This window comes from Kribbella flavida DSM 17836 (assembly GCF_000024345.1).
Classification (GTDB): domain Bacteria; phylum Actinomycetota; class Actinomycetes; order Propionibacteriales; family Kribbellaceae; genus Kribbella; species Kribbella flavida.
Genome location: NC_013729.1, coordinates 4,687,067 through 4,800,761, shown reverse-complemented (window position 1 = coordinate 4,800,761; position 113,695 = coordinate 4,687,067). Strand labels below are relative to the sequence as shown.

General features: G+C 70.9%; 105 protein-coding genes and 1 pseudogene (1 of these 106 only partly in view). 72 read left to right on the top strand and 34 right to left on the bottom strand.

Features of this window, described 5'->3' with window-relative positions:
- The first annotated feature begins 203 nt into the window (after positions 1–203).
- From KFLA_RS22100 to KFLA_RS22085, 4 genes are all read left to right on the top strand, one after another.
- A complete protein-coding gene (locus KFLA_RS22100) occupies positions 204–1,013 on the top strand; it encodes a DUF2382 domain-containing protein (RefSeq protein ID WP_012922039.1) in 810 nt (269 codons plus the stop codon).
- Positions 1,014–1,093: 80 nt separating this feature from the next.
- A complete protein-coding gene (gene pta, locus KFLA_RS22095; RefSeq protein ID WP_012922038.1) occupies positions 1,094–3,223 on the top strand; it encodes a phosphate acetyltransferase in 2,130 nt (709 codons plus the stop codon).
- Entirely contained in the window at positions 3,220–4,410 is a 1,191-nt protein-coding gene (locus tag KFLA_RS22090) for an acetate/propionate family kinase (RefSeq protein WP_012922037.1), read from the top strand. The genes pta and KFLA_RS22090 overlap by 4 nt, the downstream gene beginning before the upstream one ends.
- An 85-nt stretch (positions 4,411–4,495) precedes the next feature.
- Entirely contained in the window at positions 4,496–5,932 is a 1,437-nt protein-coding gene (locus KFLA_RS22085) for a GuaB1 family IMP dehydrogenase-related protein (RefSeq protein ID WP_012922036.1), read from the top strand.
- A gap of 14 nt (positions 5,933–5,946) precedes the next feature.
- Here KFLA_RS22085 and KFLA_RS22080 read toward each other — a convergent pair whose 3' ends face one another.
- On the bottom strand, positions 5,947–7,293 hold the full coding sequence (locus tag KFLA_RS22080) for a TIGR01777 family oxidoreductase (protein WP_012922035.1): 1,347 nt from the start codon (positions 7,291–7,293) through the stop codon (positions 5,947–5,949).
- A gap of 141 nt (positions 7,294–7,434) precedes the next feature.
- On the opposite strand from KFLA_RS22080, the gene KFLA_RS22075 reads away from it, so the two are divergent.
- Genes KFLA_RS22075 through KFLA_RS35840 form a run of 4 tightly spaced genes read left to right on the top strand, consistent with a single transcriptional unit; the run spans position 7,435 to position 10,267 of the window.
- A complete protein-coding gene (locus KFLA_RS22075) occupies positions 7,435–8,271 on the top strand; it encodes a DUF4397 domain-containing protein (protein WP_012922034.1) in 837 nt (278 codons plus the stop codon).
- Positions 8,268–8,972: a class F sortase gene (locus KFLA_RS22070; protein ID WP_012922033.1), complete on the top strand. Its 705-nt coding sequence runs from the start codon at positions 8,268–8,270 to the stop codon at positions 8,970–8,972. The genes KFLA_RS22075 and KFLA_RS22070 overlap by 4 nt, the downstream gene beginning before the upstream one ends.
- Positions 8,973–9,006: 34 nt before the next feature.
- Complete coding sequence (locus KFLA_RS22065) at positions 9,007–9,579, top strand: RNA polymerase sigma factor (protein WP_148256700.1); 573 nt, start codon at positions 9,007–9,009, stop codon at positions 9,577–9,579.
- Entirely contained in the window at positions 9,563–10,267 is a 705-nt protein-coding gene (locus KFLA_RS35840) for an anti-sigma factor (RefSeq protein WP_012922031.1), read from the top strand. Before KFLA_RS22065 ends, KFLA_RS35840 begins: the two co-directional genes overlap by 17 nt.
- Here KFLA_RS35840 and KFLA_RS22055 read toward each other — a convergent pair.
- Entirely contained in the window at positions 10,264–10,758 is a 495-nt protein-coding gene (locus KFLA_RS22055) for a MarR family winged helix-turn-helix transcriptional regulator (RefSeq protein ID WP_012922030.1), read from the bottom strand. The two genes, KFLA_RS35840 and KFLA_RS22055, sit on opposite strands and share 4 nt — an antisense overlap.
- A gap of 75 nt (positions 10,759–10,833) precedes the next feature.
- Here KFLA_RS22055 and KFLA_RS22050 point away from each other — a divergent pair, with 75 nt between their 5' ends.
- Positions 10,834–12,873, top strand: coding sequence for an MMPL family transporter (locus KFLA_RS22050; protein ID WP_012922029.1), 2,040 nt, complete (start codon positions 10,834–10,836; stop codon positions 12,871–12,873).
- 156 nt (positions 12,874–13,029) lie between these two features.
- On the top strand, positions 13,030–13,668 hold the full coding sequence (locus tag KFLA_RS22045; RefSeq protein ID WP_148256699.1) for an SGNH/GDSL hydrolase family protein: 639 nt from the start codon (positions 13,030–13,032) through the stop codon (positions 13,666–13,668).
- Positions 13,669–13,757: 89 nt separating this feature from the next.
- Here the strand turns inward: KFLA_RS22045 and KFLA_RS22040 are convergent, their stop codons facing one another.
- The 4 genes from KFLA_RS22040 to KFLA_RS22025 all read right to left on the bottom strand — a co-directional run bounded on the left by KFLA_RS22040 (position 13,758) and on the right by KFLA_RS22025 (position 19,363).
- The gene (locus KFLA_RS22040; protein WP_012922027.1) at positions 13,758–15,203 is read right to left on the bottom strand and encodes a DUF4832 domain-containing protein; all 1,446 of its coding nucleotides are present in this window, start codon (positions 15,201–15,203) and stop codon (positions 13,758–13,760) included.
- Between the two features lie 15 nt (positions 15,204–15,218).
- On the bottom strand, positions 15,219–16,982 hold the full coding sequence (locus KFLA_RS22035) for a DUF4832 domain-containing protein (RefSeq protein WP_012922026.1): 1,764 nt from the start codon (positions 16,980–16,982) through the stop codon (positions 15,219–15,221).
- An 84-nt stretch (positions 16,983–17,066) separates the two neighbouring features.
- The gene (locus KFLA_RS22030; protein ID WP_012922025.1) at positions 17,067–18,224 is read right to left on the bottom strand and encodes an ROK family transcriptional regulator; all 1,158 of its coding nucleotides are present in this window, start codon (positions 18,222–18,224) and stop codon (positions 17,067–17,069) included.
- A 134-nt stretch (positions 18,225–18,358) separates the two neighbouring features.
- Positions 18,359–19,363 carry a serine/threonine-protein kinase gene (locus KFLA_RS22025; RefSeq protein WP_012922024.1) on the bottom strand — a complete coding sequence of 335 codons (1,005 nt, stop codon included), beginning with the start codon at positions 19,361–19,363 and terminating at the stop codon, positions 18,359–18,361.
- A gap of 119 nt (positions 19,364–19,482) precedes the next feature.
- On the opposite strand from KFLA_RS22025, the gene KFLA_RS22020 reads away from it, so the two are divergent.
- Together KFLA_RS22020 and KFLA_RS22015 are read left to right on the top strand one after the other, a co-directional pair.
- Entirely contained in the window at positions 19,483–20,139 is a 657-nt protein-coding gene (locus KFLA_RS22020; protein WP_012922023.1) for an HAD family hydrolase, read from the top strand.
- Between the two features lie 158 nt (positions 20,140–20,297).
- Entirely contained in the window at positions 20,298–21,755 is a 1,458-nt protein-coding gene (locus tag KFLA_RS22015) for a glycosyltransferase family 87 protein (protein WP_012922022.1), read from the top strand.
- Here the strand turns inward: KFLA_RS22015 and KFLA_RS22010 are convergent.
- Positions 21,752–22,705, bottom strand: a complete 954-nt coding sequence (locus KFLA_RS22010; RefSeq protein WP_012922021.1) for a threonine/serine dehydratase family protein — start codon at positions 22,703–22,705, stop codon at positions 21,752–21,754. The two genes, KFLA_RS22015 and KFLA_RS22010, sit on opposite strands and share 4 nt — an antisense overlap.
- A 33-nt stretch (positions 22,706–22,738) precedes the next feature.
- Positions 22,739–23,632 carry an ATP-grasp domain-containing protein gene (locus KFLA_RS22005; RefSeq protein WP_012922020.1) on the bottom strand — a complete coding sequence of 298 codons (894 nt, stop codon included), beginning with the start codon at positions 23,630–23,632 and terminating at the stop codon, positions 22,739–22,741.
- Between the two features lie 238 nt (positions 23,633–23,870).
- Between KFLA_RS22005 and KFLA_RS22000 the strand changes: the two genes are divergently transcribed.
- The 4 genes from KFLA_RS22000 (at position 23,871) to KFLA_RS21985 (ending at position 27,454) form a co-directional block, all read left to right on the top strand.
- Positions 23,871–24,584 carry a response regulator transcription factor gene (locus KFLA_RS22000; RefSeq protein ID WP_012922019.1) on the top strand — a complete coding sequence of 238 codons (714 nt, stop codon included), beginning with the start codon at positions 23,871–23,873 and terminating at the stop codon, positions 24,582–24,584.
- An 81-nt stretch (positions 24,585–24,665) separates the two neighbouring features.
- Positions 24,666–25,829, top strand: a complete 1,164-nt coding sequence (locus tag KFLA_RS21995) for a sensor histidine kinase (RefSeq protein ID WP_012922018.1) — start codon at positions 24,666–24,668, stop codon at positions 25,827–25,829.
- Positions 25,830–25,994: 165 nt separating this feature from the next.
- Positions 25,995–26,483 (top strand): hypothetical protein, encoded by a 489-nt coding sequence (locus KFLA_RS21990; protein ID WP_041289437.1) that lies wholly within the window; start codon positions 25,995–25,997, stop codon positions 26,481–26,483.
- Positions 26,480–27,454 carry a sigma-70 family RNA polymerase sigma factor gene (locus KFLA_RS21985; RefSeq protein WP_012922016.1) on the top strand — a complete coding sequence of 325 codons (975 nt, stop codon included), beginning with the start codon at positions 26,480–26,482 and terminating at the stop codon, positions 27,452–27,454. The genes KFLA_RS21990 and KFLA_RS21985 overlap by 4 nt, the downstream gene beginning before the upstream one ends.
- 3 nt (positions 27,455–27,457) lie before the next feature.
- On the opposite strand, the gene KFLA_RS21980 is transcribed toward KFLA_RS21985, so the two are convergent.
- Entirely contained in the window at positions 27,458–29,113 is a 1,656-nt protein-coding gene (locus tag KFLA_RS21980; RefSeq protein ID WP_012922015.1) for a bifunctional 3'-5' exonuclease/DNA polymerase, read from the bottom strand.
- 292 nt (positions 29,114–29,405) lie between these two features.
- Entirely contained in the window at positions 29,406–29,909 is a 504-nt protein-coding gene (locus KFLA_RS21975) for a hypothetical protein (protein WP_012922014.1), read from the bottom strand.
- Positions 29,910–30,046: 137 nt separating this feature from the next.
- Here KFLA_RS21975 and KFLA_RS21970 point away from each other — a divergent pair, with 137 nt between their 5' ends.
- The 3 genes from KFLA_RS21970 to KFLA_RS37545 all read left to right on the top strand — a co-directional run bounded on the left by KFLA_RS21970 (position 30,047) and on the right by KFLA_RS37545 (position 32,996).
- The gene (locus KFLA_RS21970; protein ID WP_012922013.1) at positions 30,047–31,402 is read left to right on the top strand and encodes an aminotransferase-like domain-containing protein; all 1,356 of its coding nucleotides are present in this window, start codon (positions 30,047–30,049) and stop codon (positions 31,400–31,402) included.
- A gap of 72 nt (positions 31,403–31,474) precedes the next feature.
- The gene (gene pdxS / locus KFLA_RS21965) at positions 31,475–32,380 is read left to right on the top strand and encodes a pyridoxal 5'-phosphate synthase lyase subunit PdxS (RefSeq protein ID WP_012922012.1); all 906 of its coding nucleotides are present in this window, start codon (positions 31,475–31,477) and stop codon (positions 32,378–32,380) included.
- Between the two features lie 397 nt (positions 32,381–32,777).
- Positions 32,778–32,996 (top strand): hypothetical protein, encoded by a 219-nt coding sequence (locus tag KFLA_RS37545; protein ID WP_148256698.1) that lies wholly within the window; start codon positions 32,778–32,780, stop codon positions 32,994–32,996.
- Here KFLA_RS37545 and KFLA_RS21960 read toward each other — a convergent pair.
- Positions 32,983–34,659: a TIGR04141 family sporadically distributed protein gene (locus tag KFLA_RS21960; RefSeq protein ID WP_012922011.1), complete on the bottom strand. Its 1,677-nt coding sequence runs from the start codon at positions 34,657–34,659 to the stop codon at positions 32,983–32,985. The genes KFLA_RS37545 and KFLA_RS21960 overlap by 14 nt on opposite strands.
- 1,060 nt (positions 34,660–35,719) lie before the next feature.
- On the opposite strand from KFLA_RS21960, the gene KFLA_RS39000 reads away from it, so the two are divergent.
- Complete coding sequence (locus KFLA_RS39000; protein ID WP_237706564.1) at positions 35,720–36,328, top strand: ATP-binding protein; 609 nt, start codon at positions 35,720–35,722, stop codon at positions 36,326–36,328.
- Between the two features lie 30 nt (positions 36,329–36,358).
- Positions 36,359–36,553 carry a hypothetical protein gene (locus tag KFLA_RS38995; protein WP_237706563.1) on the top strand — a complete coding sequence of 65 codons (195 nt, stop codon included), beginning with the start codon at positions 36,359–36,361 and terminating at the stop codon, positions 36,551–36,553.
- 125 nt (positions 36,554–36,678) lie between these two features.
- Here KFLA_RS38995 and KFLA_RS21950 read toward each other — a convergent pair whose 3' ends face one another.
- Positions 36,679–37,545, bottom strand: a complete 867-nt coding sequence (locus tag KFLA_RS21950; protein WP_012922009.1) for a hypothetical protein — start codon at positions 37,543–37,545, stop codon at positions 36,679–36,681.
- Between the two features lie 248 nt (positions 37,546–37,793).
- On the opposite strand from KFLA_RS21950, the pseudogene KFLA_RS39700 reads away from it, so the two are divergent.
- From KFLA_RS39700 to KFLA_RS21940, 3 genes and pseudogenes are all read left to right on the top strand, one after another.
- A pseudogene (locus KFLA_RS39700) lies at positions 37,794–37,874 on the top strand (alpha/beta hydrolase); the annotation flags it as partial.
- A complete protein-coding gene (locus KFLA_RS39550; protein ID WP_083792895.1) occupies positions 37,864–38,037 on the top strand; it encodes an alpha/beta hydrolase in 174 nt (57 codons plus the stop codon). The pseudogene KFLA_RS39700 and the gene KFLA_RS39550, both read left to right, overlap by 11 nt.
- Positions 38,038–38,108: 71 nt before the next feature.
- Positions 38,109–38,537, top strand: coding sequence for a hypothetical protein (locus tag KFLA_RS21940; RefSeq protein WP_148256697.1), 429 nt, complete (start codon positions 38,109–38,111; stop codon positions 38,535–38,537).
- 63 nt (positions 38,538–38,600) lie between these two features.
- Here KFLA_RS21940 and KFLA_RS21935 read toward each other — a convergent pair whose 3' ends face one another.
- On the bottom strand, positions 38,601–39,344 hold the full coding sequence (locus tag KFLA_RS21935; protein WP_012922006.1) for a MerR family transcriptional regulator: 744 nt from the start codon (positions 39,342–39,344) through the stop codon (positions 38,601–38,603).
- Between the two features lie 62 nt (positions 39,345–39,406).
- Positions 39,407–40,666: an FAD-binding oxidoreductase gene (locus tag KFLA_RS21930; protein ID WP_085956231.1), complete on the bottom strand. Its 1,260-nt coding sequence runs from the start codon at positions 40,664–40,666 to the stop codon at positions 39,407–39,409.
- A gap of 79 nt (positions 40,667–40,745) precedes the next feature.
- On the opposite strand from KFLA_RS21930, the gene KFLA_RS21925 reads away from it, so the two are divergent.
- On the top strand, positions 40,746–41,351 hold the full coding sequence (locus tag KFLA_RS21925; RefSeq protein WP_012922004.1) for a TetR/AcrR family transcriptional regulator: 606 nt from the start codon (positions 40,746–40,748) through the stop codon (positions 41,349–41,351).
- A 46-nt stretch (positions 41,352–41,397) separates the two neighbouring features.
- Here the strand turns inward: KFLA_RS21925 and KFLA_RS21920 are convergent, their stop codons facing one another.
- On the bottom strand, positions 41,398–42,327 hold the full coding sequence (locus KFLA_RS21920; RefSeq protein WP_012922003.1) for a CPBP family intramembrane glutamic endopeptidase: 930 nt from the start codon (positions 42,325–42,327) through the stop codon (positions 41,398–41,400).
- 17 nt (positions 42,328–42,344) lie between these two features.
- The gene (locus KFLA_RS21915; RefSeq protein ID WP_012922002.1) at positions 42,345–42,995 is read right to left on the bottom strand and encodes a hypothetical protein; all 651 of its coding nucleotides are present in this window, start codon (positions 42,993–42,995) and stop codon (positions 42,345–42,347) included.
- Between the two features lie 102 nt (positions 42,996–43,097).
- Here KFLA_RS21915 and KFLA_RS21910 point away from each other — a divergent pair, with 102 nt between their 5' ends.
- The 17 genes from KFLA_RS21910 to KFLA_RS21830 all read left to right on the top strand — a co-directional run bounded on the left by KFLA_RS21910 (position 43,098) and on the right by KFLA_RS21830 (position 62,790).
- A complete protein-coding gene (locus tag KFLA_RS21910; protein ID WP_012922001.1) occupies positions 43,098–43,730 on the top strand; it encodes a TetR/AcrR family transcriptional regulator in 633 nt (210 codons plus the stop codon).
- Positions 43,731–43,752: 22 nt separating this feature from the next.
- The gene (locus KFLA_RS21905; protein WP_012922000.1) at positions 43,753–46,539 is read left to right on the top strand and encodes a helix-turn-helix transcriptional regulator; all 2,787 of its coding nucleotides are present in this window, start codon (positions 43,753–43,755) and stop codon (positions 46,537–46,539) included.
- A gap of 135 nt (positions 46,540–46,674) precedes the next feature.
- Complete coding sequence (locus KFLA_RS21900; RefSeq protein WP_012921999.1) at positions 46,675–47,043, top strand: YciI family protein; 369 nt, start codon at positions 46,675–46,677, stop codon at positions 47,041–47,043.
- A 118-nt stretch (positions 47,044–47,161) separates the two neighbouring features.
- Positions 47,162–49,717, top strand: a complete 2,556-nt coding sequence (hrpB, locus tag KFLA_RS21895; RefSeq protein WP_148256696.1) for an ATP-dependent helicase HrpB — start codon at positions 47,162–47,164, stop codon at positions 49,715–49,717.
- A gap of 46 nt (positions 49,718–49,763) precedes the next feature.
- The gene (locus tag KFLA_RS21890) at positions 49,764–50,339 is read left to right on the top strand and encodes a DUF6891 domain-containing protein (protein WP_237706562.1); all 576 of its coding nucleotides are present in this window, start codon (positions 49,764–49,766) and stop codon (positions 50,337–50,339) included.
- Between the two features lie 105 nt (positions 50,340–50,444).
- On the top strand, positions 50,445–51,077 hold the full coding sequence (pdxT, locus tag KFLA_RS21885) for a pyridoxal 5'-phosphate synthase glutaminase subunit PdxT (RefSeq protein WP_012921996.1): 633 nt from the start codon (positions 50,445–50,447) through the stop codon (positions 51,075–51,077).
- A 32-nt stretch (positions 51,078–51,109) separates the two neighbouring features.
- Positions 51,110–51,871, top strand: a complete 762-nt coding sequence (locus KFLA_RS21880) for a YebC/PmpR family DNA-binding transcriptional regulator (protein ID WP_012921995.1) — start codon at positions 51,110–51,112, stop codon at positions 51,869–51,871.
- 41 nt (positions 51,872–51,912) lie between these two features.
- Positions 51,913–52,374 (top strand): hotdog fold domain-containing protein, encoded by a 462-nt coding sequence (locus KFLA_RS21875; protein WP_012921994.1) that lies wholly within the window; start codon positions 51,913–51,915, stop codon positions 52,372–52,374.
- A 27-nt stretch (positions 52,375–52,401) separates the two neighbouring features.
- A complete protein-coding gene (locus KFLA_RS21870; protein ID WP_012921993.1) occupies positions 52,402–53,571 on the top strand; it encodes a GNAT family N-acetyltransferase in 1,170 nt (389 codons plus the stop codon).
- A 99-nt stretch (positions 53,572–53,670) separates the two neighbouring features.
- The gene (ruvC, locus tag KFLA_RS21865) at positions 53,671–54,297 is read left to right on the top strand and encodes a crossover junction endodeoxyribonuclease RuvC (RefSeq protein WP_012921992.1); all 627 of its coding nucleotides are present in this window, start codon (positions 53,671–53,673) and stop codon (positions 54,295–54,297) included.
- Positions 54,294–54,893, top strand: a complete 600-nt coding sequence (gene ruvA, locus KFLA_RS37125; RefSeq protein WP_012921991.1) for a Holliday junction branch migration protein RuvA — start codon at positions 54,294–54,296, stop codon at positions 54,891–54,893. Before ruvC ends, ruvA begins: the two co-directional genes overlap by 4 nt.
- 3 nt (positions 54,894–54,896) lie before the next feature.
- Positions 54,897–55,949 carry a Holliday junction branch migration DNA helicase RuvB gene (gene ruvB, locus KFLA_RS37120; RefSeq protein ID WP_012921990.1) on the top strand — a complete coding sequence of 351 codons (1,053 nt, stop codon included), beginning with the start codon at positions 54,897–54,899 and terminating at the stop codon, positions 55,947–55,949.
- 307 nt (positions 55,950–56,256) lie between these two features.
- Positions 56,257–56,697: a preprotein translocase subunit YajC gene (gene yajC / locus KFLA_RS21850; protein ID WP_012921989.1), complete on the top strand. Its 441-nt coding sequence runs from the start codon at positions 56,257–56,259 to the stop codon at positions 56,695–56,697.
- Positions 56,698–56,780: 83 nt separating this feature from the next.
- A complete protein-coding gene (gene secD / locus KFLA_RS21845) occupies positions 56,781–58,538 on the top strand; it encodes a protein translocase subunit SecD (RefSeq protein WP_012921988.1) in 1,758 nt (585 codons plus the stop codon).
- Positions 58,538–59,740 carry a protein translocase subunit SecF gene (gene secF, locus KFLA_RS21840; RefSeq protein WP_012921987.1) on the top strand — a complete coding sequence of 401 codons (1,203 nt, stop codon included), beginning with the start codon at positions 58,538–58,540 and terminating at the stop codon, positions 59,738–59,740. Before secD ends, secF begins: the two co-directional genes overlap by 1 nt.
- 22 nt (positions 59,741–59,762) lie before the next feature.
- Complete coding sequence (locus KFLA_RS21835; protein WP_012921986.1) at positions 59,763–60,302, top strand: adenine phosphoribosyltransferase; 540 nt, start codon at positions 59,763–59,765, stop codon at positions 60,300–60,302.
- Positions 60,303–60,420: 118 nt separating this feature from the next.
- Positions 60,421–62,790: a RelA/SpoT family protein gene (locus KFLA_RS21830; RefSeq protein ID WP_041290368.1), complete on the top strand. Its 2,370-nt coding sequence runs from the start codon at positions 60,421–60,423 to the stop codon at positions 62,788–62,790.
- A 48-nt stretch (positions 62,791–62,838) separates the two neighbouring features.
- Here KFLA_RS21830 and KFLA_RS35835 read toward each other — a convergent pair whose 3' ends face one another.
- The 5 genes from KFLA_RS35835 to KFLA_RS21805 form a co-directional block, all read right to left on the bottom strand.
- Positions 62,839–63,726, bottom strand: a complete 888-nt coding sequence (locus KFLA_RS35835; RefSeq protein WP_012921984.1) for a phosphotransferase family protein — start codon at positions 63,724–63,726, stop codon at positions 62,839–62,841.
- A gap of 115 nt (positions 63,727–63,841) precedes the next feature.
- Complete coding sequence (locus KFLA_RS21820) at positions 63,842–64,336, bottom strand: GNAT family N-acetyltransferase (RefSeq protein WP_012921983.1); 495 nt, start codon at positions 64,334–64,336, stop codon at positions 63,842–63,844.
- Positions 64,337–64,377: 41 nt separating this feature from the next.
- On the bottom strand, positions 64,378–65,241 hold the full coding sequence (locus KFLA_RS21815; RefSeq protein ID WP_012921982.1) for a hypothetical protein: 864 nt from the start codon (positions 65,239–65,241) through the stop codon (positions 64,378–64,380).
- A gap of 51 nt (positions 65,242–65,292) precedes the next feature.
- Positions 65,293–65,805, bottom strand: a complete 513-nt coding sequence (locus tag KFLA_RS21810) for a hypothetical protein (protein ID WP_148256695.1) — start codon at positions 65,803–65,805, stop codon at positions 65,293–65,295.
- Between the two features lie 130 nt (positions 65,806–65,935).
- Positions 65,936–67,162, bottom strand: a complete 1,227-nt coding sequence (locus KFLA_RS21805) for a DUF349 domain-containing protein (protein ID WP_012921980.1) — start codon at positions 67,160–67,162, stop codon at positions 65,936–65,938.
- Positions 67,163–67,397: 235 nt separating this feature from the next.
- Here KFLA_RS21805 and KFLA_RS21800 point away from each other — a divergent pair, with 235 nt between their 5' ends.
- From KFLA_RS21800 to KFLA_RS21785, 4 genes are all read left to right on the top strand, one after another.
- Positions 67,398–68,087 (top strand): MBL fold metallo-hydrolase, encoded by a 690-nt coding sequence (locus tag KFLA_RS21800; RefSeq protein ID WP_012921979.1) that lies wholly within the window; start codon positions 67,398–67,400, stop codon positions 68,085–68,087.
- Positions 68,084–69,421 (top strand): histidine--tRNA ligase, encoded by a 1,338-nt coding sequence (hisS, locus tag KFLA_RS21795; RefSeq protein WP_012921978.1) that lies wholly within the window; start codon positions 68,084–68,086, stop codon positions 69,419–69,421. Before KFLA_RS21800 ends, hisS begins: the two co-directional genes overlap by 4 nt.
- Entirely contained in the window at positions 69,418–71,208 is a 1,791-nt protein-coding gene (gene aspS, locus KFLA_RS21790; protein WP_012921977.1) for an aspartate--tRNA ligase, read from the top strand. Before hisS ends, aspS begins: the two co-directional genes overlap by 4 nt.
- Before the next feature lie 188 nt (positions 71,209–71,396).
- Positions 71,397–72,335: a glycoside hydrolase family 19 protein gene (locus tag KFLA_RS21785; protein ID WP_012921976.1), complete on the top strand. Its 939-nt coding sequence runs from the start codon at positions 71,397–71,399 to the stop codon at positions 72,333–72,335.
- Here KFLA_RS21785 and KFLA_RS21780 read toward each other — a convergent pair.
- Positions 72,298–72,999 carry a class I SAM-dependent methyltransferase gene (locus KFLA_RS21780; RefSeq protein ID WP_012921975.1) on the bottom strand — a complete coding sequence of 234 codons (702 nt, stop codon included), beginning with the start codon at positions 72,997–72,999 and terminating at the stop codon, positions 72,298–72,300. The genes KFLA_RS21785 and KFLA_RS21780 overlap by 38 nt on opposite strands.
- Before the next feature lie 86 nt (positions 73,000–73,085).
- On the opposite strand from KFLA_RS21780, the gene KFLA_RS21775 reads away from it, so the two are divergent.
- The 4 genes from KFLA_RS21775 to KFLA_RS21760 all read left to right on the top strand — a co-directional run bounded on the left by KFLA_RS21775 (position 73,086) and on the right by KFLA_RS21760 (position 76,542).
- Positions 73,086–73,511, top strand: coding sequence for a helix-turn-helix transcriptional regulator (locus KFLA_RS21775; protein ID WP_012921974.1), 426 nt, complete (start codon positions 73,086–73,088; stop codon positions 73,509–73,511).
- Between the two features lie 32 nt (positions 73,512–73,543).
- Positions 73,544–73,972 (top strand): VOC family protein, encoded by a 429-nt coding sequence (locus tag KFLA_RS21770; RefSeq protein ID WP_012921973.1) that lies wholly within the window; start codon positions 73,544–73,546, stop codon positions 73,970–73,972.
- A gap of 22 nt (positions 73,973–73,994) precedes the next feature.
- Positions 73,995–74,348 carry a GntR family transcriptional regulator gene (locus KFLA_RS21765; protein ID WP_012921972.1) on the top strand — a complete coding sequence of 118 codons (354 nt, stop codon included), beginning with the start codon at positions 73,995–73,997 and terminating at the stop codon, positions 74,346–74,348.
- A gap of 157 nt (positions 74,349–74,505) precedes the next feature.
- The gene (locus tag KFLA_RS21760) at positions 74,506–76,542 is read left to right on the top strand and encodes a GxGYxYP domain-containing protein (RefSeq protein ID WP_012921971.1); all 2,037 of its coding nucleotides are present in this window, start codon (positions 74,506–74,508) and stop codon (positions 76,540–76,542) included.
- A gap of 45 nt (positions 76,543–76,587) precedes the next feature.
- On the opposite strand, the gene KFLA_RS39405 is transcribed toward KFLA_RS21760, so the two are convergent.
- From KFLA_RS39405 to KFLA_RS37540, 3 genes are all read right to left on the bottom strand, one after another.
- Positions 76,588–77,823 carry a vanadium-dependent haloperoxidase gene (locus tag KFLA_RS39405; RefSeq protein WP_012921970.1) on the bottom strand — a complete coding sequence of 412 codons (1,236 nt, stop codon included), beginning with the start codon at positions 77,821–77,823 and terminating at the stop codon, positions 76,588–76,590.
- 64 nt (positions 77,824–77,887) lie between these two features.
- Entirely contained in the window at positions 77,888–79,027 is a 1,140-nt protein-coding gene (locus tag KFLA_RS21750; RefSeq protein WP_012921969.1) for an MFS transporter, read from the bottom strand.
- 100 nt (positions 79,028–79,127) lie between these two features.
- Positions 79,128–79,451, bottom strand: a complete 324-nt coding sequence (locus KFLA_RS37540; protein WP_148256694.1) for an AMIN-like domain-containing (lipo)protein — start codon at positions 79,449–79,451, stop codon at positions 79,128–79,130.
- Between KFLA_RS37540 and KFLA_RS21740 the strand changes: the two genes are divergently transcribed.
- Both KFLA_RS21740 and secA2 read left to right on the top strand, forming a co-directional pair.
- Positions 79,419–80,234: a GNAT family N-acetyltransferase gene (locus KFLA_RS21740; RefSeq protein ID WP_012921968.1), complete on the top strand. Its 816-nt coding sequence runs from the start codon at positions 79,419–79,421 to the stop codon at positions 80,232–80,234. The two genes, KFLA_RS37540 and KFLA_RS21740, sit on opposite strands and share 33 nt — an antisense overlap.
- 52 nt (positions 80,235–80,286) lie before the next feature.
- Positions 80,287–82,746 (top strand): accessory Sec system translocase SecA2, encoded by a 2,460-nt coding sequence (gene secA2 / locus KFLA_RS21735; RefSeq protein ID WP_012921967.1) that lies wholly within the window; start codon positions 80,287–80,289, stop codon positions 82,744–82,746.
- Positions 82,747–82,848: 102 nt separating this feature from the next.
- On the opposite strand, the gene KFLA_RS21730 is transcribed toward secA2, so the two are convergent.
- Positions 82,849–84,018: an MFS transporter gene (locus tag KFLA_RS21730; protein WP_012921966.1), complete on the bottom strand. Its 1,170-nt coding sequence runs from the start codon at positions 84,016–84,018 to the stop codon at positions 82,849–82,851.
- Between the two features lie 60 nt (positions 84,019–84,078).
- On the opposite strand from KFLA_RS21730, the gene KFLA_RS21725 reads away from it, so the two are divergent.
- Both KFLA_RS21725 and KFLA_RS21720 read left to right on the top strand, forming a co-directional pair.
- Positions 84,079–84,438 (top strand): MerR family transcriptional regulator, encoded by a 360-nt coding sequence (locus KFLA_RS21725; RefSeq protein ID WP_012921965.1) that lies wholly within the window; start codon positions 84,079–84,081, stop codon positions 84,436–84,438.
- A gap of 152 nt (positions 84,439–84,590) precedes the next feature.
- Positions 84,591–86,057 (top strand): replication-associated recombination protein A, encoded by a 1,467-nt coding sequence (locus KFLA_RS21720; protein ID WP_012921964.1) that lies wholly within the window; start codon positions 84,591–84,593, stop codon positions 86,055–86,057.
- Between the two features lie 28 nt (positions 86,058–86,085).
- On the opposite strand, the gene KFLA_RS21715 is transcribed toward KFLA_RS21720, so the two are convergent.
- Entirely contained in the window at positions 86,086–86,526 is a 441-nt protein-coding gene (locus KFLA_RS21715; RefSeq protein ID WP_012921963.1) for a SitI3 family protein, read from the bottom strand.
- A 142-nt stretch (positions 86,527–86,668) separates the two neighbouring features.
- Here KFLA_RS21715 and KFLA_RS21710 point away from each other — a divergent pair, with 142 nt between their 5' ends.
- The 9 genes from KFLA_RS21710 (at position 86,669) to KFLA_RS21670 (ending at position 96,721) form a co-directional block, all read left to right on the top strand.
- Entirely contained in the window at positions 86,669–87,088 is a 420-nt protein-coding gene (locus KFLA_RS21710; protein WP_012921962.1) for a DUF948 domain-containing protein, read from the top strand.
- Positions 87,085–87,327, top strand: a complete 243-nt coding sequence (locus tag KFLA_RS21705) for a DUF6167 family protein (RefSeq protein ID WP_012921961.1) — start codon at positions 87,085–87,087, stop codon at positions 87,325–87,327. The genes KFLA_RS21710 and KFLA_RS21705 overlap by 4 nt, the downstream gene beginning before the upstream one ends.
- Before the next feature lie 5 nt (positions 87,328–87,332).
- Positions 87,333–90,002, top strand: coding sequence for an alanine--tRNA ligase (gene alaS, locus KFLA_RS21700; protein WP_012921960.1), 2,670 nt, complete (start codon positions 87,333–87,335; stop codon positions 90,000–90,002).
- A 103-nt stretch (positions 90,003–90,105) separates the two neighbouring features.
- On the top strand, positions 90,106–90,564 hold the full coding sequence (gene ruvX / locus KFLA_RS21695; RefSeq protein ID WP_012921959.1) for a Holliday junction resolvase RuvX: 459 nt from the start codon (positions 90,106–90,108) through the stop codon (positions 90,562–90,564).
- A gap of 22 nt (positions 90,565–90,586) precedes the next feature.
- The gene (gene mltG, locus KFLA_RS21690; protein ID WP_012921958.1) at positions 90,587–91,786 is read left to right on the top strand and encodes an endolytic transglycosylase MltG; all 1,200 of its coding nucleotides are present in this window, start codon (positions 90,587–90,589) and stop codon (positions 91,784–91,786) included.
- 13 nt (positions 91,787–91,799) lie between these two features.
- Positions 91,800–92,624, top strand: a complete 825-nt coding sequence (locus KFLA_RS21685) for a shikimate dehydrogenase (RefSeq protein WP_012921957.1) — start codon at positions 91,800–91,802, stop codon at positions 92,622–92,624.
- Positions 92,611–94,149 carry an FAD-binding oxidoreductase gene (locus tag KFLA_RS21680; RefSeq protein ID WP_012921956.1) on the top strand — a complete coding sequence of 513 codons (1,539 nt, stop codon included), beginning with the start codon at positions 92,611–92,613 and terminating at the stop codon, positions 94,147–94,149. Before KFLA_RS21685 ends, KFLA_RS21680 begins: the two co-directional genes overlap by 14 nt.
- Positions 94,150–94,285: 136 nt before the next feature.
- Entirely contained in the window at positions 94,286–94,993 is a 708-nt protein-coding gene (locus KFLA_RS21675) for a prepilin peptidase (protein ID WP_012921955.1), read from the top strand.
- Between the two features lie 111 nt (positions 94,994–95,104).
- Entirely contained in the window at positions 95,105–96,721 is a 1,617-nt protein-coding gene (locus tag KFLA_RS21670; protein WP_012921954.1) for an FAD-binding oxidoreductase, read from the top strand.
- A gap of 101 nt (positions 96,722–96,822) precedes the next feature.
- Here the strand turns inward: KFLA_RS21670 and KFLA_RS21665 are convergent, their stop codons facing one another.
- On the bottom strand, positions 96,823–97,938 hold the full coding sequence (locus KFLA_RS21665; protein WP_012921953.1) for an ADP-ribosylglycohydrolase family protein: 1,116 nt from the start codon (positions 97,936–97,938) through the stop codon (positions 96,823–96,825).
- Positions 97,939–98,060: 122 nt separating this feature from the next.
- On the opposite strand from KFLA_RS21665, the gene aroC reads away from it, so the two are divergent.
- The 3 genes from aroC to aroB are packed head-to-tail and all read left to right on the top strand — an operon-like array spanning position 98,061 to position 100,857.
- Positions 98,061–99,266, top strand: a complete 1,206-nt coding sequence (gene aroC, locus KFLA_RS21660) for a chorismate synthase (RefSeq protein WP_012921952.1) — start codon at positions 98,061–98,063, stop codon at positions 99,264–99,266.
- Positions 99,263–99,766: a shikimate kinase gene (locus tag KFLA_RS21655; RefSeq protein ID WP_012921951.1), complete on the top strand. Its 504-nt coding sequence runs from the start codon at positions 99,263–99,265 to the stop codon at positions 99,764–99,766. Before aroC ends, KFLA_RS21655 begins: the two co-directional genes overlap by 4 nt.
- A complete protein-coding gene (gene aroB, locus KFLA_RS21650) occupies positions 99,763–100,857 on the top strand; it encodes a 3-dehydroquinate synthase (RefSeq protein ID WP_012921950.1) in 1,095 nt (364 codons plus the stop codon). The genes KFLA_RS21655 and aroB overlap by 4 nt, the downstream gene beginning before the upstream one ends.
- A gap of 47 nt (positions 100,858–100,904) precedes the next feature.
- On the opposite strand, the gene KFLA_RS21645 is transcribed toward aroB, so the two are convergent.
- The 3 genes from KFLA_RS21645 to KFLA_RS21635 are packed head-to-tail and all read right to left on the bottom strand — an operon-like array spanning position 100,905 to position 104,626.
- Entirely contained in the window at positions 100,905–101,888 is a 984-nt protein-coding gene (locus tag KFLA_RS21645) for a hypothetical protein (RefSeq protein ID WP_012921949.1), read from the bottom strand.
- A complete protein-coding gene (locus KFLA_RS21640) occupies positions 101,885–102,529 on the bottom strand; it encodes an RNA polymerase sigma factor (protein WP_202797006.1) in 645 nt (214 codons plus the stop codon). The genes KFLA_RS21645 and KFLA_RS21640 overlap by 4 nt, the downstream gene beginning before the upstream one ends.
- Positions 102,530–102,565: 36 nt before the next feature.
- Positions 102,566–104,626, bottom strand: coding sequence for a HelD family protein (locus KFLA_RS21635; protein ID WP_012921947.1), 2,061 nt, complete (start codon positions 104,624–104,626; stop codon positions 102,566–102,568).
- Positions 104,627–104,694: 68 nt separating this feature from the next.
- Here KFLA_RS21635 and KFLA_RS21630 point away from each other — a divergent pair, with 68 nt between their 5' ends.
- Together KFLA_RS21630 and aroQ are read left to right on the top strand one after the other, a co-directional pair.
- Positions 104,695–105,369, top strand: a complete 675-nt coding sequence (locus tag KFLA_RS21630; RefSeq protein ID WP_012921946.1) for a TetR/AcrR family transcriptional regulator — start codon at positions 104,695–104,697, stop codon at positions 105,367–105,369.
- Entirely contained in the window at positions 105,366–105,812 is a 447-nt protein-coding gene (gene aroQ / locus KFLA_RS21625; protein WP_012921945.1) for a type II 3-dehydroquinate dehydratase, read from the top strand. Before KFLA_RS21630 ends, aroQ begins: the two co-directional genes overlap by 4 nt.
- 46 nt (positions 105,813–105,858) lie before the next feature.
- Here the strand turns inward: aroQ and KFLA_RS21620 are convergent, their stop codons facing one another.
- Entirely contained in the window at positions 105,859–107,517 is a 1,659-nt protein-coding gene (locus tag KFLA_RS21620) for a carboxylesterase/lipase family protein (RefSeq protein ID WP_012921944.1), read from the bottom strand.
- Positions 107,518–107,680: 163 nt separating this feature from the next.
- Between KFLA_RS21620 and KFLA_RS35830 the strand changes: the two genes are divergently transcribed.
- Complete coding sequence (locus KFLA_RS35830; protein ID WP_012921943.1) at positions 107,681–108,937, top strand: sensor histidine kinase; 1,257 nt, start codon at positions 107,681–107,683, stop codon at positions 108,935–108,937.
- Positions 108,930–109,583 carry a response regulator transcription factor gene (locus KFLA_RS21610; RefSeq protein WP_012921942.1) on the top strand — a complete coding sequence of 218 codons (654 nt, stop codon included), beginning with the start codon at positions 108,930–108,932 and terminating at the stop codon, positions 109,581–109,583. Before KFLA_RS35830 ends, KFLA_RS21610 begins: the two co-directional genes overlap by 8 nt.
- A 136-nt stretch (positions 109,584–109,719) precedes the next feature.
- Here KFLA_RS21610 and KFLA_RS21605 read toward each other — a convergent pair whose 3' ends face one another.
- Positions 109,720–110,700, bottom strand: a complete 981-nt coding sequence (locus tag KFLA_RS21605; RefSeq protein ID WP_012921941.1) for an EamA family transporter — start codon at positions 110,698–110,700, stop codon at positions 109,720–109,722.
- A gap of 81 nt (positions 110,701–110,781) precedes the next feature.
- Here KFLA_RS21605 and KFLA_RS21600 point away from each other — a divergent pair, with 81 nt between their 5' ends.
- Positions 110,782–111,279 (top strand): MarR family winged helix-turn-helix transcriptional regulator, encoded by a 498-nt coding sequence (locus tag KFLA_RS21600; RefSeq protein ID WP_012921940.1) that lies wholly within the window; start codon positions 110,782–110,784, stop codon positions 111,277–111,279.
- Positions 111,280–111,286: 7 nt separating this feature from the next.
- Positions 111,287–112,507: a methyltransferase, FxLD system gene (gene fxlM / locus KFLA_RS21595; RefSeq protein ID WP_012921939.1), complete on the top strand. Its 1,221-nt coding sequence runs from the start codon at positions 111,287–111,289 to the stop codon at positions 112,505–112,507.
- Between the two features lie 313 nt (positions 112,508–112,820).
- Here fxlM and KFLA_RS21590 read toward each other — a convergent pair whose 3' ends face one another.
- Positions 112,821–113,695, bottom strand: the 3' portion of a protein-coding gene (locus KFLA_RS21590) for a hypothetical protein (RefSeq protein WP_012921938.1). The gene runs 61 nt beyond the window's last position; only the last 875 of its 936 coding nucleotides appear in the window; its start codon lies beyond the right edge, outside the window — the gene reads right to left on this strand; the stop codon is at positions 112,821–112,823.

Sequence of the window (113,695 nt, the reverse complement as noted above, 5' to 3'; positions counted from 1 at the left end):
CGCTCGGAGCCGTCACGAGGCGGTCCGTTCCAGCGGGTCAGCAAACGGCTCCGGCACGGACGCGCCGGGGTCGGTTCGGGACAGGGAGTAGCGCTACCGGTGCGGCCACCGCAATTGCTGGAAGGAAACTTGTGCAGCGGGAATTCAGCGGTGCTGGAGGGGTACGCACAGAGCCTCATACCCCTGTTACCTGAGGAGCAGCGATGATCACGGCTGAACAAGTACGAGACGTCACCGGATCCGAGGTCTACGGCAGCGACGGAAACAAGATCGGCAAGGTGGGCCAGGTCTTCCTGGACGACCAGACCGGTCGGCCCGACTTCGCGACCGTGCAGACCGGGCTGTTCGGAATGAGCGAGAGCTTCGTCCCGCTGGCCGAGGCGTCCTTCACCGGCGACGGTCTGACCGTGCCGTTCACGAAGGACAAGGTCAAGGACGCGCCGAACGTCAGCCCGGACGCCGGGCACCTGTCGGTCGACGACGAGCGATCGCTCTTCGAGTACTACGGACTGTCCTACGGCGGCGACTCCGGCTTCACCGGCGACCGCGACGACGACCGGTACCGCGACGACGACCGGTACCGCGACACCGACGACGGCGTGCGCGCGGAGGGGCACGACACCTCGGGCCCGACCACCGACGACGCGATGACCAGGTCCGAGGAGCGCCTCGACGTCGGTACCCAGCGGCAGGAGGCCGGCCGGGTGCGGCTGCGCAAGTACGTGGAGACCGAGCACGTGCAGACCACGGTGCCGGTGCAGAAGGAGCGCGCGGTCGTCGAGCGCGAGCCGATCACCGACGCCAACGTCGGCGACGCCACGTCCGGCCCGGAGATCTCCGAGGAGGAGCACGAGATCGTGCTGCACGAGGAGAAGCCGGTGGTCGACACCCACGTCGAGCCGGTCGAGCGGGTCCGGCTGGGCAAGGAGCAGCGCTCCGACGAGGAGACGGTGTCGGGCGAGGTGCGCAAGGAGCGCATCGAGACCGACGGCGACCTCGACGACCGGCGCTAGCCGCCGGTACGGGGGCGGGGCCCGCCGCGGCGTGCGGGTGCGTCCGGAGTCCTGATCGGGCGACTGGTTAGGGTTCGGACATGGGGAGCAGCGTGTACGTCGCGTCCGTGGAGGGTTCCACCGGGAAGTCGACGGTGGCCCTCGGGGTGTTGCAGCAGTTGTCGCGACGGGTGGGGCGGGTGGCAGTTTTCCGCCCCATCGTCCGGCCGGACACCGCCAGGCACGGCGGGCGCGACTACGTGCTGGACCTGCTGATCTCGCACGACGCGGTGGACCTGGCGTACGAGGACTGTGTCGGCGTCACCTACGACGAGGTGCACGACGACCCGGAGGCGGCGCTGGACGTGATCGTCCGGCGCTACCACGACGTGGCCGAGCGGGCCGACGCGGTGCTGGTGGTCGGCAGCGACTACACCGACGTCGGTACGCCGACCGAGTTCTCCTACAACGCGAAGATCGCGGCGAACCTCGGGACGCCGGTGCTGCTCGTGCTCAACGGGTTCCGCCGGAGTCTGGAGGACCTGCGGGCGATCGCGGACCTGGCCGTCGCCGAGCTGACGGCCAACCACGGGGCACTGGCCGCGGTCGTCGCCAACCGGGTCAACCCGCACGACCTCGGCCGGACCGTCGGCGCGCTGGCCGGCGTCGGCGTACCGGCGTACGCGCTGCCGGAGGAGCCGGTCCTGAGTCAGCCGACGCCGGCGGATCTGCTCGAGCCGATCGCCGGCCGGATGCTGAGCGGTGATCCCGAGCTGCTGTCGCGGGAGGTCACCGGGCTGGTGGTGGCCGGGATGACGATGCCGAACGTGCTCGACCGGCTGTTCGACGGAGCCGCGGTGATCACCGCCGCGGACCGGCCCGAGGTGGTGCTCGGCGTGCTGATGGCGCATGCCTCGCGCACCTTCCCGCAGATCTCGGCGATCGTGCTCAACGGCGGGTTCACCCTGCCCGCCCAGGTCCAGCGGCTGATCGAGGGCCTCGGCGTGACGCTGCCGATCCTGGAGACGGACCTCGACACCCAAGCGGCGTCGGCGGCGCTCACCGCCGTCCGGGGCCGGCTCACGAAGGACTCGCCGCGCAAGCTCGACACCGCGCTCGCGTTGTTCGAGCAGCACGTCGACAGCCAGGCGTTGCTGGACCAGCTCGCGGTGGCCCGCAGCAGCGCGGTGACGCCGTTGATGTTCGAGCACCAGCTGATCGACGCGGCAGTTGCCGACCGCAAGCACATTGTGCTGCCGGAGGGCGAGGAGGAACGCATCCTCCGGGCGGCCGACGTCCTGCTGCGGCGTGGGGTGGCCGAGCTGACCCTGCTCGGGGACCCGGTCGCGATCAGCGCGAAGGCGGCCGGCCTCGGCCTCGACCTGTCCGCGGCGAAGGTCGTCGATCCCGAGAACGACCCGCTGGCGGAGCAGTTCGCGCTGGAGCTGCACCGGCTGCGGCAGCATCGCGGCGTCGACCTGGACCGGGCCCGCGAGCTGGTCAAGGACGTGTCGTACTTCGGCACGATGATGGTCCAGCTCGGGCTCGCCGACGGCATGGTGTCGGGCTCGGTGCACACGACCGCGCACACGATCCGGCCGGCCCTGGAGATCGTCAAGACGGTCCCGGGGGTGTCGGTGGTGTCCTCGGTGTTCTTCATGTGCCTGCAGCACCAGGTCCTGGTGTACGGCGACTGCGCGGTCAATCCCGATCCGACCGCCGAGCAGCTGGCCGACATCGGCATCTCCTCGGCCGCGACAGCTGTTGCCTTCGGCATCGAGCCGCGGGTCGCGATGCTGTCGTACTCGACCGGGACGTCGGGCACCGGCACCGACGTGGAGAAGGTGTCGGCGGCGACCGCGATCATCCGGGACCGGGCGCCCGACCTGCTGGTCGAGGGCCCGATCCAGTACGACGCGGCGATCGACGCCGCGGTCGCGCGGACGAAGCTGCCGGGATCGCCGGTCGCGGGCCGGGCGACGGTGTTCGTCTTTCCCGACCTCAACACCGGCAACAACACGTACAAGGCGGTGCAGCGGTCCGCGAACGCGGTGGCGGTGGGACCGGTCCTGCAGGGGCTGCGCAAACCGGTGAACGACCTGTCCCGGGGTGCGACCGTGCGGGACATCGTCAACACCGTCGCGATCACCGCCCTGCAGGCCCAGCAGGCCAAGCCGGCCGTCGAATCGAGCGGACCGGCCACGGTGCCGGTGGAAGGCGGCAGCCGGTGAGCGACCACGTGCTGGTGATCAACGCGGGCTCGTCCTCGCTCAAGTACAGCCTGATGGACGCCGGGTCCGGTGCGGCGGCCGCGGACGGCGTGATCGAGCGCATCGGCGAGCCGCAGGGGCATCGAAGGCACCGCGGTCCGGACGGCGAGACGGAGAGCTCGGACCCGATCGCCTCCCACGAGGACGCGTTGCGCGCGGCGCTCAAGGCCTTCGAGACGCACGGCCCGTCGCTCGACGACGTGGAGTTGGCGGCCGTCGGTCACCGGGTCGTGCACGGCGGCGCACGCTTCGGCGCCCCGAGCCTGGTCGACGACGCGCTGATCGCCGAGGTCAGCGAGCTGGTGCCGTTGGCGCCGCTGCACAACCCGGCCAACCTGGAGGGCATCGAGGTCGCCCGCCGGCTGTTCCCGGACCTGCCGCAGGTGGCCGTGTTCGACACCGCGTTCCACCAGACGCTGCCGCCGCACGCGTACACGTACGCCGTCCCGTCCGACTGGCTCGAGCAGCACGGCATCCGCCGGTACGGATTTCACGGCACGTCCCACTCGTTCGTCGCGGAGGAGGCCGCGCGGCGGCTCGGCCGGGACCTGACCGAGCTCAACCTGATCGTGCTGCACCTCGGCAACGGGTGCTCCGCGTCGGCGGTCCACGGTGGCCGGTCGGTGGAGACGTCGATGGGCATGACGCCGCTCGAAGGCCTGGTGATGGGCACCCGGTCCGGCGACCTCGACCCGGCGATCCACGGCCATCTGGCCCGGGAGCTGGGCTGGTCGATCGACGAGATCGACCGCGTGCTGAACTCCGCGTCGGGGCTGAAGGGCCTGGCCGGCGAGAACGACTTCCGCGAGCTCTCCCGGCTGCGCGCGGCGGGCGACCCGCGGGCCGAGCTCGCCTTCGACGTGTACTGCCACCGGATCAAGAAGTACGTCGGCGCGTACTACGCCGTGCTCGGCACGGTCGACGCGATCGTCTTCACCGCAGGCGTCGGCCAGCACTCCGCCGAGGTCCGGGCCGCCGCGCTGCAGGGCCTCGAACGCCTCGGCATCCGGCTCGATCCCGGCCGCAACGCCGAGCCGCCCGGCACCGGCACGGTGTCGGCCGACGGCAGCGAGGTGACCGTGCTGGTCGTTGCCACGAACGAGGAGTGGCAGATCGCCCGGCAGGCGCTCGCCGTCGTCCGGCGCTGACGTCCGACGGCCGGGCGCCCCGCGGCCGGTGACGTAGCCTGGCTGGTGCTTTGTCCGGGCGGGACGAGGGTGTGAGGTGGTAGGCATGCGGTTTCTCCAGGGGCCGGTCCCCGGTCAGGATCTGACGTTCAACGACGTGTTCCTGGTCCCGAACCGTTCGGCGGTCGCGTCCCGGCTGGACGTCGACCTGTCGACCGGCGACGGCAGCGGTACGTCGATCCCGGTGGTCGCGGCCAACATGACCGCGGTGTCCGGTCGCCGGATGGCCGAGACGATGGCGCGCTGCGGCGGTCTGGCGGCGATTCCGCAGGACATCCCGGTGGAGGTGGTCACCGAGGTGGTCGGATGGATCAAGCAGCGGCACACCATCTACGACACCCCGCTGGTGATGACTCCGCACGGGACCGTCGGCGAGGCGCTCAACCTGCTGCCCAAGCGTGGCCACGGCGCGGTGATCGTGGTCGAGCAGGGCCGGGCGGTCGGCGTGGTCACCGACGCCGACTGCGAGGGCGTCGACCGCTACACCCAGCTCGACGCCGTGATGTCGCGGGAGCTGCTCACCCTGCCGGCCGGCATCGCCGCCGAGCAGGCGTTCGACCAGTTGCACGGCGGCCGCCACCGGCTCGCCCCGGTGGTCGACGGCGAGGGCCGGATCGTCGGCATCCTGACCCGCCAGCGCGCCCTGCGCGCCACTCTGTACGAGCCGGCTCTCGACGCGAACGACCGGCTGCGGGTGGCTGCCGCGATCGGCATCAACGGCGACGCCGAGCTGAAGGCGAAGGCGTTGCTCGAGGCGGGCATCGACGTGCTGGTGATCGACACCGCGCACGGTCACCAGGAGCGGATGCTCGACGTGCTGCGGGTGGTCCGGTCGCTGGATCCGCAGGTCCCGGTGGTGGCCGGCAACGTGGTCACCGCGGAAGGGGTTTCCGACCTGGTCGCGGCCGGGGCCGACATCGTGAAGGTCGGGGTCGGGCCGGGCGCGATGTGCACGACCCGGATGCAGACCGCGGTCGGGCGCCCGCAGTTCTCGGCCGTGCTCGACTGCGCGGCCCGGGCCCGCGAGCTCGGCAAGCACGTCTGGGCCGACGGCGGCGTCCGGCACCCGCGCGACGTCGCGCTCGCGCTGGCGGCCGGCGCGTCCAGCGTGATGATCGGGTCCTGGTTCGCCGGCACCTACGAGTCACCCGGCGACCCGCACCACGACAGCGACGGCCGGATCTACAAGGAGAGCTTCGGGATGGCGTCGGCGCGCGCGGTGGCGAGCCGGACCGCCGACGACACGCCGTTCCAGCGGGCCCGCAAGAGCTTCTTCGGCGAGGGCATCTCGACCGCCCGGATGTACCTCGATCCCGAGCGGCCGAGCGTCGAGGACGTGCTCGACTCGATCGTGTCCGGCATCCGCAGCTCCTGCACGTACGTCGGTGCGACGAACCTGGAGGAGTTCCACGAGCGGGCCGTCGTCGGCATCCAGACCGCTGCCGGCTACTCCGAGGGCAAGCCGCTGGCCGCCAGCTGGTGACAACGCCGGTCGCCTCAGTCCTGTGCTGACGGGCTCCTGCCCAGCAGGTGACGCAGAGCCGGAGCCAGCGTGGGGTAGCGGAACGTGTGGTCGAGCTTCGTCAGCAGGTCGGGCATGACTCGCTGCGAGGCTTCGGCCAGTTCCTTCGCGCCTTCGTCGCCCAGCAGAAGACGAGGTCCGAACGCCGGGACCCGCAGCAGGGCCGGGCGGTGCAGGACCTCGGCCAACGTGCTGGTGTAGTCGGCGTTGCGGACGGGCTCGGGCGCCACCGCGTTGACCGGCCCGCTCAGCGCCTCGTCGTACAGGGCGCGGTGGTAGATGTCGAGCAGGTCGTCGATCCCGATCCAGGCCTGCCACTGGCTGCCGTCACCCAGCGGCCCGCCGAGCCCGGCGGCGAACATCGGGTACTGCAGCCGCAGGACGCCGCCCGCCGGCGTCTGGACCAAGCCGGTCCGCACGGTGACGACCCGGAGGCCGCCGTCCCGGGCCGGATCCGTCGCGCGCTCCCAGTCCTCGACCAGTGCGGCGAGGAACCCCTCACCCCGGGAGCTCTGCTCGGTCAGGATCTCGTCGCCGCGGTCCGGGCCGTAGAAGCCGATGGCCGAGGCGCTGACGAAGGTGCGCGGACCGTCCGCGGTGGTGGCGGCGAGCTTCGCGAGCTTGTGCGTCGGACCGATTCTCGACTGGACGACCGCGCGGCGGTGCTCCTCGGTGAACCGCCCGGCGATCGAGGCGCCGGCCAGATGGACGACGGCGTCGACACCTCGCAGCAGGTCGGCCGCCGGCGCGGCCGGGTCCCAGCGACGTTCGTTCGGGCCGGACGGTTCGGTGCGGACGAGCCTGATCACCGTGTGGCCCGCGGTGCCGAGCAGGGCGACCAGCGCGCGGCCGATCGTGCCGTGGCTTCCGGTCACCGCGACGGTTCGTGGCCGGGCCCCGTGCGCTGAGGCGCGCTGCTGCGCCGCGAGGTCGTCGGCCAGCTGGCGGTGCCGGTAGACCAGCATCGAGCGGAGCAGGACGCCCGGCACGTTGCCGTCGATCCGGTCGGTGATCCGGGTCCGTTCGTTGCCAACGGCCTCGAACTCGTGGGTGTGCCGCCACCTCACCACCCAGCGCAGCGGGGCCGACGTCAGCTCGTCGACGAAGTGCTCCGGCGGCACCGAGCCGCTGTGCTGGGCGACCCAGTCCAGGCCGAGCGGGAAGCCGAGCACGGCCCGGCCACCGGCCAGGTCCTGCGCCTCCTGCTTGATCCGGACCGGCATCCACGGCGGCGTCAGCCGCTGGATCGCGCCCGGCCGCTCGTGCCAGCCGAAGACCTCGTCCCGCGGCGCCTCCACGATGCTGCTGTAGGTCAGACCCACTGCGTCTCCTCTGCTCGGTAGCGCTGCCCCCCAGGATGCCACGCGTGAGTTTTGCATAAGTTTGGGCTGCAGCTGCCGCATCCACGCAGGAGGTCCGGACGGAACAGACAGACACCAGAACCGCCACCCCAGGAGGAAACGATGTCTGTACGACGTATCACCGCGCTGACCGCCGCCGGGCTGCTCGCCGCCGCGCTGCCGATCGGTGCCGCCACCACCGCCGAGGCCCGGCCGACGGCCGACGCCACCGTCTCGATCCTGCACGCGGTGCCCGGCGCGACCGTCGACGTCTACGCCAACGGCAAGGCACTGCTGACGAACTTCGAGCCCGGCACGCTGACCGATCCGCTCAAGCTGCCGGAGGGTGAGTACGACCTGAAGGTGACCGCGGCGGGAGCAGGTGCGAACGGCGCCGCCGTCATCCAGGCCAACGACGTCGCCGTACCGGGCGGGGCCAACGTCACCGTGGTCGCGCACCTGAACGCGGGCGGCAAGCCCGCGCTCACCCCGTTCGTGAACGACGTGTCGAAGCTCGGTGCCGGCAAGGCCCGGCTGACCGTACGGCACACCGCGGCGGCGCCCGCCGTCGACGTTCGCGCCGGCGGCGACCCGGTCTTCGAGGGGCTGACCAACCCCCAGCAGGTCAAGGCCGACCTGCCCGCGGGCACGGTCACCGCCGACGTGGTGCTGGCCGGCACCTCGACGGTCGCGATCGGCCCGGCCGACGTGAACCTCAAGGAAGGCACGAACACGGTCGTCTACGCCTGGGGCAGCGCCAGCGGCAAGAACCTGAAGCTGGCCGTCCAGACGATCTCCGGCCTGCACGGCAACCCGAGCGGCGTCCCCGGCGGGACCGGCGGGCAGGCCGCGCAGTCGACGCAGGAGCAGGGGCTGCCGCTGTGGGCCGTCCTGTTCTGCGGCGCCGCGGCGCTCGGCCTGGTCGGCGTCGGCACGTCCGCGGTGCGCGCCCGGTCGTGAACACACCGCTCTCCCCGCTGCACACCGCCCGGGCACTGGCCGTCGTCTTGATGGTCCTGGTGCTCGGGGGGTGTGGTGGCCCCGGCGCCTCGTCGTCGTCGACGGCGTCCGGAGACGGGCGGGTGCAGGGTGCGAGCCCGGCGGCCGGTGGTTCTCCCACTCCCGGTCCGGCCGCCCCTTCACCCGTCCCGTCGCCACCGGCGCCCGGTACGGCGGTCCGGACCCGGGCCGCCGAGTTGCCGAGAGCAACAGTCGTCCCGGCGCCGGAGCGGTTGACGATCCGGTCCGTCGGGCTCGACCTGCCGGTCCGGGCCGTCGGTGTCGCGGCCGACGGTCAGATGGAGCTGCCGGTGAACCCGTCGGTGGTCGGCTGGTACCGGTTCGGGCCGGCGCCGGCTGAGCGCGAGGGGTCGGTCGTGCTCGGCGGGCATGTCGACAGCAAGGAGTACGGCGTCGGGCCGCTGGTCCGGCTGCGCAAACTCCGGCCGGGCGCGCTGATCGACGTACGGGCCACGGACGGCAGCACGGTGCAGTACCGAGTGGAAGGAGTGCGGGATGTCGAGAAGCAGGAGCTGGCCGTCGGCGAGCTCTTCGGCCGCACCGGTCCGCGCCGCCTTCACCTCGTCACCTGCGGTGGTCCCTACGACCCGGACGGTGGTGGCTACCGCGACAACCTTGTCGTCACCGCGACTACGCCCTGACCAGACTCGACCGGGAGCCACTAGAGTGCCGTTCGTGACCACTACGGAGTCGGGTCCACCCGCTCCGGCCGAGATCGCGAAGGGATTCGCCGACGGCCGTGAGGACAGCCTCGCGGACGCCTACCGGCGCTGGTCGAAGCTGGTCTTCACGCTCTGCCTGCGCGCCCTCGGCGACCGCGGCGACGCCGAGGACGTCACCCAGCAGGTGTTCGTGTCGGCCTGGCGGGGCCGCGGCAGCTTCGATCCTGGCACGGGGGAGCTGGGCGCCTGGCTGGCCGGGGTGGCCAGGCATCGGATCGCCGACCGGCTGGCCGAGCGGTACCGGGCGCAGCGCGACCAGGCCGCCGCCGCGACGCTGGCCGAGCAGGGCGTCGCGCCGGGTCACGACGAGCTGCTGGTGGACCGGGTGGTGATCGCCGACGAGCTCGACCGGATCGAGGAGCCGCGCCGAACCATCCTTCGGCTCGCCTTCTACGAAGACCAGACGTATCCGCAGATCGCGGACCGGCTCGATCTACCGTTGGGCACGGTGAAGAGCCACGTACGCCGTGGCCTGCTGCACCTGCGGGACCGGCTGAAGGAGGTGACAGGTGACGACGCATCTTGACGACGAGCTGCTGGCCCAGTGGGCCTTCGAGCAGTCGCAGCCCGACGAGCGAGCCACCGGCCACCTCCGCAGCTGCCCGGCCTGCCAGGCGAGTCTCGACGAGCTGCGGGAGCTGGCCGCGACGGTCGACGACCTGCCGGAGCTGGAGAACCCGCCGCGGGAAGTCTGGCAACGGATCACGGCTGAGCTGGGTCTGTCCGTCCCGGTCGACTCTGTTGTACGGCCTGAACGGCGTACGGATGGGTGGAGCCGGCGGGCGGTTGTGCTGGCGGCGAGTGTCGCGGCGATCGTCGGGATCGGTGTCGGCATCGGCGGCACCTTGCTGCTCCGTGGTGGCGACGACGTCCCGGCGGCCGCGCCGGAGACCGTCATCAAGCTGGCGCCGCTGAACGGCAAGACCGGCGACGGTACGGCGGGGCTGGTCCAGGCCGCAACAGGCCCACAGCTCAAGGTTTCCGCGTCCGGGCTGAGTGCGGCCAGCGGGTACTACGAGGTGTGGCTGATCAACGAGGACGGCAAACGCATGGTCTCCCTCGGCGTGCTCGCGGCCGGCCACGACGGCACCTTCCAGCTTCCCAGTGACCTGCCGGCTCAGGGCTACCGGATCGTCGACGTGTCCCTGGAGCCCGACGACGGCAACCCCGCGCACTCCCTGGACAGCGTCATCCGCGGCACCCTGCCGGCCTAGGGCAGGTCGTTCAACGGCTTGTCGAGCTGCTCCCGGTAGGTCCGGAACGCCTCGATGGTGGCCGCCAGGTACCGCCGTACGACGGCCAGCTCGGCGGGGGAGAAGTCGGCGGTGACCGAGCGGTGCAGGCTGCCGAGCGGGGTGAAGAACTGCTGGGCCAGGGCGAGCCCCGCTTCGCCGTAGTGCAGGTTGACCCGGCGGCGGTCCCGCTCGTCGCGTTCGCGGCGGACGTGCCCGGCCCGCTCCAGCCGGTCGAGCAGGCTGGTCACGCTGCCGGTGGTGAGGCCGAGCTCGGAGGCGAGCTCACCAGCGGTCAGCGGCCGGCCGTCGGCGCCGCCGACCAGGACCCGGATCAGCGCCTCGACATCGGTGCCGTGCACGCCGTGCCGGTGCGCGAAGGCATGACCGATCCGCTGGCTCTCGGCGGTGAGGGTCTGGATCAGCCGCACCAGTTCCTCCCGCTCGCCGTCCGCCGGCTTGCGCGTGGTCACCCGTCCTCCTATTGTCTTGATCATCAAGATACTCGATCAGCAAGGTAATTCTCGACCGATCTGCTGGGAGTCACTGTGTCAGGTACTCGATCCGTCCTGCGCTCGCGGAGGTCGGCGGCCCTCGTCCTGCTCGGTGCCTTCGCGGTCGCCGTCCTGGTGCTGCTGCTGCCGACCGCGACGCCGGCCGAGCCCCGGTCGGCGACGGGGCTGTCGACCAGCGCCGAGTCCGCGCGGGTGGAGCAGTTGCGGGAGAGCCTGCCGAAGGCCGACGAGACCGCGGCGCTGATCGTGTTCAGCCGGCCGGGCGACGGCCGGCTGTCCGAGGCCGACCGGGGAGCCGTGCAGCAAGTCGCGCAGTCCCTGCGCCCGCTGGCGCCCGGCGGCCAGGTGGCGCCGGTGCAGTTCGCGGAGAACGGCCAGGTGGCGCTGGTGGTCCTGCCCTTGCCGGCCGCCGACGAGGCGGAAACGGAGCGTCAGATCGACGACCTGCGCGGCAAGGTGCGGGAGTCCTTGCCATCCGGGGTCGACGTCCAGGTCACCGGACCGCCGGCGTTCACCACCGACCTGACCCGGGTCTTCGACGGCGCGGACATCCGGCTGCTGGTGGTGACCGCCGCGGTCGTCGCCCTGCTCCTGCTGCTGACCTATCGCAGCCCGGGGCTGGTCCTCGTGCCGCTGATCGTCGTCGCGCTGACCGAGCAGGTGACCACCGCATTGTCGGAGCAGGCGCTGGCCGCGCTCGGGTTGCCCGCGGGTGGTCAGGTCACCGGCATCACCAGCGTGCTCGTCTTCGGTGCCACGACCGACTACGCGTTGCTGCTGATCGCCCGGTACCGCGAGCAACTGCGCGCGACCGACGACGCCCTGGCCGCCCTGCGGACCGCCGTAGGCCGGGTGGCGGAGCCGGTGCTCGCGAGTGGCGGCACGGTCATCGGCGCGCTGGCGATCCTGCTGCTGGCCAGCACCGAAACCCTGCGCGGCATCGCGGTCTCCTGCATCATCGGCATCGCGCTGGCGATGTGCGCCGGGCTGCTGGTGCTTCCGGCCGCGCTCGCCGTCTTCGGACGTGGCATCTTCTGGCCGTTCGTCCCGCGGGTCGGCGACGCGGCGCGCGACGGCAAGATCTGGGGCCGGCTCGGTGGAGTGGTCGCGCGTCGCCCGGTGCTGGTTCTGGTCGCGTCGACGATCGTGCTGGCCGGGTGCGCGGCCGGCACCGTCGGTGTCCGTACCGGCCTGGCCCAGAACGAGCAGTTCCGGGTCGAACCCGAGTCGGTCCGCGGAGCCAAGGTGCTGGCCGCCGCGTTCCCGGCCGGGACCACCGAGCCGGTGCGGGTGATCGGCCCCACCGGCCAGTCCGCGGAGATCACCGAGCTGGTGCAGGACGTCGACGGCGTGGCTTCGGTGCGGCCGGGCTCCCGCAGTGATCAGCTCGCGCAGTTCGACGTGGTGCTCACCTCGGAGCCGGGCAGTGCCGAGTCGTTCGACGCGCTCCGGGCGTTGCGGAGTCAGCTCGACGCCGTCAGTCCCGACGTGCTCGTCGGCGGTGGTGCGGCCGAGAGCCTCGACCTGCGCACCGCCGACCGGCGGGACCAGCTGATCGTCATCCCGCTCGTCCTGCTGCTGGTCGGCTTGGTCCTGGTCGCCGTCCTGCGGTCGCTGCTGGCGCCGTTCCTGCTCCTGCTCACGGTGGTCGCCTCGTTCTTCGCCAGCTTCGGCGCGAGCTGGCTGATCTTCGATCGCGTGCTGGGTTTTCCCGCCCTGGACGGGTCGGTGCTGCTGCTGTCCTTCCTCTTCCTGGTGGCGCTCGGCGTCGACTACAACATCTTCCTCAGTACCCGCGCCCGCGAAGAGGCCCGGACCGCCGGTACCCGGGCCGGGATGCGCACCGCGCTGGCGGTCACCGGTGGCGTCATCACCAGCGCCGGACTCCTGCTCGCCGCCGTCTTCGCGGTGCTCGGCGTGCTGCCGCTGATCACGCTGACCCAGGTCGGCGTCATCGTCTGCGTCGGCGTGCTGCTCGACACGTTGCTGGTCCGCACGGTCGTCGTACCGGCGCTGGCGTTCCTGCTCGGCGACCGGTTCTGGTGGCCCGGCCGACCGGTCGTCGGGCATTGAATGTGACTGTCCGGTCTCGATTTGTCACAGGGGCTTGCCGAGAGCCCGCTGGAATCGATACCTTCCTTCCCGGCTCGACCTGGCCGTTCCCCCCGTGACGGCCAGGCCGAGCCCCTATTTTTCCGCCGCGCACCGCGGGTGCAGTACGGTCGGCAGGTGCGGATCCTGTACATCGGCAACAGCTTCACCGCCCGGAACAACCTGCCCGGCCTGCTCGCGGGACTGGCGGCCGCGCGCGGGATCGAGGTCGAGCACCGGCTGATCTCCGCCGGCGGCGCGTCGCTGCGCCAGCACCTCAACGCCGGCACGGCGCTCGAGGCGATCGCGAGCGGCGGCTACGACACGGTGGTCCTGCAGGAGCAGAGCACCTTGCCGGTGAAGAACCCGGCCCGGATGCAGGACAGCGTGCGCGACTTCCACGCCGCGATCGAGGCCGCCGGGGCACGGACCGCCTTGTACCTGACCTGGGCGCGGCGGAACGCTCCGGAGACGCAGCAAGCGCTGACCACGGCGTACGGGAGCGTCGCGGCGGAGCTCGGGGCGACGGTGGTGCCGGTCGGGATGGTGTGGCAGCGGTTCCTGGCCACGCACGACCAACCGGTTTTGCACGACGCCGACAACAGCCATCCGGCGCTCGCCGGCAGCTACCTGGCGGCGTGCGTGTTCCTGATCGCGCTGCTGGAGCAGGATCCGGTCGGCGTCGAGGTGCCGGTGAAAGGGCTGGACGTGGGTACCGCGGCGCTTCTGCGGCAGGCCGCTTGGGACATCTGCGAGGACCTGGCCGCAGGCCGCTAGGGCGCGCCTTGGACCAGCCACCCCTCCGGAGGTTCTCCGCACCTGAAACCTGAGCACCGCGCAGCACGCAGGGAATCGATCAACACGCCCTAGCGGCCGACTGTGACAGTCTGCGCCAGGTCGTTGTAGCCGGTGGCCTCCTGCCAGACGCCCTGGTTGGCAAGGCGGACGGAGTACTCGGGGCGGTTGGGCAGGCGGGGGTCGGCGATTTCGAGCAGCAGGCGATAGCGGCCTGGGACGGCGGGTGCGCGGACCTTCTGGGTGAGCGTCGTGGTCGTGCCGGACGCCCAGCGGCGTGGGTCCGCACGCAGTGTCACGGTGTGGCTGTGCCGGTCGCCCTGGAAGATCAGCCGCACCTTCCGCGGGTTGTACGGAGCGGCCCAGCCGTCGTTGCGGATGTCGAGGCTGATCGACACGTCTCCGCGCGGCCGCGTGGTGTGGGTGAAGGTCCCCCGGACGAGCGCGAAGCGGTAGCCGAGCTGCTTCTTCGCGGTGGTGATGTTGTCACCCCAGGACGCCAGGACGTCTTGGTGGTAGTCGATGTTCAGGTAGGAGAAGTGCAGCCTGGCCATCTCCTCGGACGCCGACGGCCAGTCCGACCGCGGTGAGTTCACCGCGCACGTCTCACCACCTTGCGGCAGGTACCTGCTCTCCTGCGCGACGAAGTCCTTGTCGAGCTCGACCGGGTCACTCAGGTAGGTCCCGAAGTCGTCCGGGCTGGCCAGGAAGCAGTCGTTGTGATGCCCGACCCGCGCGACCGGCGAGCCGTCGTACGCCTGACTTGCGCTGAGCGCTCCCGCGGCACCGGTCGGCACTCCGAACATGCGCTGCTTCATGTACGGCGTCCGCACCTGGATCGTCCGGTCGCGGGGGAGAGCCCGCAGCAGCGCGTCGGTCACCGCCCGGCGGTCGGCCCAGTTCTGGTCGGTGACGACGCTCGGGTCGGTCGGGTCGGAGAAGTGGTCGGTGTAGTAGCCCTCGCCCCACAACCCGATGAACCCCTGCTGGACCAGCTCGATGACGGCGGCGTTCTGCCGCAGGATCGGGGTCAGCTGGTCGATGTGCTTGAGCACCCGGGCCAGTGGCGCGTCGCCGTACGGCGTCGTCGGCGGCCAGCTCGGCGGCTTGGCGTAGGCGAACCGGACGATCGCCTTCACCCCGGCGGCGCGGAGGATTCGGAAGTCGGCCCGGACCTTGTCCAGGTAGGCCTTGTCGATGGTGTCCTGGCCGGCGAACTTCTCCAGGTAGAACACCCGCAGGATCTGGGTGATGTTCTCCTGGGTCCGGAAGGTGCGCAGCGTCGTCTGGTCGAGGGGCACGTAGCCGCTGCCGTCGGGCCGGTAGTGCGTCTCGGTGTGGTGGTAGAAACCACGCTCCGGGTTGGCGATCACCTCACTGGACGGGGTGTAGTTCCGGGTGCTCGTCAATCCGTTGTCGTCGGCAACGGCAGCTTGGGTCGGCAGGGCCAGACCCAGCAAGGCGATGGCGGTGCCCAGCCTCTTCACGACGGGCCGTAACACGATGGGCCGTTTCACAGGGATCTCCTTGGGCTAACTGATGGTGACGGTGCGGAGGAGCGAGTTCATCCCGGTCGCTGCTTCCCAGGTGTTCTGGTTGGCGAAGCGCACGGAATACTCCGGACGGTTGGACAGCTGCGGGTCAGGGAGGTTGAGGAGGAGGGTGTAGGTACCCGTCGGGAGACTCGTGGGGACGGTGAGTGTCTGCGAGATCGTGGTCGTCGAGCCGGCGGTCCAGCGGCGCGGGTCGGTGCTCAGCGCGAGCCGCTGGATCGCGCCGGTGGCGGTGTTGCGGAGTACGAGCTCGGCGGGACGAGGGTTGTACGGCGTGGCGAAGCCGTCGTTGCGCAGGTTGATCGTCACGGGCAGACCACCGCCTCGGGTAGCGGTAGCCGGGAAGGTGCCGGTCTGCAAGGTGAAGCGGTAGCCGAGACGCCTGGTGACGTCGGCCATGCAGCCGCCGGAACTCCACGCATTGAGGACAGTCGGCTCGTAGTCGACGTTCAGGTAGGACCAGTGGAACTGCCCGAGTTCGCTGACAGCGGTGGGGCAGTCGGATCGCGGCGGATTCGACGCGCAGGTCTCGCCGCCCATCGCAAGATAGGTGGTCTCCGCCTGCAGGTACGGGTACTCGACCGAGGTGTTCTCGTAGGTCCCGAAGTCGTCCGGGCTGGCCAGGAAGCAGTCGTTGTGGTGCCCGACCCTGGACAGCGTGGTGCCGTTGTAGGCCTGGCCGGCTGCCACCGGGCTGGTCGAGTACATCGTCCGCTTGAGCTTCGGCGTCCGGACCTGGATCATCCGGTCCGTGGGCAGCACGCTGAGCAGCTTGTCGACGACGGCCTTGCGGTTCGCCCAGTCGGTCGCACTGATCACGCCGGCGTTGCCGAAGTTCTGGGTGTAGTACCACTCGCCCCAGGCTCCGACGAAGCCCGCCTGCATGACGGCGATGACATCGTTGTTGCTGCTCAGGTACGGCGCCAGCTGGTCGAGATGGGCGTGCACCCGGGACAGCGGAGCGTCGTCGCCGGCCGTCGAGGTCGTGTACGCGAAGCGCAGGATCATCTTCAGCCCGGCCGCGCGGACGGTCGTCAGCTGCTGCTGGAGCTGGTCGAGCGCAGACTGCCCGATCGCCGAGTTCTTGTACTCCGCGAGGTAGAAGACACACATCACCAGCGAGATGCCCTGGCTGGACCGGTAGCCTTGCAAGGTCGCCGCCGAGAAGTCGTTCTTGTCGCAGTCGCCGGTGTGGTGGTAGAACCCACGCTCGGGATTGGCGAAGTTGTCGTTCGACGCCACGTAGTTGACCTGTCCTGAACCGCTGCTCCCGCTGTAGACGTGCGTGTACTTCGCGGAGGTCTCCAGCGGGCTCTCGACCTGGAAGACCAGATCGGCGTCGTTCGGCGTGGCAGTCTCGGCCAGGTCGGCCCGGTTGACCGTCCAGCGCGCCACTCCGCCGGTCGCGGAGTACGTGACGGCTCCGACCGAGGTCCAGCTCCAGCCGCCGCCGTTGTGCCGGTACAGGCTGCCGTTCTCCAGCAGGTAGTCGGCCCCGACACCGTTCTGCGCGAAGCCGGTCGCGGCGCTGCGATCGGTGTCGATGTAGGTCCGCGCGTGCTCCGGAGCGCCGGTGTAGGTGAACTGATAGGTGACTGTGGTCGCGGTGTTGGTGGCCGACGGGCCACTGATGGTGGCGTAGGCGGGGGAGACGGTGCCGAGCGTGGCCAGCAGGCTGCCGGCGATGATGCCGGCGAGCGGTGTCAGCACGGACTTCAACGAGCGATTGCGAGCAGGCCTCATGGGCGGTGGGTCCTTCCCTGTCCATCCCGAGTGGTTGGGATTAATCATGGAGTCCAGGGAAACTGTGTCAAGGGGTCGTGAGCATCACTTCCGGCCGGCGGTGATGGCCATGGTGGCCGAGGGCAGCTCGGTTCCCTCGTACAGAGCCGTCTCGACCTGCTCGAGAGCCAGCCGGACGGCACCGTAGGCGACCCCCTCGCCGCCGAACGTCGAAATCCGGATCTCCGGTGTCCGCAGGCACCAGCGGTCGAGCTGGTCGCGCAGTGGCTGGACCATGACGTCGGCCGACCGGGAGAAGCCACCACCGATCACCACCAGCTCCGGATCCAGCGTGAGGACCAGGGCAGAGACGCCCACCGCGATGTCGCGGGTGTACCGGCGGACCGCCGTGACGGCGGCGCGGTCGCCGTCGCGGGCGGCCTGGAAGACGTCCTCGAACTCGTCCTTGCCGCCTGACCAGGCACGCAGGTGGTCCGGCGCCTTCAGCCAGCCGGCGGCCGGCAGGGCGCCGATCTCGCCCGCGGCGTTGCCGAACCCGCGGTGAAGTTTGCCGTCGATGATCAGGCCGGTACCGGTCCGGACGCCGGCCAGCAGGAAGACCACGTCCTTGGCGTGCCGGGCGACTCCGCGCCAGGCTTCGGCGAGCGCAGCGAGCTTGCCGTCGTTCTCCACCCGGACCGGTGCCGCCACCAGGCGGCGCAGGTGCTCCGCGAGATCCACGCCGGTCCACTCGGCCAGCGAGTCGGAGAGCATCACCCGGCCGGTGCCGTCGACCAGGCCGGTGGTGGCGACGCCGGTCGACCAGATCTGCCCGGGCGTGACTCTAGCCCCGGCAAGCGCCGAGATGACGCAGCGGTCCAGCGCGGTGAGGCGTTCTGGACGGCCGAGCTGGGGCGTCACAGCGACGGTGCTGGTGTGCAGGACCTCGCCGTCGAGATCCGTGACCAAGGCTCGGATCGTGTGACCTCCGATGTCGACGCCGAGCACCCGCCCGGCGTCGGCGCGGAACCGATAACGGCGGGCGGGCCGCCCCACGGTGCCCACGGTCGGCTCCACCTCGGCCACCCAGCCCCGCTCGATCAACTCCCGCGCCACATCTTCGGTGGAAGCGCGTGACAGGCCGGTTCGCCTGGCCAGCTCCGTCAGCGTCAGCGGCTTGTCGTCGCGCAGTGCCCGCATGACCGCCACTGCGTTGAGCTGCCGCAGCCGGGACAGGTCGCCGCCGGTCGGCTGCTCGGTCATCGTCGCCCCTCGAGGTTCGTCGCCATGGATGCCGATAATGATGGAATCTTGGATAAGTGTACGGATGGAATCCCTGAGCAGAGTCGGTCCACTTCGCAGCTCAGCGGAACCCAGGACGGCTAGGGCGGTCGGGGTCAGACGGCGGCCATCGGGACGGTGGCGTCGGCCGTCAGCGTGCTCTGCGCGGTCTCGGCGGTGAGGGCGGTGTCCGCGGTCAGGACGGTCGGAGCGGAGACTGCGGACCTCGCGGACCTCGCGGACATCGCGGACAGCGCCGTCGGTGAGGGGGCCGGGGGATGGGCCGGGGTCCGGTGGCCGAGCAGGCTCAGGTGCCGCCGCGGCGTGTTCAGGTAGGTCCGCCAGCACCAGGCGGCGACGTCGTTGGCGTCCGGGCGGTCCTCGGGGTCCTTGGCCAGCATCCGGAGCAGGAACTGCCGGAAGTCCCGGCGTACGCCGGTCGGTTGCACCGGGCAACCATGCAGGTGCTGGCGCAGCACTCCGGTCGGGGTGTCGGCGACGAACGGCGGGCCGCCGGTGAGCAGCTGGTGCAGCACGCAGCCGAGCGAGTAGATGTCCGCGGCCGGACCGGCCGGCTGGGCGGTCGCGCGTTCGGGGGCGAGGTAGTAGCTGGTTCCGAGCACGTAGCCGTCGGGGGTGTCCGGCCCGGCCGCCTCGGTGACGAAGCAGGCGATGCCGAAGTCGGCGATCTTCACGGTCCGGTCGGCGGTCATCAGCAGGTTGCCGGGTTTGATGTCGCGGTGCACGACGCCCTCGTGGTGGGCCGCGGCCAGTCCCTCGGCGACCTGGGCCGCGATCCAGGCGGCGTCGGCCGGACCGAACGGGCCCTGCCGGCGCAGCTCCGCCGCGAGGTTCCGGCCGTCGACGAGCTCCATCACCAGGTAGCAGCTGTCGCCGTACGGGCCGAAGTCGTGAATGCCGATCACGTGCGGGTTGTTGACCACGGCCGCGGTGAGCGCCTCGTGGCGGAACCGCTCCATCGCGTCGGGATCGGTCTGTCCGGGTGGCAGCAGCTTGACGGCGACCGGGCGGTCCAGGACCTCGTCGGTGGCCCGCCAGACCTCGCCCATTCCGCCGCGGCCGAGCAGCGACTCCAGCCGGTAGCGTTTCGCGATCCGCATCTCGTGCCTCCGCGTCCCCGTGTGAGCATCCGGTACCCCGAGCGACGACGAGCCATGCGCGCCGCCCCGCTCACCCCGACGGGTGGGCGGGGCGGCTGCTGTCTAGGGTGGCGGATGTGATGAGGCTGAAGGTGTCCCACATCGTCTGGGACTGGAACGGGACGCTGCTCGACGACAACGCCGCGGTGCTTGCCGCGGTCAACGAGGTGTGCGCCGGGTTCGGCCGGCCGCCGCTCAGCTGGGACGAGTGGCGCGAGGTCTACGCCCGGCCGATGCGGCTGTCGTACGAGCGGATCCTGGACCGGGAGCTGAGCGAGGACGACTGGGCCAAGGTCGACAAGCTGTACCACGAGCGGTACGACCTGCTGCTGCACACCTGCGGCCTGGCGCCCGGCGTACCGGACGGGCTGCACGCCTGGAGTGCGAGCGGGCGCACGCAGTCGCTGCTGTCGATGTGGTTCCACGCGCAGCTTGTGCCGACCATTGACGGGTTCGGGCTGACCGAGCTGTTCTCGCGGGTCGACGGGCTGACCACGGCGGTCGGCGGCGACTCGAAGGCCGAGCACCTCGCCCGGCACCTGACCGCGCAGGACCTCGACCCCACCGACGTCGTACTGATCGGGGACGTCGTCGACGACGCGACCGCTGCCGCCTCGGTCGGCGCCCAGTGCGTGCTGGTCACCACCGGCGCCATGTCCCGCACCGCCCTGCAGGCCACCGGCTTCCCGGTCACCGACTCCGTGCCCGACGCGCTGACCCTGCTGGCCACCGACTGACCACGGTCCGTACGGCGTCGCGCCTCACCCGTCGGCCCACGGTCGGGGCGCGGCCGCGACGGTGTGCAGGACGCCTCGGTGCCGGTAGCGTGTGGCCCTCGCCGGGCTGGGTAATCTGGCGGGCGCCGCTGCCCCGGCGACCGACCGGATAGGAGACGATGTCCCCCGTGACCTCACGAGACGCCCAGGACGCGCAGGCTCGGCCGGCCCCGTCGGAGGCCGATCCCGCCGTCGCGGGTTTGACGGTGGGGCTGGGTGGACCGACCGGCCGGTTCGCCCGGCTGAGCTCGTCGTGGTGGACGCCGCTGCGGATCGCGCTCGCGGTGTGCACGGTCACTTTCGCGCTCGGCGTGCTGCAGAAGGCGCCGTGCATGGACGCCGGCTGGGACCGGCAGAGCTGGCGGCCGTTCAAGGCGCTGTGCTACTCCGACATCGGCTACCTGTACCAGGAGCGCGGCTTCGCCGAGGGCAACGTGCCGTTCCTCGACACCGGCAACTACCCGGTGCTGGAGTACCCGGTGCTGACCGGCGGGTTCATGGAGGCCGCGGCGCAGATCACCTGGGTGATCACCGGCGACCCCGAGCAGGACGTCACGGTCGAGCAGAAGCGCGACACCGCCGGGGTCTTCTTCGTGGTGAACGTGGTGCTGCTGTTCCTCTGCGCGCTGCTGCTGGTCGGGCTCACCGTCGCGACCGCGCGCGGCGTCGCGACCCGGCCGGGCGCGCCCCGCGGTCAGCCGCTCGACGCCCTGTACGTCGCCGCCGCGCCGGTGCTGGCGCTGACCTCCACGATCAACTGGGACCTGTTCGCCGTCGTGCTCACCGCCGGCGCGATGTACGCCTGGTCGCGGGGCAAGCCGATCTGGTTCGGCGTGCTGCTCGGACTCGGTACGGCGGCGAAGTTCTACCCGTTCCTGCTGCTCGGGCCGCTGCTGATCGTCTGCCTGCGCGGCCGCAAGCTGTGGCCGTGGTTCCAGGCCGTGGTCGCCGCGGTCGTCGCCTGGGTGCTGGTGAACGCGCCGATCTACCTGCTCGCCAAGGAGGAGTGGCTGTCGTTCTGGGTGTTCAACGACGAGCGGGCCAGCGACTACGGCTCGATCTGGTACGTGCTGAAGCTGGCCGGCAACGAGGTCGCCGACGTCAACAAGCTGAACATCGTGATCTTCGCCGGGCTCTGCCTGTCGATCGCGATCCTCGGGCTGATGGCGCCGCGACCGCCGCGGTTCGCGCAGCTGGCGTTCCTGGTGGTCGCCGCGTTCCTGCTGGTGAACAAGGTGTACTCGCCGCAGTACGTGCTGTGGCTGCTGCCGCTGGTCGCGCTGGCCCGGCCGAAGCTGCGGGACTGGTTGGTCTGGCAGGCTTGCGAGTGCTTCTACTGGATGATGGTCTGGCTGCACCTGGCCCAGTTCCTGGCGCCCGGGCAGCCCGAGGCACCGGACAAGATCTACTGGTTCTCGGTGATCCTGCGGATGGCCGGCACGCTGTGGCTGATGATCGTGGTGGCCCGCGACATCCTGCTGCCGGACAAGGACCCGGTCCGGCACGGCGACCTGGTCGACGATCCCGGTGACGGCGTCGCCCCGGACCTCCCGGCCCGCGAGCCGGTGCGCGTCTAGGGCGTGTCTCCCAAGCTCCCGGATCCGAACAGCTGCCCGACATCGAGGTTCCCACCGCTGATCACGCTCGCGGTCGGACCGGTGAGCTGCAGGCTGCCTTCGAGCAGCGCGGCGAAGGGGGCGGCCGCGGCCGGTTCGAGGGCGAGCTTGGTGCGCGACATCACCAGCCGAGTGGCCGCCAGGATCGCGTCCTCGCCGACCCGGACCACCTCGTCGACGTACTGGCTGATGAGGGCGAAGGTGTGGGCGCCGCAGACCGGGGCGGCCAGGCCGTCGGCGAGACTCTTCGCGGTCGGCAGCTTCTGCGGCGAACCGGCGGCCAGGCTGCGGCTGACCACGTCGGCGCCGGCCGGCTCGACGCCGACCACCCGGACCGAGGGATCGAGCAGCTTCACCGCGAGCGCGACGCCGGAGATCAGGCCGCCGCCACCGATCGGCACCAGCACGGTCCGGACCTGCGGCGCGTCCGCCAGCAGCTCCAGCCCCAGGCTGCCGTGCCCGGTGATCACGTCGAGGTCGTCGAACGGGTGCACGCCGGTCAGCTTGCGCTCGTCCCGGATTGCCTCGTACGCCGTGATCAGGTCGCCGTCCACCAGTTCGACCTGCGCGCCGTACGCGCGGGCGGCGTCGATCTTGCCTTGGACGGCGGTGGTCGCCATCACCACGGTGGCGGGCACCCCGGCGTCCCGCGCGGCCCAGGCCAGTGCGCCGGCCGCGTTGCCGGCCGACACGGTGACCACACCGCGCTCGCGCTGCTCGGGCGTGAGCTGCAGTGTCTTGGACAGCAGGCCGCGGACCTTGAAGCTGCCCGTCTTCTGGAACAGCTCCGCCTTCAGCGACAGCGGTCCGCCGAACATCGCGTCGAGCGCCGAGCAGGTGACCATCGGGGTGCGGTGGATCCGCCCGCTGAGCTGGTCGGCGGCACGGCGTACGTCGTCGAGAGTCGGCATACCTCGGAGCCTATCCACGCCGGATCACCGGGCTCACCCGGCGGCAGCGACCGCCTGACCGCGCGGCTGCGCCGCGGCGAGCTGGTCGGCGACGGCCGTGGCGAGGGCGTCGACCGCCGGGGCATGGTCGGGGAAGAACAGGTAAGGCTCGATCAGCTCCAGCTCCATCAGCAGGAACCGGCCGGCCGAGACGATGCCGTCGACCCGCGCGTACGCCGGAGCCGTGCGCGAACCCGCTGCCAGGGCGGCCGTCGCAGCCCCCAGGACGGCCGGCGAGGGTTCGACCCGCTCGACCGTGCCGCCGTACTCGTGCTGGACCCGGTAGTCACCAGCCGCCGGGCGCTTCACCACCGCGTGCGAGTAGACACCGCCGAAGAACATCAGCGACCACTCGCCGTCGGTCACGATCTCCCGCTGGAACGGCTGCACCAGGTAAACCGTGTCGGGCAGGTCGTCCATCGCGCGCTCGAGCTGCTCGGAGCCGGCGACGCCGCGGACCGTGTTCAGCGCGCTGGCGCTGACGGTCGGCTTGATCACGATCTCCTGACCGGCCAGGCCCGCGACCACCTCTCGAAGGCAGGCGCCGGCGGCGACCTGCGACGGCACGATCGCGACGCCGCGCTCGCGCAGCTCCAGCAGGTAACTCTTGTCGGCGTTCCAGCGGACCAGGGCGCTGTCGTTGAGCACCCGGACGCCGGCCTTGTCCAGCTGACCGAGCCACTCGGCGAACTCGACGTAGCGGGTGTGGTAGTCCCAGACGGAGCGGAGCAGCACCGCGTCGTACGAGGACCAGTCGACCGACGGGTCGCTCCAGACCTCGATCACGGGGTCGAGGCCGGCGGTCCGGAGCGCGGGCACGAGCGGCTGGTCGTCCTCGTGCAGGTCCGGATGGTCGGCTGACGTCGCCAGGGCGATACGGACGGTCACGCTGGTTGCCTTTCGGAAGAGCTCGCGGGCCCCGTGGCTACGGCGCCCGCATCAGTGTCCGAGCGCTCCGGCCAGAAATCAACCCGGTGCCGCAAGTGGATCGGTGACGCAGCGTGATCGCGGTGGCGGCAACGACCAGCACGCTCCGGCCGCATCCACGGCTACGGGTCGCTTACGGCCGCCCCGGGGGAGGCAGCCACCGCGATCGGTGCGGCTGCGGACGATCTAGGCTCGTGCCGTGGCTACTCGTGTGCTCGTGGTGGATGACGACCCGACCGTGTCGAACGTCGTGTCGGCGTACCTGACCAAGGCCGGGTACGACGCCCGGGTGGTCCCGGACGGCGTGAAGGCGGTCGAGGTCTGGCAGCAGTGGAAACCTTCGGTCGTCGTGCTGGACGTGATGCTGCCCGGCCTGTCCGGACTGGAGGTGCTGCGCCGGCTGCGGTCGGCCGACGACGGTGCGGCGGTGATCATGCTGTCCGCGCGCGGCGAGGAGGAGGACCGGCTGGTCGGGCTGGAGGTCGGCGCCGACGACTACGTGGTCAAGCCGTTCAGCCCGCGCGAGCTGGTGCTGCGGGTGCAGGCGCTGCTGCGCCGCGAGGAGCGGCTGGCCGGGCTCGACCTGACGCCGACCAAGCTGCACGCCGGTCCGGTGGTGATCGACACCGCGGCCCGGACGGCGACGCTGGACGGCGCCGAGCTGTCGCTGACGCATCGGGAGTTCGACCTGCTGGCGTTCCTGGTCGCGCACGCGGGCAAGGCGTACACCAAGGTCGAGCTGCTGCGGCGCGTCTGGGGCTGGGACTTCGGCGACTCCTCGACGGTGATCGTGCACGTCCGCCGGCTGCGGGAGAAGATCGAGGCGGACCCGTCCGACCCCAAGCTGGTGCTGACCGTGCCGCGCACCGGCTACCTGTTCGCCGGCGACGCGATGGCCGGCGCCGGGCGATGACCGGCGGCCCGCGATGCGCGGCGGCCCGCGATGCGCGGCGGCCCGCGATGAGCGGCGACGCGCAATGACCGGCGGACCGCGATGAACCGCGACACCGCCACGATCTTCGCGCTGACTGCGCTGTGGACGCTGGCGGTGGCCGCGTTCGGCGCGCTGGTGCTGTGGCGGTTCCGGCGCCGGTCGCTGCGGATCACGATGATCGTGGTGGCGCTGGTTCCGATGGCGGCCGCGCTGGCGGCGATCGGGCAGAGCACGCGGGCGATGTTCATCTCGGCGCACGACTCGCTGGTGGTGATGTGGACGCTGGCGTTCTCCGGATTGCTCGGGCTGCTGATGGCGGTGCTGCTCGCGCACTGGATCAGCGCGGGCTCCCGCGACGTCGGCCGTCGCCTGCGCGACCTCGGTACGGCGTACGAGTCGGTGGGCGTCGCGGCGAACGGCAACGTGCCCGCGGAGCTGGCCGAGCTGACCAACGAGCTGGAGACGACCCGGCAGCGGCTCGCGGCCTCGCGGGAGCGCGAGCGGGCGCTGGAGGCGAGCCGGCGGGAGCTGGTCGCGTTCATGTCGCACGACCTGCGGACGCCGCTGGCCGGTCTGCGGGCACTGTCGGAAGGGCTCGAGGACGGCGTGATCGACGACGTTCCGGGCGCGCTGCGGCAGCTGCGGACCACCGTGGACCGGATGACCGGGCTGGTGGACGACCTGTTCGAGCTGTCCCGGCTGTCAGCCGCTCCGCTGCCGCGCCGCCGGTCGGCGGTGAGCTTGCACGAGCTGGCCGACGACGTCGCGGGGGAGACCTCGGAGCACGCGCGTTCGGTGGGCGTCACGGTGACAGTGAAGGCGCCGGCGGACGACGACCGGCTGGCCGTGCACGGCGACGCCGACGAACTGACCCGGGCGGTGACGAACCTGGTCGGCAACGCCATCCGCCACACCGCGCCGGGCGGCACGGTCGAGATCGCGGTCGACCGCGCACCCGACGGCCGGGTCCGGCTCGCCGTCACCGACGGCTGTGGCGGCATCCCTGCCGACGACCTCGAGCGCGTCTTCGACATCGGCTGGCGCGGCGACGAGCAACGCACCCCCGCGACGGTCGGCGCCGACACCCGCGAGGCCGGCGGTGGTCTCGGCCTGGCGATCGCCCGCGGCGTCGTCGAGTCGCACGGAGGCACCATCGCCGTCAGCAACGTCCCCGGTGGCTGCGCCTTCAGCATCGACCTGCCGCGCGTCACCGCCCACTCCTGAACGCCGTTCGGCCGTCTCAGCCCCGGACAACCTTGCGCCCGGACGCGTGCCTTTCATGGGTTGACCTCCGAGGTGCATGGTTGGCCCATCGCGATCTGACAGGCCAACCATGCACTTCGGAGGTCAACCCACGAGAGGCACGGGAGCGGCGCGCAGAATGGGGGCGTGGAACTCTCGGGCGTGCTGCTGGCGGCGGGCGCGGTCCTGCTGCTGCTGTTCGTCGTCTACGGAAGCTGGACCGCCGGCCGGCTCGACCGGCTGCACCACCGGGTGGCGACTGCGAGGGCCCGGCTGGAGACGGAGCTCGCCCGCCGCTCCGCACTCGTTGCCGAGCTCGCCGGCAGCGGCGTACTCGATCCGGCGTCGTCCCTGCTCCTGCTGGACGCCGCGCACCGGGCCCGGACCGCGCCGGAGGAGGAGCGGGAACAGCGGGAGTCGGCGCTGACCAGAGCGATCGTGGCGACCGGCACGGACGTGCAACCGTGGGCCGGGGAGCTGGCGGCTGCCCTGCGCCGGGTGCAGCTGGCCCGGCGGTTCCACAACGACATCGTGGTGTCCACCCGGGAGCTGCGGCGGCGACGGCTGGTCACCTGGTTCCGGCTGGCGGGGCACGCGCCGATGCCGTGCACCATCGAGCTGGAGGACGGCAGTTGACCGAGGATGCCTTCGCCGAGCAGACCGAGCGATACCGGCACGAGCTGCGGGTGCACTGCTACCGCATGCTCGGCTCGTACGACGACGCCGAGGACCTCGTCCAGGAGACGTTCCTGCGGGCCTGGCGGCACCGGGCCGACTTCGAAGGCCGGTCGAGCTTCCGGGCGTGGCTCTACCGGATCGCCACGAACGCTTGCCTCGACGACCTGCGCCGCCCCCAGCGGGTCCTGCCGTACCAGCTCGAGCCCGCGTCCTGGCCGACGGACCCGCGGCCGGGGCGCGACGACCTGCCCTGGCTCCAGCCGTATCCCGACGTGCTGCTCGACCGCGCGGAGGAGCCGGACGCGCAGGTCATCCGGCGGGAGACGATCGAGCTGGCGTTCCTCACCGCGATCCAGCAGCTGCCGGCCCGGCAGCGGGCGGTGGTGATCTTTCGCGACGTGCTCGGCTGGCCCGCCAAGGACACGGCCGAGCTGCTCGGGACGACCGTGGCGTCGGTGAACTCCGCGCTGCAGCGGGCTCGTCCCGTCCTGCGCGAGCACCTGCCGCCACGGCGTACGGAGTGGGCGCCGGCGGGTGATCCGTCGGCGGTCGAGCAGGCGTTGCTGACGAAGTACCTGGAGGCGTTCGAGGCCGGTGACGCGCCGGCGCTGGCCGCGTTGATGCACGAGGACGTCCGGGTCACGATGCCGCCGTACCCGTTCTGGTACGCCGGCCGGGACCGGGCCGAGCAGGTGTTCGCCGCGAACTTCGAACCGGGTGGTCCGGCCAACCGGGGCGCGTGGCGGTTCCTGATCAGCGGGGTGAACCGTCAGCCCGCGCTCGCGGCGTACTTGCGGGTGCCCGGCGACACCGTCTTCCGGCCGTTCGGCTTCGACGTGTTCCGGATCGAGAACGGGCTGATCGCCGAGCTGACCGCGTTCGAGCTCACCGACTTCCCGGCGTACGGGCTGCCCGGCCGGCTGACCTGACGGCTACTTCGCGTCGGCGTAGCACTGCACGATCGCCGTGCCGAACGGGAAACGGGTCGGGGTCGCACCGAAGGTGAGCGTGCCGGCCAGGTCGCCCGCGGCCTGGATCGCGGCCGCGACCTGGTCGGCCTCCTCGGCCGGGCAGTGCACGATCACCTCGTCGTGCTGGAAGAAGACCAGCTCGGCCTTGTACGTGGCGATCGACTGGCGCAGCGCGGCCATCATCAGCAGCGCCCAGTCGGCGGCACTGCCCTGCACGACGAAGTTGCGGGTGAACCGGCCGCGGGCCCGGGCCCGTCGGCTGTCGACCTGCGGCTCGTCGGCCGGCGGCCCTTCCAGCTGAGCCGAGTCGAGCTGCGACCCCGACGGCGGACAGGTCCGGCCGAGCCAGGTGCGGACCAGGCGGCCCTCCTCACCCGCGCGGGCCGCGTCGTCGACGTACGCGACCGCCTTGGGGAACCGCTTGCGCAGGGCGGCCAGGTTCTTCAGGCCGTCGCCGGAGGTCTGGCCGTAGATCGCGCCGAGCACAGCCAGCTTGGCCATCGCCCGGTCACCGGAGAACGCCTTGTCCGAGACGGCCTTGTAGAGATCGGCGGCATTGCCCGCGACCTCCATCAGGCCGGGGTCGCGGGAGATCGCGGCGAGCACCCGGGGCTCCAGCTGGGAGGCGTCGGCGACGACCAGCCGCCAGCCGGGATCGGCGACCACGGCCCGCCGGATCACCTTCGGGATCTGCAGTCCGCCACCGCCGTTGGTGATCCAGCGGCCGGACACCGTGCCGCCGGGCACGAAGCCGGGACGGAAGCGGCCGTCGTGGACCCAGTCGTTGAGCCAGCTCCAGCCGTTCGCCGTGTAGATCCGGTAGAGCTTCTTGTACTCGATCAGGGGCTCGACCGCCGGGTGATCGATGGTCTGCAACTCCCAGCGCCGCGTCGAGGTCAGTTGGTAGCCGGCTTGCTTGAACGCCTTGAGCACGTCGGCCGGCAGGTCGGGCCGCACCCGGCGCCCGAACGCCGCCGACACCTGCTCGGCCAGCTCGGTGAGCCGGCGGGGCTCGCCACCGCCCGCATATCGCTCGCCGAGCAGCTCGGTCAGCAGGGCGCGATGGGTCTCCGCGCTCCACGGCAGTCCGGCGCGGTCCATCTCGGCGGCGATCAGCATGCCGGACGACTCCGACGCGGTCAGCAGCCGCATGCGCTCCGGGTACTCGGCTTGCTGGTGACGACGGAGCTGGTCGGCGTACACACGCAGCAGGGCCTCGAAGGGCAGCGGCTCGGACTCGATCTCGAACAGCGACGACTGCTCGCCGGGCTCGGCAGCCCGCATCGGCGGGTCGGGCGGCACCGGCTGGTCGGTCAACCGGGCCCAGGCCGCCGCCGCGGACCGGGGCTCGCCGAGCCGGCCCTCGTGCCCGAGCAGCAGCACCTCCGCACACTCGACGTCGTAGCACCGCTCCACGCGGACCCCGGCGGCCAGCAGCCGTGGGTAGATCTCGGCGGTCGACCGCCACACCCACCGGCTCACCTGCGGCCGCGACCCGATCGCGGCCGCCAGATCGGGCTCGCGCCGGATCGGCCCGGCCGGCTGCCCGTCCGGGTGCAGGGCGACGAGCAACGCCCCGCCTCCCTCCACCGGCGCGACCGCCCACCGCTCGTCCATGCCCGGATCCTCCCACCCCGCACCGACAGTCCCGGCCACGTCGAGCCCACCGACCTCTCCCCGCCGACTTCGAGCACCCGCCAGCTACTCGTACGACGATTTCGTGGCTGGTGGGTGCTCGAGGTCGGTGCGTGGCACGGGGAGCCGCGACTGGCCACATCGCGTTGACTGTGAGCACCCGCCAGCTACTCGTACGACGATTTCGTGGCTGGCGGGTGCTCAAGGGCGGGCGCAGCACCGGGAGCGCCGCAGTGTTGCTCCGGCGCGACTCGGAGTCAGAGTCTCTTGGTGGTCAGAGCCGGCGGCACTGGTCCTCCTTGGTGCCGCCGACGACGTTGCCCGAGCCGGTCGGCGCCGGGACGTTCGACTTGCACTGCAGGTTGCCGTCGATGCGGTTGGCGGTGAAGTCCTGCGCGCCCCGGTTGGTGAACGACTGGACGTCGCCCTTGACCTGGTTGGAGCGCAGCGACGCCGTCCGGCCCTGCTTCAGCTGCACGCTGCCGCCCACCGTGCTGGCGTACAGGTAGACGTGGGCGTGCCCCTCGGCCTGGACGTTGCCGTTGACCCGGGCCGAGGACGTGCTCAGCCGGGCGTTGCTCTCGACCTTGACCGTGCCTTTGACCGTGGTCCGGTTCAGCGTGCACGAGGCGCCGACCGGCACGCGGACGTTGTCGACGGTGACCGCACCGAGGGTGCCGCGGCAGACCCGTTCCTCGGCGTGGGCGACGGGCGCGGCGAGCACGCTGCCGGCCAGCGCCAAGGCGCCGGCTCCGGCGGCGACGATGGAGCGCTTCATGGGTGTCCTCCGGGGTTCGGGCCGGCCCTGGCGGCCGGCTCACTGTCTACTCTCGGCAGCGCCGATGAGAGCGGCGTGAGGCGTCGATGAGAGTCGGTTCATCGAACGAATCAGGCCAGTCGTGGGAGACTGGACTCATGTGGCGGGGGAGTGACCTGGACCCGGTGGACGGGACCAAGACGGAGCAGGTCGAGGCGCTGGTGCTGCGCCGGATCGAGCGGGGAGATCTGTCGATCGGTTCGCGGCTGCCGTCGGAGCGGGTGCTGGCCGAGCGGCTCGGCGTCAGCCGGGTGACCGTGGTGCGGGCGCTGGACCAGCTACGCGCCGACGGCGTCCTGGAGACCCGGCGCGGCTCCGGCACGCACGTCCGGCCGCTGGACCGGCTACTGGACCCGATCGCCCCGGTGTCCACGGTGACCGCGGGGGACCAGCCCGTGCTGGACCTGCGCTTCGCCACCACCGCTGCTCCGCACGACGTGGCGGAGGTGGCCGCGCAGATCGTTGCCGAAGGCCTCCCACAAGCGATGGGCGGCGACGGTCCACCACCCGGTGGCTCACTGGAACTCCGTACTGCGCTCGCGGAGCGGCTCACCCTCGAGGGGGTTCCGACCGAGCCCGGTCAGCTCACGCTGACCGTCGGTGCGGCCGCCGGACTGAACGCGGCACTCGCCGGACTCGACCTGGGCCCCGGAGTGGCGATCACCGAGACGCCGACGTACCCGGCGGCCTTCGACCTGCTCCGCAACCACCGGCTGGACGTCGTGGGCTGGCCCGCGGGCGTCTGGGACACCGACCAGCTCGCTCATCTGTGCCGGCGCCACAAGCCGAAGGTGATCTACCTGCAGGCCGACAACCACAACCCGACGGGGCTCAGCCTGCCGGCGGACCGGCGTACGGCGGTGGTGGAGATCGCCCGGCGCTACGGAGCCGCGCTGATCAGCGACGAGACCATGCGGCCGCTGTGGCTGGCCGGCGGGAAGCAGGCCGACCCGCTGAGCCGCTATCCCCGAACAGTGAGCGTCGGCTCGCTCAGCAAAACGGTGTGGGGCGGACTGCGCGTCGGCTGGGTGCGGACCGGTCGTCAGCTCCGCCGGAAGATCAACACCTCGGCCCGGCTGAGCGTGACGTCACCGAGCGCGCTGGATGACCTGCTGGCGTTGGCGATCCTCGACCGGCTGGACCGGGTGATCTCGCGGCGCAAGACCCGGCTGCGCGCCAACCTGGCCGCGCTGGAGAACGGACTGGACACTGTGCCTGGAGTGGCCTGGGCGACGCCGACCGGGGGCATGACGTTGTGGCTGGAGCTGACGGAGGTGCGGTCCCGTCGGGCGCTGGAGGCGGCCCGAGAGCAGGGCCTGCTGCTGGGCGCCGGCGACCTGTTCACCCCGGACGGCACCGACCGGCGGCACCTGCGCATCCCGTTCACCGCGCCACCGGCGACGCTGCGGCTCGTGGTCGCCCGGCTGGCCGCCGCCATCGCTCAGTCCAGTTGATCTGAGGTGGACTGAAATCCCGCCGCGCTGCCGTCCTACGCTGGAGCCCATCGACCCCACCAGGAGGACGCAGTGACCGACACCGAGACCACGACGCCGCAGACCGGGACCGCGAAGGTCAAGCGCGGCATGGCGGAGATGCTCAAGGGCGGCGTGATCATGGACGTCGTCACCGCCGAGCAGGCCAGGATCGCCGAGGACGCCGGCGCGGTCGCGGTGATGGCGCTGGAGCGGGTGCCGGCCGACATCCGGGCCCAGGGCGGCGTGTCCCGGATGAGCGACCCGGACATGATCGACTCGATCATCGCGGCGGTCTCGATCCCGGTGATGGCCAAGGCCCGGATCGGTCACTTCGTCGAGGCGCAGGTGCTGCAGAGCCTCGGCGTCGACTACATCGACGAGTCCGAGGTGCTCACCCCGGCCGACTACGCCAACCACATCGACAAGTGGCAGTTCACCGTGCCGTTCGTCTGCGGCGCGACCAACCTGGGCGAGGCGCTGCGCCGGATCACCGAGGGCGCGGCGATGATCCGCTCCAAGGGCGAGGCCGGCACCGGTGACGTCTCGAACGCGACCACCCACATGCGCCAGATTCGCCAGGAGCTGCGCCGGCTGCAGAACCTGCCGGAGGACGAGTTGTTCGTCGCCGCCAAGGAGCTGCAGGCGCCGTACGAGCTGGTGAAGGAGGTCGCGGCCGCGGGCAAGCTCCCGGTCGTGCTGTTCACCGCCGGCGGCATCGCCACCCCGGCCGACGCCGCGATGATGATGCAACTCGGCGCCGAGGGCGTGTTCGTCGGCTCCGGCATCTTCAAGTCCGGCAACCCGGCCCAGCGCGCCGAGGCGATCGTCAAGGCCACCACCTTCTACGACGACCCGGACGTGGTCGCCAAGGTCTCCCGCGGGCTGGGCGAGGCGATGGTCGGCATCAACGTCGACGAGATCCCGCAGCCGCACCGCCTCGCGGAACGCGGCTGGTAGTCGATCGGAGCAGTACCTTTTCGCCTCGGATGCCGGCGCGAACCGGGTGTGGGAGGTCAGTCCCACTGGGGCTGGAGACTGGTCACCCGAGGCGTCGACAATCCTAGCCATGGGTCTTAGCTTGACCATCTTTTAGTGCTGATTGAGGTGACTAAAAAAGCGCGGTCGAGCACCGCGAGGTGCTGGTCGAGTTCCGGCTGCTGACCGAACACGAGGACATTGTCCGAGCTGTGAACGTGTTGCGAGCGTCACCCGACGCAGTCCGAGCCTCCCGCGGTCCCACCGGAGGTGCTGGTCGCGGCGGCCAGCATCGTCGACGGGGGGCGACGTCGATCTCAAGGGTCTGCAGATCCCAGCTGCCGCAGACCGTGCAGCTCGGTCTGCCGCGCTGCCCGGGGTGACTCCCGCACTCGCGCTGTACGAGTTGTTGTTCGATGCCGCGCCTCGCCGACCGGCGAAGGAGACCCCATCGACGACGGCAGTGGAGGTTGCAGGGTGGCTCGGCCCTCTCGGCGAGCTGGCCGCCGAGGTCATGATCGCCGGTACGCGCCTGCCGCACGAGGCCGTCGGGTACGAACTGTTAAGCGCCGAGTCCGAGGTGCTCAATCGGATCTGACGTCCGCCAGGTGGATAGCGCGAACCTCGACGTCGATACGGGCTGAGTGCAGGAAACGGGAGGCCTGGACGAGGGCCGCTTGAGCGAAGGGAAACAAGGTCTTGGAGGTGACCTCCTCGCCGGCCTTGAGGAGGATGCCGAAGACGACCTTGGTGGGTTCGAAGCCTTCGGCGAGTTCGCGGCCGCGGCCGTGTTTGCGGACGAGCTCGCGGAAGCGGGTGCGGGCGGTCGAGGAGCCTTCGAGACCTTGGACGGCCACGCAGGCTTGCATGAACAAGTGGCTGAGGGGAGAGGAGCCGGAGGCCTTCTTGACGTGAATCAGCTCGTTGTCGGGGCCCAGCAGGTCGCAGGCTTCGAACCCCCAACGGCGGTGGAACTCGTCGCGGACGCCTTTGCGGTCGAGGCAGACGAGCCCGAGGTCAGGGTCGAGGCCGGCGGCGTCGTTGTACTGACCCTCGGTGTGGTGTGGTCGCCAGTCCGGAAGGACCAAGTCGGAGTGAACGGCGAGGAGCTCCTCGACGTGTTCCTGAAGGCGGACTTGGTAGCCGGCGTCGATCTCGTACCACTGGCCGTCGACCAGAGCGAAGTGCTGGTCGTCGACGGGCAGCACGGCTTCGAGCCAGTCGATGGCTCGGGCATCGCCTACCGAGTAACTGGCACCGTCGTCCTGGAAAGCGGTGATGCGACCCTCGCGGAACGCCCGGACACGAGTGCCGGCCTGAAGGATGCTGGCCCGGTTCAGCAGGTTTTCGACGGCGATCTCGGTGGTTGTTCGAGTACCGCCGCCAAGCGTGACCTTGAAGGTCCGGACGTCGTCGACTAGTTCGGCGAGCTCAGTCGGTACGACGCTACTCAGCCGATGTCGTACTTCGTCGGGTGTGCTGCTGAGCAGCGCTTCGAAATCCGCTTCCAGTTGGGCGAGCAGTGTCTTGTCGTATAGAGGCCGGACCCGATCGGCGAACTCGAGTTCCGGCTGGCGCTCGCGGGCCAGCACCTCGGCGATGGTGCGGATGTCGGCCACCATCTCGATCGGGTCGGTGGCCAGACGGATGTGCAGGCCGACTCCACCGTCGACCGGTACGGGCTTATCGGCCTTGGTGTGGGTCAGCTGGAAACTCTCGGACTTACCGCTGGCGCTGCCGACCAGGTCGGCGTACGCGTCGGTGACGTCGAAGGCCCAGATGGGGGATCCCTCGGGCATGCGGGTCACCTCGGTCCGCCCGCGGTGTCCTGGACGGCGCCGCATGAGCTTGCTGACGTGTTTGGGGTCGAGCGCCCGGATCGCGAACTCGAGCCCGAACCGGCGGTCCTTCTCGTCACTGGAGAGCAGGCGGAATCCCTGTCCGTACCCGATCGCGTAGCTCCGGCCGTCGATGATCAGGAGCAGCAAGCCGGCCGACCGCGCGTCGACGAAATGGACTGCTTGACCAGTCGTTCGGCTGGCGGCCGCGCACCACTCCGCGGACTCACCGTCCCGCGTGCGGTACGAGCCCTGAACCCACAAGCCGGCGGCGCCGCCCACGGTTACGGCGGTGAACTCGAACTGCTCCAGCAGATTGAGCTGCTCTTGGTCCAGCGCATCGATCAGCCCCGCCGGGTCGGCAGGGGTGCGCCACAGACGGTGCAGTGTCAGATTCCGTGATCGCGGAGCTCGGTGGACCATCCGAACCGCCTTTCGTCACGCTCTGTGCAATTCAGGAGATCATGGAAGCGGAGATATCGCAGCGTGTTGCGGCGCGCCTGGGCGCCAGGAAGGTGCGCATCACTCCGGCCTCGACATGGTCTTGCCGCTCGCCTGTTCTGCGGCAATGATCCGGTCCGCTGCGTCTAGTGAGATGTCGATCGGCTTCTCGATCAAGGCGTGTTTGCCGGGGGAGGGTTTGACAACCTCAGCTGCCGATCGCCATCTGCAGCGTCTGACCGCGGCGACCGTTCGATGGACCTGGCGGGACTGCTCGCCCAGATGGATCGCTCGCTGAGTGAGCAGCACGTGGCTGACCCGGCCGAGTGATGAGTCTGTACTCGAGCGAATTTCGAAGCTGTCAGCGATCGAATCCCACGCCCCCAGCGCGATGCGCTGAAACGTCGCTGGCGGAAATCACCAATCAGGGCGTAGCCATTTTGGACCACGGCATGGGGATCGACAGGGTTCAGGTGCCGTGGTCTTGCCCCCCGGAGTTGGGCAGGTAGATCCGACGGTCGCCGATGACCACAGCCGATGCCACTTCATTTCGAGTGACGGTGCGGCAAAACACCAGCACTGTAGCGGCAGAACGACGGTCTGTGTGGGGTGCTTCCCCCCGGAGTACCCGAGGAAGTTCTGTGATCAGTGCGTTCGTGCCAAGCCGTGCCGCTGCGCCTATGGGGGATGCACTCGCTGACACGCGTGTTGTCTTGGTGAACGGCGCGCGCCAGAGCGGCAAGAGCACACTCCTGCGTCGGATCGGGAAGGGACACGGCGCCGACTGGTGCACGCTCGATGACGCTGACATCCAAGAGTTCGCCGCACAGGGCTCGCGGAGCTTCGTTGGCTTGCCGCGCGGATGATCATCGACGAGGTACAGCATGTTCTGGGGCTTCTTCTCGATCAAGGCGCTAGTTGACGAGGAGCCGGATCCCGGGCGGTTCTTGCTCACCGGATCGTCTCGCGCTGGCGATGCGGGACCTGCCCGACACGCTCGTGGGCCGGATGGAGACGATTGAGCTCTGGCCGCTGTCGCAGGGTGAGATCGACGGTGCACCGGACGGGTTCGTGGACGCCGCGTTCGAGCTCGGCCCTGCGTCATGAATCGGCGGTAGATCGCGATGGCTACATCGAGCGGCTCGTCCGGGGTGGGTTTCCGGATGCGGTCAGACGTGCGCCCCGTCGACGAGAGCGGTACTTCGACTCGTATGTCGCCGACACGATCAACCGGGACGTCATGCAGTTGTGGGACATCGAGCGTGGTCGGGAGATGCACTCGCTGGTCCGGCTTCTGGCGGCTCGATCCGGCCAGATCGTGGTCCCCGCGTCCTTGGCCAATGGTCTGGAGGTGTCCGCACAGACCGTGCGCCGCTACCTCGCGCTGCTCGAAGAAGTCTTCCTGATCAAGCAGATCCCAGCCTGGACCCGGAACCTCAATACGCGCAGCATCGCGAAGTCGAAGCTTGCCTTTGTCGACTCCGGCGTTGCGGCGGCCATGCTCGATCAGGATGTCTCTCGGCTGCGTAAGCCTGGAAGCCCGTTGGGCGGCCTCCTCGAAGGGTTCGTGGCGATGGAGATCGCGCGCCAGCTCACGTGGTCCCGCACCAGGGCCGAACTCTTTCACTATCGGACGCGGGACCAGGTCTAGGTCGACATCGTCCTGAATCGCCGTGGCGAGGTGATCGCGATCGAGGTGAAGTCCTCGGCCACACCGTCGACCGAAGACTTCCGCGGCATCCGGCACCTCCATGAACGGGTCGGCGACGACCTCGTCGCGGGGTACGTCCTCCATGCCGGCCCGCACACTCTGCCGTTCGGTGACAAGTACCTCGCAGTTCCCATCAGCGCACTCTGGGAGACGCCGCCCGCCTGAGGCTCATGCAATGTCCTCAACGAGATTCCAGCAGGGCGCCTGAATCACCCTTGTCCGTATGTACGTACGGCGCACGTAGCTGCGGCCGATCGGCAAAGCGACCCCGGTGAGGTGAAAGGTGTGGATCATCGGGCATGCTCCATCTTGTAGTGCAGACGCATCATCCAGGTGCGCCCGATCCGCAGCTCGTGGTCGGTGCGGAGCACCCCGTAGGGGTCGCAGTACAGGCGGAAGGTCTCGTGGAGCGGGACGCGCGCCGCGAAGTCCCGTCCGTCGTCGTGCACAACGACGTACGCGCCGTCCTGCCCGAATCGCCCTGGGGGCGACTCCAGGACGAGCCCGCCGCCGTCACTGTTGACCGGTCGCAGGAAGACCTGGACGTTCCCGGACTCGAGCGGGAACGCGACATGGACGCTCGGCTGCGCCGCGCCGGGGAGACGCCGCGCCGAGTAGCAGCCGCTGAACACATAGCGACCCGACGGCCGGAGCGTCCGCAGCCACGCGGCGCCCACCTGCTCGCCATCCCGGTTGCGGATCACGCGGACCCGGCTGTCCATCCCGTACGCGACGTCAAGCGGGCGCATCGGGAGAGACAGCTGCTCCACCCGGCGGCCGAACAAGCGCGCGATCAGCTCACCTGCCGGCCAGAACAGCGGTGACCATCCGGTCCACACCTCCATGTGCCAGGCGGCGGTGTGCTCATAGAAGTCGCGGATCCGTGGATCCAGTCGGGAGGCGTCGAACCCGGGGCCGTCGAGGATGGTCATCGCAGGGAGCAGACCGGGTGCTGGGCCCGCTGAAGGATCTGCGGTCGCGGCATCCTCGTCGACCGTGCCGCCGTGGTGCGTAGCCTCGGCGGAAAGCCAGCCGTCCCCGACCGCGGAGGAACGACTCATCGGGGCGCGCAGCCAGGAGTGGTCCACGGCGAGGTCGACTGGCTTGCCGACCAGTCGCCAGAACTTCCGGGACCCGAGGTCCAGCGCATGGTTCACGACAACGCATTCTTGCAGGGGTCCGCCGTTGAACTTGCCTGCGGATGGGTGAGGGGTTCACGGGATCTTGCCCACATCAACGCGGGCCTTGGCGCTCCGACGACCAAAGTCTCGCCAGTTGACCGAGGTGCCCTGATCAGTGTGCATGTACTGTCCGCGCCGTTACGGGACTCAACGTGGACGAGATCCCGCAACCGCACCGGCTCGCCGAGCGCGGCTGGTAGTACGAGCCGTCCGAGCGACATCGCGATCATCGGCAGGGGCCGCGCAACGTGCTGATCCTGCAGAACCGGCGGGACCCGGTCACCCCACTCGCCGGTGGCGAACTGTTGCGGGAGAAGGGCGAGAAGCGGCTCCCGGCTGGTCACCGTCGACGAGAGTGGGCGTGATGTCTACGTGCCCGGTGGTAACGCCTGCGCGATGAACCTCACCACTTCCTACCTGGTCGACGGCACCATGCCGTCCTGTGATCGGACCTGCCGGCGGGGCTGACGTTGACTGTGCCCTAGGGGCACGGTGTGGACTGCCGGCATGCGGACAAAGGCTGACTGGAGCACCGTGAGTTGGCCGAGATCCTGCGGCATTCCGACTGCGCCGACTTGCCGCCAAGCTTCGGTGACCGCCGGCGGCGTGCCCGGCATCGCGACGAACGAGCCGGAAGGCATGACATGCTCCTCTACGAGAGTGCGATGCAGGTCGTTCCCGTCCTGCTGATCGCGCTGTTCATCGAGACCCGCAGCGTCGACCCCCAGGCCAGCCGAGCGATGCGACGCTGGGTGAACGTGCACGACAGGGGTTACGCCGCGCTCGGCATTGTCGCGTTCATGGTGTCGATGCTCGTCGTAGCGGATATCGTCGCTGCCGGACGCGCTCCGGCGGCGATCGTCATCGCTACCCTCAGCGGCTGCATGGGCATGCTGTACACCCGGATTCTGCAGCGCTTTGCCCATGACCGCGGTCCGCGGCGCGATCAGGCGTCGGCCGACCGCTGAGTGCCGTGAGAACCGGGCAACCTACGGCGGGGCCCTCCCGGTCACCGGGCAACCACACCCGAATCACTGAGCCGGCTGGTCGTGCGGGTCGGACAGCAGTCGGCTGATGCGCCGGAGAACGTCCAGTTGCGCGCTGTTGTAGAGCTCCCTCAGGGCTTGGCCGACGGCCTGCTCGACGTAGCGCGCGCTGTACCGGGTACCGGCGTTCGTGATCTTCACGTCAGGATGCTTCGCGGACAGCGTGCGTACGTAGGGGACCAGGTCCCGGGCCACCGCGGCGCGGGTCTGCTCATCGGCGTCGGCGGGAAGCGTGTCGAACCGTTGGGCGACCGGGTCGATGACGGGCTCACGCAGCAGGTCCGCCCAGGCCCGCATGGTTTCTGCTCCGAGGACCCGGGTCAGCACGACGATGAACGAGCGGTCGGCGGGTGACATCCGCGCCACGACGTCGGAGGCGGCGAAGCCAGGTGGCAGTTCGGCCGGCGTCGGCTGCCGCAGGATGACGCCGAGTTCGACGCGAGCGCGCTGGAGACGTTCGATGGTGGCTGCGAGTTCGGCGTCGAGGGTGCGCAGGGCCTCCACAGGTTGGTCGTCGGTGTCGTCCATGGTCGCGATCTGGGACAGCGAGAAGCCAAGCTCCGTCAGGCGCTTGATACGCAGGATCCGGACAAGGTGAGCCACCTCGTACTGCTTGTAGCCGTTGGTACGCCGCTGTGGTTCCGCCAGCAGTCCGATGTCGTGGTAATGGCGTACCGCTCGCAGTGTGGTGCCGGCGAGTTGAGCGATCTCGCGGGTGCTCCAGGCCACTGCACTCCTCCGTCACCTGCTACCCGTCGTCGTTCGGGCGGTTGTCTCGCGGATATCGGCCGTCAGAGCTTGCCCGGGGCGTGGAACACGAGTTCAGGGTCGTACCGTCGTTTGGCGGCGACCAGTCGCTCGGTATTCGGCCCGAAGACGGCTGCGGTGCGCTCTGTGTCGTCCGGCCCGAGCAGATTGGGATAGCCGCCCGGAAGGCGGTCGGTCGCCCGTACCCAGTCCCGGTGCCGCTTTTCATCGGGGTCCCCTGGTTCCCAGACCGCGATGGTCTCGACCATCAGGTGCGGCGTCCGGTTGCGGAACGCGGTGGCGTCGGCAGGCACGCGAGCGGCCGCCCCGTGGAGGCTGTGCAGCGAGATCGCGGACAGTGGCGAGGTCTTGGCGTTTGCCGCGTCGAGCAAGATGTCCTGAACGGTACGGTCGAGTCCGGTGACTGTCCGCGTCGCGATCTCGACGTGGCGACCGGCCGGGAACATCGCGTCGATCTGTGCGAGCTGATCGACCATCGTGGTCGGCCCGACCTGCGCCGCCAGCGGCTCGCCGAGCTCGGTGAGCCGCTGCAACTCCCGGGTTCCCACCTCGGGATCGCCGCACCAGGTCGGTGCGGCGAAGAGCGCCGGCTCACCGGTCGGGGTCGTGATGAAGCCGGCTTGCACGGTCAGCTCGTCCGGCCCGCGCAGCAGCGACTCCTCCAGTTCCGGCAGAGCGTCGAACCGGTACATGATCATCCCGGCCAGGATCGCCGGCACCGCGTGCAGTTGGATCCGCATCGTGGTGACCACACCGAAGTTGCCTCCACCACCGCGCAGCGCCCAGAGCAACTCGGGGTCGTGCTCGTCGTCGGCGGTGACCAGCGTGCCGTCGGCGAGCACTACGCCGGCTGACAGCAGGTTGTCGGCGGCGAGACCGAACCGGCCGCTCAACGGTCCGTAACCACCGCCGAGCGTCAGACCGGCCATACCGACCGAACCGGCCGTCCCGGTCACCGCGACCAAGCCTGCCCGCTGCGCGGCCGCGGCCACGTCAGCCGCGGTGGCGCCGCCCGCCACGGTGGCGATCGCGGTGACCGGGTCGACGCTCACCTGTCGCATCGGGCTCAGATCGAGGGTCAGGCCGCCGTCGGCCAGCGCCCGGCCGGCCCAGTCGTGCCCGCCACCGCGGACCGACAGCGGGAGACCCTTCTCCCGGGCGGTCCGCACCCCGGCCTGGACATCGGCCGGGCCGGCGCATCGAACGACGGCAAGCGGACGGCTGGTCACCGCACCGTTCCAGATCGACAGGGCTGCTTCGTATTCCGTTCCGGAGGTCAGCATGTCACTCACGTCACCAGAGTAACGCTCTATTCATCAGAGTGCACCTCTGGCGAATGACCTGGGACTAGGCTGAGCTGCCATGACCGAGCCTCCGAGGGGCCGGCGCGCCGAGTACGCCGCAGCCACCCGCGCCGCCATCACCGACGCGGCACGTCTACTCTTCGCCCGTCACGGATTCTTCGCGACGAAGATCGACGACATCGCGGCCGAGGCCCGCGTCGCACCGGCCACGGTGTACGCGGTGGCCGGCGGCAAACAGGGCCTGATCCGAACGCTGGTCGACTTGTGGAGCCAAGCGCCGATCGTGGCGCAGACCCTTTCTCAGATCGAAACCCTCACCGACCCCGACGAGATCCTGCGGCACACCGCGGCGGTGGTCAGGTCCATGCGCGAGACCTACGGCGACATCATTCGGCTGGTGCTGTCCACCGCGCCCCACAACCCCGAGGTCGCCGAGAACCTGCGCGTGGCCACGACGCGCTACCGCGAGGCCATCGAGACCGTCGCCACCCGGCTCCACGACGTCGGCGGTCTGCGCGAGGGAACGACGGTCGCGGAGGCGAGCGACATCCTCTGGTTCTACTTCGGATACTCCGGCTACTTCACCTTGCACGATGACAACGGCTGGACCTACGAGCGATCGGAGAGCTGGCTGGTGACTCAAGCCGCCGCAGCTCTTCGCTGACACTTGGTTCGTCGCCGGCTTCGAGGTGGTGGCATGCGGGGGCGGCTCATTGTGGGGTGCGGGCGGGGCCGGTCTTCCGGGTGATCCACCAGGCGACGGCGGTGATGAGGACCAGCGCGCCGCTGGGGACGAGGTTCGCGATCGAGCCTGCCGTTTCGCCGCGGCTGCTGAGCGCGCCGCCGAGGTCGACGTGCAGCGTCGTGCCGAGGACGAGGGCCGTGAGGTTGTAAACAACGTGCAGGGCGACGGCTGCCTCGAGTCCACCGGTGCGCCAGGTGATGATCGCCAGCGACCCGAACAGAACGAGGTACGACGTGAGGATGTACGGGTCGAGCGAGCCGTGGAAGAGCGAGAAAAGGATGGTCGTGGCGACGATGCCGATCACCGCGCCGGAGCGGGCGCCGCGCGTCCACCCGCCCACGACGCGGAACATGAACCCGCGGAACCCGTACTCTTCGCCGGCCGCCGCCAGCGGTGTCAGCAGCATCCCGATCACGAAGAACGCGACCAGGTCGGCGTAGGTCCACGGGACCGGGTCGCCGGGCTCCAGCAGGAAGCCGGCTGCTATGACGACGAGCAGCAGCGGGCCGAAGGCCAGTAGCGATCGAGCGAAGACGCTGTACCTGAAGCGTCCGGCCACGGAGTGCAGCGAGCGGGCGGGCACTCCGTAGAGCAGGCGTTGCAACAGCATGCAGTAGGGAATCAGTACGGCGAGCGAGAGCGCACCCGCGGTCTGCTGGAGGGGCGTGAAGCCGGTGCGCCCGAGGATCTGCGTGTCGACGACGCGAGCGCCGAACAGAAACAACTGCGCGAATCCGACCAGGCCGACGACCAGCAGCACGATCGCGAGAACGCCGCGGAGAACTCGGCGCTTCTCACCCGCATAGACGCGGTGATACTCGACGGCGGCAGGCGCGCGGGGCGTTGGTACCGGTTCGTCGACCTGGAGGAGCCAGCTCGGGGCGGGGTTCGACATGGTTTCCTTTCGTGGGTTCAGCTGGCGAGATCGTCGAGCCAGCTGGACCGCATCCGGAGGGCACGTTCCGTGCTGCCGACGACCGCGGCGAGTCCGATCACCACAACGGCCGTCGGAGGGAGCTGGACGGGCCAGTTGAAGGTTCCGATCGAGTCGGCGATGGGAGGAACGTGGGAGATCGTCTCGATGAGCTGTGGCACGGTCACGCACAGCCCGGCGACGACGAAGGCGGTCGAGACGATGCCGACGAGCCGGCTCAGAGCGGGACGCCTGCGGTGCAGCCGGGCGCGGCGACCCTCGGCGGAGCCGGGATCGGGAATCAGTGGCGATTCGCCGCCGTCTGCGCGCACGTAGTGACAGCGGCGGAGGCCATAGGTGCCGACGGCGACCTCGATGTGGCCTCCCGGCACCGAGAAGCGGGCCGGCAGCCTCGAGTACGAGAGCAGCGAACCGTTGAGGTACAGCCGCGCGCGGACCACCCCGTCGTCGGCATCGCCCGCCTGGCGAACGTCCACCGCGTAGGTGTCGGTGGTGCCGTCAGACGCGCGGAGGGTGAGTGTACGCAGCGACCTGCTGAGCACCTGCCACCAACGGAAGCGCGGCAGCGGCTCGCCGGCTCCCGGTCGCACGCGCCGCGCGGCGCGACGGTTCCGCCAACTGTCGGGCATCAGCTGCTCCTTCTTCTCGAAGATCCGAACTAGTACGCTGTGTTAGTCGCGGTCAGCAGACTAGCACGCTGTACTAGAAGGTCGTCACAAGGAGGACCATCCATGGAGGCTCAGCCCGCGGAGCCGGGAACGCGCGACAAGATCCTGATCGCCGCGGCGACGATGCTCGGCGAGAACCCGACCGCTCGCTTGAGCGTTCGGGCCGTCGCCGCCCGCGCCCAGGTGAGCACGGGCTCGCTGCGGCACTTCTTTCCCACGCAGCGAGCCCTCATCGACACCGTCATCGCCGGGATCTACGACGTCGACATTCCTGATGACCCGATCGACGATCACACGAGCACACCGAACGAGCGGCTCGTCGCGTGCTTGAGACTGCTGCTCGCCCAAGTGGGCACCGGCGATCGGGCGCGGCGGCATTGGGGTGGGATCTACGAGGCGTACGTGGCCTCCACGCCCTCCGACGACGAGGCGGCCACCTACCTCGCGCTGGAGCGCCTGGGCCGGCACCGCATCGAGCGATGGCTGACCACTCTCATCGACGAAGGCGCGATCCCCGACGGCGCGGTCGAGCAACGGGCACGGTTCCTCGCCACCGTGCTCAACGGCCTCATGACACAACGTGCCCTGCCCGCCGATGCGGTGCAGGTGGAGACCGAAACCGAAATGCTCCGCCTCGCCGTCCACGCCGTCACGACTGCACCGGCCCAGGCGCCGAACCCCGCCACGGCACCCTGAAACGCCTTGACTGGTGCGGAGAATGCGTCCCGTCGACGAGATCCCGCAGCCGCACCGGCTCGCCGAGCGCGGCTATCGTGACCGCATGTCGCTGGTGGGAAGAGACGACGAGCTGAGGCGAATCGAACGACTGCTGGCGGATGCGTGTGCCGGGCACAGCGGTGCGCTGGTGGTGCGGGGTGAGGCAGGCGTCGGCAAGTCGGTGCTGCTCGACCGTGCGGTGTCGGTGGCGAGAGCCGAAGGCTTCCAGGTGCTGAGCGGGACCGGGGTCGAGTCCGACTCCGAGTTGGCGTACGGCGGCCTGCATCAGCTCCTGTTTCCGCATCTGGACCGGTTGGACGCTCTGCCGGGACCTCAGGCCGCGGCCTTGCGCGGTGCCTTCGGGCTGGCCGAGAGCGGTGAGGCGAATCGGTTCCTGATCTCCGCCGGCACCTTGGCGCTGCTCGCGGATCTGGCCGAGGACGGCCCGCTGCTGTGCGTCGTCGACGATCTGCAGTGGTTCGACCAGGGCTCCGCGGAGGCGCTGCTGTTCGCGGCTCGTCGCTTCGAGGCCGACGCGATCGCGCTGCTGTTCGCGGTGCGCGAGACGTCGATGCCGTTCGAGACTCCGGGTGTCGAGGTGCTGCAGCTGTCCGGCCTCGCGGCGGAGGCCGCCGCCCGGTTGCTCGACCTTCGGGCGCCGGAGCTGGCCGACTCGTTGCGGGCACGCGTGCTCGAGGAATCCGCCGGCAATCCGCTGGCGATCATCGAGCTCGGATCGACCCGGCACGAGGCCGATGACGCCGACCCGGCCGGGATGGTCGGCACGTTGCCGGTGTCCGTCCGGGTCCAGGAGCTGTTCCGCCGGCAGATCGCGGAACTTCCCGACCCGACCCGACGGGCGCTCCTGGTCGCCGCGGCGGACTCGACGGCGCCGCTCGAAACGGTCCTGCGGGTGGTCGAGGCCCTCGGGGGTGCTGCCGCCGACCTGGCGCCCGCGGAACGCGCCGCCCTGGTCCGGACCGGGACCCGCGTCGCGTTCCGGCATCCACTGGTTCGTGCGGCTGCCTATCGGGGCGAGCCGCTGCATCGACGGGTCGAGGTGCATCAGGCGTACGCCGACGCGCTGCCGGCCGACGCGGTCGCCGATCGCCGCGCCTGGCATCTCGCCGCCGCCGCAACGGCTCCCGACGAGGCGGTGGCGGTCGAGCTCGAAGGCGCTGCCGAGCGTGCCCGGCACCGTGGCGGCGCGATGGCGGTGTCCGTCGCCTACGAGCGCGCCGGCCGGCTCAGTGTGGACCCGCAGCCGAGAGCCCGGCGGATTGCCCAGGCCGCCCAAGCCGCGTTCGACGCCGGCAAGCCCGACCGAGCCGCCCGGCTGGCGGCCGAAGCGCTCTCGCTGACCGCCGACCCTGGCATCCGGGCCGAGGCCATCTACGCCCAGGGTGCTGTGGCCTACGAGCGCACCTCGCCGCGGATCGACGCGGAACTGACGATCGAGGCCGCCGCGCTGGTGCGCGACACCGATCCCGAGCAGGCCGCGCTCAATCTCTACGAAGCCGTGCACGCCGCCCGGCACGGGGCGGCCCACGACCTGCTGCAACAGGCCGTCGACCTCTTGCGCGAGTTCACGCCGCCGCGGCACTGGGCGATCGTGGTCGCCGCCTTTCTCGGGTGGGAGGAGCTGTTCGCCGGACGCCCCAAGCCGGCCGTCGGCCCGACACGCGAGCTCCTGGCCGCCGTACGCGACGGTGAACTCGACCTGACGCACCGGATGACCGCAGCGGTCGGCGGGCTCCTGATCGCCGCCGACGACGAGGTCGTCGCCGGAACCGAGGCCATGCTCGCCCAGGTGCGGGCGACCGGGGCGCTGGGCTGGGTGCCCTACCTCCTCAACGTGCTGGCGGTCGCGCGGCTGCTGCGCGGCGAGTTCGCGGACGCTCGCGCGGATGTCGCGGAAGGCGCGGCCGTCAGCGAGGAGTTCGGCAACTCGACCGAGCGACTCGCTCACCGCTCGGTGGAGGTGTGGCTTCATGCCGTGGCGGGGGAGGAGTCCCGCAGCCGGGATCTGGCTGCTGAGGTGCTTCCTGACGCCCGGAGCCGGCACCGGGTGAATGCGGAGATCGCGGTATGGGGCCTGGCGATGCTCGATCTGTCCGCCAGGCGGTTCGAGACAGCGCTCGGCGGACTCGAACAGGTCTGCCGCGGCCCCGCCCGCCGCGACGTACTGATGCGGGCGGTGCCCGACCTGGTGGAGGCAGCAGTCCGCAGCGGCGCACCGGACCGGGCAGGAGAGGCGTTGGCGGAGTTCGCGCACTGGGCCGAGCGGGTCGACCAGCCGGTCACCACCGGGCTCGCGCTGCGGTGCCGCGCGCTGTTGGCCGATGACGGCGAGGCCGAACCGCTCTACGTCGAAGGCCTGCGGCTGCACGAGCGGCACGGCGGCCCGTACGACCACGCTCGCACCCGGCTGGTGTACGGCGAATGGCTGCGTCGGCAACGCAGGCGCACCGAGGCGCGGGCCCACCTCGAGGCGGCGGCCGCCGGGTTCGAACGCATCGGTGCGACCCTGTGGGCCGAACGCGCCCACGGCGAGCTCGCTGCCTTCGGCGGAGCCAGGACCGAGCAGCGCGCCATCGGCCCCCTCACCCTGCTCACTCCGCAGGAGCTGCAGGTAGTGCAGCTGGCCGCGGCCGGGCACACCAACAAACAGATCGCCGCGCAGCTCTATCTCAGTCCGCGCACCGTTGGCCACCACCTCTACAAGGCCTATCCGAAGCTGGGTGTCACCGCCCGCAGCGAGCTGGCCGGCCTCGTCGCCGGGCCGTGAACCTCCTGCCGAGGCCGGTAGTCCGCCATCCGAAGCCAGTCACGATGACTGATGCTCCACCAGGTGCCTTCTCCGTAGCGTTTCAGTCAGCGCTCGGCCGGACCGAGACGCAGATCAGCGACCAAGGAGCACCTGATGACCCAGTACTTCCTCAGCCTTCCCCATGACTCCGAAACGGAGCCGACGATGGAGAGCATCGACCCCGCGGAGCTGGAGCAGCTCATGGCCGAGGTGGGGGCCTTCAACACCGCGCTCCAGGACAGCGGCGCCTTCCGGTTCGCCGGCGGACTGATGCCGCCGTCGACTGCCACCACCGTGGACGCCACCGGCGACGGTCCGGAGTTCACCCCCGGTCCCTTCGCGACGGCCAGCGAGTACCTCGGCGGGTTCTGGGTGATCGAGGCCGACAACGACGACGACGCGATCGGATGGGCCAAGCGGGCCTCCCGGGTGCTGCGGAGCCGTGTCGAGGTGCGCGCCCTGCAAGAGGCGCCCCCGGCGTGAAGCCGCAACCCGCACCGGCTCGCTGAGCGCGGCTGGTACGACGGACGACGAGGCTCACGCCGCGGTGGTCGGCGTGAGCCTCGCGCCCGTGGCGAGGGAGTCGGTTAGCGTCGGGGACGTGTTGTTGCCTGAAGCGTCGGTGCCGGGGGCGGATCTGCCTGTCCGGGCGGTTCTGCCGGCCACGGTCGAGGCGGTGCGTTCGCACGGTACGGCGGTGCTGGTGGCGCCGCCCGGGTCGGGGAAAACGTCGCTGTTGCCGCTGGCCCTGGGTGACGCGCTCGGCGGGGGCACGGTCGTTGTTGCCGAGCCGCGAAGGATGGCGACCCGTGCGGCTGCGGCCCGGCTGGCGCAGTTGGTCGGCGAACCGCTCGGGCAGCGGATCGGGTACGCGATGCGCGGTGAACGCAGCGGCGGCGCAGCAGTCCGGGTCGAGGTGGTGACGACAGGGCTGCTCGTACGGCGTCTGCAGCAGAACCCGGAGCTGCCGGGTGTCGCCGCGGTCGTGATCGACGAGTGCCACGAGCGGCACCTCGATGCCGATCTGCTGCTCGCGTTCTGCCTCGACATCCGGGCGAATCTGCGGGAAGACCTGGCGCTCGTCGCGACCTCGGCCACCGCGGACACGGTCAGGTTGAGTCGTGCACTGGGCTCGGAGGTTCCGGCGCCCGTGATCACCGCGTCCGCCGCGCTGTTCGACGTGGCGATCGAGTGGGCGCCGCCGCCGGTCCCGGTGCCGCTGCTTCCCGGTGGGCGGGTCGACCCGCGGCTGCTGGATCACGTCGCGACCGTCGTGGAGCGTGCACTGGCCGAGAACGACGGCGACGTGCTCGTGTTCGTCCCGGGGGAGGCCGAGATCGACGGGGTGACGCGCCGGCTGGCCGGTCGGAACGTCCTGCCGTTGTTCGGTCGCCAGTCCAGGGCCGAGCAGGACCGCGCGTTGGCGCCGGCCGCCACCCGCCGGATCGTCGTCACGACGTCGGTCGCGGAGAGTTCGCTGACGGTGCCCGGGGTCAGGGTCGTGGTCGACTCGGGGCTGGCCCGGGAGCCGCGGACCGACCAGTCCCGTGGCCTCGGTGCCCTGGTCACCTGCCGGGTGTCGAAATCGTCGGCCGACCAGCGCGCGGGTCGCGCCGGGCGGGAGGCGCCGGGCCGGGTCTACCGGTGCTGGTCGGCCACCGACCACGCGCATCTCGACGACCATCCGGCGCCGGAGATCGCGATCGCCGATCTGGCGGCCTTCGCCCTCGACCTCGCGGCGTGGGGTGCGCCTGCCGGTGACGGTCTGACCCTGCTCGATGCGCCGCCGGCGGTGGCGATGAGCGCGGCCACCGACCTGCTGCGCCGCCTGGACGCTCTCGACGACCGCGGCCGGATCACCGAGCGGGGACGGCGGATGGCGGCGATCGGGACGCATCCGCGGTTGGCCCGTGCGGTGCTGGACGGTACGCCGCGGGTCGGCGCCGACCGGGCCCGCGAGATCGTCGCGCTGCTCTCGGACGACTCCGGCCGCGACTTCGGCGACGATCTGCCGGCCCGCTGGCGAGCCCTCCGCCGCGGCGATGACCGGAGAGCCACGGCCCGCTGGCGGGAGGAGACGAAGCGCCTCGGCCGGGGCGAACCATCGGGTAGAGGTGCAGTGCCGGCTGGTCGGCGTGCGCATCCCGAAAGACCGGTGGAGCGGGAGACGAGCGCGGTACCGGACGACCTTGCGGTGGGCGTCGTGGTGGGGCTGGCGTACCCGGATCGGATCGCACGGGCCCGGGGAGCCGACTCGGCGACGTACCAGATGTCCGGAGGTACGGGCGCCGCGCTGGATCCGCAGTCGCCGTTGCGGACCTCGCCCTGGCTGGCGATCGCGGTTGCCGACCGGGCACCGGGTCGCGCCGACGCCAGGATCCGTTCCGCGGCGCCGATCGACGAGCAGACCGCGCGAGACATCGCCGGCGACCTCGTCTCGACCACCGACCGGATCCGCTGGGACGACGGCCGGATCGTGACGCGGCGCGTCGAGGCGCTCGGCGCGATCGTGCTCAACGACGTCCCGCTGGCGAGGCCCGACCGGCTGCTCGTCCAAGCGGCCGTCCGGGACGGCATCCGCCGCAGCGGGCTGTCCGTACTGCGCTGGTCGGCCGCCGCCCTCGCCTTGCGGGAGCGGCTCGCGTTCTGCCACGCGCACCTCGGAGCCCCGTGGCCGGCGGTCGACGACGAAGCACTGCTGGCCGATCTCGACGACTGGCTGGGGCCCGAGCTCGCCTCGGTGCGCGGCGCGCGCGACCTTGGCCAGCTCGACGTGGCTTCGGCACTCCGGCGACTCCTGCCCTGGCCCGCGGCGACCCGGTTCGGCGAACTCGCACCGGAACGGCTCCGAGTCCCCTCGGGCTCCGAGGTACGACTCGCGTACGACGGTGTGGAGCCTCCGGTCCTCGCAGTGAAGCTGCAGGAGGTGTTCGGCTGGACTGCCACTCCTGCCGTCGCGGACGGTCGGGTCCCGGTCGTTCTGCACCTGCTCTCGCCCGCACAGCGGCCGGTCGCCATCACCAGCGACCTCGCATCGTTCTGGAAGCAGGGGTATCCCCAGGTCCGGGCCGACCTGCGAGCCCGCTACCCGCGCCATCCGTGGCCGGAGGATCCACTCACCGCCGTCCCGACCAAGCGGCTCAAACCTCGCCGGTGAATGGAGATATCTTGGGGAGTGTGGATGGACTGTCGAAGCTCCTGCGGTGGCGCCGGCTCGCCGAGCGCGGCAGGTGATCGGCGAGCGCACGGACCGGGAGCTGCGCGGGCTTGCGCGAGTCCTGGTCCGATCGGGGTACGCCGACCGGGCTGCCGTGACCGCGGCGCTGACGGAGGCTGTGCAGGAGGACGCTCCGTCAGCGGACCCGGCAGTACTGGTTCCTGAGCTGATTGGGGAGGCCGCCGCAGCCCTGCGCGCCGATGCTGAGACCTGGCCGGCCGAGACCAACCCGGACCGGCTGGACGCCGTACTGGACGAGTTGGAGTCGCTCGGGATCGTGGTGGTGCGCTACTGCGCGGATCACCACGAGGCCCGCAAGGCGCTGGAGGCCGCGTCGGATCCGAAGGGTCTGGTCTTCTTCACCGACACCGACGTCTGGCACGCCGTCGACTTCGGCATGCTGGAGCTCAAGCTCTGGCATCCCGACACCGCCAACGTCGCGCCCGGCGAGCCGCTGCTCGAGGACGTCCTGACCCTGCTGCACGAGCGTGACCTGCCGGCCGTCTTCGACGAAGGCCGCATCGAGGTCACCGTGACCTGGCAACGCAGGGTCTCGCTGTGACGTCCTTGCAGGCGGCAGCTATCAGACACTGGGGATCGGGCCGCACGAGCACAAGCTGCTCGGAGCCGGTGGCTCGGGTGGACAAGACCGGAAGGGAGACCTGACGTGAGCGAGCCGGTGATCGGTGTCTTCGCGCTGCAGGGCAACGTGCGCGAGCACCTGGCGATGCTGGCCGAGGTCGGCGTCGAGGGGAAACCGGTACGGCGTCCGTCGGAGCTGGACGCGGTGGACGGCCTGGTGCTGCCCGGTGGCGAGTCCACCACGATGGGCAAGCTGGCCCGGTCGTTCGAGCTGTTCGAGCCGCTGCGGAAGCGGATCGCGGACGGGATGCCGGTGTTCGGCACCTGCGCGGGAATGATCATGCTGGCCGAAGACATCACCGGCGGGATCGCGGGCCAGGAGACACTCGGCGGGCTGGACGTCACCGTGCGCCGCAACGCGTTCGGCCGGCAGGTCGACTCGTTCGAGGCCGACCTGGACTTCGCCGCGTTCAGTACGCCGTACCACGCGGTGTTCATCCGGGCACCGTGGGTGGAGCGGGTCGGCCGGGACGTCGAGGTGCTGTCGACGGTGAGCGAGGGCCCCGACGCCGGGTGGGACCGGGCGGGGCCGGAGGCACAACACAGTAGGATCGTCGCGGTTCGCCACGACCGGCTGCTGGCCACGTCGTTCCACCCGGAGATGACGGGGGACGCCAGGTTGCACGGCTACTTCGCCGACCTGGTGCGCGACCACTAAGTCAGTTCGGCGGTAGAAGGGTTGGGTTCGCGATGTCAGGCCACTCCAAATGGGCCACCACCAAGCACAAGAAAGCGGTCATCGACTCGAGGCGCGCCAAGCTCTTCGCGAAGCTGATCAAGAACATCGAGGTGGCCGCCCGCACCGGCGGCGGTGACCTCGCGGGCAACCCCACCCTGTACGACGCGGTCCAGAAGGCGAAGAAGTCCTCGGTCCCGAACGACAACATCGAGCGCGCGGTCAAGCGCGGCTCCGGTGCCGAGGCCGGCGGCGCGGACTGGCAGTCGATCACCTACGAGGGCTACGGGCCGAACGGCGTCGCGATGCTGATCGAGTGCCTGACCGACAACCGGAACCGGGCCGCGGCCGACGTCCGGACCGCGATGAGCCGCAACGGCGGGTCGCTGGCCGACCCGAACAGCGTCGCCTACCTGTTCAACCGCAAGGGCGTCATCGTGCTCTCCAAGGAGCAGGACGGCCGGACGCTGACCGAGGACGACCTGATGGAGGCCGTGCTCGAGGCCGGCGCCGACGAGGTCAACGACCTGGGGGAGTCGTTCGAGGTGATCAGCGAGGCGAGCGACCTGGTCAAGGTCCGGACCGCGCTGCAGGAGGCCGGCATCGACTACGAGTCGGCCGACGCCTCGTTCGTGCCGTCGATGACGGTCGAGCTGGACGCCGAGGGCGCGAACAAGATCTTCCGGCTGATCGACGCCCTCGAGGACAGCGACGACGTGCAGAACGTCTACGCCAACTTCGACGTCTCCGACGAGGTGATGGCGCAGGTCGGCTGACCCGCGCTGCCCGCCGCCGTACTTGCGGGTAACATCTCGCTATGGCGACCCAGGTGCTGGCGATGTGGCAGAAGTTCCGGACGTTGCCGGGCGGGACGAGGGCGTTCTCCTACGCCTTCACCCGCCGGGCGCCGTACTTCCGGTCGGTTCGGCCGCGGTTCGTGCAGGTCAGCCCGAACTACGCCGCGCTGGTGCTGCCCAAGCGGCGCGCGGTGCAGAACCACATCGGCACCGTGCACGCGATCGCGGTCTGCAACGGGCTGGAGGCGGCGATGGGCGCGCTCGCCGAGGCGACCGTGCCGGCCGGCAAGCGCTGGCTGCCCAAGGGCATGGACGTCGCGTACCTGGCCAAGTCCACTTCGGACCTGACCTGCAGCGCCGAGACCGACCCGGCCGACTGGACCGCCGGGCCGGACGTCCCGGTCCGGGTCCGGGCCACCCGTGCCGACGGCACGGTCGTCGTCGAGGGCACCATCCACCTCTGGGTAACCGACAGGAAATGATCGCCCTGGCGACGTAGGGTCCGGGGTGTGACCGATGACCTGCGCCTTGTCGACATCACCGAGACCCAGCTGGACGACGTACTGCGGGTTCGGGCCCGCTCGTTCGGCCTGCTCGCCGCCGGAGCCCGGGAGGACTGGGTCCGGGACGCGGTGGAGTTCGTGCACGACGGCCGGTTCCTCGGCGTCGTCTCCGGCGACGAGGTGGTCGCCGCGGCCCGGATCTGGGACTTCCAGCAGTGGTGGGGCGGCCGGCGTGTGCCGATGGCCGGAATCGCCGGCGTGGTGGTCGCACCGGAGTACCGGGGGCGGGGAGTCGGCAGCCTGCTGATGCGAGGGGTGCTGGAGCGAAGCCGCGACAAAGGCATGCCGATCAGCGCGCTCTACCCGGCCACCACGGTGATCTACCGGCACCTCGGCTACGAGTTCGGCGGTCACCGGTACCGCTTCTCCTTCCAGGCGGCGGATCTGCGCTCGCTGGGAGGTCGTGAGGTTGCCGTGCGCCGGGCTGGTGCGAAGGACGCGGCTCGCTTCCTGGAGCTGGTCGGCACGGCGCACGAGGCTTCCCGGGCCAGCGGTCTGCTGGTCTGGCCGGAGTCGAAGATCGCCGAGTGGCTCGAGGACGAGGAGAACTTCGCCTACCTCGCCGAGGACGGCTTCGTGGTCTACAACTGGTCCGACGGTGACCTGCAGGTCGACGAGCTCGTCGCGCACAGCGAGGCGACCGCCCGGGCGCTCTGGGCGACCGTCGGCTCCGGCGCGTCCATCGCGCGCACCGTGCACGCCTACCTCTCGCCGAACGACCCGGTGCACCTGCTGGTCGAGCACGAGGCCGACAAGCAGGCGCACGTCCAGCGCTGGATGCTGCGGCTGCTGGACGCTCCCGCCGCGATCGCTGCGCGCGGATTCGCGCCGGGCGCTGCGGCTGAGGTCGACCTGCTGATCGACGACCCCGGCGTACCGGCTCAGTCCGGGCGGTGGCACCTGTCCGTTGCCGACGGCACCGGTGAGCTCACGCCGTCGGACCGCAGCGGCGACGTGCTGCAGCTCGGCTCCCGTGGACTGGCCGCCCTGTACGCCGGTACGCCGCTGGCCGCGCTGCGCACCGCGGGCCTGGTGACCGGTGGTCCGGTGGCGTCGGATCGGCTGCTGGACACGGCGTTCGGTGGCGCGGCGCCGTACATGCTCGACTACTTCTGATCGACCGGTGGGCTGAGCCTTCGCCGTCCGGCGGCGCGTCGATTTCGTCCGGCCGCGGTGCCCGCTTAGGGTTGTCGAACAAACGTTCGGAGGTGGTCCATGCGCGTGCTCGGCGTCGACCCGGGGCTCACCCGGTGCGGCCTCGGCATCGTCGAGGGTGCGCCCGGCCGGCCGCCGAAGCTGGTCGCCGTCGGGGTGATCCGGACACCGACCGACCTGGACGTGGCCCAGCGGCTGGTCCTGATCGAGGCCGGGATCGAGCAATGGATCGCCGAGCACGCGCCGGACGCGGTCGCGGTGGAGCGGGTCTTCGCGCAGCACAACGTGCGGACGGTGATGGGCACCGCGCAGGCGTCCGGTGTGGCGATGGTGGTTGCTGCCCGGCGCGGGCTGCCGGTCGCGCTGCACACACCGAGTGAGGTCAAGGCCGCGGTGACCGGTTCGGGGCGAGCCGGCAAGGAGCAGGTGACATCGATGGTGACGCGCATCCTGCAGCTGCCCGAGCGGCCGACGCCGGCCGACGCTGCGGACGCGCTGGCGCTGGCGATCTGCCACGTCTGGCGTGGCGCGGGCACGAGCCGGCGGCAGGAGGCCGCGCAGTCCGAGCTGGAAGCCCGGGCGCGGGCGCAGTCCCAGGTGCAGGTGGCAAAGGTTCAGGCCGCGCTGGCCCAGGCGACGCAGATCCGCCAGGCGCAGCTGCGGGCAGTACGAGGAGGGAAGCGATGATCGCGTTCGTGCGTGGCCCGGTGGCCGCGATCGGGGTCGACAGTGCGGTGATCGAGGTCGGCGGCGTCGGGATGCAGGTATTCTGCCACCCCGGCACACTGGCTGGTCTGCGCCCCGGCCAGGAGGCCCGGGTGGCCACGTCGATGGTGGTCCGTGAGGACTCGCTGACGCTGTACGGCTTCGCCGACGACGACGAGAAGAGCCTGTTCGAGCTGCTGCTGACCGCCTCCGGCGTCGGGCCGAAGCTGGCCCAGGCCGCGCTCGCGGTGCTCAGCCCGGACCAGCTGCGCCAGGCCGTCGCGAGCGAGGACCTGGCGATGCTGGTCAAGGTGCCGGGCATCGGCAAGAAGGGCGCTCAGCGGGTCGTGCTGGAGCTGAAGGACAAGATCGGCGCGCCGAGCAAGATGGTGGCCGGCCGGCCACTGCAGGCGACCGAGGCCTGGAAGGACCAGGTCCAGGCCGGCCTGGTCGGCCTCGGTTGGTCCGCCCGCGACGCCGAGGACGCCGTGGTCGCGGTCTCGCCGCTGGCCGCAGAGGGCGAGCCGTCCGTGCCGGACCTGCTCCGGGCCGCGCTGCGCGTGCTGTCGAAGGCGTAGCGGATGGACGAGAACGTCAGGCCGCTGGTCTCCGCCGACGCGGTCGACCTGGAGGAACGCAAGATCGAGTCGGCGCTGCGCCCGCGCACGCTGGCCGAGTTCGGTGGTCAGCGCCGCGTCAGCGAGCAGCTCGAGCTGGTGCTGCACGCCGCCCGCGGCCGCCGGCGCGCGCCGGACCACGTGCTGCTGTCCGGCCCGCCGGGGCTGGGCAAGACCACGCTGGCGATGATCATCGCCGCCGAGCTGTCGGCGCCGCTGCGGGTGACCAGCGGGCCGGCCATCCAGCACGCCGGCGACCTGGCCGCGATCCTGTCCGGGCTGAGCGAGGGCGAGGTGCTGTTCCTCGACGAGATCCACCGGATGTCCCGCCCGGCCGAAGAGCTGCTGTACATGGCGATGGAGGACTTCCGGGTCGACGTGATCGTCGGCAAGGGACCGGGCGCGACCGCGATCCCGCTGGAGATCCCGCCGTTCACGCTGGTCGGCGCGACCACCCGGGCCGGGCTGCTGCCGGGGCCGCTGCGGGACCGGTTCGGGTTCACCGGGCACCTGGAGTTCTACGCCGCCGCCGAGCTGGAGAAGATCGTCAACCGGTCGGCCGCGCTGCTGGACGTGGACATCACGCCGGAGGCCGCGACCGAGATCGCCTCCCGCTCCCGCGGCACACCCCGGATCGCGAACCGGCTGCTGCGCCGGGTTCGCGACTACGCCGAGGTCCGCGCCGACGGCATCGTCACGATCGCGCTGTCGAAGGCCGCACTGGACCTGTACGAGGTGGACCGGATGGGCCTGGACCGGCTGGACCGGGCCGTGCTGGACGCCCTGTGCCGCCGGTTCGGCGGGGGACCGGTCGGCCTGTCCACTCTCGCGGTGGCGGTCGGCGAGGAACGCGAGACCGTGGAGGAGGTGGCCGAGCCGTTCCTGGTCCGCTCGGGCTACCTGGCCCGCACGCCGCGGGGCCGGGTGGCGACTCCGGCGGCCTGGCGGCATCTCGGCCTGACGGTGCCGAAGGGCGCGACGTTCGCCGACACGCTGTTCGACGCCGACGACGAGTGACCGGCCGCGGCCACGTCCGGCCGCCGGCGGCGGCGAAGATCGTACGGCGATCCGCACCGGGAACTTCGGGGACGATCGCGCGCGTTCACCGGGGGAGACCGTGCGGCGGCACGGTCCACGACGTGAGCGCGGTGGTCCTCGCCAGGCGTCCGGGGCGCGAGTGACGTAAACGTGACCCGGCGTCATGAGGTACTTGCCGCCGCTCAGGGTTAGACTCCCCGATGGCCTGACCTCAGGCCGTCCCGACGTGGTACGCACGCAGCGCGTGCCGGGCCCCCGTACTCTTGATGAAGGATTCTGAGTCCCGATGGAACTGATCGCCGTACCGCTGGCCTCCTCCGGGGGTGGCTCGGGCTTCACGCTCCTGCTGCCGCTGATCCTGATCGTGGGCATGATCTGGTTCATGAGCCGCACGCAGCGCAAGCAGCGGCAGCGGCAGGCCGACACGGTCGCCGCGCTGACGCCCGGCACCAAGGTCGTCACCACCAGCGGCATGGTCGGCATCGTCGAGGAGGTCGACGACGAGTACGTCACCCTCGAGGTGTCCGACGGCATGCTGGTCCAGTTCCTCAAGCCCGCCATCGGCCGGATCATCCCGGACGAGGACGAGCCGGCCACCGCGGTGACCGAGGCCCCGGTCGAGGACCGGGTCGCCGACGACCCCCGGGACACCGTCGACGTGCCGGAGACCGGTGACGTGAAGGCGCAGGACAAGCCGAAGACGCCGCCGACGCACACCGAGAACTGAAGCTCCCGTCCCATCGGCGTGCGGCGCGCAGCGGCGTCCTGTGACGCCGCGGTGCGCCCAGAAGCGCAAAGGTTGAATCTGACGTGGCAACAACGACGACCTCCCGGCCGGGGCGGCTGCTGATCGTGCTCGGCGTCGTCCTGGTCCTGCTGTTCGCGATCATGGGGCTGACCAAGACCTGGGAGCCCAAGCTCGGCCTGGACCTGCGCGGTGGCACCACCATCACGCTGACGGCCAAGTCGTTGGCCGGCGGTGGCACGGTCACCCCGGAGCAGCTGACCGAGGCCAAGAACATCATCTCGCAGCGGGTGAACGGCGCGGGCGTCGGCGAGGCCGAGATCGCCACCGCCGGTGGCAGCCACATCAACGTGGCGGTCCCGGGGGCCAGTCAGGACAGTCTGATCAAGCAGGTCGGCCAGACGGCCCTGCTGTACTTCCGGGTCGTCTACGACGCCCAGGCCGGTGCGCCGCTGCCGGCGGCCACGCCGACGCCGACCCCGACCGGCAAGCCGTCCACCACGCCGAAGCCGTCGGCCACGCCGAGCGCCAAGCCGTCCAGCACGCTCAAGCCGGCCAGCCCGACGGCGACGCCGAACGGCCGCGCCTGGAGCAGCGTGCTCGCCGACGCCACCCCGACGCCCACGCCGGCACCGACCGCCAAGCCGAGCACCCCGGCGGCTCCGCCCGCGACGCCGTCGGCCCCGCCGGCCAACGCCGGGGACCCGCTGCAGTGGCAGCCCGACGCCGCCAGCCAGCAGGCGTTCGCGGCGTACACGTGTGACAAGCCGGCGCCGGTCGACGACCCGGCCAAGCCGCTGATCTCCTGCGACCGGGAGAAGACCACGAAGTACCTGCTCGGCCCGGCGATCCTCAAGGGCACCGACCTGGCCGACGCCTCCGCGGGCATCCCGCAGGGCGGCTTCCAGTGGCAGGTCAACCTGAACTTCAACAACGAGGGCGGCGAGAAGTTCCTCCAGGCCACCACGGCGCTGTCGCAGCGCGGCCAGGGCCAGAACCTGTTCGCGATCGTGCTGGACGGCGAGACCATGTCGACGCCGAGCGTCGAGAACCCGATCCCCGGCGGGCAGGCGCAGATCAGCGGGTCGTTCAGCGAGTCCGAGGCCCGCGACCTGGCGAACGTGCTGAAGTACGGCGCGCTGCCGGTGTCGTTCGACATCTCCTCGGTCGAGACGATCTCGCCGCAGCTGGGCGGTGACCAGCTGTCGGCCGGCATCTGGGCCGGCCTGATCGGCCTGCTGCTCGTCATCGTCTTCTCGTTCCTGTACTACCGCGGTCTGGGCCTGGTCGTGGTGCTCTCGCTGGCCGTCGCCGCCGCGCTGACCTACGCGGCGGTGGTGCTACTCGGCAAGACGATGGGCTTCACGCTGACGCTGGCCGGGATCGCCGGCCTGATCGTGGCGATCGGTATCACCGCGGACTCGTTCGTCATCTACTTCGAACGGCTGCGCGACGAGGTCCGCGAGGGCCGCAGCCTGCGCTCCTCGGTGGAGACCGGCTGGGCCCGGGCCAAGCACACGATCATCGCGGCCGACTCGATCTCGCTGCTCGCCGCGATCGTGCTCTACGTGCTCGCGGTCGGCGGCGTGAAGGGCTTCGCCTTCACCCTCGGCCTGACCACGCTGATCGACCTGCTGGTGGTCTTCGTCTTCACCAAGCCGCTGGTCACCCTGCTGGCCCGGACCGACTTCTTCGGCCACGGCCACCGGCTGTCCGGCCTCGACCCCGAGCAGCTGGGTGTCGAGCGGCTGCCCGGTCAGACGAAACCGTCGCAGCGCCCGGTCAAGGCGTCGACGCGCAAGCCCGTGGGAGGCGAGGTCTGATGTCGAAGCTCGGAACCATCGGTGCCAAGCTGCACCGCGGTGAGATCTCCTACGACTTCGTCGGCAAGCGCAAGCTCTGGTTCACCGTCTCGCTGGTGCTGGTCGCGATCTCGCTGCTCGGGCTGTTCGCCCGCGGCCTCGCGCTCGGCATCGAGTTCAAGGGCGGCGTCGAGTACCAGGCGAACGTCAAGGTCACCGACAGCACGGTGGACGACTTCTCCAACGCGGTGAAGGCGACCAACGCCGAGGATCTGGGCGACCCGGTGGTCACCACGATCGGCACCGACAAGGTGCGGGTGCAGACCCGGCCGCTGAGCCAGGACGACATCACCAAGGTCCGCGCGGCGATCGCCCAGGAGGCCGGCGTCCAGCCGAACCAGGTGAGCAACTCCCAGATCGGCGCCTCCTGGGGCGACCAGATCGCGAACAAGGCGATCTGGGCCCTGGTGGTGTTCCTGTTCCTGGTCTTCCTGGTGATCTGGGCCTACTTCCGGGAACCGAAGGCCTCGATGGCCGCGATCATCGCGCTGGTGCACGACGTGCTGATCACGATCGGCGTCTACGCGCTGGTCGGCTTCGACGTCACCCCGGCCACGGTGATCGGTGTGCTGACGATTCTCGGCTACTCGCTGTACGACACCGTCGTGGTGTTCGACAAGGTCCGGGAGAACACCCGAGGCATCACCGGGTCGAACCGCCAGACCTACAGCGACGCGGCCAACCTGGCCGTGAACCAGACCGTCGTCCGCTCGATCAACACCACGCTGATCGCGCTGATGCCGGTCGGCTCGATCCTGGTCGTCGGCACGGTCGTGCTCGGTACCGGTCCGCTGAAGGACCTCTCGCTGGCCCTGTTCGTCGGTATCGCCATCGGCGCGTACTCCTCGGTCTTCATCGCCCCGGCGCTGCTGGCCGCCTTCAAGGAGCGCGAGCCGGGCATGCAGGCGCTGCGCCGCCGGGTGATGGCCCGCCGCGCCCAGACCGCGGGCTCGGCCGGTACGCCGGTCCCCGCGCTGGCCGGTGCCGGCGCCACGGGTGCCACCGCGGCGCCCGCCGGTGCGACCCGGGTGCAGGACGTCCGACCGAAGTCCAAGGGTGTCACCGCCGGTACGCCGGTGGCCTCGAACCGTCCGGTGAAGTCGACCGGCGCGGCCGGCCGGCCGCAGCCGACCCGCAAACCGCGCTCCAAGCGCGGCAAGTGACCACGTCCACGGAAAGGTGCCGATGCGTTCGCTGGAAGAGGTCCTGAAGGCGGGCATCCGCGACATCCCGGACTACCCGCAGGCGGGAGTGGTGTTCAAGGACATCACCCCGCTGCTGGCCGACCACAGCGGCTTCGCCCAGGTGGTCGAGGCGCTGGCCGCGGCGGGCCGGGACGACGACGGCGCCCCGCTGGTCGACAAGGTGGTCGGGATCGAGGCCCGGGGCTTCATCCTGGCCGCGCCGGTCGCGCTGGCTCTGGGAGCCGGCTTCGTGCCGGTCCGGAAGAAGGGCAAGCTGCCGGGCCCGACGTACGAGGAGTCGTACGCGCTGGAGTACGGCGAGGCGACCATCGAGGTGCACCAGGACGCCTTCGCGCCGGGGGACCGGGTGCTGGTGATCGACGACGTGCTGGCCACCGGCGGCACGGTCGAGGCCTGCCTGAAGCTGGTCCGCCGCTGCGGCGCCGAGGTGCTGGGCACCACGGTGCTGCTGGAGCTGTCGTTCCTGCCCGGCCGGGAGCGGCTGGCCGGCGAGTCGCTGAGCGCGCTCGTCACTGTCTGAAGTCGGTGCCGACGTCAAATCGGCGTGTTGTCCACAGGCCGTGTCCGCCGGGTTGGCGGATGCCCTCTAGACTGGTGGCCTGTCGGCGGAGGGACACAACGTGGGCGAAGACCCGGCGATGACGTCAGCGGTACCGAACGTGGTGCCGCACGAGCCTCCGCGCGCCCCCGTGCGCCCGGCGGTCAGCTCGTCACCGCCTGCGCCCGCCCAGCCGCCGCGGATCGCGCCCGCCCGGGTCCGGGCCCGGCTGGCCCGCCTCGGCGGCACCCGCCACCCGAACCGGGCGCCGATGCTGGAGCCGCTGTTCAGGGTGGTCCGGGCGACGCACCCCAAGGCCGACCTGGGCATGATCGAGCGGGCCTACCGGACCGCCGAGAAGCACCACACCGGCCAGCTGCGCAAGAGCGGTGACGCCTACATCACCCACCCGCTCGCCGTCGCCACCATCCTGGCCGAGCTGGGCATGACCGCGCCGACGCTGTGCGCCGCGCTGCTGCACGACACCGTCGAGGACACCGACTACACGCTCGAAGAGCTGACCAAGGACTTCAGCGAAGAGATCGCCATGCTGGTCGACGGCGTGACGAAGCTGGACAAGGTCAAGTACGGCGAGTCCGCGCAGGCCGAGACGATCCGCAAGATGGTCGTCGCGATGGCCAAGGACATCCGGGTGCTGGTGATCAAGCTCGCCGACCGGCTGCACAACATGCGCACGCTGGGCTTCCTGCGTCAGGAGAAGCAGGAGCGGATCGCCCGCGAGACGCTGGAGATCTACGCCCCGCTGGCCCACCGGCTCGGTATGAACACGATCAAGTGGGAGCTCGAGGACCTGTCGTTCTCGACCCTGCACCCGAAGGTGTACGACGAGATCGTCCGGCTGGTCGCCGAGCGCGCCCCGTCCCGCGACGAGTACCTCGCCTCGGTGATCGACCAGGTGCACGAGGACCTGCGCGCCGCCAAGGTGAAGGCGACCGTCACCGGCCGGCCCAAGCACTACTACTCGATCTATCAGAAGATGATCGTGCGCGGCCGCGAGTTCGGCGACATCTACGACCTGGTCGGCATTCGCGTGCTGGTCGAGTCGGTCCGCGACTGCTACGCGGCGCTCGGCGTGCTGCACGCGCGGTGGAACCCGGTGCCCGGCCGGTTCAAGGACTACATCGCGATGCCGAAGTTCAACATGTACCAGTCGCTGCACACCACCGTGATCGGGCCGCAGGGCAAGCCGGTGGAGCTGCAGATCCGGTCGTTCTCGATGCACCGGCGCGCGGAGTACGGCATCGCCGCGCACTGGAAGTACAAGGAGGACCCGAACGCCCCGGCCCCCGAGGTCGGCGCCCCGCAGACCACCGAGGTCGGCGCGCCCAACGACATGCCGTGGGTCCGCCAGCTGGTCGACTGGCAGCGGGAGACCTCCGACCCGTCGGAGTTCCTCGACTCGCTGCGGTTCGAGATCAACAACTCCGAGGTCTACGTCTTCACCCCGCGCGGCGACGTGATGTCGCTGCCGACCGGCTCGTCGCCGGTCGACTTCGCCTACGCGATCCACACCGAGGTCGGGCACCGCTGCATCGGCGCCCGGGTGAACGGCCGGCTCGTGCCGCTGGAAAGCACGCTGGAGAACGGCGACGTCGTCGAGGTCTTCACCTCCAAGGCCCAGGGTGCGGGCCCGTCGCGCGACTGGCTCGGCTTCGTCAAGAGCCCGCGGGCGCGCAACAAGATCAAGCACTGGTTCAGCAAGGAACGCCGCGACGAGGCGATCGAGCACGGCAAGGACGCGATCGCCAAGCAGCTGCGCAAGGAAGGCCTGCCGCTGCAGCGTCTGCTCTCGCACGAGACGCTCACCGCGGTGGCGAACTCGCTGCGCTACCCCGACGTCACCGGTCTGTACGCCGCGGTGGGGGAGAGCCACGTCAGCGCCCAGGCCGTCGTCCGCCGGCTGATCGAGACCTACGGCGGCGAGGAGGGTGCGGCCGAGGACCTCGCCGAGGGCCTGCGGCTGCCGCAGACCCGGGAGCGCCGCAAGCGCACCGCCCGCGGCGACGCCGGTGTCATCGTCAAGGGCGCCACCGACGTGCTGTCGAAGCTGGCCCGCTGCTGCACCCCGGTGCCCGGCGACGAGATCATCGGCTGGGTGACCCGCGGCGCCGGCGTCTCGGTGCACCGCGCCGACTGCGCCAACGTGGAGAACCTGCAGACCCAGCCCGAGCGCATCGTCGAGGTCGAGTGGGCTCCGACGGCCCAGTCCGTCTTCCTGGTCGCCATCCAGGTGGAGGCCCTGGACCGGGCCCGCCTGCTGTCGGACATCACCCGCGTCCTGTCGGACTACCACGTCAACATCCTGTCCGCCGCGCTCACCACCACCCGCGACCGGATCGCCAAGTCCCGCTTCACCTTCGAGATGGGCGACCCGACCCACCTGGGCCACGTCCTCAAGGCCGTCCGCTCGGTCGAAGGCGTCTTCGACGTCTACCGCGTCACCCAGTAGTCCCCGCGCACAAGCCTCGCCGTACACCGGCCGGGGCTTGTGCCGTCGTCACCCCAGACCGCGCTCGCCGAGCGCGAGGTGGAGGTTGATCGCCTCGGTGTCCCGCGCGTGAATCGTCCAGCTCAGCATGGCCAGCGTTTGGCAGGCCCAGTACCTGCGCAACCTGTCGGCCGGGATCGTCGTGTGAACGACCTCCTCGATCCGGTCCAGCGCGGCCGCGGCCGGACGCTGTTCGTCGCTGGGGACGCCGGCCGCCCAGGTCAGATCGAACAACAACTTCACCAAGCCGAACCTCCGGTCTCCACGTGCCACGCCGAGGTTCCAGTCGACGACACCGGTGACCGCACCCGTCCGGCCGAACAGCACGTTCGGCACCGTCAGATCCGGATGCACCAAATCGTCCCCGTCGATCGCGAGCCCCGCAGCGCCGGCGCCGGACGACGCCGGACCACCGTGCGACGGGGAATCGAGCTCTCGGATCCGGTCCAGCAGACGGCTGCTACGAGCGCCGTACTGCTCCAGCAGCCCGTGAGCGGGAGAAAGCCGCACCTGCGGTCCGGGAACGTCCGCCCGATCGGCCAGCAGGCCGGCGAAGCGATCGTTCATCGCGACGATCGCGTCGACCGTCTCAGCGCCGGCTTCGGTGATCGTGGCGCCAGGCAACTTCTCCTGCACCACCGCCGTCCGCCCGCGGATCACCGGCACGACAGCCTCGATCCGGGGAACCGGAATCCCGCGCTCCCGAACCTCCCCGAGGACCTCCGCTGTTTGGACCATCCGCTGCCACGACACCAGACCGGTCGTGACCACTCCCTCCCGGCCGTCAGGCCACCGCACGAACACCGCCCCGCCCGACTGCCCTTGACTGGCGACGCCCGACACCTTGAGCCCCCAGCCCAGCTGCCGATTGACCTCAGCTACCAGGCGCATGCTCATGGCTGGAGCTTAGAAGGGCCGAAGCTCGCTCAACGGCCGTACCTGGCAGCTCACTAGGGCGTGTTGGAGTCGCGGATGCCGGCTGAGGTAGCTGCCGACGGCTGGTTCGAGGGGCTCACGACTCGCCCCGGCGAGGACGTGCGTTCCGGTCGCGCTGATGCGGGGCCGGGCGAACCAGATAGACGTCGACGGGGTCTTCGGATTCCAGGACGAAGCCGTGGCGCTCGTACAGGCGCCGGGCCGGGCTGCCCTGGAGTACGTTCAGCCGGGTGGTTGTACCTTGCGCGTCACTCTCGTGGAGAATTGCTTGCAGGACGGCCGAACCGAGGCCACGGCCCTGGTACTGCGCTGCCAGATAGAAATGCTCCAGCCACTGGCCGTCCTGCACAGGCCGCACGGTGATCGATCCGGCGAGCGCGCCGTTGATCTCGATGACCGACGAGTGCTGCGACAGCGAGTCACGGACGCGCTGACGTACTCGGTCCTCGTCGTAGCGGCCCAAGCGTTCGAGATCCGGGCGCATGACTGTCGCGCGGAGCTCGGCGATCGCGTCGATGTCCGTCGGAGTCACCGGGCGGAGCGACCAGGGCGAACTCGTGCTGTCGTTCATGGCGGAATCGTCTCAGTCGAGTGTCTCTCGGGCGGCCTGAGTTACCAGCGGCGCGGCAGTCGCGGATGCTGGCTGAGGTAGCTGCCGACGGCTAGTTCGAGGGCGGGGTAGCTGCCCCAGAGGTCGGTGCGGCGGACGGAGATGACGTGCCAGCCGAGCGCGGCCAGCTCGTCGCGCCGCTGCTCGTCGCGGGCTTCCTCCCGGGGGCGCGAGTGCCAGCGGTCGCTGTCGTACTCGAGGCCGAGCCGGCGGCCGTCGTCCAGCGGCTCGGGGTAGCCGAGGTCGATGCGATAGTCGCGGGTTGATCCTTTGACCCGGATCTGCAGCTCGGGCCGGCCGAAGCCGGCGTCGAGCAGACGCAGCCGGAGCCAGGACTCGCCCGGGGACTCGGCCCGGCGGTCGGCGTAGTACAGGATTTGCCGGGCCTGGACGATGCCCGGGCGACCGTCGTACTCGGCAGAAGCTGCGCGAACAGCCCAGCGGTCGGCGATGCCGGACCTCAGCATGGCGTCGACGGCGGAGAGCGCGAACGGGCGGGGTAGCTGCATCGCCAGTTCGACGGTGGTGGCGATCGGGCTGGTCACGCGTTGTCCGGCGACGTCGACGACGTCGGTCGCCTCACGAGTCCAGTGGAGGTCCACCTGCTCGGTGGTTCCGAGGGCGGTGGTGTCGATGCCGTGGATCCACGCCGCCGTTCGGCCGCAGGCGATGCCGTCGGGCGGCAGCACGTGCGCGACCGCGGCCGCGCGCAGTTCCACCGAGTCCGGCACCCGGGTGTCGACGTACACGCCCTTGAGGACCGGGCGGATGTCGCCCGAGCCGAGGAGCCAGCGGAGTTTGCGGCCGACCTGGCGGGCGGTGAACGGAAGGCCGCAGAAGAACAGCGGAGCGTCACAGGGCTGCATCGCAGCAGGATGACCGATGAAGGGACAGGCTTGCTCGACGCTGTCCACAGGTCAGAGGAATTCGGGGCGGCGCCAGGCGAGGTCGAGAAGGGCAAGGGCGGCGTTGACGGCCGTGAGGGCTTGCAGAGGTTCGGCCCAGTCGGTGAGGCGGTCGCCGTAGATTTCCTCGAGGTACGGCGACGCGATCGGCGCGCCGGAGTCGGGGACTGTGCGACCTTGTTCGACGCAGGCGTTCCAGGCGGCTTCGGAGATCAAGGCGTAGGCGAGGCCATGGCTGTCCAGGTGGCAGGCGTGCCGGCCGGTGATCTCGAGAACGACATGGTTGGCCATGGCGAGCTCCATCAGGGTGCCGGCCGGCTGCACCCTCCTCTCGTCGACCACGAGGCGTCCGCTGCGCAGGCATCGGGCCACGAACTGGTCGAGCAGAGTGACGAGTTCGTCCGGATCCGTGTCGAGACCGCCGTAGTAGTCGTAGGACCCGTGGATCGGCAGCGCGAAGGGCCGGTAACCGGCGGGCTGCTCGAGGAGCGGAACGAGGTACGCGTCGAGCTCGCGGAGGTCCACCTCCGTGACCATGCACGCGACGCCGTGGAAACCCACCGTGGAACTCCTGCCGCATCAGCCGTGGCCGAACAACCAACGGTCCTACGATGCGCCGGCGGTCGGCGCCACGGTGGGTGCTGTCAGGTTCAGGTCAGCTGAACTCGGCCAGCGCGTTCTGGGCCTGGGTGAGCCATTCGCGGCGGGCGGCGATGGCTTCGCGGGCTTCGTTCGCCTTGCGGGTGTTGCCTTGGGCCTCGTGCTTGGCGGCCTGCTTCTCCAGGTCGGAGATCAGCGACTGGAGCTGCTTGACGGTGGCCTCGGCGCGGGCGCGGGCTTCGGGGTTGCTGCGGTTCCAGACCTCGTCCTCGGCGGACTTGACGGCCTGCTCGACGGCACGCAGGCGGCTGTCGATCGCGCGCATCGAGTCGCGCGGGACCTTGCCGATCTCGTCCCAGCGGTCCAGCAGGGTGCGCAGCTGCTCGCGGGCGGTCTTGGCGTCGGTGACCGGCAGGATCGCCTCGATCTCGACCAGCAGCGCTTCCTTGGCCTGCAGGTTCGCCTGCTGCTCGACGTTCTCCTCGGCCTGGACCGCGTCCCGGGCGCCGAAGAAGGTGTCCTGGGCGCTGCGGAAGCGGGCCCACAGCTTGTCGTCGACCTCGCGCGGCGCGGGGCCGGCCGCCTTCCACTGCCGCATCAGGTCGCGGAACCGGCCGGACGTCGGGCCCCAGTCGGTCGACGAGGCGAGCGACTCGGCCTCGGCCGCCAGCCGCTCCTTGACCGCGGCCGCCTCGTCGCGCTTGGAGGACAGCTCGGCGAAGTGCTGCTTGCGGTGCCGGGTGTACGTCGTGCGCGCGGAGGAGAACCGGTGCCACAACTCGTCGTCGCTGGACTTGTCCAGCCGCGGCAGCGCCTTCCACTCGTCGAGCAGTTCGCGCAGCCGGGTGACGCCGTGCCGCCAGTCGGTGCCGGCGGCGATCGTCTCGGCCTCGGTGGCGATCTTGGTCTTCGCCTCGCGGGCCTCCTCGACCTTGGCGGCGCGCTCGGCCTTGCGCTTCTCGCGCTGCTGGGCGACCAGCGGGGTGAGTGCCTCGAGCCGGGCCAGCAGGCCGTCGAGGTCGCCGACCGCCTGGGCGTCGGTGATCGCGCTGGTCACCTTCTTCACCGCGGCGCGGGCGTCGTCGGGCGACACCGTGCCGGCCTGGACCCGCTTCTCCAGCAGGTCGACCTCGAACTTCAGCGCGTCGTACCGGCGGGTGTAGAAGGCCAGGGCCTCCTCGGGGTTCGCGTCCGGCCACTGGCCGACCGCTCGTTCGCCGTCCTTGGTCCTGACGAACACCGTTCCGTCGTCCGCTACCCGGCCCCAGCTTTCCTCGGCCACAACTCGCCCCTTCCGGCGGTATGCACTGCGCTCCTGCCCATTCTGGTCGGCCCCTGGTTCATCCGCGTGACCAGGGCCTGCCCGGGCGCGTCGGGTGCTGTCCCGACATCTATCACTGAACCATCACAAACTCCCCGCCCCGGCGCAACGGGGTTGCCGTCACAATCCGGTGCGAACCCGGTGCGAGCCGACCGGTAACCTTGTTGGGTCCAGCTCCGTTCCAGGAAGGCCAGTCGTGCTCATCGCCGGGTTCCCCGCCGGATCGTGGGGTACGAACTGCTACGTGGTCGCCACCGGCCAGGGTGCGGAGTGCCTGGTCATCGACCCCGGTCAGGACGCCGCGGCGGGCGTCGACCAGGTGGTCCGGGAGAACAAGCTCAAGCCGGTCGCGGTGCTGCTCACGCACGGCCACATCGACCACATGTTCTCGGTGCTGCCGGTCTGCGGCAGCTACGACAGCACCGCCTGGATCCACCCGGACGACCGGCACCTGCTCAGCGACCCGATGGCGGGGATCAGCCCGGAGACCGCGCGGATGCTGCTCGGCGGTGACCACTCGTTCGCCGAGCCCGACGACGTCGCCGAGCTCGCGGACGGGCAGACCCTGGAGCTGGCGGGGCTCGAGTTCACCGTCGACCACACCCCGGGGCACACCCGCGGTTCGGTCACCTTCACCACGCCGTACGACGGGCCGGAGGACGTTCCCGCCGTGCTCTTCTCCGGGGACGTGCTGTTCGCCGGGTCGATCGGCCGGACGGACCTGCCCGGCGGCGACCATCCCACGATGCTGCAGACGTTGGCCACCAAGATCCTGCCGATGCGTGACGAGATCGTCGTGCTGCCGGGTCATGGTGGCCAGACGACCATCGGCCGGGAGAAGGCGACCAACCCCTACTTGCAGGACCTGGAGATCCCCACATCATGACCAAGGTGACCCCCATCAGCGGGTTTCCCGAATTCCTTCCGTCGGACCGGATCGTCGAGCTGCAGTTTCTCGACACCATCCGGGAGACCTTCGAGCTGCACGGGTTCGCCTCGATCGAGACCCGCGCGGTCGAGCCGGTCGAGCGGCTGTCGAACCAGGGCGAGGACGCGGACAAGGAGATCTACGGCGTCCGCCGGCTCGCGGCCGGCGCCGACGACGACGGCCCGGGCCTTGGCCTGCACTTCGACCTGACCGTGCCGTTCGCGCGGTACGTGCTGGAGCACGCCGGCAAGCTGGCGTTCCCGTTCCGGCGCTACCAGATCCAGAAGGTGTGGCGCGGCGAACGCCCACAGGAGGGCCGGTACCGCGAGTTCACCCAGGCCGACATCGACATCGTCGACAGCGGCGAGCTGCCGAATCACTACGAGGTCGAGCTGCCGTTGGTGATCGCCGACGCGCTGAGCCGGCTGCCGGTGCCGGAGTTCGTCGTCAAGGTCAACAACCGCAAGATCCCCGAGGGCTTCTACCGGGGGCTCGGCCTGGACGACGTGACCACGGTGCTGCGGATCGTCGACAAGATCGACAAGATCGGCCCGGACAAGGTGGTCGAGCGGCTGGTCGAGGCCGGTGCGACCGACAAGCAGGCCCGGCTGGCCGTGCAACTGGCCGACCTCTCCAGCACCGACACCTCGTTCGTCGAGAAGGTCCGGGCGCTCGGCGTCGAGCACGAGACGCTCGACGAGGGCCTGGAGCAGCTCAGCCAGGTGATGGCGGCCGCGGCCGAGCACGCGCCCGGCCTGCTGATGGCCGACCTGCGGATCGCTCGCGGGCTGGACTACTACACCGGCGCTGTCTACGAGATCTACCTGGTCGGCCAGGAGTCCTTCGGCTCCGTCGGCGGCGGCGGCCGGTACGACGCGCTTGCGTCCGACGGCAAGACGACGTACCCGGGGGTCGGGATCTCGATCGGCGTCTCGCGGCTCGTGCACCGGCTCGTCTCCCAGGGCCTGGTCAAGGGCAGCCGCAGTACGCCGACCGCCGTACTGATTGCCTTGAACAACGAGGACGACCGGGCCGAGGCGATGCGGACCGCGGCCCAGCTGCGGCAGCGGGGCATCCCGGTCGAGGTGGCGCCGGCCGCGGCGAAGTTCGGCAAGCAGATCAAGTTCGCGGATCGCCGCGGCATCCCGTTCGTCTGGTTCAGCACCGGCAACGGGTCCGAGGTGAAGGACATCCGCAGCGGCGAGCAGGTCCCGGCCGACCCGGCCACCTGGACGCCGCCGACCGACGACGTACGACCCCAGATCGTGACAACAGCTCAGGAGAACTCGTGATCCGTACCCATTCCGCCGGCTCGCTCAGGGCCGAGCACACCGGGCAGACCGTCACGCTGGCGGGCTGGGTGGCGCGGCGGCGCGATCACGGCGGCGTGGCGTTCATCGACCTGCGGGACGCCAGTGGCACCGTCCAGGTGGTCATCCGGGACGAGGAGGTCGCGCACCCGCTGCGGGCCGAGTTCTGCCTGAAGATCGTCGGTGAGGTCAGCGCCCGCCCCGAGGGCAACGCGAACCCGAACCTGCCGACCGGCGAGATCGAGGTGATCGCGGCGGAGGTCGAGGTGCTGAACGAGGCCGCGCCGCTGCCGTTCCCGGTCGAGGAGCACCACGCGACGCCGGTGAACGAGGAGGTCCGGCTCAAGTACCGGTACCTCGACCTGCGCCGGCAGGGCCCGGGCGCGGCGCTGCGCCTGCGCAGCAAGGTGAACAAGGCCGCCCGGGACGTGCTGGCCAGGCACGACTTCGTCGAGATCGAGACGCCGACACTGACCAAGTCGACGCCGGAAGGCGCTCGGGACTTCCTGGTCCCGGCGCGCCTGCAGCCGGGCTCTTGGTACGCGCTGCCGCAGTCGCCGCAGCTGTTCAAGCAGCTGCTGATGGTGGCCGGGATGGAGCGGTACTACCAGATCGCGCGCTGCTACCGCGACGAGGACTTCCGCGCCGACCGGCAGCCGGAGTTCACCCAGCTCGACGTGGAGATGAGCTTCGTCGACCAGGACGACGTGATCGCGCTGTCCGAGGAGATCCTCGTCGAGCTGTGGAAGCTCGCCGGGCACGAAGTGCAGACCCCGATCCAGCGGATGACGTACGCCGAGGCGATGGCGCGGTTCGGCAGCGACAAGCCCGACCTGCGGATGGGCCTGGAGCTGGTCGAGTGCACGGAGTACTTCAAGGACACCCCGTTCCGGGTCTTCCAGGCGCAGTACGTCGGCGCGGTGGTGATGCCGGGTGGCGCCGACCAGCCGCGCAAGCAGCTGGACGCGTGGCAGGACTGGGCCAAGCAGCGCGGCGCGAAAGGGCTGGCGTACGTGCTGGTCGGGCAGGACGGCGAGCTGGGCGGTCCGGTCGCCAAGAACCTGTCCGAGGCCGAGCGGGCCGGTCTCGCCGACCACGTCGGGGCCAAGCCGGGTGACTGCGTCTTCTTCGCGGCCGGTCCGGTGAAGTCGTCGCGGGCGCTGCTCGGGGCGGCCCGGCTGGAGATCGGCCGGCGCGGCGGGCTGATCGACGAGTCGGCCTGGTCGTTCGTCTGGGTGGTCGACGCGCCGCTGTTCGAGCCGGCCGACGACGCGACCGCCGCCGGTGACGTCGCCGTCGGGTCCGGTGCCTGGACCGCGGTGCACCACGCGTTCACGTCGCCGAAGCCGGAGTCGCTGGACAGCTTCGACACCGACCCGGGGTCGGCGCTGGCCTACGCCTACGACATCGTCTGCAACGGCAACGAGATCGGTGGCGGGTCGATCCGTATCCACCGCGAGGACGTGCAGAAGCGGGTCTTCACGGTGATGGGGCTGACCGAGGAGGAGGCGACCGAGAAGTTCGGCTTCCTGCTCGACGCGTTCAAGTTCGGCGCGCCGCCGCACGGCGGCATCGCGTTCGGCTGGGACCGGATCACCGCGCTGCTGGCCGGCGCGGACTCGATCCGCGACGTGATCGCGTTCCCGAAGTCCGGTGGCGGCTACGATCCGCTGACCGCGGCGCCGGCGCCGATCACTGCGGAGCAGCGCAAGGAAGCCGGCGTCGACGCGAAGCCGGAGAGCAAGGACAAGGCGGAGTCGAAGAGCTGACTGTGGTCGGGGCCGGCTGAGGCCGGCCGTGGCTGTGGGCTGGGCACGCGAGCAAGCTCGCAGCTGTGGTGCAGGTTGCCTACTTGAGCAACTGGAGTTGTGTGGTGGGAAAGTGACAGCGCGGTGAGACTCTTTTGAGAGATTCTCACCGCGTTGTCTCCCGCCCCTCCTCCGCCCAGGAGCCACCCATGCTCAAGCGCACGCTGTCCGTTGTCCTGGCTCTGGCCGGTGTCGGTGCCGGCTCTCTGATCGCCGCCACCCCGGCCCACGCGGTGGCCTTCCGGACCACCGCGACCAGCCTCAACATCCGCTCCGACGCGTACCTGGCGTCCTCGGTGATCAAGGTGCTCGGCGGGCCGGTGAGTGTCGAGGTCGACTGCCAGAAGGCCGGCGACACCGTCACGGTGACCGGCCGGCCCGCCACCCGCTGGTGGGCCCACCTGCCCGCCCACAACGGCTACGCCACCGTCGCCTACCTCGACACCCCGGGCGACAAGCTGCCCGGCGTACCGGAGTGCACGGTCAACCCGAACCCGCCGATCGGCGACGTCACGCTGGCCGACGTGCAGGCGATGTTCGGCAGCCGGATCGCGAACCCGTCGCTGGTGCAGACCGGCCTGCCGTCGCTGAACCAGGCGATGCGCGACGCCCAGATCAACACGCCGTACCGGAAGGCGGCGTTCCTGGCGACGTTGGTGCACGAGTCGCGGCTGGAGTACAACATCCGCGAGATCGGCGACACCCGGTTGTACGGCGGCCGCGGTTACATCCAGCTGACCGGTGACTTCAACTACGGCCCGGCCGGCCGGTACTTCGGCATCGATCTGCTGGGCAATCCGGAGCTGGCGAGGTCGTTGCAGTGGTCCGCGCCGATCGCGCGCTGGTACTGGACCGTTGCCCGCAGCATCAATCCGTTCGCGGACGCGCTGCAGATGGGCAAGGTGAACGCCGCGATCGGCTATCCGGCCGGTGCCGAAGACCAGCGCCGGTGCGACTCGTTCAAGAACGCCATCCGCTACCTGACCGGCTCGGTGCCGTCCGGGATCACCTGCACCCGCCCGGCGGCCCTGACCGCTGACACCAGCAAGCTCACGCGGGCGCAGTTCGACGCGCTGGCCGCGCGGTGAGCCAGGTCCGGTCCTGGGTCAGATAGCCGGCCAGTTCCAGTCCCACCTCACCGAGGGCCGCCGTCAGTTGGTCCTCGGTGAGGTTCTGGACCACAACGCGTTGGCTCCAGGTGTGGCCGTCGACGGTGTGGGTCATGGTGGCCGCGTCCACGTCGCCTGGCAGGTGCTCGACGTCGGAGATGACCAGTCGCCGGTTGCCGTTCTCCAGAACCCGCGGGCCGGCGAAGGACGCCCGGTCGTGCTGCTGCAGGATCACCTGCCCGCCGGGACGAACATGGTACGCGCAGGTCGCCAGCAATCGGCGGCGCGCCTCGGCGTCCGGGGCGTTGATCAGGAACGACATCATCAGCACGACGTCGAACCGCCGATCGAGCCGCAGTTCCTCGATCCGCGCGCACACCGTCTCGATGCCGGTGACGCGGCCGACCATGTCGGGTGACTCGTCCACGGCGACGAGGCGATGACCGCGGGCGAGCAGCGGCCGGGTGATCCGTCCGGTCCCGCAGCCGAGCTCCAGGATTTCGCTGTCGCGCTCGATCGCCTCGTCGATCACCTGCTCCTCGCCCTGGCTGCTGGACCGCAGGTACAGCTCGACCGCGCTGCCGTCCGGGGTGATCGCTCCAGGTCCGCTGCCGCCCTGCCCGGAACTTCCTCGAATGTCCATGCCGGTCAGCCTCCCCGGCCCGGTCCGGGCAGGGAAAGACCTTCGGCGAGCACCGAAAGTCCCGGACGGCGGCTAGCCTCGAGCTCATGACCAAGGTCCCGGTCGAGCTGCTGCCGCACCTGCGGCGGGCGCGGGACGTCGCCGATCGGCACTACGCCGAACCGCTCGACCTCGACGCCCTGGCCCGCGCGGCCGGGGTCTCGAAGTACCACTTCCTGCGGTGCTTCGCGGCGGAGTACGGGGAGACGCCGATGCAGTACGTCAGCCGGCGCCGGATCGAGCGGGCCGCGGACCTGTTGCGGGCGACCAACCTGACCGTGACCGAGGTCGCCGGGCTGGTCGGCTACGCGAGTCTCGGCGCGTTCACGCGGCGGTTCACCGAGCTGGTCGGGACCAGCCCGTCGGCGTACCAGCGCAGCGGGCTGACCGCGCGGATCCCCGGCTGCTACGTGTTCATGCTCGGGCTGAAGTCCGCAATTCCGGCGAAGCGCAGCGGGCCGCCGGCGTCGTAGCGTCGTCGGGTCACCGCGAGAGAAGGAGTCCGATGATCACGAACGTCCACCTGGTCACCGTGTACGTGACCGACATCGACGAGGCCAAGGCCTTCTACACCGACAAGCTCGGGTTCGTGCTGCGCAACGACATCACGCTCGGGCCGGACTTCCGCTGGTGCACGGTCTCCCAGCGCGACCACCCCGAGCTCGAACTGGCCCTGATGCTGCCCGGCCCGCCGCTGGACGAGGAGTCCGCCGCGGCGATCCGCCGAATCATGGCCAAGGGCCTGCTGCACGGCGTCGGCATCGCCACCGACAACTGCCGCAAGACCTTCGACGAACTGGTCGCCAAGGGCGTCGAACACCTTCAGGAACCGTCCGACCGCCCGTACGGCGTGGAGGCGGTCCTGCGTGACAACTCCGGCAACTGGCTGGTCCTGGTCGAGCAGAAACCGTACTCCGCGGCAGACTTCGGCTGAGCCAGGTGGTTGGATCGGCCGGGTGGACATCTCGGTGGATCCGGCCGGCTCCGAGCCGCCGTACGAGCAGGTGAAGCGTCAGATCGAGCACCTCGTCCGCAGCGGCGAGCTCGCGCGGGGGAGCAAGCTGCCGACCGTGCGGCAGTTGGCGGGGGACCTTGGGCTGGCCGTCAACACGGTGGCTCGGGCGTACAAGGAGCTGGAGGCGGAGCGGCTGATCGAGACCCGCGGGAGGAATGGCACGGTCGTGCTGGCGTCGCGCAGTCAGGTCGACGACGAGCAGACCCGGGCGGCGGCGACGGTGTTCGCCCGGGCCGCGCGGCGGGCCGGGCTCAGTCTGGCGGAGGCGACCCGGATTCTCGACGAAGCCTGGTAGGGCTCGGATCGGCCGCCGCTCGGCCCCGGCCCGGCTGTGACGGAAACGATTCCAGATTGCTCACGGACAACGTTGTCCGAGCTCTGTACCGGCCATCCGCCCGGTGTTAATCTCGCCCGCATTTGACAGCGATGTCAGCACCAGGGGAGTGGTCACGATGGTCTCGAGACGAACGTTTCTCGCCGGCGGCGGCGCGGTGGCGGCAGGTGGGCTGGGCTGGTTCCAGACCGGATCCGCCGCGGCGTCCGGACAGGCCGGCAGCGGGTTGGTGGACGCTGCGGAGCTCGGTACGACGGGCCGGCGGTTGCTGCCGTCCTTCGCCCGCCCGCGGCACCTGCACTACGGCGATGTCAGCAAACTCAGCGGCGGCGACCAGACGCTGCTCACCACCCTGCAGGGTCTGGTGAACCGCAGTCGCCCCGAGCTCTACTTCCTCTACTCACCCGGCGGGAACGACGGCGTCGACGCCCGCTGGCTGCGCAACACCGGCGTCCCCGCCACCCGGTACGCCGATCCGCTGGAGCTGGTCGCGAAGTACCGGCACCGGGTCCGCGGCGCGATCCTGCACGACCCCGAGGTGCCCGACTCGCTCAACGTCGCGACCACCCTGGCGGGTCTGGAGAACGCCGTCGTCGCGGACGCCGCGCAGGCCAAGGCGCACGGCCTGCGGGTGGTGAAGGATCTGCGCGGCCTGTTCGACGACGACCGGGTGAAGACGTACCGGTGGCAGTTCGAGCACCTCTTCCCGCGCTGCACGCGCCAGCTGCTCGCGGGGTTGCCGCCGACCATGGTGGTGCAGGCCGAGAACCTCACCTGGCACGAGATCGCCCGCGAGACGCGGCAGCTCCGCGACTCCTCGAACCGCGGCACGTACACGCTCGACGTGTCGCCCGCGCTCGGCAAGGACGCCGTGTACGTGCGGTTCCAGGACTCCTTCGGCGACGACGGCTGGGGCCCTTCGGTCCTCTCGGTCACCGCCAAGGCCGATGGAGCCACGCTGGCCACGTTCCAGCCGGGCACACCGCACGAGGCGCCGTACCTGTTCGACGGCCTGAACTCCTCGATCGGCGGCGAGGGCAACCGGTTCAGCGACGGCAGCGGCTACTTCATCTACAAGTTCAGTCCGCCGGCCGGGACCACCTCGCTGACCGTCACGGTCGAGATGTGGAACCAGTACCTGGTCACCGCGACCGACACCGCGCCGACCCGGGTGGAGCCGTTCCCGTACTTCCGCGACTACGTCGTCGCCACCAAGGCGCTGGTCAGCTGGCTGCCGCCGAACGGCCCGACCGGCGAGCTGCTCACAGAGCACTTCGCCGCCGTCGGCCCCACCACGCCGTACGCCGGCTGGTTCGCCAACGACGTCGCGGGGGAGTGGAGCGGCGTCGACCTCGCGGCGCAGGGCGGCTCCGAGGTGCTGCCCGCCGACTTCTACATGAACGGCACGGTCCACTCCGGCGTGGTCGCGCCGATCTCGGACCGGGTCCGCCGGTTCAGGCCGATCACGCCGAAGAAGAAGATCTACGTCACGCTGACCTTCGGCGAGGGCGACAACGTGCAGTACTGCCAGCGGCACATGCGCGACCTGTGGGACGACCCGCGGCGCGGTCACGCCCCGGTCAACTGGACCGTCAGCCCGCTGCTCGCCGACATCGGCCCGGCCATCCTGAGCCACTACCAGCGCACGGCGACACACAACGACCTGCTGATCTGTGGTCCGTCCGGTGCCGGCTACACCTATCCCGGCGCCTGGCCCGCGGAGCAGCTCGACGCCTACTTCAAGCTCTCCGGCCGCTACCTGCGCCGGACCGGGATGGACCTGGTCTACGCCTACAACCACCGCGAGAACGACGCTTGGGTGCCGTTCTCGGAGACGATCGGCCGCGGGTACGCCGAGCACACGCCGATCCGCGGCATCATCCAGTCCTGGGAGAAGGGCGACCTGCTGGTCCGTCGGGGCGGCCTGCCGGTGATCGGCAACTTCTCCCCGCCCGGCAAGGCCGCGGAGTACAAGGCCGCGCTGGACGCCCACACCGCGGCGTGGACCGGCGACGCGCCGCTGTTCGTCGCCGGCGCGGTCAACGCCTGGTCCTGGACCCCCACCGACGTCGCCCAGCTCGCCGAGCTGCTCACCGGCAAGTACGAGCTCGTGCTCGGCAACGTCTTCTTCGACGCCCTCGACAAGGTTCTTTAGGTGTGGCGCTCCGGCGGGAGGTCCACCCTCCCGCCGGAGCGGCCGTCACCGGAACAGCCGGTACGCCTCCCGGACGGCGTGGGCCGCGACCTGACGGCCCAGCGTCACGCCGGCCGTGTCGGCCGTCCGGGTGTGGATCCCGGACCAGACCCGCGCGTCGACGTTCTCAGTGGTGAGCTGACGCCAGGTGCTGTACGTCCGGGTCACGCCTGGTGCCGTCGGGCTGCCGATCGTGTACGGCTTGGCGGTCCGGGCGCCGACCAGCGTGGTCAGGACCTGTTCGGCCGAACCGGAGTACGTGTTGTGCCCGCTCGGGTAGTCGGGGTGGGCGGGTGTGGTGTGCAGCGGCCTCCACTCGGCGTGGCCGGCCGCCCGCAGCGCGGTCACCGGCCGCCAGCTCACGTACGCGTACTTCGTGTCCGAGGTCGCGATCTGCGTGTCCACCGCGGCGACGTGGAACAGCGCGACGAGTTTCGCCCGCTCGGCAAGGGATCTGCCAGTGGTCGCGGCCAGCGCGACCCGCAACGGTTCGGTGTAGAGCGTGTACGACGAGCCGAGCCAGAACGTCGCGGTGGCGGTCTGTTCCGGGGTCCGGGTCGTGCTGCCGGCCGATCCGTCAGCCTTCACCTCGGCCAGGTCGCGGCGGTACCGCTCGGACCCGACCGCGGGCGGAGGCCCGGGCCGGAACTGGTCGGCCCGGCGCAGCAGGAACGGCCTGGCCAGCCGGTTCCCGGACTGCGTGGCAGGGCTGTACGACGGGGGAGTCGGCTGCCAGACACCGGCTCCGGCCGGCGACGAGGTGAAGGGGGTGTTGACCGAGGCGGGGTCCAGGCCGTCGTCGGCGCGATCGGCCAGCACCGTGGCGGCCTGCTGCCGTCCGGCGGCGAGGCCGTCGGACTCGGAGGGACCGTCGGCGAGACGAGCCAGCGAGGTCGCCAGGGCCGCGTCGAGCTCGGCCTTCCGGGCTGGGGCCAGGGTGATCAGGGTCTGGTGGATCGCACCGGCGAACGCCGCGCCACGGTAGTCCTCCGGGCGTGGGGTGGACGGCGTGCGGAGGACGGCGCGGGTGGCGGCGAGCCAGCCGATCGCCCAGGTCCGGTTGTTGGTCACCTGGGTCGGCGCTCCGGCGGCGGCGACGGTCCCGGCGGTGACGTCGAACCACTCGAGGGCGAGATCGGCGGAGCTGGTCGAGGCCGCCGCGGCGGGGGCGGCCAGGGCGGAAGCCGCGAGCACGGGCGTCACGGCGAGGGCGAGCGTACGGCGTACGGGTCTGGGAAGCATGGAGCAACGATCACACGCGGTACGCCGCGATCACCGGCTGTATCACTACTTGGTCAGTAGACATTCACTCGTCGCGCGGCAGGACCACCGAGACGGCGACCAGGCAGGCGGACAGGGCGAGCGGCAGGATCATCGCGTTCTGGATGCCGAAGTGCTCGGCGAGCTGGCCGATGATCGCGGGGCCGATCAGGAACGCGGCGTAGCCGAAGGTGACGACGATGGCGAGCATCCGGCCGCCGCCGACGTGGCCGGCCACGGCGTACACCTGCGGGGCGACCAGACCGACGCCCAGGCCGACCAGGGCCCAGCCGACCAGCAGCAGCGGCAGCGGCTCGGCGAAGACGGTGAACAGGTAACCGGCGATCGCGGTGACGCTGCCGACCCGGACGACGGCGCGCCGGCCCACCCGGGCGACGGCCTGGTCGCCGAGCAGCCGGATGATCACCATGAAGGCGCTCACCGCGACCAGCCCGAGCGCGCCGGTGGACGGGTCGATCCGGGCGACGTCGGTGACGTGCACCGACGACCAGTCGACCGCGGTGCCCTCGGCCAGCCCGAAGCAGAACGCCATCAGGCCCAGCGCCCAGGCCAGCTTGGGAATCGCGGACCGGACGCCGTTCTCGTGGTGCTCGATCCGGCGGCCGACCGGGACGATCCGGACCGCGACCAGGATGCCGACGACGCCGAAGCAGAACAGCGTGCCCAGCGCCGGGCCCACGTTGTCGCCGCCGGAACGGTCGAGCAGCCGGGCGATCAGCACGATGGTGGCGGCCGCGGTCAGGTTTCCCAGACTCCAGAACGCGTGGAACCGGCTCATGATCGGCTTCGGCCGGGCCTGCTCGACCTCGACGCCGAGCGAGTTCATCGCCACGTCCATCGCGCCGTTGCCGAGACCGGCCAGCACCATCGCGACGATGGCCAACGGCAACGACGTGGCCAGCGAGAGCAGCCCGACCCCGAGCGCCAGCAGGCTGAGCGTGACCAGGGCGACCGGCCGGGCGCCGATCCGGTCGGCCAGCCGGCCGCCCACCTGCATCGACACCACCGCGGACGCGGCCAGGCAGAACAGCAGCAGCGACAGACCGGAGGCGCTCACGTCGAGCCGCTCGCGCAGCGCGGGCAGGACGCCCCCGACGCCACCGATCAGGGCACCGTTGACCGCGAACAACAGGAAGACCGCCGCCGCCGCGGTGCGCGTAGCCATCGGCGGCGAGGACACCGGCGCCGCCGTCACGGGAGAGCTCGGACGGTGGGCGACGGGAGGATCTGCACCCGCTCATTCGATCATGAGCAGGTGCCGACCGTTACCAGCGGTGGGCGACGTCGACCACCGCGCGGCCGGTCGTGCCGGAGCCGTCGAGGGTGAGGACGCTGAATGGCAGCCGGGCGCGAACACCCAGCCCGCTGGTGGTCTGGGCCTCGAAGCTGCCCGCCCAGGCGACCTGGCGGAAGGTGCGGTACCCGGACACGTTGCTGAGCTCGCGGTGGGTCAGCTGCGGCGCGGTCGGCCTGGAGCTTGCCTCCCGCAACGATCCCGAGCCGGTCGGGACGGCGGCGACCGCAAAACCGGTTGCCGGCCACGGCACGATGAGGAGATGACCCCTGACGAACTGCTCGACGTGTTCCATCGCCGGATCCGCCTGCCCGACGCCGACACGATTCCCGGCTGGAAGGTCGAGCTGGACGGTCTGGTGCACCGCTCGTACGCCGAGGGCCCGGGCGGCGGCGGGTTCGTCGAGACGCCGCGCGGTCTCGGAGACGACCCCGACGCGGTGATCGCGGCCCAGGTCGAGTTCTTCGCCGCCCGCGGCCTGGCGTTCGAGTGGAAGACCTACGCCTACGACGAGCCGGCCGATCTCGGCGAGCGGCTGGTCCGGCACGGTTTCGTCGCCGAGGACCCCGAGACGCTGATCCTCGGCGAGGTGGACCGGATCCTCGAGCGGCCGCTGGCGCTGCCGTCCGGGGTGCGGCTGCGTGACGTCGAGGAGCGGGCCGACTTCCACCGGATCGCGGTGCTGACCGACGCCCTGTGGCACAACGGGCTCGAGCGGATCGAGCAGCAGCTGGCCGACGAGGCCCGGATGTTCCCGGACCGGCTGGTGGTCACCGTCGTCGAGGAGGAGCAGTCCGGCCCGGACGGTCCGGTGCTGACGTCGGGATGGATCCGGTTCCACCCCGGCACCGGCTTCGCCAGCCTGTGGGGTGGCGGCACACTGCCCGAGTGGCGCCGCCGCGGCCTGTACTCCGCGATGCTGGTGCACCGGGCCCGGATCGCCCGCGAGCGCGGCTACGACTACCTGCGGGTCGACGCGTCGCAGGACTCCCGCCCGATCCTGCAGAAGCTCGGGCTGCACGGGGTCACCACCACCACGCCGTACACGTTCACGCCCGGCGCCGCCGCGCCCGCGTAACACGCGGGTCGGGGTACGGAACGACCGGGGCACGTTGTACGTTGCGGAGACCATGGCTTCGAAACTCACCTCGCGCTTCCGCCGGCTCCTGCAGCGCCCCGGCTCGATCGACCTCGGCCCGTACGAGAAGCTGACCGCGGCGGTCGGCGAGGCGGAGGAGTCCGTCCAGGCGCTCAGCGACGACGAGCTCACCGAGGTCGTCACCGAGATGCGCAAGGACGGCGGCCTGGACGAGGACGACCTGATCGAGTTCCTGGCGCTGGCCCGCGAGGCCGGCCGCCGGGCGATCGGCGAGCGGGCCTTCGACGGCCAGATCGTCGGTGCGCTGGCGCTGCTGCGCGGCCGGATCGTCGAGATGGCCACCGGTGAGGGCAAGACGCTGGCCGGCGCGTTCGCCGCCGCCGGCTACGCGATCGGCGGCCGCAAGGTGCACGTGCTCGCGGTCAACGACTACCTGGCCCAGCGCGACGCGGAGTGGATGGGCCCGCTGTACGAGCTGCTCGGCGTCACCGTGAGCCACGTCGGGCAGGCCTCCACGCCGCAGCAGCGGCGCGCGGCGTACCAGACGGAGGTCTGCTACGCGCCGGTCAGCGAGGTCGGCTTCGACGTCCTGCGCGACCGGCTGGTCGACGACGTCGCGGACCGGGTGTCGGCCAAGCCGGACGTGGCCCTGGTCGACGAGGCCGACTCGGTGCTGATCGACGAGGCCCGGGTGCCGCTGGTGCTGGCCGGCGCGACCCGCTCCGAGGAGCTCGACGACGACGTGGTCCAGCTCGTCCGCACACTGCGCGCGGGCGTCGACTACGAGATCGACGGCGACGGCCGGACCGTCGCGCTGACCGACAAGGGCACCGACGTCGTCGAGGAGCACCTCGGCGGCATCGACCTGTACGACGACGCCAACCTGGAGAAGATGACCCAGGTCAACGTCGCGCTGCACGCCGAGGTGCTGCTGCGCAAGGACGTCGACTACCTGGTCCGCGACGGCAAGGTGCACCTGATCAACAACAGCCGCGGCCGGATCGCGAAGCTGCAGCGCTGGCCCGACGGTCTGCAGGCCGCCGTCGAGGCGAAGGAGGCCGTGCCGGTCAGCGAGAGCGGCGAGGTGCTGGACAGCATCACCGTGCAGGCGCTGATCATGCGCTACCCGACGCTGTGCGGCATGACCGGTACGGCGGTCGTGGTCGGCGAGCAGCTGCAGGAGTTCTACAACGTCGAGGTGGCCGTCGTGCCGCCGAACAAGCCGAACATCCGGATCGACGAGCCCGACCGGCTGTACCTGACCGTCGAGCAGAAGAACAAGGCCCTGGTCGAGCACATCAAGCAGGTGCACGAGACCGGCCGGCCGGTGCTGATCGGCACGCAGAGCGTCGAGGAGTCCGAGCAGCTCAGCGAGCAGCTCGACGCCGCCGGCGTACCGCACGTCGTACTGAACGCCAAGAACGACGCCGAGGAAGCGGCGATCGTCGCCGAGGCCGGCGTACCGGAGACGGTGACGGTCTCGACGCAGATGGCCGGCCGCGGCACCGACATCCGGCTGGGCGGTCGCGACGGCACGAACGGGCGCGAGCGCGCTGCCGAGCTGGGCGGCCTGTACGTCATCGGCACCGGCCTGCACGCGTCCCGCCGGCTCGACGACCAGCTCCGCGGCCGCGCCGGCCGGCAGGGCGACCCGGGCGGTTCGGTGTTCTTCGCCAGCCTGGCCGACGAGCTGGTCACCCGGTACTCGATCACCACCGGCCTGCGCCCGTCCCCGGACGAGAACGGCCGGCTGACCGACCGCAAGGCGCTCGGCATGCTCGAGCACGCCCAGCGCGTCGCCGACGGCGCGAACGCGGAGCTGCACCGGACGACCTGGTCCTACCACCGGCTCACCGGGCAGCAGCGCGACATCCTGCTCGACGTGCGCGAGAAGGTGCTGACCGAGGACCTGGCCGCGGAGAAGCTGGCCGAGACCGCCAAGGAGCGGTACGAGGAACTGGTCGAGCAGCACGGCGAGGACGCGGTCAAGGATGCCGCCCGGCAGATCGCGCTGCGCCACCTCGACCGCCGCTGGACCGACCACGTTGCGTACCTCGCCGACTTGCGCGAAGGCATTCACCTGCGCTCGCTGGCCGGCGGCATCGTGCACCAGAAGCCGATCGACGAGTTCAACAAGTCGGCGATCGAGTCGTTCAACCCGCTGATCGACGACGCGTGGAAGGACGCGGCCGAGACGTTCGCGACCGCGGAGATCGGCGCGACCGGCCTCGACGAGGAAGCCTCCGGCGTACCGCGGCCGACCGCGACGTGGACCTACCTGGTCAACGACAACCCGTTCGGCACCGAAGCCGACCGCATCCTCGGCCGCCTCCGCAACGCCGTCAAGGGCGACGAACTGGTCACCGTCGAGGACGACGCCCCGGTCGAACTGGCCGAGGACGAGCTGCCGGAGGAACTGCGCGACCTGGACGACGACGAGCTGCCGGAAGAACTCCGCGACGCAGACGACGAGAAGAACCCCCGGCCCTGACCGCCCCCGCCCGCTGACCTCGGACACGACGCCGGGTCCTTGAACAGGGCATAGCCTGTTCAAGGACGCGGGTTCGTGTCCGAAGCCGCGACGGCTCCACTGTCAGGCGGGCTGATCCACTGGCGTGGCCGCGGTGGTCCGAGGGCTGCGAGTTGCCACGAGGGTGATGAGTAGGGCGCAGGTGGTGAGGACTGCGGCCGTCAGGTAGATGGGGCGGGGGCCCGCGGTCGAGTCGGCGATGAGACCGCCGAAGAGGCCGGCGCAGGCGGCGGCCAGTTGGTAGCCGGAGGCGTTGACGGCGACGGCCAGGGTGGGGGCTTCGGTGGCGGTCGTCATCACGCGGGCCTGCATGCCGGGGATGATCGCGAAGGCGAGAAGACCGATCACGACCACTGCCACCGCCGTGAGAGTGGTGGAGCCGGCGACGAACCAGGTCCCCACCAGGGCGGCCGCGAGTGCGCCGAGCAGGGCTGGTTGGCTCACGCGTGGGTTGCGGTCGTAGAGCGCGCCGCCGAGCAGGTTGCCGATGGTTGCGCCGACGCCGTACGCGAGCAGCAGGACCGGCAGCCGGGTGGCGGGGTGTCCGCCCAGGTTCGTCAGCAGCGGGGCGAGATAGCTGAAGACCATCAGCACGCCGACGTTCCCGACGGCTGTGATGGCCAGGGCGATCAGGACCGGCCGCCGGCGCAGGACCCGCAACTCCGAGACCGCCGACCTCCGGTGCTCGTCGGGCGGCGTGGTGAGCAGCAGGAGCACCAAGCCGAACCCGATCAGGCAGGCGACTGCGATCGCGGCGAACGTCGCGCGCCAGCCCCAGTGACCGCCGATCTGAGTGCCGATGGGCGCTCCGAGGATGATGGCCAGGTTCATCCCGAACGCCAATCGGGCGACCATGGTCGCGGCGCGCTCGGGCGGCGCGGACCGGACCGCGATCACGATGGCCTGGGCGAAGAAGGTCGAGGTCACCAGCGCGGTGGCCACCCGGGCGGCCAGCAGCAGGGAGAACCCGGGAGCGAGGGCGGAGATCGCGTTCCCGGCGACCGCGACGGCCAGGAGGGCGAGCATCAGCCGTTTCCGGTCGGTCCCGGCGGTCAGCGCGGTGAGCACCGGGCCGCCGAGGATCATGCCGACGGCGTACGCCGTGACCAGGAGTCCCGCGGTGCCGACCGTGACCTGGAGGTCGGTGGCGACCGCGGGCAGGATTCCGGCCACCACGAACTCACCGGTGGTGATGCCGAAGACGCAGAACATGAGAACGCCGAGTCTGACCATGCCGGCACGCTAAACTCTCACGTCGACGTGAGGGTCAAGCCGAACAGCGAAGGAACCGGGATGAAGATCGGCGAGCTGGCGGACCGGACCGGCGTCAGCGTGCGGGCGCTGCGGTACTACGAGGAGAAGGGCGTCCTGCGGCCGGACCGGACCGCCGCCGGGTACCGGATCTTCACCGACGCGGACGTCCGCACGGTCTCGCACATCCAGCGACTGCTCGCGGCGGGCCTCGGTATGGACCTCATCGGCCAGATCCTGGCCTGCCTGTCCGGCGACACCCTGTTGCTGGACGCCTGCCGCGAACGTCTCGAAGCAGAGCGCCGCCGGATCACCGGCGACATCGACCAACTCGTGCACACCCGCTCGCTGCTGGACGACTTGCTCGCCACCACGCGCGCACCGGCTCGACGTTCGGCCTAGGGCGTGAGGCTGCGAGAGCTTCGGGCAGGGTGCAGATGCCGTCGCCAGGCAGGCGCAGCTTCACGAGACGCGGCGACGGTTGAACGGGCTCACGCCGGTTGATCGAGCGTGCTCGCGGCAGCCACCTGACCCGGGTTGGTTAGGCTCGTCCAGTGACCGAAGGCTTGTTCGATCTTCCCGGTGCTCCCGCTCCTGCTCGTGGTGGCGGGAGTCTGGCGGACGCCGACCACACCTCCGCGCCGTTGGCGGTGCGGATGCGGCCGCGGAGTCTCGACGAGTTGGTCGGACAGCAGCACCTGCTGGCGCCGGGGTCGCCGTTGCGGCGGCTGGTCGAGGGGGACCAGCCGATGTCGCTGCTGCTCTGGGGGCCGCCGGGCACGGGCAAGACGACGATCGCGGCCGTGGTGTCGCACCAGACGAACCGCAAGTTCGTCGAGCTGTCCGCGGTGACGGCCGGAGTGAAGGACGTCCGGCAGGTGATCGACGCGGCTCGGCGCGAGCTGTCCCGGCCCGGTGGTTCGGTGGAGACGGTGCTGTTCATCGACGAGGTGCACCGGTTCACGAAGGCGCAGCAGGACGCGTTGCTGCCGGGGGTGGAGAACCGCTGGGTGACGCTGGTCGCCGCCACCACCGAAAATCCGTTCTTCTCGGTGATCTCCCCGCTGCTGTCCCGGTCGCTGCTGCTGACGCTGGAGTCGCTGACCGACGACGACATCGCCGTACTGCTGGATCGCGCACTCGCCGATGAGCGGGGTCTGAACGGCGAGTACGCGGTGGCGCCGGACGCCAGGGACCACCTGCTGCGGATGGCCGGCGGTGACGCGCGCCGGGCGCTGACCTACCTCGAAGCCGCGGCCGGCGGCGCGAAGGCCAAAGCAGCACCCAAAGACAAGGCGCCCCAGGACCGGGCACCCAAAGACAAAGCACCCAAAGACAAAGCACCCGAGGACGAGGACGCTGCTGAGGAGCCGGGGCACGAGCCGATCCTGATCGACCTCAAGACGCTGGAGACAGCCGTCGACCGCGCAGCCGTGCGGTACGACCGGGCCGGCGACCAGCACTACGACGTCGCCTCCGCGCTGATCAAGTCGATCCGGGGCTCCGACGTCGACGCCGCCATGCACTACCTGGCCCGGATGGTCGAAGCCGGCGAGGACCCGCGCTTCATCGCCCGCCGACTGGTGATCTCCGCGAGTGAGGACATCGGCATGGGCGACCCGACCGCGCTGGGTGTCGCGGTCGCCGCGGCCGACGCGGTGCAGCTGATCGGCATGCCCGAGGCCCGGATCAACCTGGCCCAGGCCGTCGTCGCGCTCGCGCTGGCGCCGAAGTCGAACGCCGTGATCACCGCGATCGACGCCGCCATCGCCGACGTGAAGGCCGGCAAGGTGGGCCCGGTGCCGCCGCACCTGCGCGACGCCCACTACGCCGGCGCGAAGAAGATCGGCCACGGTGCGACGTACCAGTACTCGCACAACGACCCGCGCGGCGTGGTCCCGCAGCAGTACGCGCCCGACGTCGTCGACCGCACCGACTACTACCGTCCGACCCGGCGCGGAGGCGAGGCCGCGTACGCCGACCGGGTCGACGCCATCCGCAAGATCCTGCGCGACCGCTGACGCGCCTGCGCCGTCGGCTGGCTGCGGCCTAGTCCGGGTAGGGCATCGGCCGCCGCTGCGGTACGACGGGCAGCAGGCTCAACCGGTGCGCCGACCACAGGGAGCCACCGGAGTGGGCGATCCAGGAGTCTCCGCGGCGCAGCAACCAGCAGATCTCGTGGTCCTGCTGCAGCACCGCGTCTCCTGGATCGGCGGCCAGGATCGCCACGGTCAACCGGACCACCTCGTCGTACTGCGGGTCCGGGTCGGCGAACTTGTCCAGCCGGAAGCCCACCTGCACCGTGGGCGTTTCGACCACCCGATCGGACCACGTCCGGTCCATCACGGTGACCCGCAGCCCGGTCGGGCTCCGGTACGCGGTGACCCGTTCGGCGTCCCAGTCAACCTCGGGCGCCGACGCCGCGACGACCCGCCGGACGCCGGCGGCGCCGCCGGCGCTCGCCAGGAACAGGCTGTACTCGATCGCCACCCCGGCAGGGTAGAGCCCGCCCGGTCCAGGAGTTGGTGAGTGACTGTGATCTGGGGGATGGTGTCCTGGAGCGTGGTGCGCTGGTACCGCGCGATAAGGTCGGGCGGTCCACGTGGTCGCAACGGAAGGTGGATCGTTTTCCATGAGCGTCGGTGAAGTCGCGGGGCTGATAGCAGCTTGCGCACTGCTCATCCTGGTGGGCCTGCTGGCCTATCCGATCCTGAAGCTGGGCAAGGTGCTCGACGAGACCCGGATCATGGTGAAGGGCGTCTCCGACTCCAGCGTGCCGTTGCTCGGCGAGGTCACCGAGACCGTCGCGACGACGAACGCGCAGCTGGCCAAGGTCGACACCATCACCGACAACGCCACCACGGTGACCACCAACGCCGCCGCGCTGGCGTCGCTGTTCGCGGCGACCGCCGGTGGCCCGCTGGTCAAGGCGGCCGCGTTCACGTACGGCGTCCGCAAGGCCCTCGGCGACAGCCAGCGCCGCGACGTGTCGCGCCGGGTGAAGGACGAGATGAAGGCCGAGCGCAAGGCCGGCCGGCGGGGTGACCTGTGATCAAGCGGATCCTGTGGTTCGTGATCGGCACGCTCGCCGGGGTCTACGCGGTGACCCGGCTGAAGAAGCGGGCCCAGCAGCTGGCCCCGGAGAGCCTGCAGGCCTCGGCCGACAAGGTGGCCGCCGCGATCCGGCACTTCGGCGACGAGGTCCGGGCCGGGATGGCCGAACGGGAGACCGAGCTGCGTGACGCGCTCGGTATCGACACAGCATCAGACGATCGTGAGGACTACCGGTAACACCCATGGAAACCAGTGAGATCAGGCGGCGGTTCCTGCAGTACTTCGAGGACCGCGGTCACACGGTGGTCCCGAGCGCACCGCTGCCGTCGCCGGACCCGAACCTGCTGTTCAACGTGGCCGGCATGGCCCAGTTCGTCCCGTACTTCGTCGGCCAGCAGACCCCGCCGTACCCGCGCGCGACCAGCGTGCAGAAGTGTGTCCGGACCCTCGACATCGAGGAGGTCGGCAAGACCACCCGGCACGGCACGTTCTTCCAGATGAACGGCAACTTCTCGTTCGGCGACTACTTCAAGGACCAGGCGATCGAGTACGCCTGGGACCTGGTCACCAAGCCGCAGAGCGAGGGCGGCTACGGCTTCGACGAGTCGGTGCTCTACGCCTCGGTGTACTACGAGGACGACGAGGCGATCGACATCTGGAAGCGGGTCGCCGGGCTGCCCGACGACCGGATCGTCCGGCTGGGCATGAAGGACAACTTCTGGTCGATGGGCGTGCCCGGCCCGTGCGGCCCGTGCTCGGAGATCCTGATCGACCGCGGCCCGGAGTTCGGCGCCGACCGGGACTGGGAGGCGGGCGACCGCTACCTGGAGTTCTGGAACCTGGTCTTCATGCAGAACGTGCGGGGCGAGGGCGGCGGCAAGGAGGGTTACCCGATCCTCGGCGAGCTGCCGAACAAGAACATCGACACCGGCCTCGGCCTGGAGCGGGTCGCGTACCTGCTGCAGGGCGTCGACAACATGTACGAGATCGACGAGATCTTCCCGGTGATCGAGCGCGCCGCCGAGCTGAGCGGCCGCAAGTACGGCGTGGACCACGTCGACGACGTCCGGTTCCGGGTGGTCGCGGACCACGTCCGCAGCGCGCTGATGCTGATCGGCGACGGCGTCACCCCGGGCAACGAGCAGGGCGGCTACGTGCTGCGCCGGCTGCTGCGCCGCGCGGTCCGCTCGATGCGCCTGCTCGGCTACGAGGACCCCAGCCTGGTGGAGCTGCTGCCGACCAGCCTGGAGCAGATGAAGAAGTCCTACCCCGAGCTGGAGACCGACTTCGGCCGGATCAGCCAGATCGCGTACGCCGAGGAGGACGCGTTCCGGCGGACCCTCACGGCCGGTACGAGCATCTTCGACGTCGCGGTGAAGAACGTGAAGGCCGAGGGCGGGGCGCGGCTGGCCGGCGCGCAGGCGTTCCAGCTGCACGACACCTACGGCTTCCCGATCGACCTGACCGTCGAGATGGCCGCCGAGCAGGGCCTGCAGGTGGACACCGAGGGCTTCCGGTCGCTGATGACCGAGCAGCGCGAGCGGGCGAAGGCCGACGCGCGGGCCAAGAAGCTCGGCCACGCCGACACCTCCGGGTACCGCGAGCTGCGGGAGAAGGGCATCACCGAGTTCACCGGCTACACCGAGCTCGCCACCGACTCCCAGATCCGCGGCGTCCTGCGCGAAGGCGCGGTCGCCCAGGCGGCCGAGCCGGGCGAGACCGTCGAGGTCGTGCTGGAGAAGACCCCGTTCTACGCCGAGTCCGGTGGCCAGATCGCCGACGAGGGCCTGATCGTGGCCGACGGCGTCAAGCTGCAGGTGCTCGACGTGCAGCGGCCGGTCAAGGGCCTGATCGTGCACAAGGTGAAGGTGCTCGAGGGTGTCGTCCAGCCCGGGCTGGACGTGCACGCGCAGGTCGACCACGAGTGGCGGGTCGAGGCCTGTCAGGCGCACTCCGGCACCCACGTCGTGCACGCGGCGCTGCGCCAGGTGCTCGGCCCGACGGCGCTGCAGAGCGGTTCGTACAACAAGCCCGGCTACCTGCGGCTCGACTTCGCCTGGTCGTCGGCGCTGGACCAGGCGACCCGCAGCGAGATCGAGGAGGTCGCGAACCTCGCCGTTCGCCAGGACCTGCCGGTCTCCGCGCAGTACATGACGCTGCCCGAGGCCCGGGAGTGGGGTGCGCTGGCGCTGTTCGGCGAGACCTACGACGAGCAGGTCCGGGTGGTCGAGATCGGCGGCCCGTGGTCGCGCGAGCTCTGCGGTGGCACCCACGTCAAGCACTCCTCGCAGGTCGGCGCGCTGACCGTGACGAGCGAGTCCTCGGTCGGTGCCGGGGTCCGGCGGCTCGAGGCCTTCGTCGGCCTGGAGGCGCTGCGCTTCCTGGGCCGTGAGCGGTCGCTGGTGCGGCTGCTCAGCGAGAACCTGAAGACCCGGCCGGAGGAGCTGCCGGCCAAGGTCGCGGACCTGGCCGAGCGGCTGCGGGCGGCCGAGAAGGAGCTGGAGAAGGTCCGCGCGAGCCAGGTGATGGCCGCGGCCGGCGAGCTGGCGGCGAGCCCGAAGGACGTCTTCGGTGTCGCGTACGTCGGGCACCGGGCGCCGGACGGCGTGAACGGCGGCGACCTGCGCAAGCTGGCGCTGGACGTCCGGGGCCGGATGCCGGCCGACAAGCCGGCCGTGGTCGCGCTGGTCGGCGTGAACGACGGCAAGCCGGCCGTCGTGGTGGCGCTGAACGACACCGCCCGCGAGTGGCGGCTGAAGGCCGGAGATCTGGTCCGGGTCGCGGCCGAGCAGCTCGGCGGCCGGGGCGGCGGCAAGGACGACGTGGCCCAGGGCGGCGGCACGGACCCGGCCGGCGCGGACAAGGCGCTGTCGGCGGTCGAGCACGCCGTCGGCCAGCTCGTCACGGGCTGACCAGCGTGCGCGGGTCGGCGTGGCCCCCTGCTGAGGCAGAATCCAGGCCGGTCGCCGGGACTTTCCCGGCGGCCGGGCCTCGAGCCGGCCGTGAGGGGATCTGATGCGCCGAGGGGTACGGGTCGCGCTGGACATCGGCGACGCCCGGATCGGGGTCGCCAGCAGTGACCCGCACGGGATCCTGGCCACGCCGGTGGAAACCGTGCGCAGGGGTCCCGGTGACCTTGACCGGATCGTTACGCTCGTAGCCGATCTCGAAGCGTTCGAGATCGTCGTCGGCCTGCCTCGTTCGTTGAACGGGGGAGAAGGACCGGCGGCGGTCAAGATCCGCGCGACCGCCGAGCAGGTCCGGCAGTTGGTGGCGGCCCGGCAGGTGGACACGGAGGTGAGACTGGTGGATGAGCGGTTCACCACGGTCACCGCCGAGCGGATGCTGCGGGAGCGCGGGAAGAAGGGCTCCAAGCGGCGGGCCGTGGTCGACCAGGCCGCGGCGGTCGTGATTCTGCAACACGCGCTCGACTTCGAGCGGGAGACCGGCAACCCACCCGGGAGGCCCCTGTGAACGGAGCAGCGGTGGTCGAACGATGAGCAGGACCTCAGTGCACGGCGACGACGTCGACGGCGGCGACGACCTCGACGTCGACCTCGGGCTGCGCCCGGAGAGCCGGGTGGAGCGGCGCGCGAACCGGCGCAAGCAGCGGGCCCGCCGCAGCTTCGGCTGCTTCGCCGGCCTGGTGTCGCTGGCCGTGGTGGGCGCGCTGATCGGCGGGCTGGTGTTCGGTTTCGGCAAGGGCCGGGACTACCTGGAGCAGGTGTTCGCCGCGCCCGACTACGACGGCGAGGGCACCGGCTCGGTGATGGTCGAGGTGACCCGCGGCCAGAGCGCCCAGGCGATCGCCGACACGCTGGAGAAGAAGGACGTGGTGAAGAGCGCCCGCGCCTTCGAGCGGGCCGCCCGCGAGGAGCCGCGCAGCGTCCAGCTCCAGGCCGCGACGTACACGTTGCGCAAGAAGATGTCGGCCAAGGCCGCGCTCGCGCTGATGCTCGACCCGGCCAAGTCGATCAAGGTCACCCGTTTCGGCGTGGTTTCCGGCTCGACCAAGGACGTGGTGGCGCAGAAGCTGCAGGAGAACAAGGTCATCAAGCTGCCGCCGGGGTCGGTGGCCGCCGCGCTGGCCAAGCCGGAGACGCTCGGACTGCCGTCGTACGCGAAGAACAATCCCGAGGGCTTTCTCTACCCCGGCACGTACGACGTGCCGAAGAACGCGACGGCGTACTCGATCCTGCGGCTGATGACCGGGCAGTTCGCCAAGACGCAGGCCGAGCTGAAGCTGCCGCAGGTGGCGCAGCGCAAGAAGCTCGACCCGTACCAGGCGGTGATCGTGGCCAGCATCATCGCGGCCGAGACCAACCGGGCCGAGGACTACCCGAAGGTCGCCCGGGTGATCTACAACCGGCTGCAGCGCGGCATGCGGCTGCAGATGGACTCGACGGTGCACTACGTGGCCGGCAAGAGCGGCGGCGTCTTCACCACCGACGAGGAGCGCGCGCTCGACTCGCCGTACAACACCTACAAGAACCGGGGGCTGCCGCCGACGCCGATCAACTCGCCCGGCAAGGACACCCTGCGCGCGGCGCTGCACGCGACGCCCGGCCCGTGGCTGTACTTCACCCTGGTCAACCTGGACACCGGCGAGACTGCCTTCGCCGCCACCGACCAGGAGCACCTGGCCAACGTGAAGAAACTGCAGGCCTGGTGCCAGGCCCACAAGGGCCGATGCTGACGGTGGAGACCCGATGACCCGGTGTGCTGTGCTGGGCAGTCCGATCGCCCACTCGCTGTCGCCCGCGATGCACCGCGCGGCGTACGCCGAGCTCGGGCTTGACTGGCGGTACGACGCGTTCGAGGTCGGCGAGCACGAGCTGCGCGGGTTCCTCGCGACGCTCGGTGACGACGTACGCGGCCTGTCGCTGACGATGCCGCTGAAGCGGGTCGCGCTGGAGCTGGTGGACACTGTCGACCCGGTGGCCGAGCTGATCGGCGCCGCGAACACGATGCTGTTCGAGCCCGACGGGTCCCGCTCGGCGCACAACACCGACGTACCGGGGCTGATCGCGGCGTTCGCGGAGCGCGGCATCACCGGCGCCGACACGGCCGTCGTGCTCGGCGGCGGCGCGACCGCGGCGTCCACCCTGGCGGCCCTGCGCGGGCTCAAGGTGAGCGAGGTGACGCTCGTCGTGCGCGACCTCGCCAAGGCGGAGCGGCTGCGGGACCTGGCGGCCGCGCTGGAGCTGAAAACCTCGGTCGCGGACTTCGGCCAGGTCGAGCAGATCGGCGGCTTCGACCTGTGCGTCTCGACGCTGCCCGGGGGAGCGGTCGACCGGTGGGCCGAGCACTTCGCCGCCGTCGCGCCGGTGGTCTTCGACGTCGCCTACCACCCCTGGCCGACCCAGCTCGCGCTCGTGGCGCACCGGATCGGGACAGAGCTGCTGAACGGACTTGACCTGCTCGTGCATCAAGCCACCCTCCAGGTGGAGATGATGACGGGGAGGTCGCCGGCTCCGCTGGCGGCCATGAGAGCCGCCGCGCGGGAGGAGCTCGACGATCGTGAACCGTTTTGACCGCCGTGAAGTCCTGAAGGCCGGGGGTCTGCTGGCCGCCGCCACCCTGACCAGCTGCTCGGACACCAAACCTGCGAGCGCCGGACCGAGCGAAGCCGCCTCCACCGGTCCGAGCGAAGCGGCCTCCACCAAGCCCAGCGAAGTAGCCTCCACGGGGCCAGGTGAGGCGGCCACCGCCGCCCCCGACTGGACCGGGCTCGCACGTCGCCTCGACGGCCGGCTCTACCGCCCGGGCCAGACCGGCTACGCCGGGGCGCACCAGCTGTTCAACCCCCGCTGGGACTCCGTGCAACCGGCCGGCGTGGTCCGGGCAGGCAGCGTCGACGACGTCCGCGAGGCGATTCTGTTCGCCCGCACGAACAAGCTGGCCTGCGTGCCGAAGGGCGGCGGCCACTCGTACGTCGGCGCATCCACGGTGCGTAACGGCCTGATGGTCGACGTCGGCGCGCTCAAGAGCCTGGCCTACGTGAGCACCGCGATCCAGATCGGCGCCGGCGCCCGGCTGTACGACGTGCACGCCTACCTCGACAAGTTCGGCCGCTCGCTGCCCACCGGCACCTGTCCCACGGTCGGCATCGCCGGTCTCGCGCTCGGCGGTGGACTGGGCATCCACACCCGCACCTACGGCCTGACCAGCGACCGGGTGATCTCGCTGCAGGTGGTGACCGCCGACGGCGTCGTCCGGACCGCGAGCGCGACGCAGAACGCCGACCTGTACTGGGCGCTGCGCGGTGGCGGCGGCGGCAACCTCGGCATCGTCACGTCGTTCCGGCTGGCCACGATCCCGGGCGGCAAGCTCGGCTTCTTCCGGCTGAGCTGGCCGGAGGCGAAGGCGGCCGCCGTCCTGCGCGGCTGGCAGCGCTTCGCCCGGGAGGCCCCGGCCACCACCTGGGGAAATCTGCACGTCAGTGCCGACGACAACGGCACCGTCTCGGTCCACGTCATCGGCATCTCGACCACCGGGTCGGCGACGTCCGCGGCCGCTGAGCTGGAGTCGTTCGTCGGGGCCAAGGGCTCGGCCCGGACGATCACCGTGAAGACGCACATGGAAGCGGTGCGGTACCTGGGCGGTGGCACGACGAGCCCGCGCTCCGGCTGGCTGGCCGGGTCGGACGTGCTGCGCGGCCCGATGGACGCCGGCGCGATCGACGGGCTGCTCGGTGTCGTGAAGGCCGCGGCCAGGGCGAAGCTGGTCGCCACGGCGATCCTCGATCCGCTCGGCGGTCAGGCGGCGAACCAGCCGGCCGGTGGTTCGGCGTGGCCGTGGCGGTCCGCGCTCGGTGTCATCCAGTGGTACGCCGAGCTGCCCGGCCAGCCGTCGACGGCGCAGCTCCGCGCGGCCCAGGGGTTCGTCAGCGACGGCCATCGAGCGGTCGCCAGGTTCTCCGCCGGCGGCTACGTCAACTACCTCGAGGCCGGCCGCGCGGTGAGCTCGTACTACGGGTCCAGCCTGCCCCGGCTGCGCACGGTCAAGCAGAAGTACGACCCGACCGGCTTCTTCCGCACCGCCTACACCTTGGGCTGAGCTGCTCGCCCGGCGGTCGGGCCGGCGGTCGCGCGGCTGGGCTCTCGGCGGCGCGTCGGTGGTTGCCTGACGCGCCGATCCGGTTGTCCACAGGGTCGGCTCGCGGCGGGCCGCGGATCGTCTAGGCTGCGGGATCGTGCCTGGTCTGGAGCCCGTGATCACCGGAGTCGCCGCGGCGATCGTCTGCGCGCCGGCGGCGTACGTGTTCGGGCCCTGGCTGCTGCGCAGGATTCCCGAGCCGATCCTCGACGAGGACCAGACCAAGCTCCGGTACGCCGACCTGGCGACGCCGCGCGCCGCGGCCTGGTGCGCGCTGCTCGCCGGAGTGTGCGGCGGGCTGATCGGCTGGCAGCTCGGGCTCTCGGCCGGTCTCGCCGCCTGGCTGGTGCTCACCGTCTCCGGCGCGGTGCTCGGCTACATCGACGCCCGCACCCGGTACCTGCCGTCGGCGATCATCTGGCCGACGTACGGGGCGGTCGCCGCGGCGCTGGTGGTCGGCGCGGCGGTGTCGGGGCAGTGGGGCTCGCTGCGGCGGGCCGCGATCGCCGGGGTGATCGGGTTCGGGGTGTTCTACCTGCTGTGGTTCGTGTTTCCGCGCGGAGTCGGTTTCGGGGACGTCCGGTTGTCGGGCCTGCTCGGGATGGCGCTGGGCTGGCTCGGCTGGGGCGAGTTGATCACCGGCCTGTACGGCGGGTTCTTCCTCGGCGCGGTGCTCGGCGTCGTGCTGACGCTGGCGAAGGTGTTCAAGCGCCGGGAGATGTTCCCGTTCGGGCCGTTCATGCTGGTCGGCGCGGTGGCCGGCGTGCTGTTCGGCGAACCACTGGAACGCCTGTACCTGGGTTAGTCCGGTCGGGGTCGGCCGAAGGTGGACCTGCGGGATCAGTCGCGCGGGTGACGCGCGCGACGGGAGTCGCTGACTAGCGTCGGCAGTGGTCAACCTCGTGGGGAGAAAACCATGCCGAACCTGAGTCGCCGCCACCTGCTCGCCGCCACCGCCGGAGCCGCCGTCGCGCTGCCCGGAGCCACCTCGCTCACCGCGGCCGCCGCACCGCCCACCACCGCTACCGCCGGCCGTCGTCCGGCCGGGACCAAGGTCCTGCCCGACGACGCGCGCTACCAGGATCTCGTGCAGCGCGGGATCAACCGGCGCTTCGTCGCCGAGCCCGACTACGCCAGGGTGGTGCACTCCACCCAGGACGCCGTCGACGCCGTCCAGGAGGCGGTCCGGGCGAACAAGCGGATCGCCGTCCGCGGTGGCGGTCACTGCTTCGAGGACTTCGTCGACCACAGCGACGTCGAGGTGCTGATCGACCTGTCGCAGTACGACGAGGTCAGCTTCGACGAACGCCTCCGCGCCTTCTCGATCGGCGCCGGGGCGACGCTGGAAACCGTCTACAAGGCGTTGTTCTACGGCTGGGGCGTGACCGTGCCCGGCGGCGGCTGCCTCGGTGTCGGCGTCGGCGGCCACTTCAGCGGTGGCGGCTACGGCCCGCTCTCGCGCCGGTACGGCTCGGTCGTCGACCACCTGTACGGCGTGGAGGTCGTCGTGGTCGGCGCGGACCGCCGGGCCCGGGCGGTCGTCGCGACCAGGGACAACCAGTACCGCGACCTGTGGTGGGCGCACACCGGCGGCGGGGGCGGCAACTTCGGTGTGGTCACCCGCTACCTGATGCGCACCGCCGGCGCGCGTGGTTCGGACCCGGCCAAGTTGTTGCCCAAGGCGCCTTCATCGTTGCTGTCCAGCATCACCGTGTACGACTGGAAGACCGTCACCAAGGCCGGCTTCCTGCGCACGCTGCGCAACTTCTTCGACTTCTACGAGCGCAACAACGCGCCGGACTCGCCGTACGCGACGCTGTACAGCCCGCTGATCCTGACGCACGTGTCCAGCGGCAGCTTCCTGCTCTCGACCCAGATCGACGCCGGCGTACCGGACGCGGCGAAGCTGCTGGCCGCGTTCAACGCCGCGATGGTCGAGGGGGTCACGCCGGCGCCGCAGGTGATCGAAGCCGGCGAAGGGCCGTTCCTGCGGACCACGATCCAGCGGTCGATCGCCGAGACGACCGATCCCGGGCGGGAGAAGTACAAGGCGGGCTACCTGCGCAAGGGCTACACCGACGCGCAGCTGGAGACGATCTACCGGCACCTCAGCGACCCGTCGTACACCGGAGCGACGGCGGCCACGCTTTTGCTCGTGCCGTACGGCGGCCAGGTGAACACCGTGCCGTCCGGCGCCACCGCGACGGCTCAGCGTGACGTGATCGCCAAGATGGTGACGGCCGTCGGCTGGACGGATCCGGCCGAGGACGCCAAGCACATCGGCTGGCTGCGCACGGTCTACCGCGACATCTACCGCGACACCGGTGGGGTGCCGGTGCCGAACGAGATCAACGCCGGCTCGTACATCAACTACCCGGACCGCGACCTCGCCGACCCCGAGCAGAACACGTCCGGGGTGCCCTGGCACACGCTGTACTACCTCGGCAACTATCCGCGGCTGCAGCGGATCAAGAAGCGCTGGGACCCGGGCAACGTCTTCCGGCACCGGCTTTCCATCGAGCCCGCCGAATGAGAAGCTGACCGGGCTCGCCGGCCGCGAGGTTCCGCGCGAGCCGGCCGGGGCGCCGGGCCTGATCCTCGGGGGACTGGCCGGCCGCCCCGGCCCAGCCCGGATCACCAGCCGGGGTAGCGGGTTCGCCAGGCGGTCTCCGGGCCGTGGTCGCCGTGCAGGCGCCGGCCGTGCACGAACTCCAGCACGAAGTCGTCGGCCAGCTGCAGGATGACGCCCCGGCCCTCGACGGCAAAGACCAGTTCGGCGGGCAGCGCGGTCTCACCGTGCAGCGCGCCGAGCAGGTTGCCGCAGATCGCGCCGGTGGAGTCGCTGTCCCCGGAATGCGTCACCGCCAGCGCGAGCGCGTCCAGGAACTGCTCCGGCTCGGGACGCGCGAGAGCGGCGTACACACCGATCGCGAGCGCCTCCTCGGCGATCCAGCCTCCGCCGAGCTGCTCCACCGTCGCCGGTCCCGGCTTGCCCGCCTTGGCGAGCTCGCGCGCGGCAGCGAGCGCCGTACTGGTCTCCTCGTGCGCCGGGTAGCGGCTGAGCAGGTCCTGGGTGGTGTCGAGCGCCGCGTCGAGGCCCGCGCCCTGGCAGATCTCGTAAATCAGCGCGGCCAGCGCACCGGACGCGAGCTTGCCGGTCGGATGGCCGTGCGTGTACCCGGCGGACTCGGCCGCCGCGTCGAACACCCACTGGGTGTGGTTCTCGTGCGGCAGCAGTCCGAACGGCGCAGCCCGCATCACTCCGCCACAGCCCTTCGAGTTGTTGACGGCCTGGGCTCCGAACTGCCTGATCTGGCGATCGCCCTTGCGGGCCTCGGTCAGCGCGGTGAGACAGGTGTTGCCGGGCGCGCGCCGCGCGTACAACCACTGCTCACCCTGGAGCCACCCGTCGCGCTGGCCGCTCGGACCCGGCAGCAGCTGGGTGTCCAGCCAGCGGTCGAACGCGTGCTGCGTGACGGCGACCGTCAGCCCGAGTCCGCGATCGGTCCGGACCCCGGCCCGGATCAGCCCCTCCACCGCGAACAGCGTCATCTGCGTGTCGTCGGTCACCGTGCCCGGCGGCCAGTCGTTGCCACCCGCAACGAACGTCCGTACGCCGTCCGGATGCTCCGCGACGATGTTCGCCGCGTCCCGGAACTCGATCGGCCCACCCAGCGCGTCACCGACCGCCCCACCCAGCAGGCAGCCCCGCACCCGCGCCCGGTACTGCTCCTCGACCCGCCGCTCCACCAGAAACCCTCCATCCGCTCGGCGCCCGACTGTAGCCGCCCGCACCCCGCGGGGCGCGCGGTCCAGGCGTCTGACGTGAGACTGACGTCCGGCGGTTCCGGGCCCCGTGGGAGAATCGCCGCATGCTGCGCTGGCTCACCGCCGGCGAGTCGCACGGACAAGCGCTCGTCGCCGTACTCGAAGGTCTTCCCGCAGGCGTCCAGGTCACCACGCACGACGTGGCCGACGCCCTCGCCCGTCGTCGGCTCGGCTACGGCCGAGGCGCCCGGATGAAGTTCGAGCGGGACGAGGTGACGTTCCTCGGTGGCTTCCGGCACGGGCTGTCGCTCGGCAGCCCGGTCGCCATCCAGGTCGGCAACACCGAGTGGCCGAAGTGGCAGCAGGTGATGTCCGCCGACCCGGTCGACCCCGCGGCGCTCGCCGAGTTGGCCCGCAACGCCCCGCTGACCCGGCCCCGGCCCGGTCACGCCGACCTGGCCGGCATGCAGAAGTACGGCTTCGACGAGGCCCGCCCGGTGCTCGAACGCGCCAGCGCCCGGGAGACCGCCGCCCGGGTCGCGCTCGGCGAGGTCGCTGCGCGCTTCCTCCGGCAGGCGCTCGGCGTGACGATCGTCAGCCACGTGGTCGAGCTCGGCACCGTCAAGGCGCCGTACGGTTCGCTGCCCGCGTACGCCGATCTGGCCGCGCTCGACGCGGACCCGGTGCGCTGCCTCGACGCGGACGCGAGCAAGGCGATGGTCGCCGAGATCGACGCCGCGCAGAAGGCCGGTGACACCCTCGGCGGCGTCGTCGAGGTGGTGGTCGACGGGCTGCCGCCGGGCCTGGGCAGCTACGTGCACTGGGACCGCCGGCTGGACAGCAAGCTGGCCGGTGCGCTGATGGGCATCCAGGCGATCAAGGGCGTCGAGCTCGGCGACGGCTTCGAGCTGGCCCGGACGCCGGGCTCGAAGGCGCACGACGAGATCGTCGCCGAGGACGGCACGGTACGGCGTACCAGCGGCCGCTCGGGCGGCACCGAGGGCGGCATGAGCACCGGGGAGACGCTGCGGGTGCGCGCCGCGATGAAGCCGATCGCGACGGTGCCGCGGGCGCTGCGCACGATCGACACCAGCACCGGCGAGGCGGCCTCGGCGCACCACCAGCGCTCCGACGTGTGCGCGGTTCCCGCGGCCGGCATCGTGGCGGAGGCGATGGTCGCGCTGGTGCTCGCCGACGTCGCGCTGGAGAAGTTCGGCGGCGACTCGGTGACCGAGACCGCGCGCAACCACCGCGCCTACCTGGCGAGCCTGCCGGAGACCATCCAGCCGCGCGAGTGGAGCGCGGAGTGAGCGGACCGGTGGTGGTGCTCGTCGGGCCGCCCGGGTCCGGCAAGTCGACCGTCGCGGCGCTGCTCGCGGCCAAGCTCGGCAAGCTGCACCGCGACACCGACACCGACGTCGAGACCACGGCGGGCAAGCCGATCTCCGACATCTTCGTCGACTCCGGCGAGCCGGCCTTTCGCGCGCTCGAGCGGGCCGCGATCGTCGCCGCGCTGCAGGACGGCGACGCGGTGCTCTCGGTCGGCGGCGGCGCGATCCTGGACGCCGACACCCGGTCCGACCTGTCCGGTCACACCGTCGTCTACCTGGACGTGTCGGTCGGTGAGGCGGCCAAGCGGGTCGGTCTCGGCGTCGCCCGGCCGCTGCTGCTCGGCAACGTCCGGACCCAGCTGAAGAACCTGATGGACGCCCGCCGCCCGCTGTACGCCGAGGTCGCCAAGCTGACCGTGACCACCGACGGCCGCACGCCGGAGGAGATCGCCGACGAGATCGCCGAGCAGCTCGGATGAGCACGCGCAGAATCACGGTCGCCGCCGCCGCGCCGTACGACGTGGTGATCGGTGACAACCTGCTCGGCGAGCTGCCGGGTCTGCTCGGGGAGGGTGTGCAGCGGGTCGCCGTCATCCACCCGCGCGCGCTGCGGGCCAGCGGCGACGCGATCCGCGACGACCTGGTCGGCAGCGGGTTCACCGCGCACGCGATCGAGATCCCGGACGCCGAGGAAGCCAAGTCCGCCGAGGTGCTCGCGTACTGCTGGTCGGTGCTCGGGCAGGCCGGTTTCACCCGGTCGGACGCGATCGTGTCGATCGGCGGCGGTACCACGACCGACCTGGCCGGGTTCGTGGCCGCGACCTGGTTGCGCGGGGTGAAGGTGGTGCACATCCCGACCACCCTGCTCGGCATGGTCGACGCGGCCGTCGGCGGCAAGACCGGCATCAACACGGCCGAGGGCAAGAACCTGGTCGGTGCGTTCTGGGAGCCGGCCGGCGTGCTGTGCGACCTGGCCGCGCTGGAGACGCTGCCGAGGAACGACTACGTCAGCGGCCTGGCCGAGGTGGTGAAGTGCGGCTTCATCGCCGACCCGGTGATTCTCGACCTGGTGGAGAAGGACCCGGCGGGCGCCGGCGAACCGGCGTACGAGCACACCGAGGAACTGATCGCCCGTGCGATCCAGGTCAAGGCCGACACCGTCGGCGCCGACCTGCGTGAGCGGACCACCGCGGCCGGCGGCGCGATCGGCCGGGAGGCGCTGAACTACGGTCACACGCTCGGCCACGCGATCGAGCGGGTCGAACGCTACAAGTGGCGGCACGGCGCCGCGATCAGCATCGGCATGGTTTTCGTCGCCGAGCTCGCCCGGGCCGCCGGCCGCCTGGACGACGCCACCGCCGATCGGCACCGGACGGTGCTGGAGTCGCTCGGCTTGCCGGTGAAGTACCGCGCGGACGCCTGGCCGCACCTGCAGGACGCGATGAAGCTGGACAAGAAGACGAGGGCCGATCGCCTGCGCTTCGTCATCCTGGATGCGCTGGCCAAGCCGACCGTTCTCGAGGCGCCGGACCCCAGCCTGCTCATCGCCGCCTACACCGAAGTCACCTGACCTCACCCCCGGGAGCCGCCGCGGGCGAGGTCAGGTGTGGCCGAGGGTCAGCGGTTGGTGAAGTTCAGCCAGCCGGCGCGGCCGTCCGGGGTGAGGCCGACAGTGCCGGTGTCGACCCGGGTGGTCCCCGGGCTCGGAGTCAGGCCGCCGCCGCCCTTTTGGTCGGCCGGAGCGTCCAGCAGTTTGCCTCCGCGGCCGATCACCTGGGTCTCGAGCCGTACCTGGTCACCCTGGCGCAACGCGGTCGACTTGTCCCGGCTGCGCAGGAAGACGTATCCGTCGATCGGCTTGGCCACGAACCACGGTCCCGGCGCGCCCTTGACGACGAAGCGCTGCCGCATCACGACCACCCGCGCGTCCACGCGGTACCAGGCCTCGGTGGTCAGCAGGTCGGGCTGGGTGTCGAAGCGGATGAAGTACCGGCTGCTGCCGCCGTCGGTCGGCACAGCCGGGTGGGTCGCGTCGGTCGGGTTGATCACCGACTTGCGCTTGCGCGCCTCGGCGGCGTCACCGCCGATCAGCGACACCTCGACCCCCTGCACGGCGATCCCGTTGCGGACCTTGGTGTCCGGGAAGCCCACGCAGCCGTAGATCAGCCCGTCCGACGTGTCCTGCACGACCACGCTGTTCTGGGTCTTGCGCCGGTCCGCCCAGCTGAGCACCTGCACGCGATGGGTGATCCGGCCCACCTTGCCGGCCGGACGGCCTTCCTGGGTGACGCAGGCCCGAGCGAGTGCCTGCGCGTCCGCGGTGCTCACCGGGCCGGCAGCCACGGCTACCTCGCCCGCGGTCAGCCTGACCGGGGTCTTGGGGGTCGGTGTCGTCGCCGTCGTCGGCCCGCTCACCGGCGGACTGTCGGCGCCGAGGTCGAGCGCGACCAGGCCACCGGCGACGACGACCACGGAAGCGGCCGCGGCGGCCGGTACCAGCCACCGCCGTCGGGGCCGCTGGGTGACGTCGTCGGCGAGGACGCGTTCGAGGATTTCCTGCTTGTGGGGGAGTGTGCGCTCCGCCGGCAGTCGCGGTGTCATACCAGTCCCTCCAGAGTGTCGACGTCGAGCAGCCCGGCCAGCGAGCTGCGGGCCCGGGCCAGCCGGGACTTCACGGTGCCTTCCGGTACGCCGAGGGCGCGGGCGGCCTCGGCCATCGAGCAGTCGGCCCAGACCACCAGCTCGACCACCTCGCGCTGCTTGGCCGGGATCCGGTCGAGGACCCGGCGGATGTCGCTCATCGCGCGTTCGTCGTCGATCCGCGCCGCGGCGGCGGTGGAGTGGTCCGGGACGGCCCCGGCCGCGTCGACCAGTTCCAGCCGGCCGGTCAACGCGCGCTGCCGCCGGGTGGCGCGCAGGACGTTGCCGCACTCGTGGCCGGCCATCACCAGCAGCAGCGGTCGCGCGGAGTCCAGCAGGAGCGCGTCCACCCGCCGGTCCCGGGCCCGCCGCCACAGGGCCGTGAACGTCGCCTGGACGACGTCCTCCGCTGCGGACCAGGACGACGTGCGGCGGAAGGCGAAGTTGTAGACGGCGTCACTGTGCCGGTGGAACAACACCGTCAGCGCCGCCTCATCGGCCTGCCGCAGCCGTTCCCACAGGTCGCGATCCGTCGCCTCCACCGTGACCGGCTCGGCTCGTGGCCCCATCCGCGCCCCCAGCAGTGCTGTCTGTGTGCTCATACCGGGAAGAGTCCGGCGTTGCCGCCGTGGTTCGCCTCAGGTCAGCCCGATCGGCAGCGGCCGGTGGTGCAGGACGTCCAGCCGGGAGACCGCTCGGGTCAGGACAACATAGAGACGGTTCATCCCGCGCGGTTCGGCCTCGACGACGTCGGCGGGCTCGACCACGATCACGTGGTCGTACTCGAGCCCTTTCGCCAAACTCGCCGGGACCACGGTGAGCCGGTCGGCCACGAGATCTTCGGCCCGCAGTACGTCGGTCAGCCCCGCGACGGCGTGGTCGGCGGCGATCACCCCGATCGAGCCCTCCTCCTTCAACGCAGCCCGGGCGGCGTCGACGCAACTGCCGGCCAGATCGTCGACCCGCTGCACCACCAGCCGCCCGTCGCTGCGAAACGACCGCGTCGCCGGCACGTCGATCGCCTGCTCGACAGCCAACACCTCCAGCAACCGATTCGCCATCGCCACCACGGCAGCCGGCACGCGGTACCCCGTGGTCAGCGCGACCACCTCCGCGTCCGGCTTCCCGAGATGCGTCAGCTGCTCGGCCCAACTCCGCGCCGCCCACGCCGTCGTACCCTGCGCCAGATCGCCCAGGACGGTCAGCGAACCGTGCTCACTGCGCCGAGCGATGGCCCTGCACTGCATGGGGGACAGATCCTGCGCCTCGTCCACGATCACGAGCCCGTACCCCGGCCCGCGCGCGATCAACGCTGCCAACTCGTCCAGCAGAACGGCATCGGCGGCGGTCCACCGCGCACTCTTCGCCTTCCGCGGCCGCTTCCAGGCGATCGCCGCGAGCTCTTCGCTGCTCAGTCCGCCGTCCCGGTTGCTTTCGCCTGCCTCGCTTCGGAAGGGGTCACTGAGGAACTCCGCGAGCACCTCGGCGGCCTTCGCAACCGGCCACACGGCCTCCACCGCCGGGCTGACCGCTCGCGCCATCCGGCGCTGCCACACCCGGTTGCAGTTCTGCCCGCGCGTCTCCGCCTGCCGCTGCAGCGCGGCGACCAGCCGCGACACCACCCGCTCCCGCCCGACCCCGTACGCCGTCGCCTCGGCCCGCGCCTCGTCGACCAGCTGCTCGAACTCGTACTGGTTGACCCGCCACCGGTAGGAACCGTCCGGCACCACGACGGCCTCGGTCGGCGTACCGATCCGCCGGTACAGCACCCGGCGCAGAACCTCGGCCATCCGCGCGTCGTGCTTCACCGCCGCGGCTTCCGGGAGGTCCGTCGCGTCGATGCCGACGGCAAGGAGCTGGTCGATCGTCGTCTGCTCCACATCGACCTCGCCCAAGGTCGGCAGCACGGCCGAGATGTACTGGAGGAACGCCTGGTTCGGCCCCAGTACCAGTACGCCGCTGCGCTGCAGCCGCGACCGGTACGCATACAGCAGGTACGCCGCCCGGTGCAGCCCGACCGCCGTCTTGCCGGTTCCTGGTGCGCCCTGCACGCAGATCGACTCGGCGAGCTCGGCGCGCACCAGTTCGTCCTGCTCCGGCTGGATCGTGGCGACGATGTCCCGCATCGGACCCACCCGTGGCCGCTCGATCTCCGCCCGCAGGATGCCGCCGATGCCGCGCGCGCCGTCGACGCCGCCGGTGCTTCGGCTCCCGTCCGTGCGCTCTTGCTCGTTTCCGCCTTCCGCGGTGTGCTCCGCGCCGGCGAGCGACTCGTCCTCGAGGCTGGTCAGCTTCTCGCCGGACCAGCCGAAGCGGCGGCGGACGGCGATGCCCTGCGGGTCCTCGGCGGTTGCCCGGTAGAACGTGGTCGCGACCGGCGCGCGCCAGTCGATCACCAGCGGCGGCCGCCCGATGGCGTCGGAGATGTGCCGCCGGCCGAGGTAGTACAGCTGACCGCGGTGCTCCTGCGCCTGCTCGTCGTCGCGGTACCCGACCAGCCCGAAGAACGGCGGACCGTCGCCCTCGTCCGCCAGTTCCCGGGCGAGGCTCTTCAAGTGGTACCCGAGCCGCTCGGCCGTGTACCGGTCGCCCCAGGTGTCCTCGCCGACCACCACGTTCTGCCGCGCCCCGGCGATCATGGCCCGCAGTGCGTCGCGGCAGCGATCGGCGTACCGGCGTTCCTCCTCCAGCCCGCGCATGTCACCTCTCCAAAAGTTGACTCGGTCAAAACTTTGTCCAGGTTAACACCAGCGGTAGAGTCGTCGGTGTGACCGGATTGCGCGCACGGAAGAGGCAGCAGACGCACGACACCCTGTCCCGGGTGGCGATCGAGCTGTTCCTCGCGCGCGGCTTCGACCAGGTCTCGGTGACGGACATCGCGGCGGCCGCCGACGTGTCGAAGCCGACGCTGTTCAAGTACTTCGCCAGCAAGCAGGACCTCGCCCTGCACCGCATCGCCGACCACGCCGGGGAAGCGGCCCGGGTGGTCGAGGCGTCCACCGCGCCTCCCGCCGAAGCGCTGCTGACGCATTTCCTGACCGGTCTCGATCACCGCGACCCCGTGACCGGCCTGAACGACGATTCGCACGTGCTCGCGTACTACCGCCTGGTTTTCACCACCCCGGCGCTGGCCACCCACCTGCACCAGTTCATCGCCGCCGACCAGGCCGCGCTCGCCGCCGCGCTCGCTGCTGCCCCGTCCGCCGCCCTGGCCGCGAAGTCGGCCGACGGCCTGGCCGCCGAGCCCAGCTCGGGACCCCGCTTCGACGCGGACCTGGACGCCCAACTGCTCGCCGCCTACCTCAGCTCCACCCAGCAGATCCTCGCCCGCCGCAACTGGGAGGCCCTCTCCGCCGGCCAGTCCGCCGCGGCCCGCCATCCCCTCGCCGTCGCTGAGGCCACCCGGGCGTTCCGAGCGCTGGGCACTAGGGTTGGCCCGTGACTGAAGCAGGCCAAAAGGTACTCGTACTGAACGGACCGAACCTCGGCCGCCTCGGCTCCCGCGAGCCGGACGTCTACGGCGCCACCACGTTCGCCGACCTGGTCGCCGACTGCGAGCAGGCCGGCGCCGAGCTCGGCCTGTCCGTCGAGGTCCGCCAGACCGACGACGAGGCCGAACTCGTCGGCTGGCTGCACGAGGCCGCCGACCACAAGTACCCGGTCGTGCTCAACCCGGCCGCCTTCACCCACTACTCGTACGCCCTCCGCGACGCCTGCGCCCAGCGCACCGCCCCGCTGATCGAGATCCACATCAGCAACCCCGCCGCCCGCGAGGACTTCCGCCACACCAGCGTCGTCGCCGCCGTCGCCTCCGGCACCATCGCCGGCTTCGGCCTCAACTCCTACCGCCTGGCCCTCCGCGCGCTGACCACGCTCACCTCCTGACGAGCCTCGCACCGGCTGAGGTGTCCGGTCCCTGGGTCGACTTCCCTCAGCCTCCCAGCGCAGTCCAGAAAGCGCACCGGTGTGCTGCTGCGGCGTCGATGCGGCCGTCCCCGTCGGTGGAAAGAGCTCGTACATACGGCGTTCGGACGGTGTAGGGCGGCCAGTCGACGCCGTCCGGGCGGCCCGAGCGCGCGAAGCCGGTCCAGTAGTCGATCATCCGGTCGCCCAGTCGGCGTTGGGCGGGAGTCAGCGTGACCGGCGTCAGACCGGAGTACGGAGCGCCTGAGCGCAAATCGAAGAGATAGGCCAGTTCGGCGGCGTGCGAGGCGCCTGGGGGCAGGTCGGTGAGCCACAGGTTGTAGGTCGGGGCGGTTCGATCCGCGAACTCGTAGGCGTAGGTCCGGGTGAAGCGGCTCAGCGCCCGGGTCGTCTCCTGCTGGGGGCAGGCGAAGATCCGGTCGGTGTCCATCGCCGCGAAGGCGAGCGCCGGATCCGGTGCCGCCGGATACACCTTCTCGACCGCCGCGGCATCCGCGCCGAAGGTCTGCCGCAGCAGCGCTCGGTAGCCGGCCGCGTCGATCTCCCGTCCGGTGAGGTACTCGACGAACATCGTCGTGAAGCGCGCCTCGTCGCTGGTGTTGCCGGACAGCACCGGGACCCGGTTGAAGCGGCCTGTGCGCAATGCCTCTCGGCCGTCCAGCGGCAGCGCGGCAGTGCCGCTGGCGAGGCCGAACCCGCTGCTGACGCTGAGCAGGTCGGCGGCGGGAAGCTTCCGCAGGCAGTCGAGGCGCCGCGCTGCCTTGGCGCAGCTGCCTGCAGCGATCCGGGCAGCGAGCGTCGCACCCTCCGTGCGGACCTCGGCCACCGGAGCGAACGGAGCACCGTCGCGCATGGTGTACACGGGACCGCCGCCCGCGGCGGTGGTCGGAACGCCGAGATGACACGAACCACTCTGCAGAATCGCGCGATGGAACAGCCCACGGGCGGCGGGGGAGACCAGATTGGCGCAGACGTCCACGCCGCCGGCCGATTCGCCGAACAGCGTGACGTTGCCCGGGTCACCGCCGAAGAACAGCGCGTTGCGCTGCACCCAACGCAGCGCGGCTTGCTGGTCGAGCAGGCCGAAGGTACCCGAGTGGGCCAGCCCGGGATGGCCGAAGAAGCCGAACAGACCGAGCCGGTAGTTCAGCGTGACGACCACGACGTCGCCGTGGTCGGCCATCCGGGCCGGGTCGTACTCCGCGCCGTCGCCGGTCGCGTTGCCGCCGCCGTGCAGCCAGACCATCACCGGACGGAGTGTCTTCGGACCGAGCTTCGCCGGCCGGTGCGGCCGGATGACGTTCAAGTACAGGCAGTCCTCCGCCGAGCCGGCAAGCTGCTTGCCGTTGGCAACTTGTAGGCAGGGTGCCGCCGGCCGGGTGGTGTCCCGGACCCCGAACCACGACTTCGCCGGTGCCGGAGCCCGCCAGCGCAAGGCGCCGAGCGGCGGGGCGGCGTACGGAATACCGGAGTAGCGGTCCACCCCGCGGCCGGTGGTACCTCGCACCAGTCCGCCGGTGGTCAGGGTGACCGGCGGTGTGGCCGCGGCCGCGGTCTGGGCGGCGCCCGGATCGCTGCCCTGGCTGGTGACTCCGGCCGTCGCCGCCGAGCCGAGCGCGGTCACCAGCACGCCTGCGCCGGCGATCGCCATGAGTTTGGTTCGCATCGGTCCTCCTCCTTCGTCGGTGCAACCCTGGCCGGCGGCCACCTGTCGGTGTCACTGCCAAGCGGTGGAGACGACGAGACTTTCGTCCGAACTCGCCGGACGAAAGTCGTGGCCGTCCCGGTCATCGGCCTTCTGCCGGACCGGCCGGTCTAAGGTGCTGGCCATGGCAGGCGCCGTGCCGCTGAACAGGCTGCTGACCGGGATCACCGTGCTGTCGACCGGCCTCGCGCCGGCTGTCGCACCGACGCTGCCTGGGCGCTTGTCCAGCTCGGCGGTTCTCGTGCTGACACTCGGGGTGGTCGCTCAGCTGGCCGCAACCTTCGTGATCAGCCGGTGGCATCACCAGCCGCACCTCGGCTTCGCCGCCGCGGCTGCGGTTTCCGGCGGACTGGTGCTTGCCGCGCCGCCGTGGCCGAACCTGATCGCGGTCGGCGCCGTCGCCTGGACACCGGTCGCGCTCGGGTGGGCAGCGACGCGGGTCTTCGAGTACGCCCGGTCCTGGTACCAGCTTGTCGTGGCGGTTGGTTCGGGCGCCGGCTACCTGGTGGTGGTGGGCAGCCGGGCAGGCGCCGGCTGGTCATGGCTGACCGCGGTACTTGCCGCGGCGGTACCGATTCTCGGGTCGATCACGGTGATGCTGGGGCTTCGGCTGCGCCAGGCGCGGCGCGACCAGCTGGAGGCTTTGGCGCGGCAGCGGGTGACGGCCCAGCGAGAGGCGGAGCGGGCAGAGCGGGAGCGGCTCGCGGTCGAGATCCACGACACGCTCGGCCGTCACTTGACCCTGCTGGTCCTCCGGGCGAACACGCTGACGCTGATGACGGACGACCCGGCGGTGAAACTGGCGGGTTCGCAATTGAGCGGTTTCGGCTCGGCGGCGCTCGCGGACCTCCGCAGGCTGGTCCGCCTGCTGCACAAGCCCACGGACTCCGCACCCGGAACGCGTCGCGCGTCCGAAGCGGATGGTGCGCTCGGGCCGGATTCTGGGCGGAACTCTGGGCCGGATTCTGGGCCGGACCCTGGGCCCGAGATGGTGGCCCGTGCGGCTCGGCAGTTGGTGGCGGAGGCGCGCGCCGCCGGGCAGTCGGTACGGCTGGTGGTGCTGGGCACGGACCTGCTCCTGCCACCCGTTCTGGTGCGCACGGTCGACCGGGTCGTGCAGGAAGGACTGACCAACGCCCGGCGACACGCGCCAGGAAGCACGGTCGAGGTCGTCGTGGCGGTGGCGGATGACGTCGAGATCCTGGTCCGCAACAGCGCTCCTGAGCCAGGCAGCCGCACCGAGCCGGGCGGTGGCGTGGGACTCACGGCACTGCGTCGCCGGGTCGAACTGCTCGGTGGACACTGTGAGAGCGGCGCCGAGCCTCGGGGTGGCTACGCTTTGCTGGTGACGCTGCCTCGAGTCCGCGCCCTCCATGGCTGACCCGAACGGCCGTCCCGTCCGGGTGCTGATCGTCGACGACGAGCCGATGGTCTGCGCGTTCCTCCGAACCATCCTCGACGGCAGTGGCCACGTCGAGGTCATCGGGACGGCCGAGGACGGGGCCGCCGCCGTGGAGTCGGTGATCCGGGACCGGCCGGACGTCGTGCTGATGGACCTGCGGATGCCCGGCGTCGACGGCGTGGCTGCCACCGCCGAGGTCAGGTCCCTTCCCGAGCCGCCGGTGGTCGTCGTGATGACGACCTTCGACACCGATGACCACCTGCTCGCCGCACTCGACGCAGGCGCGGCCGGTTACCTGCTGAAGAGCACGCCGACGAGCACGCTGGTCCAGCTGGTGTTGGCAGCGGCTGCCGGGGCGTCCGTGCTGTCGCCTGAAGCGGTCCACCGGCTCCGCGACCTGGCGAACAGCTCGACGCCCACTGATCCGGACCCCCAGCTCGAAGCGCTGTCCGGCCGGGAGCGGGAGATCCTGGCCTTGCTCGGCGAAGGACTGTCGAACGCAGACATCGCCCGCCGGCTGTACTTGAGCGAAGGCACCATCAAGGGACACGTCTCACGGTTGATGGCCGACCTCGACTGCCAGAACCGCACTCAGCTAGCGCTCCGTGCCACCGCGAGCCGCTGACCGGACTTAGCTAGCGCTCCGCGCCACCGTGAGCCGCTGACCGGCGGACTCAGCCAGCGTTCCGCGCCACCCAGCGAGCCGACCTGCCGACGCCGGCGCTGTCTTTCGGCCGGCGCACTCTGCGGGTCCGGGCGCGTCAGTTCGGGTGCGGCGCCGAGAGCGCCACCGGCGGTCCTGGGGTCGTCACTGGGGCAGCGGGCGCGGCGGAGGTGCAGGCGATGCGCTGGACCGGGACGACGGGCGCGGTTGGGGTCGGAGGCTTGGGAGTTCGTTTGAGTTGGGCGGTGGTCAGGGAGGCCAGGACGACGAGTGCTCCGGCTAGTTGGGGGAAGGTCAGGCTCTGGTGGAGCGCCAGCCAGCCCAGGAGGGTGGCGACCACCGGGCTGAGGAGGCCCAGGAAGGTGACGTCCGTGGGACCCAGGGCTCGGAGGCCGCGGAACCAGAGAGCGTAGGCCAGGGCGGAGCCGATCAACGTCAGGTACGCGTATCCGAGCACGTTCGGAACGCTGAGAGAACGGGGAAGCGCTCCCTCGACGATCAGCGTGACGGGGACCAGGAGCAGCCCGCCGGCAACCAGTTGCCAACCGGTGGTCGCCAGGAGCGAGGCGGGCGAGGTCCAGCGCTTGCTCAGGACGACGCCGGTCGCCATCACGACGGCGCCGCCCAGCGCGGCAGCGATGCCCCAGGCGTCCAGGCGGGCGTCCGCACGGAGCACGAGCAGGCTGACGCCGAAGATGCCGGCGATTGCAGCGAGCACGGTGCGGAAGGTGAGCCGCTGGCCCAGAAGTCCAGCGGCCAGCAGCGCAACCAGGAGGGGCTGGATCGCGCCGACGGTTGCGGCGACTCCGCCGGGCAAGCGGTAGGCGGCGACGAACAACAGAGCGAAGAACGCCCCGATGTTGAGGGCGCCGAGCACCAGAGCCCGGCACCACCACTGGCCCCGGGGCAGTTCCCGGGTGAGCGCGACCAGGAGCAGGCCCGCGGGCAGGGCGCGCAGTACGCCGGCGAGCAGTGGACGGCCGGGCGGAAGGAACTCCGTCGTGACGAGATAGGTGGTGACCCACAGGGCCGGCGCGAGCGCGGTGGTGAGGACGAGAGCGAGACGATTGCTTAGCACTAAGATAAAGTATCTCAGCACTAAGCTAGTTGTCCAGGGAATTTCGCTCACCACTAAGAGAAATCCACTAGGGTGGAAGTCATGGCAGATCATGTCGACCTGGTCCTGGCGCAGTGGAGTGAGCAGCGCCCGGATCTGGATGCCTCACCGATGGCTGTGCTCGGGCGGCTGAAGCGGCTGGCGCAGCTGGTCGACACCGAGCTGCGGCGCAACTTCGCCGCGCACGACCTGGATTCCGCCTCCTTCGACGTCCTGGCGACGCTGCGCCGGAGCAACTCCGAGCACAGCCTGACTCCGGCCGGCCTGATGCGGTCGTCGATGGTCACCTCCGGCGCGATCACGCAGCGGCTCGACCGGCTGGAAGCGCGCGGACTGGTCTCGCGCCGGCCGAGTGAGACCGACGGTCGCGGAGTTCAGGTGTCGCTGACCGAGGCGGGACTGCGGCTGATCGACGCGGTCCTGCCGACGCACCTGGCCACCGAGGAGAAACTGCTGGCAGCGCTCTGTCCGGCCGAACGCGAGGCGCTGGCGGGCACCCTGCGGACCGTGCTCGAGTCCCTGGGCGACAAGACGGACTGATGATGCCGTGAGCAACGATCAGCGGTACGTCGAGTCGTTGCGGGCGGCGTTGACCGGGTCGCTGGCCGATCAGGGAGCGCTCTCCAGCGAAGCGGTCGTGGCTGCGTTCAGGACGGTGCCACGGCATCTCTTCGTGCCGGACGCCCCGGTCGAGGTCGCGTACGCCGACGACGTGGTGCTGATGAAGCGCGACGAGGCAGGGGTGCCGATCAGCTCGGTCTCGCAGCCTTCGCTGGTCGCGTTGATGCTGGAGCAGACCGGCGTGCGGCGCGGTCACCGCGTGCTGGAGATCGGCTCCGGCGGGTACAACGCGGCGCTGCTGAGCGAGTTGGTCGGGCCGGAAGGTGAGGTCACCACGATCGACATCGATCCGGACGTGACCGAGCGGGCGCGGGCGACGCTGGATGCGGCCGGGTACGAGCGGGTGCGGGTGGCCCGGACCGACGGGCAGTTCGGATACCCGGAGAGCGCTCCCTTCGACCGGATCATCGTCACGGTGACGGCCGGGGACATCGCTCCCGCCTGGGTCGACCAGCTCGCCGACGGGGGACGCATCGTCGTACCGCTGCGGCTGCGGGGGCAGACGCGGTCGATCGGTTTCGACCTGGAGCGATCGCCTGGTTCGGCTGGGGTGCTGTGGAGCCGCTCGAGTGTCGTGTGCGGCTTCGTCTCCATGCAGGGGGCGGGGGCCGCGCACGAGCGGTTGGTCGAGATCGAGCCGGACAAGGTCGCCCTGCAGCTGGACGCGGATCAGGTGCTTGAGGCCGTGCTGCTGCCGGGGGTGCTGCGGGAGACGCCCGAGGTGCGGTGGTCGCGCGTGCTGCTGGGGCGCGAGGAGTCGTTCTGCCAGCTCGACCTGTGGCTGGCGTCGGTCTTTCCCGGGTACTGCGTGCTGACCGCGACGCGCCGGGCGGTGAAGAGCCGGTTGGTACGACCGGCCTTGCGGTGGGGCGGGTCGGCGGTCGTCCGGGATGCGACGATCGGCTATCTCACTTCCCAGCCCGGGCCGACGAAGAATGCGGTGGAGATCGGCGCACGAGCGCACGGACCGGACGCCCGGCGGCTCGCCGAAGAGCTGGTCGCGCAGGTCCTTCGCTGGGACGAGGAGCGACGGGGACGGCCGGATCCGGTGTTCGTCGTACACCCCCTCGGAACTCCTGCCACCGACCTGCCCGCCGGCCCGCACTTCACCACCCGCAGCCGCGTCATCACGGTGCTTTGGGATTGAGGTGCCGGTCAGGCGAGCGGTGCGTGCAGGGCCTCGACCTGAACCGCCGTGGGCGGCTGCCCGGTACCCACCGGACCTCGCGGCTGCGCCTGAGTCGCGGGAGCCGGATGCGCGTCCGTCACGGGAGACTGCTGCGCCTGAGTCGCGGGAGCCGGGTTGCGTGCGTCACGGGAGACTCCTGCGCCTGAGTCGCGGGAGACCGGTGCGTGCGTCACCGGAAACTGCTGTGCATCTGTCGCGGGAGACTGCTGCGCGTCCGTCGCGGGAGACCGCTGGGCGTCCGTCGCGGGAGAGGCGCAGCCGGTCAGCCGGGTCAGTCGCGGCTGCGGCCGTCTCGGACTGTCTGCCAGAGTTCCTGGATGTCGGTGCGGTCGCCGGGGTCCGGCGGGTCGACCCAGCCGCTGGCCCAGCTCTCCTCGTCGTCGCGGTCGGTGTCGAACAAGGACTGCGCGAACGCGGCCGAGCCGACGTACCGGGTTTCCTCGTCCGAGGCCCCGGAGCCGGAGGAAGCGCTCTCTGGGCGTTCTCCGACGGACCGCACGCGGTCGGCCGATCCGCCCGATCCGTTGCCAGGTCCACCCGCCGGCGCGACCAGCGCGCGAGCGCGTTTCTGCGCGTCGATGATGCCCAGGTCCTGCTCGTCGCAGAGCAGCCGCACGGCGCCGACCTCGTTGCCGGTCCTCATCATCTCCCGCACCCGGGCGTCGATGTCACGCGGCGACAGCGACGGCTTGACCGCCGGCAGCTGGTACGACTGCGGCGGCGCCTGCTGGAACCACGGCCCCGGCGGCTGGAACTGCCCCGGCTGCCCGAACGGCATGCTCGGCGGCGGGCCGGGAGGCGCGTACTGGTTGGGGAACTGGCCGGGAACCGCCTGCCCCGGGTACGGCCCGGTGGCGTGCTGGCCCGGCGTCGACGGCTGGTGACCGCTCTGCGCGGCGTGCCGGCGATGGTCGAGCACACCGGCCATCTGGGTCGAGCTCTGCACCGGCATGTTCGGGTTGCCGGGCGTCCCGTAGCCGTCGCCGACCGGCCCGCCACCGCCACCGGCGTACGGCGCGGGCTGCGTGTACTGACCTGTCGGGCCCATCGGTTGCGCGCCTCGTTGCTGCGCCTCGAGCCGTTCGAGCAGGCGCTGGACCCGAGGCGACGGCGTACCCGGGTTCCGGCCGCCGGTGCTGCGGGCGT

Bases quoted from the DNA above. Each gene is read 5' to 3' on its own strand.
- KFLA_RS22100 (WP_012922039.1), top strand. From the start codon at position 204: ATGATCACGGCTGAACAAGTACGAGACGTCACCGGATCCGAGGTCTAC.
- pta (WP_012922038.1), top strand. From the start codon at position 1,094: ATGGGGAGCAGCGTGTACGTCGCGTCCGTGGAGGGTTCCACCGGGAAG.
- KFLA_RS22085 (WP_012922036.1), top strand. From the start codon at position 4,496: ATGCGGTTTCTCCAGGGGCCGGTCCCCGGTCAGGATCTGACGTTCAAC.
- KFLA_RS22075 (WP_012922034.1), top strand. From the start codon at position 7,435: ATGTCTGTACGACGTATCACCGCGCTGACCGCCGCCGGGCTGCTCGCC.
- KFLA_RS22035 (WP_012922026.1), bottom strand. From the start codon at position 16,982: ATGAGGCCTGCTCGCAATCGCTCGTTGAAGTCCGTGCTGACACCGCTC.
- KFLA_RS22030 (WP_012922025.1), bottom strand. From the start codon at position 18,224: ATGACCGAGCAGCCGACCGGCGGCGACCTGTCCCGGCTGCGGCAGCTC.
- KFLA_RS22025 (WP_012922024.1), bottom strand. From the start codon at position 19,363: ATGCGGATCGCGAAACGCTACCGGCTGGAGTCGCTGCTCGGCCGCGGC.
- KFLA_RS22020 (WP_012922023.1), top strand. From the start codon at position 19,483: ATGAGGCTGAAGGTGTCCCACATCGTCTGGGACTGGAACGGGACGCTG.
- KFLA_RS22015 (WP_012922022.1), top strand. From the start codon at position 20,298: ATGTCCCCCGTGACCTCACGAGACGCCCAGGACGCGCAGGCTCGGCCG.
- KFLA_RS22010 (WP_012922021.1), bottom strand. From the start codon at position 22,705: ATGCCGACTCTCGACGACGTACGCCGTGCCGCCGACCAGCTCAGCGGG.
- KFLA_RS21995 (WP_012922018.1), top strand. From the start codon at position 24,666: ATGAACCGCGACACCGCCACGATCTTCGCGCTGACTGCGCTGTGGACG.
- KFLA_RS21980 (WP_012922015.1), bottom strand. From the start codon at position 29,113: ATGGACGAGCGGTGGGCGGTCGCGCCGGTGGAGGGAGGCGGGGCGTTG.
- KFLA_RS21975 (WP_012922014.1), bottom strand. From the start codon at position 29,909: ATGAAGCGCTCCATCGTCGCCGCCGGAGCCGGCGCCTTGGCGCTGGCC.
- KFLA_RS21970 (WP_012922013.1), top strand. From the start codon at position 30,047: ATGTGGCGGGGGAGTGACCTGGACCCGGTGGACGGGACCAAGACGGAG.
- KFLA_RS21960 (WP_012922011.1), bottom strand. From the start codon at position 34,659: ATGGTCCACCGAGCTCCGCGATCACGGAATCTGACACTGCACCGTCTG.
- KFLA_RS21930 (WP_085956231.1), bottom strand. From the start codon at position 40,666: ATGCTGACCTCCGGAACGGAATACGAAGCAGCCCTGTCGATCTGGAAC.
- KFLA_RS21925 (WP_012922004.1), top strand. From the start codon at position 40,746: ATGACCGAGCCTCCGAGGGGCCGGCGCGCCGAGTACGCCGCAGCCACC.
- KFLA_RS21920 (WP_012922003.1), bottom strand. From the start codon at position 42,327: ATGTCGAACCCCGCCCCGAGCTGGCTCCTCCAGGTCGACGAACCGGTA.
- KFLA_RS21915 (WP_012922002.1), bottom strand. From the start codon at position 42,995: ATGCCCGACAGTTGGCGGAACCGTCGCGCCGCGCGGCGCGTGCGACCG.
- KFLA_RS21910 (WP_012922001.1), top strand. From the start codon at position 43,098: ATGGAGGCTCAGCCCGCGGAGCCGGGAACGCGCGACAAGATCCTGATC.
- KFLA_RS21905 (WP_012922000.1), top strand. From the start codon at position 43,753: ATGCGTCCCGTCGACGAGATCCCGCAGCCGCACCGGCTCGCCGAGCGC.
- KFLA_RS21900 (WP_012921999.1), top strand. From the start codon at position 46,675: ATGACCCAGTACTTCCTCAGCCTTCCCCATGACTCCGAAACGGAGCCG.
- KFLA_RS21880 (WP_012921995.1), top strand. From the start codon at position 51,110: ATGTCAGGCCACTCCAAATGGGCCACCACCAAGCACAAGAAAGCGGTC.
- KFLA_RS21875 (WP_012921994.1), top strand. From the start codon at position 51,913: ATGGCGACCCAGGTGCTGGCGATGTGGCAGAAGTTCCGGACGTTGCCG.
- ruvC (WP_012921992.1), top strand. From the start codon at position 53,671: ATGCGCGTGCTCGGCGTCGACCCGGGGCTCACCCGGTGCGGCCTCGGC.
- ruvA (WP_012921991.1), top strand. From the start codon at position 54,294: ATGATCGCGTTCGTGCGTGGCCCGGTGGCCGCGATCGGGGTCGACAGT.
- ruvB (WP_012921990.1), top strand. From the start codon at position 54,897: ATGGACGAGAACGTCAGGCCGCTGGTCTCCGCCGACGCGGTCGACCTG.
- yajC (WP_012921989.1), top strand. From the start codon at position 56,257: ATGGAACTGATCGCCGTACCGCTGGCCTCCTCCGGGGGTGGCTCGGGC.
- secF (WP_012921987.1), top strand. From the start codon at position 58,538: ATGTCGAAGCTCGGAACCATCGGTGCCAAGCTGCACCGCGGTGAGATC.
- KFLA_RS21835 (WP_012921986.1), top strand. From the start codon at position 59,763: ATGCGTTCGCTGGAAGAGGTCCTGAAGGCGGGCATCCGCGACATCCCG.
- KFLA_RS21830 (WP_041290368.1), top strand. From the start codon at position 60,421: ATGACGTCAGCGGTACCGAACGTGGTGCCGCACGAGCCTCCGCGCGCC.
- KFLA_RS35835 (WP_012921984.1), bottom strand. From the start codon at position 63,726: ATGAGCATGCGCCTGGTAGCTGAGGTCAATCGGCAGCTGGGCTGGGGG.
- KFLA_RS21820 (WP_012921983.1), bottom strand. From the start codon at position 64,336: ATGAACGACAGCACGAGTTCGCCCTGGTCGCTCCGCCCGGTGACTCCG.
- KFLA_RS21815 (WP_012921982.1), bottom strand. From the start codon at position 65,241: ATGCAGCCCTGTGACGCTCCGCTGTTCTTCTGCGGCCTTCCGTTCACC.
- hisS (WP_012921978.1), top strand. From the start codon at position 68,084: ATGACCAAGGTGACCCCCATCAGCGGGTTTCCCGAATTCCTTCCGTCG.
- KFLA_RS21785 (WP_012921976.1), top strand. From the start codon at position 71,397: ATGCTCAAGCGCACGCTGTCCGTTGTCCTGGCTCTGGCCGGTGTCGGT.
- KFLA_RS21780 (WP_012921975.1), bottom strand. From the start codon at position 72,999: ATGGACATTCGAGGAAGTTCCGGGCAGGGCGGCAGCGGACCTGGAGCG.
- KFLA_RS21775 (WP_012921974.1), top strand. From the start codon at position 73,086: ATGACCAAGGTCCCGGTCGAGCTGCTGCCGCACCTGCGGCGGGCGCGG.
- KFLA_RS21770 (WP_012921973.1), top strand. From the start codon at position 73,544: ATGATCACGAACGTCCACCTGGTCACCGTGTACGTGACCGACATCGAC.
- KFLA_RS21760 (WP_012921971.1), top strand. From the start codon at position 74,506: ATGGTCTCGAGACGAACGTTTCTCGCCGGCGGCGGCGCGGTGGCGGCA.
- KFLA_RS39405 (WP_012921970.1), bottom strand. From the start codon at position 77,823: ATGCTTCCCAGACCCGTACGCCGTACGCTCGCCCTCGCCGTGACGCCC.
- KFLA_RS21750 (WP_012921969.1), bottom strand. From the start codon at position 79,027: ATGGCTACGCGCACCGCGGCGGCGGCGGTCTTCCTGTTGTTCGCGGTC.
- KFLA_RS21740 (WP_012921968.1), top strand. From the start codon at position 79,419: ATGACCCCTGACGAACTGCTCGACGTGTTCCATCGCCGGATCCGCCTG.
- KFLA_RS37540 (WP_148256694.1), bottom strand. From the start codon at position 79,451: ATGGAACACGTCGAGCAGTTCGTCAGGGGTCATCTCCTCATCGTGCCG.
- secA2 (WP_012921967.1), top strand. From the start codon at position 80,287: ATGGCTTCGAAACTCACCTCGCGCTTCCGCCGGCTCCTGCAGCGCCCC.
- KFLA_RS21730 (WP_012921966.1), bottom strand. From the start codon at position 84,018: ATGGTCAGACTCGGCGTTCTCATGTTCTGCGTCTTCGGCATCACCACC.
- KFLA_RS21725 (WP_012921965.1), top strand. From the start codon at position 84,079: ATGAAGATCGGCGAGCTGGCGGACCGGACCGGCGTCAGCGTGCGGGCG.
- KFLA_RS21710 (WP_012921962.1), top strand. From the start codon at position 86,669: ATGAGCGTCGGTGAAGTCGCGGGGCTGATAGCAGCTTGCGCACTGCTC.
- alaS (WP_012921960.1), top strand. From the start codon at position 87,333: ATGGAAACCAGTGAGATCAGGCGGCGGTTCCTGCAGTACTTCGAGGAC.
- ruvX (WP_012921959.1), top strand. From the start codon at position 90,106: ATGCGCCGAGGGGTACGGGTCGCGCTGGACATCGGCGACGCCCGGATC.
- mltG (WP_012921958.1), top strand. From the start codon at position 90,587: ATGAGCAGGACCTCAGTGCACGGCGACGACGTCGACGGCGGCGACGAC.
- KFLA_RS21685 (WP_012921957.1), top strand. From the start codon at position 91,800: ATGACCCGGTGTGCTGTGCTGGGCAGTCCGATCGCCCACTCGCTGTCG.
- KFLA_RS21670 (WP_012921954.1), top strand. From the start codon at position 95,105: ATGCCGAACCTGAGTCGCCGCCACCTGCTCGCCGCCACCGCCGGAGCC.
- aroC (WP_012921952.1), top strand. From the start codon at position 98,061: ATGCTGCGCTGGCTCACCGCCGGCGAGTCGCACGGACAAGCGCTCGTC.
- aroB (WP_012921950.1), top strand. From the start codon at position 99,763: ATGAGCACGCGCAGAATCACGGTCGCCGCCGCCGCGCCGTACGACGTG.
- KFLA_RS21645 (WP_012921949.1), bottom strand. From the start codon at position 101,888: ATGACACCGCGACTGCCGGCGGAGCGCACACTCCCCCACAAGCAGGAA.
- KFLA_RS21640 (WP_202797006.1), bottom strand. From the start codon at position 102,529: ATGAGCACACAGACAGCACTGCTGGGGGCGCGGATGGGGCCACGAGCC.
- KFLA_RS21635 (WP_012921947.1), bottom strand. From the start codon at position 104,626: ATGCGCGGGCTGGAGGAGGAACGCCGGTACGCCGATCGCTGCCGCGAC.
- KFLA_RS21620 (WP_012921944.1), bottom strand. From the start codon at position 107,517: ATGCGAACCAAACTCATGGCGATCGCCGGCGCAGGCGTGCTGGTGACC.
- KFLA_RS35830 (WP_012921943.1), top strand. From the start codon at position 107,681: ATGGCAGGCGCCGTGCCGCTGAACAGGCTGCTGACCGGGATCACCGTG.
- KFLA_RS21610 (WP_012921942.1), top strand. From the start codon at position 108,930: ATGGCTGACCCGAACGGCCGTCCCGTCCGGGTGCTGATCGTCGACGAC.
- KFLA_RS21600 (WP_012921940.1), top strand. From the start codon at position 110,782: ATGGCAGATCATGTCGACCTGGTCCTGGCGCAGTGGAGTGAGCAGCGC.